Raw genomic sequence first — 115343 nt, forward strand, 5'->3', positions numbered from 1 at the left:
GCACCGCAGCAGCCTTCTCCTCAGCGCTGTAGCGACGCGTGGTCGGCTTGCCTGGTGTGACGTCCTTCGGCATGAGGCCATCCTCGTTTCCAAACGATGGAGCCTCCAACAAACCCAGGGCGATTCAATGGATCTCGACCGGCCTGGTGCGCGCTGGCTGAGCCCGGCTTGGAACGACCCGAGCATCTTCCCGGCCAACGCGCGTGGGCGGATCGCGAAGTACCGGCGCCACCAGTCTTGGTATCGCGAGTGCGTGCTCCAGGCCGAGGCGGGGAAGTTCATGACATACGACCCGCTGGGCAGCTACCTCAGCAAGCAGTCGGTCGAGTCGAGCCCGTCGCTGAACTTCCTCACCGCCGAGGCAGAAGCGCACGCGGTCGAGAGGGCTGCCGTCGTCAGGGACGAGGGCGGAGCCCTCGACCCGGTGCGTCTTCGCCAGAACCTCCTGTCGAGCATGCCGCTGTGCTTCAACCTCTTCGGCTCCCTGCGAGGTGAGCCCGCGTTCCTGACTCTGTTCCAGAGGGTCTTCGACCCGGCGGCCACTCGGATCATCAACGTGATGTGCGAGTACGCGCCCCAACCGCCGGACGACTACCTCGCCGACCGCACCGCCTTCGATGCCGTGGTCTTCTACGAGACCTCTGCGGGACCGCGGTTCATGGGGATCGAGACGAAGTACACCGAGCCCTTCAGCGCGAAGGAGTACGAGACCCCGACCTACAACAAGGTGACGGCCAACTCGGGATGGTTCGAGGACCCGGAGACCGCGCCCAGTGTCCTGAAGGGCAGCAAGTCCAACCAGCTCTGGCGCAATCTGATGCTCGCAGCGTCCCTGGAACTGGCGAGGGCTCACGGCCGGGGTTCCGTCGCGGTCGTTGCGCTTCAGGACGACCCGGGCGCAGCGGAGGCCATCAAGATCTGTCGCAAGCACCTCAGCGACCAAAGCCGGCTCGTCTGGGCACCCATCGAAGCTCTGCTAGACGCCGCCGACGGCGTGCCCGAGTTGACCGAGTGGAGCCTAGCCTTCCGGCTCCGTTACGTCCCCTGACTCACTTCGCACGTCGCGAAGGTCCGGTCCAGCCGTTGTCCTCGGTGACCTTCGCGGTCCTGCCTGGCAGGTCGATGGGCGGCAGGTAGTCGTCGGTGCGATTGAGTACGTCGTCGTAGAGCATCTTGTCGGCGGCCTCGTCATGGCCCTCGGCAGCGGCCACCTTCACGAGGTCGAGGCGGCAGATGTCGTCGTAAGGCGCTGCCTCGCAAGCGGCCTCCGCGACCTCGCGTGCCAGATGAAGGTCGCCCTTGGCGAGGGCGTCGAGCACGAGAATGTGGGCCGTGTCGACAATGGCGCAGCCGATGGTCTCGTGGACCCGTTCGGTGTCGAGCAGCCAGCTCCAGCCCTTCTCGCGCAGCAGGCTGAATGGCGGGCCTTGAACCAGGGACATCGCGGTCCTTAGATCGTCGATGCCAGCGGCACCCCGGGCTTCGCCCCGGGCGCGGAGGCGGCGGAACAGGTCGACGTCGACCAGTACGTCCTGGAGTTGGTAGGTCTTCACGCCGGACTCGAAGTACGCCGGCGACTCGTTGGCAGCGGGCAGGTACGGCCCCTTTGTCCGTGGGTTCATGCCTAGCCAGTCGCGAAGGGAGCTGACATCCGTCCTCGCCCTTGACGCTGCGATGCCGAAGGCGTCGGCGACCTGGCTGGCGGTCGCGCCCTTCGGGTGCAAGGCGAGGTACGCGAGGATCTCGACGAAGTAGGGCCTCCGCTTCAGGATGACTGGCTTGGCCTCGCCGAAGGCTTCGGCGTTCACCGGGCCGAGCAGGATCAGCCTGGGACGCTCGACTCCGGCGTCGAACCAGTCGGCGACGTCCTCATCGAGCGTCGGGTCCGCGTCCTCGACCGTCCGCCTCACTTGGTCGGGGACCAGTGGGGCCAGGGCCTCGACGTCCTGGACGGTGGTCGCCGCGGCCTCGACGTAGTCCTCGGCCGCGTCGGGTAGTAGCGACCCGTCGCCGGCCGGTCCTTCCTCCCGTGCGTCGGTCAGTTCGTCGCGCAGTGCCCCGGCCTGGTCGGCGAAGGCACGCCAGCCGTCAGCGGCCTGCTCGAAGGGCGGGACCCTCACCGGCTCGCTCTCGCGCGTCAGATCGACGATCGCGGCGCACGCCTTGGCTTCCTCGCTCGTCAGTCCGGCAGCTTGAAGGTCGAGACCGAGCGTGGGCGCACGCAGTCGCCCGGCGTGATCGACCTCGAAGACTGTCGATTCGGGGAGGGGCGCTGCGAGCGAGACGATTGCTGTGCCGACTCGGGATGGGGGCGTGGCGAGTAGGGGCGCGAGGTCGCCCGTCCCGTCGCCGGCCGTGATGACCGCGCGGTAAGGATCGGGGTCGCCCATCCCGTGCTCCAGGGAGGTCGTCACATCGCGCACGAACGAGGGCACGACCTGCTCGCCGTCAGCGTGGTGGCGCAGCCGGAGGGTGTCGAGCGTTGCCAGCTCTTCGCCGAGGCCGATGACGTTGACCTCGACGATGGTGGACCACGGGTTGAGCGCCAGCTCAGCGGCTATGTGCCGGGCGAGCGCCCCTGTGCGCTCGGAGTCCCCGGCGAGGGCCACGACGCCGAGGTGCTCCAGGTTGACGAGGCGGAGGCCGTTGTTGTCCTGCCCAACGGTGACCAGCAGTGGGTAGGGCGGCAGCACGTCGCCACGCTCGGGCATGGGCTCGCCGAGGGGGAGTGACCACTCGCGGCCAGCGCCCCTCCACGGTTCCGGAAGGTCAGCGTCCTCGTCGAGACGCAGGGACACAGCGCCCTTCATGAGCGTCGCGGTGACGACTGCGGGTAACGCCCGTCCCGCGTCCGAGCACTCCCCGGCCAGGTGCATCAGCGCGCGGTCGAGATCAGCGATTGCTGTGATCAGTGGAGCGCCGGAGACGAATGCTGTCTTCTCGACTGCCAGCAATCCCTCGGGAGGAGGGGCGATGGTCTGGCCGGGCCGGCGGTAGCGGAGTTGGGTGCTGCGGTGGGCGCGCACGGCAAGCAAGACCAGTGCGGCCAGGACGGCACCAGCCCCAGTCAGCCCGGGGACGAGCCAGCCGGGCGCCGACGACTCGACCTCGCCAGTGGCGTCGGCAGCGACCTGCTCTGGCTGTGGCTCCGCGGAGGTTGTTGGCTCCGGCGCCGGCTCGACGGAAGGAGTCTTGCCAGGGGGCCCGGCGTCGACAGGTGGAATGACCTCGACCGGTGGCTCCTGGGGCACCTCGGCCTGGTGCTCGGCCCGCCGGGGAATCGCGATCTCCCAACCAGGCTGGATCAGGTCAGGGTCGGTCAGCCTCGCCCCGTCGGGTTGTACGACATTGCGGGATGCCTGGAAGAGCTCGGGGTAGCGCATCGGGTCCCCGAGCTTGGCCTCGGCGATTTCCGACAAGGTGTCCCCGGGCTGCACGACGTACTCCTCGGCCGTACGGTCGGGATCAGGCTCGGTGACCTCCTGCGGCACCTTCAGCACTGTGCCGGAGACGATGAAGTCGGGTCGCCCGTTGAGCACGTCCTCGTTCAGTTCAACGATCTCCGTGAATCGGGTGCCGTCACCGAGCAGGCGCTCGGCAATCTTCCACAGGCTGTCGCCGCGCTTGACCGTGTAGTCGATGGTCGACCGCTGCTTGGTCGGCGCCTCAGCAGCCGGGAGGGGCGCAGCCTCGGGGAGGACGGGCGTGGCCTCGACCGGCGCGAGGCGAGGGGTTTCCAGGACCGGCACAGCCGCCGCAGCGCGGGCGGGCGGAGCCGGGAACGCGGCGACGACGGTGGGACCAGCGACGAACAGCAGGGCTGCGACCGCGACCAGTTGGCCGACCGCACGCTGTGGAGTGCCGAGACCGGGGAGCGTGGGAGTTGGCAGGCCACGCACCTGCGAGACGATTTCCAGCACGACCGACACGGCGACGAACGCCCAGGCGATCCAGGCGACGGCTGCGATGACGACCATCGCCAGCGTGCCGTCGTCGGGAATGGTCAACAGGGTGCGCAGCACTGCGAGGTCGGCCTTCCACGGTGCCGCACCGATGGCGATGAGCAGGAACGGAACCCCAGCGACGAGGAGCAGGATGACGAGCGTGGCTGCGAGACCTCGGAGTCGCTGGCGAAGCGTGGGCTGGCTCATTGTTCGCTCCCTCCGATGCTGCGGACCAGTCGTGCTGAGGCTTGGCTGGTGACGGTCAGGTCGCCGACGCCGATGACGCTCAGGAATTTGGGGGTGTAGGTGTCCGTCACGGCGACCGTGATGGTGTCGCCGCCGATGACAGTCACCGTCCCGGTGACGCCGGCGGCGGCGAGGTAGTCCTCGGCCGCGTTGCGTGCCGCGACCGCCTCGATCGCGACGTACTGGCCCTGGATCGCGGGAGCGGCCTGCACCTGCTCACCGCCCGTCCGTGCGGCCTCGGCCGCGATGTTGTGGGCGCGCTGCTTGGCGTGGACCTGCCCACTGAGGTCTACGGCCAGCCCGACCAGAATCATCATCACGAAGCTCGATACCGCCAGCCAGATGGTGATGGAGCCGCGTTCGTCGCGAGTACGTCGGATCATCCGCGCTCCCTCCACGTGTCCAGCGGCGAAGTGCTGGTGGCTTTGATCGGTCGACTGCCTGGGACGCCCGGTACGGACAGGTCGGCCAGGTTGAGGAGGCACTCCACGGTCGCGGAGACCGAGCCGGCCTCGCCGACGGTCTTGGCGAAGTCGGAGACGTCGACCGACACGGTGACGCTCAGGCAGTGGATGTCTTGGTTGGCCAGGCTCGCCTGCGCGGCAGCCTTGGCATCCTGCATCGCCTCGGACGCCGTACGCGCGAGCGATGCGGTGCGGGCGGCCTCGGAAGCGGCGGACTCGACGGCCGAGTGGGTGGTGGCTGTGCGGCCACCGAAGATGATGAGCCCGACGAACAGCACGAAGGCAGGCAGGCCGACGGCGGCCTCGACCGCGGCCGAGCCACGCTCGTCCCTTATGCGTCGCCAGGTCGTCACGGCGCCGTCAACCTCTCCACGGGCACCGAGGCCGACTGGACGATCAGGGGATTCCAGCCCGGGATCACGCTCAGGCTGTGCCCGCGCACGGTCACGGTGACCGTGGTTGCGGTGCGGTTGGCGGTGGCGGTCGCACGCGTCAACACGTCGTCCCCACCTGCTTCGACGACGAACGAGGAGGCAGCCGAGACACCGTCGGCCTCCTTGCCGTTCTCGCCGCCAGCGACCTTCGCACCCTCCTGCGCGGCAGCGATCGCCACCGTCCGGGCGTGGTAGAACAGCGCGGCCTGCATCCCAAGGAACATCACCGCGAACAGGGCAGGCAGCAGGATGACCAGCTCCATGGAGACCGAGCCGCGTTCGTCCCGATGCGCCCTACCTGATGTTGCCGGCTTGGCTTTCAACGTAAGCCTTGATCGCCGCGACCACGATGCCGACGATGGCGATGACGGCCACCGCCCAGAGCACATGCTCGGTGGTGACGGAGCCTTGCTCGTCGCGGGCACGCCGGCGCGCATCGACGCCGACATGAAGCGTGAGCAGGAGTGCGAGCAATCGGTTCATAGTGATGATTTCCTTTCCTGGATGGGTTCCCTTTCGTGGGGGTCGTGGTCGTCAGGTGTTGCTGAACATCCGCAGCAGAGATGGGGCAACGAGCAGGGCCATGAAGATGACGCCGAGCAGGGAGCCGGGGATGGTCATGCGCTCGCCGATGGCGTTGGCTTCGGCGATCTCGTCGTTGAGCATCGCGGTGCGCATGGCGGCGGAACGGGCGCGCAGGTTGGTGTAGACCGAGGCGCCTTCCTCCCCGGAGAGCCGCATGATGTCGGCGAAGTCGTCCAGCTCGGGTAGTCCCAGCTCGTCGGCCAGGGCGTGCAGGGCATCCCACGGAGGCTGGCCCGACCAGCGCGAACGAGTCAGCTCCTCGAGAGCCGGGTGAACACCCATGAGTCGCCGACCTCAGCAGCGGACTCCATCGCCTGCCGTACGCCGGCGCCGTTGTTGCGCTCCAGGGCGACGAGGTCGATGTACGCGCCCAGCGCCCGGGCGAACTCGAGTCGGGCCTTCCGTGCGTCGTCGACGGCGTTGTAGTTGGGCAGGAAGAACATCACGACGGCCAAGCCGAGGGAGGCGATGGCCGGGATCGCGATGGCGAAGCCCAGCCCGATCTGCTCGAAGAAGAACGCCAGCAGTGGCGGGATGACAAGACCCATGAGTGCCATGACGATCTTGTCGCCGTAGAACCTGGCCAGCGGGATGCGCAGCAGCGCCAGTTCGCGGGTCGGGGTCCTGATCCAGAGGGCGGGCGGTAGGGCCTTGATCGCCCACATGCCGATCCGTTCCTTGCCCTTCGCCGTGGTGACCGGCCCGAGGATGTTCGCTCGTCCGCGGGCGGGTGTGAGCCGTGAGAGGGCTTCAGCGAGGTCCGGCTCGGCCGGGATCAGGCGGGCGATGAGCAGCACAACGCCGAGGCCGAGGAACGCCCCTCCCAGCAGCGCGACTTGGAGTCCGGTGGTCATGCAGCGCCCTCCCTCGCGAGGGGGGCGGACGACAGGAACCGAGGCATCGCCCGTCCCATCGCCATGCGCTTCATCCAGACCAGCGTGGCGACGTACATCGCCAGAAGTGCGACGAGGATGAGTTGCCCGAGCGGGCTCTGGTACGGCCTGACGTAGGTCCCCGACAGTGCCAGGATCACCAGCACGCCGACGCTGATCAGGGTCACCCAGCGGGCGGTGGCACGCGGCTTGGCACGGTCGGCCTCGACCTGACGGCGGGCGCGTACGTCGGCGGCGACCGACTCGGCCAGACCTTCGAGCACACTCGCCAGTCCTGCGCCCCTCCTGCGGGCACCGAGGATCAGGTTCGCTGCCACGAGGTCGCCGGTCGCGTCGTCGAGCTCGTCGGCGAACGCCCGCAGGGCGTCCTCGGTGACCCACCGTGCCCGCAGACGGGCGACCAGCCGGGTCACCTCGGGAGCAATCGCTGCTGGGGTCGAGCGGAGAGTGGCGACGAGCGCTTGCTCCAGGCCAACACCAACGGTGAGGACGCCGGAGAGTGATCGGGTCCATTCCTCCATTGCCTCGAGCCGCTCGATCCGTTGGGCGGCCGAGGATGACGAGAGCAGGACGGGTAACCCGACGAAGGCCACCGGGACGACGACCAGCGCGAGCAACCAACCGGTCACGAGGAACGCCACCAGACCAACGCCGACCCCGCCGAGCAGGAGCATCCGGGTTCGACGGGTGAGCTTGCGGACCTTCCGCGGCCGCGACGGGCGCTCGACCACTGGGGATGGGCGCAGCCCCACGATGAGCGCGATCAGACCGCCGACGACCAGTGCACCAGCAAGAGCGGGGACGAGGGCGATCACGACCGCACCTCCTGCTGGGCCAGGTAAGTGTTGAGGTCGAAGCCGTACGACGTGAGGGCACGGTAAGCGTCAGGCAGAACCGCGGGGACGGCCGTGCCGTCGAGGTCGGGAGCAAAGACGTGGGTGGTGGCGTACCCGGTCTCGCGTTCGCCAGGATCAAGGGCGATGATCTCGGCCACCCAGCGCCGACGGGTCGACCGTCCGCCCTCGGTGATGGTGCGGAGGTCAAGGTGGACGATCACGTCGATGGTCGAAGCGAGTTTGCTCGTCGCGAGGGAATGGGTGACATGCGGCCCGGCCTCCATCGCGCAGGTGACCAACTTGCGGATCGCCGCGACGGCGTCGGACGCATGGGTGGTGGAGATGGAGCCGGTGCCGGACTCCATCGCCTTGATCATCGCCCAGACTTCCTTGCCCCGGACCTCGCCGACGATCTGGCGGGCGAGGTTGAAGCGGAAAGAGTCGACCAACGCCTCGTCGAGGGTGAACTCGCCAGCCATGCGCCCGTCCGCCCCTCGCTCGCCAGAGCCGGGACGTGCCTCCCACGGGTGGACGATCCGATGCCTTCCCAGCTCGTGCAGGTGCAGTTCGTACTCGGTCTCGAAGGTGCCGATCGCCTCCAACGGGTCGATCTCGGCGCACAAGGCCCGGACCAGCGTCGTCTTGCCCGCCCCCTGCGACCCGGAGATCACGATGGACTTGCGAGCCCGCACCGCAGCGCGCAGGAAGGATGCAGCAACCGGGGAGAGCATCTGCCGCTCGACGAGGTCGTCCAGGGTGACCTCCATCAGCCGGTGACGCCGGATCACCACGGAGGGACGCGGTGTCACCCAAGCCGCAGCCGCCAGACGGGAGCCGCCGTCGAGGCGCAGGTGGAGCCTCGGCTGGGCCTCGGAGAAGCCACGAGCATTCACCTCCGAGCGCGAGGCGAGGAAGACCAGGAAGTCGATCAGCTCTGCGTCGGAGTCGGCCACGGGAGGCCCGTCGACCAGCGAGCCGTCGGTGAGTTCGAGCAGAACGTTGTCGTGCCCGGTGATGATGACGTTCTCCACCCGGTCGTCGTCCACGAGCGGCTGGAGCCGGCCGAGCCGAAACAGCGAGTCGAAGACCGCCCGCGCCAGCGCGTCCTGCTCGGAGCCAGGCAGGGCCGCCATCCCAGCGTTCACCCGGTCAGCGACTGTCGCCTCGATGAGGTCGAGCACGATCGTCCGCCCCAGCTCTTCCTGCGCCGTCTTGTCCAGGCGTCCTCGATCGGCTGCGACTGCCTGGCTGAGCTGCTCGGACGCTTGGGCGCGCAAGGCAGCGACCAGCGACCAGTCGAGGGACCTGCCGATGGGTGCACCCACAGTCGACAGGTGTGCAACAGATGTCAGTGGGCGAACGACGTCGCGCTGTGCGGCAACCGACGACACCTGCTGGCTGAACAGTGGCAGCCCCGCCAGCGGGGCTCCGTAGTCCTCGGAGCGGTCCGTCGTCATGACCGGGCTCCTTCGAGCAGTTCGTGGCGGCGGCGGGTGATCGTCGAGTGGATCGAGGCGATGGCCGCGTTGAGCGCCCGGGGGAGTGGGCCGGTGTCGAACTTCTTGGGCGGTTGGGCGCCTTGTGAGAACACCGCGGCTGACTCGGGGTCGTCGGGCAGTGAGGCGAGCACTGGCAGGTTCACCGCTCCGGAAACGTCTCGGGCGTTGTAAGGCCGGCCCTCGCCGATGAGCAGCACAGCTGACTGATGCCAGTCGAGTGCGGGTCGCTGGAACGCCTCGGCCCAGGACCGCAACGCCGACAGGTTGGGCAGCGTCGTGCGACTGACGAGCAGCAGCAGGTCGGCAGCGTCGAGCAATGGCTCCGGCGAGCCGTGGAGTCCGAGGCGGCCGGCATCGACGATGACGTCCTGCCCCGTCGCCTCCAGCTCGCTCAGCACCTCGGCGAGCGGAGCCCAGAGATCTCGCAGAGCACTGGCTTGCGTGTGTGAGCGAGTGCCTACGACGAACGAGACTGCGGTTCCCTCGATGGGGCGGGCGACGTCGGCGACGGCATCGCTCAGGTTGCTCGCCGTCAGCGCAAGCTCGATGAGCCCAGCGTCGTACTCCCGCGTGCCACGGAAGTAGCCCGCCAACAACCCAGAGCCGCCAGTCGGATCGGCCTCGAGGAGCAGGACTGGTCGCGGCCACATCAACGCTAGCCCGAGCGCCGTCGTGGTGACACCGGGCGAGCCGGAGGCGGAAGCGAGTGCGATGACAGCCATCAACGCTCCCGCGAGTCCAGGACGAGAGCGATGTTGCCGGTGGCAATCCGCGTGGCGAGCACAGCAACATCGGCTTTCGGGACGAGCAGGTCGACCACGGTCTGCCCGGTCTCATCGGAGGTGTGGACCCCGACCACGGTGGCGTCGTTGCTCAGCGGCGTCTCAGCTGGGAGTTCCCCGCCCTGAGCGGGCGTGACGACCACGCGGACCTTGTCGCCGTACTGAAGATCGAGTCCCGGAGCCTGCGCCGGGGTGAGAGCCACCCCGACCACCGACTGCCCCTCACCGGGCACGACCTCGGTGGTGAACGAGCCGGGCGTGAGCATCCCGCCCGCGGCGATGTCCACCGCCGCGCGCTGCCCGACGACCTTGTCGAACTGCTCGGCCGCGACCGGCTTGAGGGCTGGGTCGGCGCTGAGTCGCAATCGGGTCAGATCGTCGGCCTCGATCACCGCGCCGCGCTCTATGGAGTGCCGCGCGACGAGGACCTCTTGGGTGTTCGTCGTCGCAGTCCATGCCCACCCCGCCAGCAGGGCGCCAAGGCAGATGGCACCGATTGCCGCAGCGATGAGCGCGGGCCGTCGGCGCAGCTTGGGTGGTGGCGCGAGGGCAGTGGCGGCCGGGCCCTCCTGCTTACGAGTCCCGTCGATCCGGGTGGCTGTACCGCTCATACTTCGCTGCCTCTCCGCTGCCCGCTACTGCACGAGCACCTGCGCTTCCCCGACCGCAATCGCGACCGATCGTGTGAGGCCGTCCAGCCGGATGGTTCCGGTCTGGCCCGCCCCTTCCCATGTGATGACCCAGTCCGAGGTGGCGGTCACCGTGTACTTCCCGCCTTGCTCCTGAGAGCTCGACTCTTCATAGGTGTGCCCGCAGTCCGGCGACTTCGAGTTGCCGTACGACGCCTCGTACGGCGTGCCGGCGGTCGTGCAGATCACCTCGGTGCCGTCGCCCATGTCCCAGGTGATCTTGTGGACCTTGGCTGTGGCGGTGACCGTGATCCCGCCGGCGCTGGCGGACTCTGTGATCGGTCCGACCGTTTGGCTGTCGGGGTTGGCTGCCCACATCCACACGGGCATCCCGACGATGCCGATGCTGCCTTCGGCCGGCTCTGGCGTGATCCCGATGTCGATGGCCCGCAGGTTCATCTGCTCGATGGCGATCTGCGCGACCTCGCCCGGTGACGGTCCGGCGCCGGAGTTCGGCGGCGGGTCAGCAGACCAGATCCAGATGAGGAGATCGGTCTGCGGCTGAAAGCAGTTGTAGACGGCGCCGTCCCCGGGCTCGTGCCCCTGCCAGTTCGGATCACCAGCCGGTGGCTGGGGGTCAAGGAGCGAGATGTAGCAGTTGTAACCGTTGGACCAGTAGCCGTACTCACTAGAGCAGGGGACTGGCCCAGGCGGGGGCTTGGTGATCCCTTGACTAGTGCCATCCCAATAGCAGGACGCCCCGGAACCGGTGTCTTTCGGCCCGTCGCCGCCGGGCTCGCCCGGGCCACCTGGCGTCCCGGGAACCTCGACCCAGATCAGGCAGACGCCCGTCTCGGGGTCCGTGACCTGACAGTCCGTGTCGGAGTACGACGCCCCTTGGGCAAGTCCTAGCAGCCCCGCGGCTGCGAGTGCGGTGACGACGACACGGGCTACGAGGCTTCGCATGGCGTGCGCTCGATGTCCTGGCTGGAGGCAACGCGCCATCCGCCATCGGGATCGGTGTCCCACTGATAGTTCGACACGAGAAACTGAATCCATCCGGTGTCCGGTCGGTCGGGGCTGATGACCGACTTGCCGTTCGCGTCGATGACGTCGACCTGGCTCACGTCGAAGCAGAGGTCGATCTGAACCGTCGGGACTTTGCCGGCCTTCGGGTTGGAGTTGTCGAGGTTGACCGACTGAACCTCCAGCTCTGCCACCTTCGTCCTGCCGACTTGGTGGAGCCCCTGCTTGCGTTCCTTTTTGAACAGGTTCTGTTGGGCTGCCAACTCGGTGCTGGTGGCGACGTCCTCGAGCAGCGTCAGCGGCTGCGCGGAGTCCTGGCGAAGCTGGTTGCGGACGTCGTAGTACCTCCGCAGGACGGCAGACGCCGCCTCTGAGGCAACGTCGCTGTCAGATCGCGGGGTCGGCGTCGCTGTGGTCGAGGCTGATGAACTCGGGGAAGGACTCGGGTTCGTCGTCGGATCATTGCCGCCGTCGGCGCAGGCGGTCACCGCGACCAGCAGCAGTACCGCAGTCGCTACCCGAGTTGCTCCTCGTACGTGCGTCATGTCCGAGATCCCTTGCCCCCGCGCGGGAGCGCACGCCGCCATGCCGACTGGCCGGCTTGATCGCCGCTCTCGCATCCTACGACACAAATCGGACGTGACAACCGGGCTGCGTTTCATCTGCATCTCCTTCATGCTCGCGGCCGGTAGCGCGCCGCATGCTCGGTAGGTGCGCCGCGCCGATCGCCTCGACTGCGCCCGTCCCGGTCGACCTCGCCCCTTCTTCGACATACACCTCATGCAGAACGAGGAGGGCTCCGCGGCCCGGAGCCTGTGGACAACTTGGCCCGAACTGGGGGCTGTGGAATGACGCGCACACCTCCATGCCAAGGAGGTGTGCAGGGTGACCGTTTCGATGAGGAAGATCTCGGCGGGCCGCGGCTACGACTACCTGCTCAAGAGCGTGGTCCGGGGGGACGCCAACATGGCCGACCCGAACCCGGTCACGCGGTACTACACCGAGGCGGGCACCCCGCCGGGCCGCTGGATGGGTTCGGCACTCCATGCCTTCGGCAACGGCGAGATCAAGCGCGGGGACATGGTGACGCCGCAGCAGCTCCAGCTCCTGATCGGCGCGGGGCTGGACCCGGTCACCGGCGAGAGGCTGGGCAGGGCGTTTCCCACGTTCCCGACCCTCATCAAGCGCATGGCCGACCGCGCGGCCGAACTCCCGTCCGACCTCACCGACGACCAGCGTCAGGCTGCTCTTGCGCAGATCAAGGCCGAGGAGTCGAAGAAGCAGAGAGACGGGGTGGCGGGCTTCGATTACACGTTCAGCGTGCCCAAGTCAGTCTCCGCACTGTGGGGTGTGGCCGACGCTGGCACCCAGGCGCTCATCGTCGAGGCCCACCACCAGGCCGTTGCCGAGGTGCTCGACTTCATGGAACGAGAAGTGATCGCCACGAGGAGGGGGGTAGCCGCCGGCGACGGTGCCGTGATGCAGGCGGACATCATCGGAGTTGCCGCCACGGCGTACGACCACTGGGACTCCCGGCTGGGCGATCCGCAGCTTCACACCCACGTCGTCATCTCCAGCAAGGTCAAGACGACGGAGGACGGGCGATGGCGCAGCCTGGACGGGCGACCGATGTTCGAGGCGAATGTCCCGATCTCTGAGCACTACAACGCGGTGCTGGCCGACCGCATGACCCGACTGTTCGGGGTTGAGTGGGAGCAGCGGGATCGGGGCAAGAACCACAACATCGCTTGGGAGCTGGCGCCCGTCCCCGAGGAGCTGATCCACGAGTTCTCCAGCCGCAGCTCCCACATCGAGCAGGAAGCTGATCGATTGATCGCGGAGTACGAGGCCGCGCACGGGCATCGACCGTCCAAGAAGCAGATCATCGTGATGCGGGCACAAGCGACTCGAGCCACTCGCCCCGAGAAGGAGATCCACTCGCTGTTCGACCTCACCACCGAATGGCGACGACGTGCACAGAAGATTCTGGCGAGGGGCGCCGTCGAGTGGGCGGAGGAAGTCACCTTCCATCCCATCGCCCGTCCTACCCTCCGGGCCGACGATGTGCCTCTCGACGTGGTCGGCGAGGTGGCCGTTTCCGTTGTCGGCGCGGTCGAGGAGAAGCGCCCGACCTGGAAACACTGGAACCTCTGGGCCGAAGCATCCCGTCAGACGATGGGCTGGCGCTTCGCCAGCACCGAGGACCGCGAGGTCGTGGTCGGGATGATCGTCGACGCGGCGAAGCAGGAGTCGCTGACTCTGACCCCGCCGGAGTTGGTGACCACCCCCGAGGTCTTCCGCCGACCCGATGGCACGACGCGCTTCCGGCCACGGCACTCGGTCGTTTTCACCTCCGAGGCGCTGCTAGCGGCCGAGGACCGGCTGCTGGCTCGCGCGGAGGACCTGTCGGCCCCGGAGGTCGACCTCGCCGTGATCGAGCGGGTGACCCGCAAGGAACACCTGTTGTCTGCCGAGCAGTCCGAGACCCTGGGGGGCATCGCTGTGTCCGGGCGGCAGGTCGACCTTCTCGTCGGCCCGGCCGGTGCAGGCAAGACCACCGCGATGCGCGCGCTGAAGACGGCCTGGACGAAGGCCTACGGAAGGGGGAGCGTGGTCGGCCTCGCCCCCAGCGCAGTCGCGGCGCAGGTACTGGCCGAGGACTTGGGCATCGGTTGCGAGAACACAGCGAAGTGGCTTCACGAGTTCGACCGTGGGCGGGCTCAGTTCCGCAAGGGTCAGCTCGTCATCATCGACGAGGCCACCCTCGCCGGCACCCTGGCCCTCGACCGGCTCACAGCGCTCGCGGCCGAGGCGGGCGCGAAGGTGCTGCTGGTCGGCGACTGGGCGCAGCTCCAGTCAGTCGATGCGGGCGGGGCGTTCAGCCTGCTGGCCTCCGCCCGTCCTGATACCCCCGAACTGAGCGAGGTCCACCGTTTCACGCACGAGTGGGAAAAGACCGCTTCGCTGGACTTGAGGCACGGTCGGGCGGAGGTCATCAGCACGTACATGGCCAAGGACCGGGTCCAGGAGGGCGCGACCGACGTGATGATGGACGCCGCCTACCTCGCCTGGGCGGCTGACGTGAAGGGCGGGCGTACGTCGATCCTCGTCGCCGAGGCGATGGAGATGGTGACCCGTTTCAACCGGCGAGCACGCGCCGACCGCATCGTCGCCAACCCTGTCGGTGACATCGAGGTCAACCTTGCCGACGGCACCCAGGCGTCCGAGGACGACCTGGTCATCACCAGGCACAACGACCGCCGCCTCCACACCCTGCGCGGCGGCTGGGTCCGCAACGGTGACCGCTGGACCGTTACCCGAGTTCACAAGGACGGCTCGATGCAGGTCCAGCGCCTCGGCGTCGCCTTCGGTGGCACGGTCACCCTGCCTGCGGCGTACGTCGCCGAGCACGTCGACCTCGGCTATGCCGTTACCGCCCACCGAGCCCAAGGCCTGACCGTCGACACCTCACATGTCGTGGTGACTGGCTCGACCACGCGGGAGAACCTGTACGTCGCCATGACTCGAGGCCGGGACTCCAACATCGCCTACGTCGCGCTCGACAAGGCCGACGAGGGCCACGCCCCTCCCGAGCCCGAGGAGGTGAACGCGCACACCGTTCTCTACGGCGTCCTCCAGCACATCGGCGGGGAGCTGTCGGCGCACCAGATGATCGTTGCTGAGCAGGAACGGTGGTCGTCCATCGCCCAACTCGGCGCGGAGTACGAAACCATCGGAGCTGTCGCCCAGCGCGAACGATGGGTAGCGGCGATCAGGAGCAGCGGCCTGACCGATGCCCAGGTCGAGCAGGTGCTGGCCTCGCAGTCGCTCGGACCCCTCACCGCCGAGCTGCGCCGGGCCGAGTCCGACCACCACGACGTCGATCGACTCCTGCCAGCCCTCGTCGCCCGAAGGTCTCTCGACGACGCCGAGGACATCGGTGCCGTTCTCATCAGCCGACTTCAGCAGGCAGCCCAACCGAAGAAGGGCAAGCGTCGCCCGTCCCCGAAGCTGGTCGTCGGCTTGATCCCGGTCGCTGATGGCCCGATGAGTCCCGAAATGGCCAAGGTGCTCGGCGAACTCGCCGATCTCATGGAAGGACGGGCGATGACGCTGGCCGAGAGGGCGGTCGAGGACCAGGCGTCCTGGCTGAAGCGGCTGGGCACCCCGCCGACGACCGAGGTAGCCCGGCGTCGTTGGCTCCACGAGGTCAGGACGGTCGCCGCGTACCGCGATCGCTACACGGTGGAGGGGCGCAGGGCTCTTGGCGAGCCGCAGAACGAGGCGCAGAAGCTCGACGCAGCCCGCGCCGAGCAGGCGATTCGTCGTGGCCGGGCCATTGCCGAGGGCGCCGCCAACGCCCAGGACGGGCGCAGCCATGCTGTCGAGCGGAGCGGACGTGCGATCGGGTAAGGGCTACACAGAGGCAGTTCCTGCCGAGTTCTCCACAGGACCGTCCCACCTGCGCCCGTCCTGTCGGGCGTCAGGTCGTATGGGTGGAGTGAGACCAACCGAAGGAGACCCCCGTGCTCACCATGCTCTGGAACCTCAGCGCCGCGATCCGCGGCTATCTCCGTGCCTACATGCCCAGCAACCGAGCCGTCGACTGGCTCCGGAGCCAGCGCGGCCTCAAGTGGGCGATCCCCGTCGCGCTGGCGGCTACGCCCGCCTACCTCGGGGCATTGGCGCTATGCGTCCAGTTCGCCTCGCGCCCCGGCCTCGGTTGGCTCAACGTCCTGATCTTCCTGTTCTTCTGGAACGCGATGAAGTTCACCTGGATGGCGGTGCTGTCGCCCCTCTTGATGATCCGGAATCGCATCAGTCGCACGCATCAGACGTCGGTAGACGCTCGGGCATACGAGTCGAGCTCCTTCACGAGATCAGTGAGGGCCGCAATCTCCGCGTAGCTCGGCGCCAACTCATACGCATGATGGTGTGACGCCTGCGATAAGGCATCCCAGGCGTATTGAGCTGTCGCGGCGAGGTGGGGCGCCTCGTCCTGGTAGAGAACCTCGATGCAGCCGAGCAGTGTGCGGGTGTTGGCTTCTCCCGGCTCATAGCCCTTCGATCGAACAAGCCTGCCGAGGATCTCTTCGAGCGCTGACCTCGTGACCCACGCGGCAGCCCGGACGGAGTGGACTCGGACGGGCAGCGTTCCGTCCAGGAGCGCGGTGGCCTGATCGAGCGGGGAGGTCACTTCACGCCGTTCTTGATGTCGGCAAGAGTCTTCTCGACGTCGCGGCAGGCATCAATCGGATCGCCGTGTTCGAGCTTGAAGTGGATTGAATTGGCCTTGCGGAGCGCCCACTTCCGGTAGCTGGCCTTGTCGAGCCATGTGTCGATCTTCGAAGGGTCGTCGATCGCAAGCGCGAGACGGTCCCGTGTCTTCGGCGCGTCTTCCCACGCCTTCTCGACCAGTTCGTGAGTTGCGCCGTTCGACAGCTCTCGAGCGAAGTACGTCTCCCGAGCCTGTGCCTCCAGCGCCATCCGGAGGAGGCCCGGAAGCACGCGACGTCGCGTTTCTTCCGGAAGGTCACTGTCCTTCACCAGGCCGAAGGCATCCCTCAAATAGCGTTCGGCGGGGCTGAAGGTCACGACCGGCGTTACCTTGGAGTTGGCTTCTCGAACAACCTCCAGCACCTTGATTGGGACATCCTTAGGCGCCCGACGTACTGCGCTGGCGAACCGGTCGTCGTGCGAGAAGACGACTACCTGCCTCGTCTTCGCGATCTCAAGTAGCACCTTGACGAGACCGTCTACCTTGGCGGGGTCCATCGCTTGCACGGGGTCGTCGAGTACGACGAAGCGGAACGGGCTCTCAGGCATTGTGGCTCTCGGAAGGAACAGGGCCAGCGCGAGCGAATGGAGCTCGCCTTGGCTCATGACCGCGAGCGCGCCGGCATCCTCGCCGTCGACCTCGGCCGCTATCACCACGTGGCGGCGAGTATTGGAGCTCTCCAGCGTCAGCCCGGCAATCTCGACGTTGCTCTCCTGGCGGAGGCCCGCCCAGATCTTCTTCGCCTCGTCAGCGATGGGTTTGACACGTTCGTTCTTGAGGACGATCTCGTTGTCCTTCAGCCACTTGTGGGCCAGTGTGGCCGTAGTCGCCGCAGGCTTTGCCGATTCCCACGCCTCCGCCGCATCGGCGAACGCAGCCAGGCGAGCAGCGACTTTGCTCCATGTCTCATCGAGGTTGCCGACGAGATCATCTGCCGTCGTCTGCAGAGCAGCAAGCGCCGCGCGAGCCGGCTCCACCTTTGTGGTCAGATGTTCGGTCAGGGCGAGTGGGTCGGAGGGGGCCGCGGCCCATACCTGCCAAGCAGCGGTCACGGTCTCGGCAAGTCCGGCTATTTGAACGGGCAGGTCGGCCTTGAGTGCCCCGGGTACGGGGCTGATCAGGGACCGGGCGCTGCTGAGCGCCGCGGAGTGCCGAACCCGGGCGGCTTGCAGTTCCGAGAGCTGCTCGTTGTCCCTCTCAAGTTCGGCACGAAGAGCCGCGACCCGTGCTGCATCGAGGAGGCCAGCGGCACAGACGGGGCACGCCTGGTCGCCCTCGTGGTCGTGTACGCCGATCGCGGCGCTGATCAGTTGACTGCGTCGCTGGAGCGCCTCCCCGACGCGGTCCCCGACATCGGCAAGGTGCCCAACGGCGGCTCGGAGCTCCTCTGCGGTCGACCGACAAGCTTCCTCCGATGGAAGGCCAAGCGGGAGCAGCGCGCGAAGGCGAGTCCCGACGCCGGTGTCGGGAGTCGTGCCCGTCGCAAGGCGGCGAAGCTCGTCGGTGTCGAGTGCCTTCGCACCAAGGAGCGCCGCTGCCTGTGTCGCACGCTCGTCCTCGAGTGCGTCAAGGGACTGCAAGACGGTCTTCCTGTCGCTCCGTAGAGCTGCCTCAGGGGCGACTGATGCCTTGCGGTGCTCGTCGAGAGCCTTGACTGCGGCCGTCAGTTGCTCCAGCCCGAGCACCGTCGAGATGGCGTCGTACAGAACCTTGGGCTCAGCAGAGAGAAGTGCGCCGAGCTCCTCGTAGGTGAGCATCGGCCGAAACGTTGCCAGCGGGCCCGCCCAACCGAGGCTCGCAGCGCCTGCCTGCTTCTTCTCGCCGTGCCGTTGCAGTGAGGTCACCATTCCATCGAGGTCGGCGGCACTGGGCCACTCGATGCTCAGCCGTGTGGGACCGACGCCCTCCTCGGCCAGCGTCACGTCGATTCGGGTCGGATCGCCATCGTGGATGTTGCGCCACCGCTCCTTCCACTGGCTCGCGCGTGCATGCCAGCGATAGGTGGTCCCGGTCAGCGCCACTTCGAGTGCTTCGGCGAAGCTCGACTTGCCGGAGCCGTTCCGACCCGAGACGACGGTGAGTGACGGGAACGGGTCGAGATCCAGTTGCGATTCGGGGCCGATGCCGCGAAAGCCGCGCACTTTGATCTGCTTGAGGAAGGCGCCGACCGGCTCAGCCTCTTCGCTGACCTCAGCCGTTGGTGCGGGCGGTGCATATCCGGCCATGTCTGCCAGCGCTGTCTTACCCTCCAATGCCGCAAGGATGAGCAGCTTCGCTTCGTCGGACAGCTTCGCGTCCGCGTCCAGGCGCGCACTTACCCATGACGTTAGATCGCTGGTCATTTTCTTCCCCCTCGGCGGCTCGTCGTCCGGACAACGCTAGTGGGGAGGTCCGACGCTGTCCGTAGACAATGCCGAACTTGCTGTCCGAGCAGCTGACCGACGTCATCGACTTGTCATCGCGCCCTAAACGCGGGCGGCAATAGCATTTCTATGCCCTGAGCAGACCGCGAATCGTGCGGGTTGCGCACGTCATGTCGGTGGACGTCGGTAGGGTCATACACGACGAACTGACGCTATGGAGGATCTGTGCCGGACATCTTCGACAATCTGAAGACAGAGTCGGCGATCGGACCTGCCCTCCAATCGGCCTTGACTGCCTTCGACACGTGCGACGTTGCGACTGGCTACTTCGACCTCCGCGGCTGGGCGAGTTTCGCCGACATCGTCGACAGCAAGGTCGCGACCCGGAATCCCGAGGACCCAGCGGTAGCCAGAGTCCTTGTCGGCATGGTCATGCCGGCTGACTCGGCACTGATGCTCTCTGCGCTGCAGGACGTCGTTCAGCCCCCGCCGTACGGCTCCGACATCAACGACATGTCCAAGGCCCTGGCGGCCAAGGAGCAGCTGGTCAAGCACTTGCGTACCCAGCTGATGCGAGGGCTGCCGTCTGCTGCGGAGCAGAAGACGCTCCAACAGCTCAAGTCCCAGCTTGAGTCGGGCGCCCTCGCGATGAAGGTGTTCACGACCGCGCCCCTTCACGGCAAGACCTACATCTTCCACGCACCCGGCAACGCGTTCGCTGAGCGTCGCGCGTACGTCGGCTCGTCGAACCTGACGAACGCAGGCTTCTTCAAGAACCTTGAGCTCAACATCGACGTCACTGACAATGACGCGTCCGGCAAGTTGGCTCAATGGTTCACGGATCGCTGGGATGATCCGTTTTCGCTACAGATCACGGCAGAGATCATCGAGCTGATCGAGGAATCCTGGGCGGCCGAGACCCAGCCGACGCCGTACGAGGTCTACCTCAAGGTCTGCCACGCGTTGTCCGAAGACGCGCGCGAGGGCATGGGATACGTCCTGCCTCCGTCTGTTGAGAACCTGCTCCTGGACTATCAGACGACTGCGGTGCGCACACTGGCCCGACGGATCGTCCGCCGCGGCGGGACCATGCTCGGAGACGTCGTCGGTCTCGGCAAGACGCTGACCGCCATCGCGACCGCGCTGATGCTGGAGGCAGCAGAGGACTACACGACACTTGTGCTCTGTCCCAAGAACCTTGAGGACATGTGGGCGAAGCACCTCGACAAGTACGGTCTCCTCGGTGCCCGTGTCGTGCCCTACTCGATGGCCGACAAGGTTCTGCCGGAGCTGAAGCGATTCCACCTCGTCATCTGCGATGAGTCCCACAACCTTCGAAACAACACGACCAAGGCTTCGGAGGCCATTCAGGACTATGTCAAGCGCAACGGCTCCAGGGTGTTGCTGCTGACCGCCACTCCGTACAACCTTGCCTTCGCGGACGTAGCCAATCAGATCGGCCTCTACATCGACGATGACGAGGATCTCGGCATCCAGCCGACCGCCGCGATGGCAAAGGACCCGACCCTCGTCGACAAGGTCGACGGCAAGATCACGACGCTGGCTGCGTTCCGTCGCTCAGAGGAGCCCGAGGACTGGAAGCGCCTGATGAGCGACCATCTCGTGCGCCGCACCCGGTCGTTCATCAAGCGCACCGCCAAGAAGGAGACGGTGACGCTGCCGAACGGCTCCACCGTGGAGCGCGAGTACCTGGAGTTCGCGAACGGCCAACGGTTCCACTTCCCGACTCGCGTGCCTAAGCCGCTGAGCCTGGATTTCGCACATGACGACCCGGCGAGGCTCATGGAGGCTGACCAGACGCTCGATGACATTCGTGATCTGATGTTGCCTCGCTACCGGCTGGCGGAGTACGACGACCCGAAGGCTCCGCACTCAGCGAACGACACCAAGATCCTGGCCGACATCCGCTCAGGCCGCGGCAACGTGAGTGGCTTCGTCCGTATCGGCCTGTTCAAGCGGCTGTCGTCATCTGGGCACTCGTTCATCCTGAGCCTGCAGCGCCAGCGAGCCCGCAACGAGCTGTTCATCTATGCCATGGATAACGGCTTGGACGTCCCACTCGGAAGCTTCGGCGACCACCAGTTCATGGTCTCCGACGAGGACCTTGAAGAAGACGAGGAGATGGGTGGCAGCTTGGAGTCCCGCTACCGCGAGCTCCAGCGGCGCCTGCCCTCCTCGACGAAGTGGCTCAGTTCCAAGGTCTTCAAGTCCACGCTAAAGAAGGACCTGGGACGTGACAACCGCATCGTCACCGACATGCTCGACCGGTTTGGTGCTTGGGACCCGTCAAAGGATTCGAAGGTCAACGCACTGGTCGACATGCTCCGTGACGATCACTCGGGCGAGAAGGTCCTGATCTTCACGGAGTACGCCGACACGGCGGGGTACGTCGCGAAGGCACTGAAGGATGCAGGTATCGCGAATGTCGGCCTGGCCTTCGGCGACTCGGACGACCCGGCCGCCATCGCACGCCGGTTTTCTCCTGACAGTAACCGACTTCCCGGGGAGGAAGACGAACCGAAGCCGGTCGAGAATCCGATCGATGTGCTCATCGCTACGGATGTCCTGTCGGAAGGCCAGAACCTTCAGGACTCTCACATCGTCGTCAATTACGACTTGCCCTGGGCGATCATTCGCATCATCCAGCGCGCCGGTCGTGTCGACCGAGTTGGACAGAAGTCGGACAAGGTCTTCATCTACATGCTCACGCACGAGAAGGTCGAGGACGCCATCCGCCTGCGCCAGCGAATCCGCCAGCGCCTTGGCGATAACGCGGCCGCATTCGGATCGGACGAGCGGTTCTTCGGTGACGCCAAGGAGGTCAATGTGCTCGATGACCTCTACAAGGGCGCGGTCCCAGGAGAGGACGAGTTGGAGCAAGAGGAGGGCGAAGCCGACGCCGTCAGCGAGGCGTGGCTCGTCTGGTCGAAGGTCAAGGAAGAGACACCAGCTATTGCGGCCAAGGTCATCAGGATGCAGGACATGGTCCACAGCACCCGTGACCCGTACGACAACGAGACGAAGACTGGTGTGGCGACCTACGCCAGCACCTCAACGGGCATCGACGCGTTCGCTGCGTCGTTCGACAACCCTGATGGTGGTGACGCGTTGGAGCGGCTACTGACACCTCTGGAGGCGCTACACATCTTCCGTGCCCAGGAGACAACGCCTACCGTCACCCAGCGCGCGGATCACTTCGCCCGCGAAGCAGCTCTTGTGCAGGGCAAGCTCAGTACCGAGATGGTCGCGGCTGGTGCTCTCCGGGGCATCCGCAAGTGGGCCGTGGAACGGCTCGGTGGGACGATCTTCGGTGCAGACGCCAGCGACGCCGTGAGCGCCATGATGGAGCGCCCGCTGACCGAGTACGCGAACTCCCGCCTTCGGCAAGCTCGGCGGAGCAAGTACGCCGACCAGGATCTCGCCGACTTGGTCAAGCAACTGCATGACGAGGAGCGGCTGGTGATCGGCACAACCGACCAGGAAGAGATCAAGATCCTCTGCTCGATCGGGGTAACCGCACGATGAGCGACGCACTGGTTCAGAAGGCAGACTCCGAGGACTTCGACCACCTCTTCCGGCTCGACCTGTTCTGGGGAGGTCCCGACCACGCGCCAATCCAGATCGAGCTTGATGATGGGTCCAAGGTCACGGCCACCAATGTGTCGTCCTACAAGGGCGTCCGAGTATGGGAGGTTCCGGCCCTTCCCGGTTCCGCTGGCGAGGCGAAGCTCGACCAACTCATAGCCAAGAACTCCACCAACCGTCTCGTGATCTTCCACGACGACGGGAAGCAGGTTTGGCGCTGGCCGTCACGCAGCAGCAAGGGTGGCGGCGTCATCTCGCGCCCGGCCCGGCACGTCCACAAGGTCGGAAACCCCGACCCGAAGTTCGCCGCCAAGCTCGACGCGATCCGGCTTCCCCAGACAGGGGTCGACGTCAACGAACTCCTTTCGCGTGTCCGGGGCGCGTTCGATGTCGAGACGAAGAACGAAACCAGACGCGCATCAAAGCTCATGGCCCAGATGTACGCCGCCGTCGAAAAGGGCTACCCGGCAAGCTTCGACGTCAAGCAGCGAGACCACGAGATCTCGGTGACGCTCGCGCGGGTCCTCTTCCTACTCTTTGGCGACGACACCGAGATGTGGAAGTCGGAGGACGGGGAGCCCCTGCCGGACCTGTTCCAAGACTTCATCAAGGACCACACAGACCGCGACGGCGCCGACATCGCTGCTCGACTCAACTCGTTGTTCGTCGCATTGGATACCGCTCCAAACAAGCGCGCCGGGCTGGCTCCGGAACTTGCGATGTTCCCGTATGTCAACGGAGGCATCTTCGACGAGAAGATCACCCTGCCCGAACTCGACAACGACTTTCGCAAGGCCATCCTCGATGCCTCGGCTGTCGACTGGTCCACTATCAGCCCGGCCATCTTCGGCTCGATGTTTCAGTCTGTGCGCGACGCGCAGACGCGCCGCGAGCTCGGGGAGCACTACACATCCGAGGAGAACATCCTCAAGACCCTGAATCCGCTGTTCCTCGACGAGCTTCGTGCTGAGTTCGATGCTGCCCGCGAACGAGACACGGCACAGAAGCGTATCAACGCCCTCAACGCCTTGTGGAAGAAGATCGGCGACATCCGGTACATGGACCCAGCCTGTGGGTGTGGCAACTTCATCATCGTCGCCTATCGGGAGTTGCGCGACCTTGAGCTTCGGATCATGGATGCGCTCGCTGACAATCAGCAAGGCGAGGACGCCGCGGCCCTCGACGCCGACTGGACGCACCTGCTGAAGGTCACTCTCGACCACTTCTACGGCATCGAGATCGACGAGTGGCCCGCGCGCATTGCCGAAACCGCGATGTTCCTCATCGACCGCCAGTGCGACCTCAAGATGAAGGAGCGATTTGGCGTCGCCCCGGAGCGCTTGCCGATCCAGAAGTCCGCGAAGATCAGCGTCGGTAACGCGCTTCAGCTGTCGTGGGCGGAGATACTCGAGCCGTCCGAGAATGTTGTGGTGGCGGGCAACCCGCCGTTCCTAGGGATTTCGCTCCGGTCAGCTGCGCAGACAGCCGAGCTGCAGGCGGTATGGGGAGCCCGCTACCACGGCACCTTGGATTACGTGACCGGGTGGCATGCGTGTGCCTTGAGCTACTTCGGTGCGATTGCAGCTCGTTGGGCATTTGTCACGACCAACTCGATCATGCAAGGCGAAGCAGCTGCACCACTTTTCCGGCCCATCCTCGACGCCGGATGGCAGATCAAGTTTGCGCACCGTACCTTCAAGTGGACGTCTGAAGCATCCGGCCAAGCCGCTGTTCACTGCGTCATCATCGGGTTCGCTCGTGACCCGGGGGTCAAGCGGCTCTTCGACTACCCAACCATCGACAGCAGCCCAGTCGAGGTGACTGGGGTCAAGACCATTAACCCGTACCTCGTCGACGCCGCAAATGTCCTGGTCGAGTCCGTAAGCCGTCCGCTAAACCCCCAGATGGGCGAGGTCACGTACGGCAACAAGCCGACTGACGGTGGTTGGTTGATTGTCGAGGATGACGCGCTTGCCGAGGCTCGGGCGGATTCGGTGGCCGCGAAGTATTTGCGACCATACGTAGGTGCACGCGAACTGCTGCATGGAGTTCAGCGTCACTGCCTGTGGTTGGTTGACTCCACACCATCAGAGAGGAAGCACAGTCCATTCATCTCCGAGCGCGTGAAGGGCCGGAGGACGTTCCTGCTTGACAGTGACGCCGCATCTACTCGTGCGTATGCAGATCAGGCTCACCTGTTTCGGCAGATCTCGCAGCCCGAGGTCCCATACCTCTGCATTCCTCGACACGTGAGCGAGACTCGCCCGTACTTCCTGAGCGCTCGATTTCCTGCGTCGGTGATTTGTAGCGATGCGAACTTCCTTAGTGAAGACGCAGACGGCATGGTGTTCGCGATCATCTCGTCGAAGATGTTCATGGTGTGGCAGCGAACGGTCGGTGGACGCATAAAGTCAGACATTCGCTTCAACAAGTTGTTGTCGTGGAACACTTTCCCGCTGCCAACGCTGACGGAGGCTGACCGAACGGCCATCATCGACGGCGGGCATGGTGTACTTGAGGCGCGAGCAACGCTCTCTGATGTGTCGCTCGCGGGCATGTACCCCGCGTCAGGGATGGACCCGGGGTTGCAGCGCGCGCACGACTCGCTGGACAAGGCGGTGGACATGACTTTCGGTCTGAAGCACGCAGATCGGATCACTGACTTGGAGCGCCAGGAGATCCTCTTCGCCAAGTATCTGGAACTCTCGTCAGGACTTCTAGCGGGCCTAAGTGCCACAAGATCCTCGCGACGGCGGACGACGAGAAGACCCTCATGAATGTCAACGAAGGCGTTCTGTCACCAAGGGCCCACAACCACCTCCGATAACGACTCGATCCGATCGTCGCGAAAGATACTCGGCTCCGAGCTGACGAGGCATAGATGGGACTTAGAGGTCTGCCGCTCACCTCGCCAAGGTGCACGCGCCTGTCGTCAGTAGACGTGTGGGTGAGGATTTCGCAGCGCCTCGACGAGGTCGGGCCGGGCGGTAAGCGCGTCCCGCAGTCCACGCTTCGCTCGTGTTGTGCGCTGGTCGAGGTTCGCAACAGAGATCCCCAGCTCGGCAGCGAGCTCTGCCGCAGTGTCGTTATGGATGTAGCGCCGGCGGAGTAGGTGAGCCTCCTCGGCGGAAACGAGGGCGAACAGGTTATCGATGACCTCTCGACTCACGGCCGGCGCCGACGCGAACTGCGTCGAGCGCATGACTGCCATCGCCAAAGAGACCGGGTCTTCCTCGCCTTCGGCGAAGTTGTCAGCTGGGCGCCGCTGATCCGCGCGGGCGCGGTCGACGATGGCGTTCGACGTAGCAGTCTCGAGCCAGGCTGCAACGTTGGCGGGTGCATCGCCGTCGGGCCACGCTTGGAGGTACTTCATGAGGACGTCCTGGAAAAGGTCCTGGCGATCCTCAATCGACAGTCCGGCCCGGTAGCCGCGACGCCACACGATGGGTCTCGCGATCGCAACCAGTTCGTTCTTCTCCACGGTCGAAAGCGTAGGGCTACTGACCGACACTTCCGCGTGAACCGACGTCGAAGCCTGCCTTGTCGGCGAATGCGTCGACCCGACGCGTCATAGCGACGAGTGCCGTCGCCAGCTTCGCAGTCGAGATGGACGCAGACACTGGCCGATGGCGGTACACAAAGTCGGGGTTGAAGCGGTTCCACTGACCGGATGCATAGGTCTTGGGAAGGAGGTCCTGATCGAGGATGGCTTCGAGGTCAGAATGGTCGAAGAACTCGACGAACTCGCTCTCGGCGATGTGAGCTCGTTGGGTCACGTGCTTCTCGCCTTGCAACTCAGGGTCTTCGACCGTCAGTTGGTATCGAAGCTGCTTGTCGATGACTTGGTATTGCCAGCCGATCATCCGGGTGGGCGCAACGCGCCGCCAGTAGCTGATGAGGCCGCAGCCGCCGCGGCCGCCCTCGACAACGAAAGACTTCGGTTCATCCAGTTGCGCCTGCACGACTTGAGCGAGGCCGCTGATTCGCGTCTTGTAGATGGCGCCGTCGAGGCTTCCGCCGGGCATCTGGCCGACGACCTGCACAGCCGAGAACGGCTCGTCGAGTGCTTGCGCTGGATCGAGCGCTTATGCAAGCGCGACCAGCCGCTGGACCAGCGCACGATAACGGGTGAACAAGTCGGCCGTGCGTCCAAGCGCAGGGGCGTCAACCAGTTCGAGCGCATCAGAGACCGCGGAGTAGTTCACGTGGACCCACGGAGCTGGCAGGTCGAAGGACGGGTCCATCAGGCTGAGGAGAACGTAACGCGTGTTCGACGCCCCTGCCTCACCGTGGTTGGGCGACCAAGGTAGCGCGACAGGGTTGTACTTCAGGAGTTGCGCCGGATAGGGGATGGAGTACAGCTTGTTCTCGACCACGACCTTCGGATGGGCATCGACAGGATCGACCACCACGTCGAGGTGCTTCAACTCTCGCGCGACCCTGATGGCGTCGATGTCGGGATAGGTTGCCCCGCCCAGCACTTCGAGCAGGGGGCGAAGTTCCTGAGGGTGCTTCCGGAGCAGCCACCCCAAGGTGTTGGAATGGAACAGTTCCTGTCCCGCTCGAGATTGCGCCCAGAGCAGGTCATGCTCAAAGGCGTCGAGCAGCGGCAAGACGCGCTCAAGCAAACCCGGTTCGACGGCTTCGTGGGCGATCGGCTCGGATTCGGCGGCGACCGGTTCGGCGCCGGTCGGTGTAACTGACGAATCTGCCAGCACCGCGTTGAGAGGCAGGTAGCGAACCGGGTTAGCTGACCCAGGCCGGAAGAGATGGGCGACGTCGCGACCGACGTACTTGTCTCGATCGGAGGCAACGGAGCCGTTGAAGCCGATCCGGTTCTCGAGCCCCTCGACAGGGGAGTGCAGCCACTCGGCCGGTTCGTAGACCTCGCGCACGAGACCGCCGGCCACGGCGAGCACTCGGACGACGCGCTCCGCGTTCGCGACCGACATCACCCACCACGCGCGGGTGGTCTCGTAGAGCTCGTCGGGAGGGATGTCGTCGTACCAGCTCTTGTTCAGGCGCAGCAGCAGTGCGAGGTCGTCGTTGGGCACAAGTCCGAGGGTAAGCGGCAACGACGGAAGTCCGGTTGTCAGGATTCGCCCACCATCAGCGTCGTACTTCCTGTCCGCCCCATCCGGGGCACCACAGCCAGGAGAACAGCCATGACGCTTCCTCGCCTCACCCTCGCCAACGCCCACTTCGTCACGCCGTTCCTTGCGGTCGGCGGTGACCTGGCCTTCGACAACGCAATCGCTGCGGTGCAAGCCATCGAGCTCGTCAACGGCGGCATCACCCACGTCGTCGACGTCCGGCAGGAGTGCGACGACACCGAGCTGTGGTCCTACGTCCCCGAAGTCACCTATCGATGGGATGGCATCGACGACGCCGGCCAGAAAGTGCCCGCGAGCTGGTTCGAGGACGTCACTCGGTGGGCCGGGGACGCGATCACGTCGGGCGGCGCCGTTCTGACGCACTGCCACATGGGCATCAACCGCGGACCCAGCGTCGGATACGCCGTGCTGCTCCGGCTCGGGTGGGACCCCGTCGACGCCCTGGCGGCCCTCAGATCTGCTCGCCCGATCGCCGCGGTCGCGTACGCCGAGGACGCTCTTGAGTGGCACTTCGGTCGCACGGGCGCCACGGCCCGAGAGCGGGCCGAGGCTCGTCGGGGGGTTGCGCAATGGCGTCGTGAGAACCCACTCGACGTCGTTCGGATCATCCGGTCGATTCGCCGCGAGGATGCGTCCTGACGTCGCCACACCATGCTGTCGGAGGCCTCGGTGATACTCAGAGCATAGAACCAATGGTGCGGCACGAGTCACAATCATGCTATGCTGAGCGCATTACATCGGGTGTACGGTACGGATAGGGGTCGGGCAGATGGCGGTTGGCGGCAAGGTCAAGTACAGCGATGACGACATGCTCGACGCGGTGCGCCAAGCTGCGTTCTTCGTCTCCGGAGCTCTCCGCGGCGAGTCCTACGACGAGTACCGAGCTGCCTTCGGTGGGCCCTGCCGCATGGGCATCATCAGCCGCTTCGGCACTTGGCGAGCCGCGTGCGACGCCGCCGACGTCGCAGCCAACACCACGCGGTCCTACTCGAGTCGTTGGTCGGAGACGGACCTCATCCGTTGGGTCGCTGACTACCTCGCCGCGGACGGCAGCAGCGGTACGTACTCCGGCTACGCGGCCTGGGCCAAGGCTATGAGCGGAGCTCCAAGCGGACCCCGTCTCCGGCAAACCTTCCCGCGGTGGGGCGAGGTCAAGGCCGCTGCGTGCCGCATCGTCGCGGCTCGTGCCGCGCGTGCTGCCTGCCACGGCTTTGTCGGCGGCCACCCGTAACGTCTCAAGGCTCGGCACCCGAGCCCAAAGTCATCAACATCTGGACGCGCTCGGAAGGAGCCGAACATGAAGATCAACGCACTGCTCGACGTCAACGTCGTTGCCCACGAGTCCGAGGATGAGGTCGCTGTCCTGTTGGAGCTGGAGGCCCCGGCGGCGATCTCGGAGGTCACTCGCTCGCAGGCCTCCCTGCAGGTCGTCCTCGATCGCTCCGGCTCGATGACGGGAGTCCCACTGGAGGGCGCGAAGAAGGCGCTCATCGCGCTTGTTCGTCGACTGGAGCCGTCCGACAACTTCGGACTCGTCACCTTCGACGACTCCGCACAGATCGTCGTCCCGGCCGGTCCGCTTACAGACAAGGAGAGCGTCATCCACCTCATCGAGGGCGTGCACTCCGGTGGCTCTACTGACCTCTCGGCGGGCTACCTTCGCGGCCTGCGCGAGATTCGTCGCGTCGCAGGCGACACGGGAGGCACGGTACTGGTCGTCTCCGACGGTCACGTCAACGCGGGGATTCGGAACGTCGACGAGTTCGCGTCGATCACGGCGAAGGCATATGGCGACAGGATCGTGACCTCGACGTTGGGCTACGGCCAGGGCTACGACGAGACCTTGCTGTCAGCGATCTCGCGCTCCGGGTCGGGCAACCACATCTTCGCGGACAACCCCGACGCGGCGGGTGCCGCGATCGCCGGTGAGGTCGACGGACTGCTCAACAAGGTCGTTCAGGCGCTCTCGCTGACGGTCAAGTTCGAGCCGGCGGTGGAGTTCTTGCGCCTCTACAACGACTTGCCCGCGACACAGATCGGTGAGGGCCAGGTCATGATCGAACTGGGCGACCTCTATGCCCAGGAGGGCCGCAAGGTGCTCCTGAAGTTCAAGGTCCCCGCGATCGCGTCGCTCGGGTTGGCCAGGATCGCAACCCTCGAGCTTGCCTACGTCGAACTCCCTGGGCTGGTGGAGCAGGTGGCCTCGCTGCCGATCACAGTGAACGTCGTGCCGGGCGACGAGGCCGCGGGGCGGATTCCTCACCCGACTGTGCACTCCGAGGTCCTCTTCCAAGAGGCACAGGATGTGAAGCGTCAGGCGTCCGAGGCGTTCGAGCGCGGCGAGTTCACCGAGGGGCAGAGGCTCATTGGCGAGACGAAGTCGCGTCTCTCCGCCTCGCTGGGCGCAGCGCCGGAGGCTCTCAAGCCGGAGATCCGGGCCGAGATCGATGAAGTCGAGCGCATGGACCAGATGTCGTACGACATGGGCGTCGGCAGCGCCCCGCTCATGTCGAAGATGAGTCGGGAGTCTTTCCACCGCGGTAGTCGCAAGCGTGGCCGTGCCGCGCGGCCTGAGAGCGAGGAAGATCAGTGACGCCCGACCGAAACCGGAACTCGCGACCAACGAGCCTGGATCGCGGACGGCAGGGCCCGGTGCAGCTCTCCCCCGCGGACGTGAGGAGCCACGTGCGTGGACACGACGGACGGCGCGTTCCGCTGACATGGATCGACCTGACTAGAAGACTGGCCGGCGGGACTCGAACAACTGAACTGGAAGCGATGAGGCGATGCGCGTAGACCTGCACACCCACTCGGTACGAAGCGACGGTTCGGACAGTCCTAGGGAACTGGTCGAGCGAGCTATTGCCGCTGACCTCGACGTCGTCGCGCTTACCGATCACGACACCGTTGCGGGATGGGGGGACGCCGCCGATGCCGGGCAACAGCTGGGCATCAGAGTCGTGCTCGGGATCGAGTTCTCCACCACCAACGAAGGTCGTGGTCAGCACTTGCTCGGATACAACCTCGATCCGGAGCACCCTGCGATCGCGGAGATCCTTATGCGCGGGGCTACCTCGCGCGAAGACCGCGTCGCAGCCTTGTTCGACCGACTGGACGAGCTGGACCTCTCGGTGGATCGCGAGTACGTCACCTCCCTCGCCGGCGGAATCCCGAGCCGAAAGCACGTCGCCGCCGGCCTGGTGAAAGAAGGACACGTCGCGACCGATGACGAGGCATTTGCGTGGTTCCTCAACGAAGGCGGCCCGGCCTACATCCAGCGCTACCGTCCCACGATCGAGGACGCGATCGCGGCGATCCGCGATGCCGGAGGGGTTTCGGTCATCGCCCACCCACGGGATGACAAGCGAGGCCCGGGCATCACGGAGGAGCGCTTCGCCGAGTTGAGTGCCGGCGGGCTCGACGGCATCGAAGTCGACCACGAGCAGCACACCCAAGAGGATCGCGCCGAACTGCGCGCCGTCGCGGCCAACCTCGGTCTCGCCGTGACCGGGTCGAGTGACTACCACGGCACTCGCAAGACCGGCCACGATCTCGGCTGCAACCTCACGGACGCCGAGGCCGCAGAGAAGCTCCTCGGACCGGACTTCGATGGCTGCTGACGGCGTGCGGCGCGAGGAGGCAGGAAACGCATGTTCCTGATCAACGGCAAGCTGCACTGGAGCGCATCCGACCTCACCGCTGCAGCTGAATGCGAGTACGCCCTCCTACGGACCCTCGACCACAAGCTCGGCTGGGCTGACGCGATAGAGAAGAAGAAGGACGCGCTCCAGGAACACATCGGGCGGCTCGGCGACCGGCGCGAGGCCCGGCTGCTCGACGAGCTCACGTCCAAGCGCCAAGTTGCGGTCATGGATCACGTCCAGCCGCCGTACACGATGGAGAAGCTCGAGGCCGCAGGCGACTCGACGCTCAAGGCCTTCATGGATGAGCCCGACGTCATCTACCAGGCGGCGTTCTTCGACGGAGAGTTCTTCGGGTACGCCGACTTCATCGAGCGTGCTGACGACGGGTGGCTGGTGTGCGACGCGAAGCTCGCGCGGTCGGCCAAGCCGAAGGCATTGCTCCAGCTCGGTGCGTACGCCGACCAGATCCAGCGGATGGACCTGCCGCTGTCCTCAACGGTGTCGCTCATGCTGGGCAACGGTGAGCGAGCCGACTTCCGCGTCTCCGACGTGCGGCCAGTCTTCATCGAGCGCCGCGAACGGCTCCGTCACGTGCTCACTTCGCACCAGGCTGGAGGCGTGCCCGTCGCGTGGGGCGACGACCGCTTCGTTGCGTGTGGCCAGTGCCACGAGTGTCAAGCATCCGCCACGGCGACCAACGACGTCATCGGTGTCGCCGGGCTGCGGATGGAGCAGAGACGCAAGCTTCACACGGCGGTGCCAAGCATTCACACGATCGCCGACCTCGCGACTGCGACGGCCAAGCCCGCCGCGATGACCCAGGCAACGTTCGACAAGCTGCGAGCACAGGCGGCGTTGCAGTGGAAGCAGATGCAAGCCGCTGCGGACGCCCCGGTCGCATTCGAGCTGACCGCCACCGCACCAAAGATGCTCGCGCTACTTCCGGCTCCCTCCGAGGGTGACCTGTTCTTCGACTTCGAGGGCGATCCGCTGTACGACGAAGGCGACCTCAGCCGGATAGGCCTCGAATACCTCTGGGGCGTGCTCGACACTGCCGAACACTACGTCCCGATCTGGGCTCACAGCGCGACGGAGGAGCGAGACGCGTTCGCCTCCTTCATGGACCTCGTCGCCGAGCGGCGCGCGCTATACCCCGACATGCACATCTACCACTACGCGCCGTACGAGACGACAGCGCTCAAACGGCTGGCGATGCGCTACCAGACCAAGGAGAAGGAGCTCGACGACCTTCTCCGGTCCGAGGTCTTCGTCGACCTCTATGCAACCGTGCGCGGCTCGGTGCGAGTTGGCCAGCCGTCCTACAGCATCAAGAAGCTCGAACCGCTCTACATGGGCGATCAGCTCCGCTCTGACGACGAGGACGCCGTCGGCGACGGCGGAGCATCCGTGGTCGCCTACCACGAGTACCGCGATCTGCGGATCGACGATCCTCCCGCGGCCGGAGCACGGCTCGCCGCCCTTGCCGACTACAACGAGTACGACTGCCTCTCGACCTTGCGGCTTCGCGACTGGCTCCTGGAACGCGCCGACGAGGCCGGCGTGCGCGACCAGATCGTCCCTCGCATCAAAGACGTGCAGGGTGAAGAGCTGTCGGAGCGGGACCCGGTCTTCCTCGCTCTCATGGCTAAGTCCGGTCCGGAACAGCGAATCAAGCGCGCACCGGAGGAGCAGACGTACGCGATGCTGGCAACATCGCTGGACTACTACCGCCGCGAGCGCAAGCAGTACTGGTGGGAGCACTTCGAGCGCCTCAGTCACCTGGTGGACGACTGGTCCGACGCCAGGGACGTCTTCATCGTTGAGTCGGCCGAGGTCGTTTCGGATTGGGCCGTCCCGGGCGGAAAGGCGACCAACGCCCGCCGTGTCCTACGGCTTGTCGGAGACTGGACCCCCGGCAGCAAGACCGCCTCCGGCGCCCAGGTCGTCTACCTGACCCCAGCGCCGTCGGGTTCGTTCGGCCCAGACGGTGCACCGTACGCCGCAGCCGGGAGCATGAGCGTCGCAGCGGACACTGAAGACCCGCGTGTCCTGCTGCTGACCGAGAGCCGCAAGCCGGACGAGACCTTCAACGACTTCCCGGTCGCGCTGGTGCCCGGCATGCCGCCGAAAACTGACAAGCTCGAAGAAGCAATCAAGGAGGTGGGAGCAGCCGCCGCCGCCGCGCCCTCGCTCCCTGAGCGCGGGGTGCTCGACATCGTCGCTCGCCGCACGCCACGACTCATCAGTGGCTCCCCACTCCCGCGGGGTCAGTCGACCGTCGAGAGCGTCGTCGCGGCACTCACCTCGATGAACGCCTCCTACGTGGCAATCCAAGGCCCGCCGGGGACCGGCAAGACCTACACCGGTTCGCACGTCGTCAAGGAACTTGTCGAGAAGCACCACTGGCGGATCGGAGTCGTCGCTCAGTCACACGCCGTCGTGGAGAACATGCTCGCCGGCATCGTGAAGACCAAGCTCGACCCAACGCTCGTTGGCAAGGGGAAGACCGAGAGCAAGAGCCCCACGTGGACACCGCTCAAGAACGTGCCGAAGTTCCTCGACGAAGACGTCGCCACCGGATGCGTGATCGGCGGTACCGCCTGGGACTTCGCCAATGACAACACGATCGCCCGCGGCACCCTCGACTTGCTCATCGTTGACGAGGCCGGGCAGTTCTCGCTAGCCCCAACCCTTGGTGCGTCCGTCGCAGCCAAGCGGTTGCTCCTCCTCGGCGATCCCCAGCAGCTTCCGCAGGTAAGCCAGGGCACCCACGCCGAACCAGTCGACGAGTCCGCCCTCGGCTGGCTCATGGACGGGCACGACACCATCCCAACCGACCTCGGTTACTTCCTCGCTGAGTCCTATCGGATGCACCCCGCTCTGTGCGCCAAGGTCTCGACTCTGTCGTACGACGGACGACTTCGCTCAGCGGTGGCCGCAGCACGGCGCAGCCTCGACGGCGTCGAGCCGGGACTCCTTGTCGCCGCGCTCGACCACACTGGAAACCGCACTGAATCCGTGGAAGAAGCGGCGGAGGTCGTTGCGCAGGTGAGGGCTTTCATCGGCAAGATGTGGACCGATCCCGACGACCTGACCGCCCCGAGGCTGCTGGGACAGGCCGACTTTCTCGTCGTCGCGCCCTACAACGTTCAGGTCGCGGTCATCCGGAGCGCACTCCAAGCCGCCGGCCTGGGTGGCGTACGTGTCGGCACTGTCGACAAGTTCCAGGGCCAGGAAGCGCCAGTGGCGATCGTGTCCATGACCGCGTCTTCATATGGGGACGTGCCGCGGGGGATGGGGTTCCTGCTCAGCCGAAACCGCACTAATGTGGCGGCATCTCGGGCAAAATGGCGAGCGGTCATCATTCGGTCCGAATCACTGACCTCGTTCATGCCGAGAAGCGCGCAGGGAGTGCTCGAGCTGGGCGCATTTATCGGGCTATGCCAGCCCACGGAAGAAATGGACTGGCGCGAGGAAGAGTGGCGAGAGCGAGGGGAACAAGGTTGACCGATGAGGTGACGTCGGGCACGGGGGGGCACCTTGCATCCGACCGCTACGGCACTTGCCGAGGCGCTCGCACACGACGCCGGATCACGGGCCGAGATCGTGCGCGGCGATGACGGCAATTGGCTCGCTGTCGAAGAGGTCTCCAGCACCATCACGTTCGTCGAGGCCCAAGGCGACGAGCTTCGTATCGTCCCGTTCGTCGGCGATGCCGACGTGATCGGCGAACGACCCTTCACGCGTGACATCAGAGCGTCGTGGCTCGACGGGGAGCGCGAGTTTGTTGCCGACGTCTCCGCTCTCTCTAGCTACGCCGATCGCGGGCAGGTCATTGACCTTATGCATGCGGCTTTGGACTATTGGGCGCGCTCCGCAGAGGAAACCACCCCAGATCCCGCACCGCCGTCAGCGGTCGCCCCACCCGCGGTGGCAGTCGAGATCGCCGAAGTCGACTTTGCTGAGCCCGTCATTGATGAGCCGGGTGACCAGCCGGGGGACGTCGAGACTCCTACGATCGATGCGCAGTTGCGTGCCGACATCAGTGACCAGTGGTCATGGGCTTCATCGGCAGCCCGCATACCGCAGATCTCCGACCTCACGGTCGCGCTCTCGGAGTCCCTCGCGCAGGCGCGCATCAGCGTCGCCGTCCGTGACGCCGATGTGCAGTTCGGCACCAAACTCGCATTCGAGGGCCCGCTTCCAGCGGGAACTACCGCCTTGGGCAGTTTCAACGTTCCGCTCTCGGCGCGAGTCATGTCGCAGGTGGAGGAACGCCGTGGAGCCGACTGCCTGATCACGCTCGAAGACGCAGCGACTGGTCGGGTGCTTTCCCGATACGAGGAAGCCCTGGACGTTCAGCCGCGCGACCTGTGGTTCTGGCAAGGTGATCCCCGCCGGTCGGAACAACGGGCGCGCATGCTTCAGCGTGGAGAGGAGCTGGCCGGCCTCCTCCAGGAGGACCCGGACCACCCGGATGTCGAGGTCATCGAGCGCGAGCTGGAGGCAATCGGGCGTGCGCTCAGGGCGGAGGGGGCAAGCTCCGCGCTCCTATCGCGGTCCCTACTGGCTTCGTTCGTCAGGCCCAACCATCCCGAGATCGCCGCGGTTGCGCGTGAGGCGGCAGAACGACTGGGCAAGGCGACCGGCGACTCGTCCTTCTTCGCCTACCAGATCGGCGACGTCGCGCAGGCTGAAGAACGCGCTGACGCGACCATCACCGCTATCTATGAGGCGCTTCAGGCCCGCTCCATTGCGTACTCAGAACCCCCACCCGGCTGGGACTACCGGGGCGAGGGGCAACGCATCCGTGATCACGGTGACGTGGCGAAGGCGGGCCTCGGCACCTGCATGGACACCACCGTTCTCGCCGCCGCGGTGATCGAGCAAGTGGGGTTGCATCCAGTCCTTGTGCTCATCACTGGACATATCTTTGTCGGCTACTGGCGGAGGGATCCGCTGCCAGAGCAGGGCGCGAAGCCGGAGTGGTACCCGGCCACACCAGTTATCGACGATCTCGCGACGATTCACTCGCTTGTCGGGGGTGGTTGGCTCGGAGTCATCGAGACGACTGCCTTCACGGCGGGCAAGGACATGTCGGCGAGTGAGGCGCGCCTGGCTGCGCGACAGGGGAATGTCAGCCGCGGACTCGGCGAAGGGTTCATCCAGCTCATCGATGTTGCCGCTGCGCGGCGTGCGGGTGTATCACCTCTGCCTGCGGTCAACGAGCGTGCAGATGGGGTCACGGAGATCGTGGAGTACCGCCCCGGCGGGGCGCCGACGGTCACCAAGGTGCAGGGCGAGGAGCTGGACGCTGGGGCGCGTGAGCGCCAGGTCGACAACCATCCTGCCCGCTACCGCACCTGGAAGTCCTCGCTGTTCAGCCTCAACGCGACCAACGCGCTGTTGAACCTTGGTAGCAATGCCAGAGTCCAGCCGATCGCTCTTCCTCCTGAGGGCCTCGGCATCTTGGAGGACAAGCTCAACCAAGACGTCTCATTCAGCATCCACAGCGGCTACGACATCCCAGAGGTATGGCGCGCCCGGGACATCGCCAACGCCCTGCAGCTCTTGGAATCGGGATCTCCTGACGACCGCAAGGAACTCATCTCCCACCTCAGCGACAGGCGACTGTACGTCCAGCGAATCGGACGCTCTGGGGGCAAGCCGGCAGCGCTGAGTCCGGCGACGTTCTTCAAAGAGATCCGCTCAATGGCGCACAACGCCAAGACGGCGCGTGACGAGCGAGGAATGAATCCGCTCTTCCTGTGCATCGGACTCCTGCGCTGGCCCTACAAGCCAGGGGTCTTCGCAGAGGCACCGTTGATCCTCGTCCCCGTGAACATCGCTGTCGCACGGGGGCGCCAGGAGTTCACCCTCACACTCGACTCCTCCCAGCAGACCACGCCAAACGCCGCTCTCATCGAGTGGTTGCGCCGAGAGCACGGACTTTCAATCCCCGGCCTCGCCGAGCCGTTGGCCGACCGAGCGGGCATCGACGTTGACGGTGTTCTCGCCGAGGTGCGGAAGGCAGTCGCAGAACGAGGCTTGCCTCTCGATGTGTCCGGCGAGGCACGACTCGCCACTTTGGACCTCTCGGCCTTCCGCATGTGGCAGGACCTCAACCTCAACGCAGATCACTTCTTTGAGCGCCCGCTTGTCAAGCACCTCGTTCACACGCCCACCGAAACTTTCGAGGACCCGGCCATCGAGGCGGCCGCCGACGCTGACAGCGACGAGGCGTTCGAGGAGCAGCTGGAGAAGCTGGAGACGCCCATCCCAGCTGACTCCACCCAGAAGCGTGCCGTTCTGTGGGCACGCCAAGGCCGCACCTTCGTCCTGCAGGGCCCACCAGGAACCGGGAAGTCGCAGACCATCACGAACATGGTCGCCGAATGCCTCCTGACGGGCCTGCGCGTCCTGTTCGTGGCAGAGAAGGGCACCGCCTTGGCGGTCGTTCAGCGCCGACTGGAGGCGATCGGCCTGGGACCATTCACCCTGAACCTCCACCACGAGGGCTCCAACGCTGCCGAGGTCCGCGCCCAGCTCAAACGCTCGCTCACAGCGACCGTGCACCCCGACACCCTCGCGATGGAGAACGCCCGGCGCCAGCTCAGGAATGCCCGCTTTGAGCTGACCCAGTACCCCCAACACCTCCACAAGCCAAACGCGGCCGGCCTGTCCGCCTATGGCGCTCACGACGAACTGCTCGTTCTGCAGGACGGCCCTGTGATGCCGATCCCGACGACCGTCGTCGCCCACCGCGCCGACCAGGCCGAGGCGCTCAAGGAGTTGTTCGAGGACCTCCAGCGATGGACCGCCGCGGCAGCGGTCCGAGCTGACCACCCGTGGCGGCTGGCAGGGGCTGGAAACGGCGACCCGTTTGACGTGGAAGCCGTCAGTGCAGCAGTGCGCGGAGTCCTGGCGGGTCTCGCCTGGGCCGCGGTCAGCACGGGTGCGCTTCGCGAGGCGCTCGACTCACTGACGCATCCCTCACAACTCGATGCGCTCGCGGCGGCAGCCAACCCGGCCTTCCCCGCGGGCGAGGAGTTGGCCGGTGTTCTCGACGCCGCCTGGCCGAGGCGAGCGGCCGAGACTCTCGCTGGCTGCGAGCGCGCCGTCGAAGGATGGTCTCAAAAGCTGCACGGCTTCACGCCCGACGTCCTCACCCTGGATCTCAGGGCGATCGCCTCCCAGCTTGACGCCGCCACATCGTCTGGCTTCTTGGGACGCAAGGGCCGACAGACCGCCGCCATCGCTCCCCTCGCCGCGGCAGCACCCCCGAACCTCGACCTGAACCCGACAAACGCCGGAGCGATCCTGGCTGACCTCATCGCGGCGCAGGGTGCGGGCGAAGAGGTCCGGACGTCGATCGGCGCGACACCCGGCTTGTCAGGAACTGTTCCCGCCGATGCCTTCGCCGCGGGAGCACTCGTGGCCGCCCGAAGTCGGCTGAACGATCTCACGCAGGCGACCGCCAGCCTCCGTGACGAAGGTGAGTGGACTCGTCGCATCCACGATCTTGCGCGCAATGGCCACCTGAGCGGCCAAAGCGACGCGCTCGCTTCTTATGCCGCCTCCTGGCACCGTCTCTGGGACGAACTCGCCATCCAGGACGCCGACTTCGATGCTTGGCGCAACAACGCGACGCTGTCGTCCGCGACCACTCGCGTCGAGGAGACCTGGCGTCGCGATGTCGACTACGAACGACTGGTTCCGCTCCAGCGATGGTGCACGCTTGTGCGAAAGCTTGAGCCGCTGGCTGCCGCTGGGCTTGATGAAGCCAGAATCGAACTCCTGGAAGGCAGGCTTCCGGCCCACACGGCCGAAGACGCCCTCGCCCGCGGAGTCGCACGAGCCTCGCTCACGGAGAGAATCAGCGCGGAAGGGCTCGACCGGTTCGACGCGGTCGCGCACGACCAGCGCGTCACGTCGTACTCGGCGGCGCAGGAGCAAGTTCGCAAGCAATGGGCCACCGACGGCCCAGCCCGGCTCCTTGCGCGCAGGGGCGGGGGAGGGCGCGGGTCACGCACCGGCGGGCTCGCGCGAGAGCTGGAAAAGACCACCCGGAAACTCGGAACCCGGCCGATCCTGCGCAAGTACGGCGAAGCCGTTCAAGAACTCACGCCGCTCGTGCTGTGCAGCCCGTCATCTGTGGTCGACCTGATCGAACCCGGCGTCATGGAGTTTGACCTCGTCATCTTCGACGAGGCATCCCAGATCACCGTGCCCGAAGCAGTCGGAGCGCTCGGTCGCGCACGTGCAGCTGTCGTCGTGGGCGACAGCAAGCAGATGCCGCCAACTCGCAAGGTCGGTGGTGGGGCGGCTGAGGACGAGGAGATCGATGACCCGAACGTTGAGGAGATTGTCGAGGACCAGGAGTCCATCCTCAGCGAGTGCGAACTCGCCCGAGTCCCCACGCTCAGCCTGAACTGGCACTACCGGAGCCAGGATGAGGCGCTCATCGCCTTCAGCAACCGCACCTACTACCGCGGTGATCTCAGCAGCTTCCCGACGCCCACCCTGCTCTCGTCCGAAACTGGCCTGGAGTTCCGGCCCGTGCATTGGCCGGAGAATGACGACAAGGGGATGTATCTGCGCGCGGGAGCCAACAAGGTGGACCTCGGCAACGGCGTGATAGCCGGATCGAACACCAACCCTTTCGAGGCAGTCGAGATCGTGAAGTACATCCACGAACTCGTCCACGCCAGCGAGCGCCTTCCCTCCGTGGGCATCGTGACCTTCAACGAGCAGCAGCGCCAGCTAATCGAGGACCTGTTGCACGCAAGCGGCGATGCCAAGATCGCCGATGTCCTGGACGAGTCCAAGATGGGCCGAGGCGAGGCCCTGTTCGTCAAGGCTCTGGAACAGGTCCAAGGCGACGAGCGGGACATCGTCGTCTTCTCGGTGGCCTTCTCCAAGCAGGCCAACGGCAAGGTCCCGACGAACTTCGGCCCGCTCTCGAATGCCGGTGGTGAGAGGCGCCTCAATGTCGCCGTCACCCGAGCACGCCGCAAGAACGTGGTCTTCTGCAGCTTCAACCCCGCGTCCAACGAGCTCGACGTATCCGGGTCGACGTACCAGGGGCCGAAGGATCTCAAGCAATTCCTGATGGATGCGCAAGCGGCGGGCGCGCAGAGCGAGATGGTCGAGCCGGCTCACCGCATCGCGATCCGCGATCGTCACCGTGACGACATCGCCTCGGCACTTCACGATGCCGGTCTGCACGTGATGTCTGACGTCGGACTGTCCAACTTCCGGCTCGACCTCGTGCTCGCTCGACCCGAGATTCCAGATCGCCCGATCCTCCCTGTCCTGCTCGATGGCGAGAGCTGGAAGAAGCGCAACACGGTGTCCGATCGTGACGTCCTACCTGTCGAGGTTCTTGAGAACCTGATGGGCTGGCCGACCGTTGCGCGCATCTGGTGGCCGATGTGGCTCCAGAATCGAGACGAGGTCATCGCCCGCATCGTTTCCGAAGTGGATCGAGCCGAGGCTCACCTCGACGGCAGGACCGTGAGAACGGAGTCAGCCGCTGACTCCTCGGCGGCCGGGGCGGCTGAGCCTCTCCACAGCCTCAGCCCCGAGAACGAGCGGGCCCTCCCTCCAGAACCAACGCCCACGCCGGAGGCCGATGGGGACGTGGGAACGGAAGCCGCTGTCCAGGCGTCAGCGACCGATCCAGGACCAAGTCAGCCCGGGGCCGCGACGCCTTTCCTGCCGGAGCAGGGACGGATTGAAGCGCCCGCGGCTTCGATGCCTCTCGCTCCGCCGAAGCCTGCCCCAGTCACTCCATCAGGCACTCACGCCGCGGAGCCGGACACCGACTCCATCGTCGAGTTCCAGCCCGCGCACACCAACGTGGTCGGCTCCAAACAAGTCCTCGACCGTCTACCTGATCGCGGTGCCGCGGCAACGGTGCGCGAGCAGGTGCTCGACGTCATCGAAACCGAAGGGCCCGTCGAGCTGGGACGACTCGCCCGCATCGTTGCGCGACGCTTCGGTCTTAACGCCGTCCGGACGGCACGCGTCGAAGACATCGTCAAACTCGTCCCGCGGGCGCAGGTTCGCAAGAACCGGAAGCTTGGCGACTTCGCATGGCCGTCCCGACTCGATCCCGAGACCTGGGCCGGCTTCCGCATCGCCGGCCAGGACGGTTCGCGGACTCTCGACGAGATCGCTCCACAGGAGATCGCCAATGCGATGCTCGCGGTACTAGAAGAGTGCAACTTGGAGTTCGTCGACGACCTACTTCGCCAGACCGCGGAACTGTTTGGGATCACGAGACTCGGAGCCAATGTTCGCGCTCGACTCGAAGCGGTCTATGCCAAGCTCCCGACCGATGACGATGAAGCACAGACCGCGGAGGAGCCGGCACCTAGCGAAGCTCCGGCGTCCGCTCATCCCTTAAACGACCCACGTGATGGCGAGGTCGGCCTTGGAGTCGCTGAAATTGCCGCGATGCTGGCCGATGCAATCCAGTCGAGTGGCACGGGAGGGTTCGACGTGCGCGGTGGATACATCCAGTGGCAGGGCGATCCGGTCAAGGGCTTATTCGTCGAGGCGGGTGATGGGCAGGGGTATGGCGAACCGTTCGACGCGGTGCTCGCTGACAAGCTTGTATCGAACGGTTGGCGGAGGCCTGTCCCCAAGGAAGACATCCGCAACTGCTGGTTCGCACTTCCACTTGCGTTGAACGGTGACGAGTCGGAGCGCAGCTACGCTGCTCGGATGGAGGCAGCGGCGGAGGTCGTTCTCAATGGCATCCGAGTCATGGACGAACACCAGCGCTGAGTAGGTCATCACCGACGCGGGAGCATCGGGTCGTTCGTCAGCTGCGCTGCTTCGCCTGGTCCTCGGCGACGCTCTGCATGATGCGAAGCTGGATGCGGGAGAGGGCCTCTAAGCGGACGGATGCGGGGAGTGCCTCGATCTCTTGTGCCGCAAGCTCGATGGCCTCGTCAATAGACGCCCGCCGCCGCCTGCTCGGCGCCGCTGACTGAAGCCGCATAGGCGCTTGAGGAAGCTCGTCCTCAGTACCGAACAGCTCGTCGAGCGACATGCCCAGCACCTTGGACAGGAGAACCTGGTGCTTTGTCGACGGAAGCCGGTAGCCGGTCTCGATCTGCGCTATGTAGGGATAGGAGAGGCTGGTCGCCTCGGCGAGCTGCTTGCGGCTCATCCCGAGTTCGTCGCGACGCGTAGCGATCTTCCGCCCGAGCTCGATGTCGCCTGTCTTGGGTGAGGTTGCCATCGCTCCGTCCTCGTTCTGTCGAACCCTGGGTCTATGCTCTCCGAAAAGCAAGCGAGGTGCAAACCTGACACGTTGCATACGCTAAGCGTTAGGAGAGAGCTCCGCGCTCGAAGGCCAGACGCGATTCACATCGTCCCTGCGGCGTTCGGCCGGCTCGTCGTAGGCTGCCTGGATGACTGTCAATCACCAGAGCGACTCCTCGGTCCAGAGGGGCGCGGAAGGTGCCATCGTCGATGCGCTTGGAGCCCTGCTCGGCGTCCCGCTCAACCCGGGCGGGGCTCTGAAGTTGAGCGGTGGAGTGTCCATCCAGCTCGACGCCCGTAGTGCGGATGGCCAGATTGCGGTGGAGGCCTACGCCCGTCAAGGCCGGCTGAAGGGCGCCCAACTCAAGAAGATCGCCCAGGATGTCCTGAAGCTAGCTCTGCTCCGTACGGAGCCCGGCTTGGAGGAAGTGCGGACCATCATTGTGTTCGCGAGTGAAGAAGCCCTCAGGTCAGTCACTGGCTGGGTCAAGCGCGCTGCCGAGGTTTTCGACGTGGAGCTCATCGTTGTCGAGATCGATTCGGAGTTGCGGGAGATGATCCTCGCCACCCAAGAGCGCCAGAAGATGGTCAACGTCGCCTTGGATGAGGCTGTCGGGGACATTGAGGCCGAGGGCTGAGTCCGGCAGGGTTGACTCCCCGCGCCGCGTCGCCGCTCGGGTCGCGTAACCACAAGTTGGCGGCTATCACGTCCCGACGACTCGCGGGCTCCTCAAAGCTCCCCGTGGGGATCTCAAGTGGAAGTCGGTATCTCGTCTGGTAACAGTTCGCCACGCAGGTGCTGGGATTCGCGCAGCGCAACTTGAAGCGTCGGAGCTGTGAAGAGCTGGTCCAACAGCACCCACACCCGAGCGGCTCGGTAGTTGACGAAGGTCGGCAGGGGCTTCATCCGAAGAGGCGGTCCGAGGCGGCACAGGACGTGTGGTCGATCGGTTCCGTCAGTCCGCGCCTGTTGGTGCGAATCCCCAGTTGGAGCCGGGATGTCTGGCCACCGCTGCTGGAGCGACGCGATGACCTCGTAGTCGAGGACGCGGTGCACGCGTTGAACCTGATTGTCCCATCGGAAGGCCAAGAAGTTCGGAGGCACGGGCGGCCAGCCGTGTCCCCAGCCGTACGGGTAGTAGTAGAAGCCTTGATCGACGATCTCCCGGTACGTGTGCGGCCCCCCGCCTCCGGGTCGTTCCTTGTTTATGACTACGCAGTACACCTCGGCGTTGTTGACCTCAACCACCCGCAACGTCTCCTTCAAGTAGGTGTTCAACTGGTCGAGCCACAGCCGTTCGTGCCCAGCCGCGCCACGACGAGCTGCGGTCAGGTATTCGCCGACGATGCTCCATGGCAGGTGGGTGACCTTGACGCCGTCCACGATGGCGGGCAGGTGCAGTCGTGCCCAGTCATGCGAGCAGTCCGAAAGGGTCACCAGGTGCGCGACCGGCATCGAGCGACACCGCGTCGCGTACGCCGCCAGCTGATCGATGGTGGGGAGAAGCCATCCTCGCTTCGCCTCGATGATGACCGCGTGGTCAGCGCCGTGTAGTTCAAGGTCGGTGCGACCGAGATCGTCGGACACCTCGAGGTCGATCGCGGTGGTCGCGGCTTGCGGTGCCGGGTCCAAACCCCCGATCAGCGCGGCAAGCAACCTGGGGCTATTGCGCAGCGTCCACCCGAGCGCAGCGGTTAGGTGGTTCTCATTGGAGCCGAGCAATGAGAACACCGAGGTCAAGGTGCTGCCGTGGCGGCTCATCGGCAGAAGCTCGGGCACCCGGCAACTCTGACACAGGTTCAGGCCGCCCGGTTGACCTCGGTAGTTGTCTCCTGCACCGTTGCGTCGGGCCCCGGTACTACCAGTTGGTGGGGCCGGCCATCGTTCGCGACGAAGCGACGCACCGACGATACGACGCGAAACGGAGTGATCCTGCGTCAGACTGATTCGATGGAGTGGACTCGGCCAGGCCTCGCCCGCGCGGGGTTCGAAGGGTTCGTACGATTCTCGGAACTCGCGTCTTTCTCGGTGCCGCCCGGACCAGGTGTGTATGTGGTTTTCCGGGACTCCCACAGCGACCCGAGTTTCCTCGACGTCAGTCCGGCGGGCTGGTTCAAGGCCAGGGACCCCTCGGTCTCGCGCTCGGTGCTGCAGAGGGCTTGGGTCGCTCAGGCTCAGGTTGTGTACATAGGTAAGGCGAGCGCCGGAGCGACCGGTCGACGTGGTCTGCGCAAGCGTCTAGACGAGTTCCGCAGACATGGTGCCGGTGATCCTGTGGGACATTGGGGTGGCCGGTACGTGTGGCAACTTCAAGACAGCGCTGAGTTGCGCGTTGCTTGGCGCGAGACCCCCGACGAGAATCCAGAGGACGTCGAGTCTGCGCTCATCAGTCAGTTCGTTGCCGACTGGGGCGTCCGTCCGTTCGCTAACCGCAAGGCCGGTCGCGAGATCAAGGCTGAGTAAAGCCTCCGTTAGCTAGGAGTGTCGCAGCGCCTGGCGGATTGTCGGGGCCACGACTTCGATCAGGTACGGCGCGTCCAGTTTGTCGCCCCAGCGCAGTGCACCGTGCGCGGACGGGTGAGAGAACGAGCAGACCATTACTCGCGAGCCGTTGAATCGGGCTTCGTACAGGTGGTCAGTGAAGAACCGGTTGGGAGTCAAGGTGGGCTCGGCCCACCTGCGCACCTGTCTTCCCTGCAGGATCACCAGCGTGGGCTCGAGGATCGATACGGTCGCCGAGAAGTGGTCAGCGCACCGGGCGAACATCGTCTTTGTGGGCTTGCCGTTACTCGTACCAACGGGACCCGCCGAGCACAGCAGTCGGTTCACCAGGGCAAAGCCTTCGAACAGGTGGAACGGGCTGCCATTGACCGGAGAGACAAACTCAGCGTCGTAGTCAGAGCCAAGGCCCTTCCCGAATACGATCCGCAGCGCGGACGTAGTTCCTCGCATGTGCGGGTTTCGCCCCTCGTGTGGCGGCTCGGTGTAGTACCGACGCTGCAAACCGGAGTCAAGGACTTGGTCATGCCGCGCGTCCATCGTGACTTTGCGCCCCCACTGCGAAGCAGGATCTTTCGGCAACCCTGACTCTTGCCCGACCACCATGACCCGCAACGGCTTGCCCTTTCGAACGAGTTCGTAACGGTGTCCGACATGGCTCATCGTGCCCTCGCGGAACTGGTGGCCAGGCAGGATCGAACCCCGGCAGGACTCGAAGTGGGGGCACAAGAACTCGTCATCCAGAAGCGTTCGCTTTATGTACTGCTTCAGACGCTGACGCCTCCGGCGCGACCCCGCGACATCGACCGAAATGGCGACTTGATCGGTCACGGTTGAGTCCCCTCCTCTGCTCTCCCTCGCGGACAGGGGGCTCAACCGAGCCGGCGGAAATGGTTCCGAACCTGGGCCGCCTGCTCCTCGGTCAATCTCCACCGTGTGTACGGCACGCCCTGCCACCCCTGATCCCGAAGCCACTGCCTGACCGTGCGGTCGCTGAGCCCCAACTCCTCGGCCAGCTGCCGGGGAGTCACAAAGTCATCCACGCCAGCAGCGTAGGCGGCTCGCTAGCCGACAACCGGAACCCCACTGACCACCAGTCCTCGAATGCGCCACAAGGACGCCGGCTGGCGGCGATATGCAGCAGGACTCCACAGCCGTTCCTGAATGGGTCGCTGTCGCTGTCACCGACCCCTGACCACTACTGAGCGACCCGGAGACCTTCGCCCAGGAGTGGGCCGATGTGATCTCTGATCAGTGCCCTTGACTTCGGGGTATCGGACACCTTCGTCAGCGTCTGGCGATAGGAGGTCTGGAGCGTGACAGGCGAGGATCTGAAGTCACGAATCCAGTTGACTCCCACGCGGTGCCCGTCGGTGGATGGCACTGTCACGACGCCGATGGCCTTGACGAGCATCGTCTTGAAGTCGTTGTTCATCTGCTTGGCGATGAGCACGTCGCCCACGTCCATCAGCGCTAGGTTCGGCACCTGCTTCTGGTAGCTCGGGTCCGACTCCAGGTCGTGCCACCCCAAGACCCACTCGTTCGCGTCAATCCACTCGTCGAGCATTTCCCGTGCTCCCTGCCCGTGCCAACCGCCGTGGATGGTCCCGACCATGAAGTAGTTCCTCACGCAACACACGCCCTTTTCACGTTTGGCTCCGAATGAACCCCCCGACTCCATGGTCAACGCTATCGACCGGTTGAGTTCACCGACGTGCAAGCTGGTCCCGCGAGCGCGTGATTGCGGGGAACTATCCGACCAAGCGCCGCTGTGGTTCGAGATCGTGTGAGTCGCCGGCTCGCGGCGGTGTGACGCTGGGTCCGTAGTGGCTCGAAGTCGAGCCGCGGGGAGCCAGAGCGCAGTGGACCCATCGCGCAGTCGCGCCAGCAGTTGGCGTCAGCCGATTCGACACGTCATCGAAATGTCAGGCTTATGTGACCAACGCGCTCGCGATGCGGGTTACCTCGGCCCAGCCTCGTCCCGGGTGGCGTAGCCGCTACGACAGGGCGGGGAACACGCTCATGCTCGCCGCGCTGCCGGCCACCGCCCGCCCCGCCATCCCGCCCACGCCCACCGACGACCCCGACCTGACACGCGCGGGGCTCACACCCGTCGATGCCGCCCGCATCGGCAAAGCCCTCGCCGCCGCCCGCACCGCCGGCACCCGGCGGCTCTACGACGTCGTCTGGGGCCAATGGCAACGCTGGTGCGCCGAACGGGGCGTCGCCGCCGTTCCCGCCGACCCACTCGCCGTGTGCGCCTACCTGACCGAACGCGCCGAAGCCGGACGCGCCACCGGCACCCTGGACATGGCCTGCACCGTCATCCGGCACGTCCACCGCACCACCGGCGCCGTCGACCCGATCGCGTCCGAAGCCGTCCGCCAAGTCCGCCGTGGACTGCGTCGTACGTACGGCGACGCACCCCGACGGACTCGCCAGGCCGCTGTCGGTCGAGGAGATCCGCCAGATCGTCGGCAGCATCGACCGCACCACCCCGCACGGGATCCGCGACGCCGCGATCATCCTGCTCGGCTACGCCTCCGCCCTGCGGCGAGCCGAGCTCGTCGCGCTCGACCTCGCCGACATCGAGCACAAGCCCGCCGGACTCGTGCTGCACATCCGGCAATCCAAGACAGACCAAGAGGGCCACGGCGAGAAGGTTGCCGTCGCCCACGGCCAGCACGCGCTCACCGACCCGGTCGCCGCGCTCAACGCCTGGCGGGATCTGCGCGGCGAGACCCCCGGCGCCCTGTTCACCCGGATCTGGGGGAGCGCCATCAGCTCCGAACGACTCTCGGGCCACGTCCCCGCCCGGATGCTCCGCACCCGTGCCATCGCGGCCGGGCTCGACGGCACCCGCATCACCGCCCACTCCCTGCGCGCCGGACACGCCACCACCGCCGCGCTCGCCGGCGTACCGCTGAACCGGATCGCAGCGCAGACCCAGCACAAAGACCTCGGCGTGCTGGTCAACCGCTACATCCGGCCACTCGAAGCTCTCGAGAACACCTCCAGCAAGGACCCCGGCCCGTGAACCTGGCGCACCGCCCCGATCGTCCGGACTCGACCTCGGCGACTTCGCAGCGCGACTCGCCGAACGATGGGGCGACCGGTCGCCCATCCACCCCTTCCGCGACGGCAACACCCGCACCCAGAGCGCCTGGGTCACCGCCATCGCCCACCGCGCCGGCTACCACCTCGACTGGCCGAGCATCGACGTAGACCTGCTCAGTCGGGTACGTATCCACGCGGTCGCAGGGGCTACGTCGCCTCTTACGGACTTCCTAACGGCGCACCTGTCCTCAGATTGATTCCGGGACCACCGTGATCGGGGCTTCACAGGATTACTGTCGGACCCAACGGCTAGCGTTCCTCGAGTGACCTCCGGTGCACTCGATCCTCGCGAGCGTCAAACGCTCGGTGCGCTGCGCTATGCCGTCAACGAAGAGGCAGCGAGCTACCTCGCCATCATGCGGCTCTTCACCTCAGGCATGAGCGGCTTCCTCTCGGATCAATCGGCTGCCGACATCGCAGAGCGCCTCGCCGCAGACGGCATCGAACTCGACCAGGACACCGTCGAGCAGCGCCTCTCGTACCTCGTCGAGCACGGCAACCTGGCGCGCAGCCCACGAGAGACCGAAGCCCGGAGCATTCGGGAATACCTCACCAACCGAGCGCGCTATCAACTCACACAGCGAGGCGAACTCGTCCACCGCCAGGTCGAGGAGCTTCTGCAGCACTCGGAGTCAGCGCGCGAGGTGTCCAGCGAAGTCCTCCCCGTCATCCTCACCGGCATCGAAGACTTCGTGAACAACGCGCGACGCGGATTCGACGACACCGACCCGCGTGAGCTCGCCGGACGGATCACCACGCTGTTTGCCCAGTTCGAGGTACTGGTCAACTCCACGCGGCAGTTCTACTCCTATCTCACCCAAGTGCTCACCCGATTCGACCTCGGTCGAGACGAGTTCGAACTGTTCAAAACCGCGCTCCTGGACTACCTCCAGCGGTTCATCGACGAGATCTCCCGGCACATGCCCCAAGTGGGCGACCGGCTCCAAGAACTCCGTCCGAACCTCGCGGAACTCTGCGAGCGTGCCAACACGGGAGAGCGGCTCGTCGGCATCGACGGCACCGCAGCACGTCGGGCTACCGGCCTCGAACCGGGCGACTGGGAAAGCCTCCACGCGTGGTTCGTTGGTTCGCCCGGCCGACGTTCCGATGCCGACAACGTCCGGGCACTTGCCACCGACGCAATGCGATCCCTCCTCGTGAACCTCAGGCGGATCGCCGCCGGAGCAGACCGTCAGCAGAGCCGATACGGCGATCTCACCCGACTAGCCGCATGGTTCGACACCAGCTCGGACGAGGACGCCCATGCACTGTGGGCAGCAGTCTTCGGTCTCTATCCCACGCGCCACCTTGCCTTCAAGGCCGAGTCGGACGACGAACCAATTCCAGCCACCCAGAGCTGGTGGACCGCTCCGGCCGCCGAAGTGCCCGTCGGACTTCGGATCCACGGCGACCGCACCGCGCGCGGACGGGCAGGAGCACGCGTCGACTTCACCGCGGCCAAGAACGCCCGGCTCGCGGAGCGCGCCAGGCAACAGCGGCGCCGCGAGGCAGCCTTGCGCGAACTCGCCACCCATGCAGGCACCCTGCGAGAAGCCCGCGTCAGCGATGACGCACGCGAGGCCTTCCTCGACCTCTACTCCACGGCACTCACGGGCTACGGGCGCCCCCTCGCGGCAGGTGCGACTGCCGAAACGACAACGCACATTGGCCCACATCGGCTGACACTCGCCGTCGAGCGTGCCTCGGGGTCGACTGTCGCCATCGCCAGCCCCGCGGGGAGACTCGTTCTCCGCGACATCGAAATCAGGGTCAGTATCGCCGCCGAGTCCGATGGTCAAAGGCAGATGGGATCCGGCGCATGAGTGTCGTTCCCGAGCGCCCTGCGCCCGCGCCCGACTTGTACGCCGAAGCCGACGTACGACGAGCTGCCCGCGCGCTCCTGCAGACACCACTCCTGCACAGCGAGCAACACCACGACGATCTTGCTCTCGTTCGCCGTCACCGAGACGAGCTGACCAAACTGTTCGCCGACGGTCTCGGCTACCGACTCGTCGTCGAACCGGCGCTCGCCCGTCTCTACAAGACCGGCATCGGCCGGGACGGACGCCGAGGCCTTCGCCGACGCAACGGAAACCACTTCACACCCCGCGCCTACGCCATGGTGGCGCTCGTCCTGGCAGCACTCACCCGGTCACGACAGCAAATCATGATCGACGAACTTGTCGCGGGCGTCCGGTCCGCGGCAGTCGACGCCGGAGTAGATGTTGACCTCGACGCACTGTCGGAGCGACGCGTACTTCACGCCGCGCTGATCGCGCTGATCCATATCGGCGTGGTGAGCGAGCGCGACGGCGACCTGGAGCACTGGGCCGAGCGACGCACCGACTCATTGCTCGACGTTCACCGCGACCGACTGGCCGTCCTCGTCGCAGCGCCCCTAAGCCGATGCGCGACACCCGAAGAAGTCTTCGAGGACGCGTCGCTCCCGTCCTCGGCCGGGGGCTCCCGCGTCCCGATCCGCAGACGCCTCGTCGAGCACCCCATCCTGTCCGTCGACGGCCTCACCGACGAACAACGTGGCTGGTGGCGCCGGAACAGGCACCGCGAGGTCGAGTGGTTCAGCAGTACTCTAGGTCTCGACCTGGAGCTGCGGGCAGAAGGTGCAATCGCCATCGACCCGAGCGGAGAGCTGACCGACCGCGCATTTCCTGGCACTGGATCCGCAGCCCACTTCGCACTCCTGCTCCTCGCCGAGTTGGTCGAAGAGGTGCGCTCCGACAACCAGACTGACCCAACTTCAGGCCCGTGGGCACGCCTGGCAACCTCAACCGCGCGAACGGCCGGCGACAAAGTGTTCCAGGCATGGAAACGCGGACTCCGCAAGGAACATCGCGAGAACCCAGACGCCGTCTTCGACGAAGCGATCGAGATCCTTGCCGACGTAGGACTCGTCCAACGAGACGCAGACGGGCTTCGCGTCCACGCCGCCGCAGCCCGCTACGCACCCCAAGCGCAGCTCATCGAGGCACAGCAGGCTGCCCCGACCCTTTTCGACGAGGACGACTCATGACCACAACCTTCGTCCGTTCCGCGGTACGGGAGACAGCCGACACCGACAGGCGATTTCGGCTCAGCCGCGCCGGCATCCTCAACGTCTGGCAGTACGACGACCAGGTCTTCGACTTCGCCGACGGCCGCTTGCTGCTCAGAGGAGCCAACGGCGCCGGAAAGTCCAAGACACTCGAGATGCTGCTTCCGTTCGCCCTCGACGGCGACAAGGCCAGAATCACAGCCTCCGCCAAGCACCACACCAGCCTCCTCTGGCTCATGACGGACGGCTTCGAGGGCAACGCACGGGTCGGCTACATCTGGGTGGAGTTCCTCCGCACCGACGACGCCGGACAGCCGGAGGCATTCACCTGCGGCATCGGAATCCGAGCATCGGAATCCCAACGGACCGCCACCGCCTGGCACTTCGCCACCCACCGCCGCGTCGGACACGACCTTGCCCTCGAAGACGTGGGCGGACCGCTTTCGCGAGGTCGTCTTGAGGACGCAATCGGAGCTGACGGCCAAGTCTTCGAGAAGGCCGCCGCGTTTAAGGAACACGTCGGTCGCACGCTCTTCGGGCTCGACCCGAGCCAGTACGACGAGGTGCTCCGGCTTCTCTACTGGCTCCGACAGCCTCAGGTCGGGGAAGACATCGACCCCGGCAAGCTGGCCCAGTACCTCTCCCAGGCCCTCCCACAGATCGACGAACTGGCCATCCGCAAGGCAGGGGACACCTTCGACGAACTGGTTGCCTTCGGCGAGCAGATCGAACGTCGCGCCTCGGCAGCGGAAGCTCTCTCCGTCCTCGCTGACGCATACGCCGACTACGCCCGAGCAGCCGTTGCGCAACGCACCGCCAAGCTCGCAGAGATCCTCACGACCGAGCGGAACCTGCGGCGGCAACTGAGCAAGGCAGAAGGGACGCTCCAACGCGTCACAACCGAACGCAAGGAAGCCGAGGACTCGCTCAAGCAGTCAACCGCCGATGCTGAGGCTGCCGGAACGCGGCTGCGTGCTCTGCAGGAGAGTCCTGAAGCACGGGATCAGCGCAGATTGAGCGACTTGGCCGAACGCGCCGAACGGGAGGCTGCCGAGTCGAAGCGAGCAGGCGGACGGGTCCAACGACGCCGCGAGGAGCACGGGCGCAAGGCCGAGGCACTTGCCATTGCCGCCCAACAGTTGCGCGAGATGACCCGGGCCTTTACCGACGAACTGGCCGACACAGTTCGCCGACATCAGGAGTCTGTGCCCGATTCAGTCATGGTCTCGCCCGTTTCGTTGGTGGCCATCGACCTCACCAACCATGCCGACGTCGCAGCCCTCGGTTCCGGGTTAGACGATGCACGCTTGACGATCACGAAGGCCGACGGTTCGGTCGGAGTTCGGGCCGCGGCAGTCACAGCGGTAGTTGAGGCAACGGCACGATACAAGGACGCCCGGCGCATTGAGGAAGAGGCGCAGCGGCGGGCCGACGAGGCCGAGTCCCGCTGGGAGGACGCCCGACAGCGACGCTCGGCTTCGGAGGGTGCGGCGATCCAAAGCGAGATCGACTTTCGCGCATCACTGATCAACTGGGCGGGACTTCCCGAAGCAGTGCACGTGGACATGCCGACAGAGTTCGACGCAGAGACGCTCGACGCCTTCCCCGAACTCGTTCGAACCGCCGTGTCCGGCCCGCTGGCCACTCTTCGCGCTGAGCTTCAGAGCGAGTCCACGAAGCGCGACAACGCGGACGAGCAGGTCCGAGCCTTGGAGCAGAAGCGAAGCGAAGTCGAGGCCGAACGCGATCCTGCGCCGCCGCAACCATCGCTCCGTCGAACTCCGCGGCCAGACGGCCACTCCTTGTGGCAGGTCATCGACTTCACGACCGGACTCGACGAGCCCGTTCGCGCCGCCATTGAAGCGGCACTCCAGTCCGCGGGCCTCCTCGACGCCTGGCTCCGACCTGGCGGCCGACTTCTCGACCCCGGACTGCACGACACATTGCTCGTAGGTCACACGCCGGCAAGCGAACCGACGTTGTCCGATGTGCTCCACGTAGACCTGCCGGCCGGCTCCGATGTCTCGGTCGAGGATGTGCGTGCTGTGCTCGACGCAGTCCACCTCGGTGACGACCCTGACGCAGAGGCTGCCATCGGCGCCGACGGTACGTGGCGCCTCGGGCCGGCACACGGACGGGCCGCAAAGGAGGCGCCGCAGTACATCGGAGCAACGGCTCGGGCACACGAGCGAGCACGCCGCCTCGCCGAGATCGACCAAGAACTCCAACGCCAACGAGACACCCGAGACATCGCGAAGGAGTCTGCCGAACGGGCGGCAGGCACGATCGCGGCGCTCGACTCCTGGGTGCTCGACCGCCCCACCGACAGCGGGCTGCGCGAAGCATGGACTCGCCTAACGGAACAGATCGAAGCGGAGCTGCGCGAGGAGTTGTCCAATCGCAACGCTCAGCGCGAGGCCCACGGGCGGCGTGACGAGACAGCCCAAGCACACTCCTCACTCACTCGACTTGCCCAAGAGCACGACCTTCCCGTGGACAGTTCCTCACTGGCAGCTCTCAAAGAACGGCTGGATCACCTCCGCGCCGATCTGGACGCTCTGGAGAAGCTAATACCGCACCTGCGCCGCAACCTCGACCGATGGTCATCAGATGCGGTGTCCGTCGATGAGGCGCTCCGCGAGTTGGAATCCGAGAAGGAAGAGCACGCCGCGGCCGTCGATCGCGCTGGCCAAACCCAGGCCGAGCTCGACGCCCTCCGTGAGGCGGTTGGTGCCTCGGTGCAGGAGTTGGAGCGCAAGATCGCTCTCGCAAGGGAGTCGAAGGCATCTCACGAGGCAGCCAAGAAGACGGCCGACACGCGAGTACGCGAGCTAGCGGAAGCGTTGGGCGAAGCACGTAGCGGTTTGACGACCGCACAGGAGCGCCTCGCATCCCACGCCCCGGCAAGAGCCGAAGCACTCGCATGGTTTGCGCAACTTGCCCAAGCACCAGGACTCCTTGCCGCCGCCGAGGTGGCTTCGGCTGAACCATTCCTCCAGGCAGAGAACATCGTTGGCGACGCACCCATCCCAGACTCCATCACGCAAATAGTTCGCGAACTCGCCGACCCATCGACTGGGGACATCACACGGGCTACCGACCGTGTGTGGGCCGCTCACCGCGACGCTGAGAGCGGCCCTGCGGCCGACCACCAGCTCGCGATGGCACGATACGGCGACCTCCTTGCCGTCACGGGACGAGACGACGCGGGTGAGGCCCCCGTGGTGGTAATCGCAGCCAGAGTTACCGCCGCGGTCGAGCACGACCGGACACTCTTGACCGAACGCGAGAAGAAGCAGTTCGAGCAACACATCCTCGGCGAACTCGGAGACGCTCTGCGAACCTGCAGGCGCGACGCAGACGAACTGGTCACCGCCATGAACGACCTCCTCGGTGAGGTGCGCACCTCTCAAGGCATCCGACTCCGTCTGAAGTGGGACCTCCGCGACGACATACCCGCTGAAGCGCGCGCGGCCGTCGATCTGCTTGCGCAGCCAGTCGGCGCCCTCGTTCCGGAAGAGCGAGCTTCGCTGCGCGATGCCCTGCACGGACTGATCGAGACTTCGCGAACGTTGAATCCCGAACTCTCCTACAGCGAGCATCTCGGGTCGGCGCTGGACTATCGGACCTGGTCGGAGTTCTCGATCCGGTACACGAGGCCGGAGAAGTCGGGCACTTGGGAACGCCTCCACCGGCGTTCAGCCCTCTCCCAGGGCGAGCAGAAGGTACTCTGCTACCTGCCGCTATTTGCCGCCGCTGCAGCCCACTTCACGTCCCTTGCCGGTGCAGCTCCACACGCTCCTCGCCTTGTACTTCTCGACGATGCGTTCCCGAAGATTGACGTCAGGACCCACCCACTCCTCTTCGGCTTGCTCGTCCAGCTCGACCTCGACTTCGTCATCACCAGCGAACGGCTATGGGGATGCCACGACACTGTTCCGTCTCTCGCCATCTATGAAGCGTTGCGTAACCCCACTCAGCGCGGCATTGCGCAGTACGAATCCCGTTGGGACGGCCGAACCCTCCATTCGATCGGATGACCGGCGTTCCGACGTGGATCACCGACCCAGCTCTCGCCGACGCTTGGTCGAAGATCCGAGAACGATTTGAGAAGGCAGGACTCGTAGCAGTCGGGCGCGTCGAGATTGAGACCGCCACCCGAGACAAGCGTCATGCGCTCGGTGCACTCCTGGGACGTTCAGTCACGCGAAGCGCCATGCGAGTGGATCTCGCCGACCTGGATCAGCGGTTGCGAGACCGCTCTGGAATGGGCGGGTTGCTGGAGGTCCTGACCGCCATCCACGGCGAAGCTCCCAAGGATCGACCTGCCGCCAGGGCGACAAGGAATGCTGCACGTCAGAGGCCCTTGGACAGAGCGGCCGAGTTGGTCGACGCTCCCTGGGCCGATACCTGGATCGAAGGTCTGCGGCGCACCGGCCTTCTGACGGCCAGAGAGGACGCGCTCCGCATCGTCGAGGATGCGGCCAAAGTCCTCAACGAGCTCGTCGCTCCTTCGGTTCGCCCGCAGTCCCGCGTCGAGCTCGCTGCCCGGTTGTTGGGCAACGCCCACGCATTGGATGCCGATCGCGTGCTGCACCGCGTTGTTATTCGTGGATTGGCCGCCGCTGCCGGCGTGGGTGTGCCTGAAGCAACCCCGGGTGTCGTCGGCCTGTGGTCGAGGTTCGGGATCGAGCCAGATCTTCTCTCGCGCACATGCCTGGTCCTTGGGCTTGGCGCGCCGGGCGTAGCCGGGGAAAGACTGGGGCTCGCGGCTGAGTCGGGGGACCCGGTCCACATCACCGAGTGGGACCTGCGTCGATTGGGCGCCTTCGATGTCGGGGACCGCTACGTGCTGGTCTGCGAGAACCCGCGGGTTCTAGAAGCGATCGCCGAGACCGGCGACTTGGGTCACGTTGTTGTCTGTACGTCCGGTGAGCCCAATCTGGTCGTTACGGAGATCTTGGGACGCCTCCACGAGGGAGGCGAGCACCTGCGCTACCACGGCGACTTCGACTGGCCCGGAATCGGGATCGCCAATCGCGTCAGAGAGAATTTCGGCGCGGAACCATGGCTCATGGCGGCTGACGACTATGTTGCTGCCGTGCGCCGGGAGAACCTTCCGCTCGGACCGCACGTCATCGAGCCGACGTGGGACGCCGAACTCGGAGCGGCGATGCGTCTGCACGGTCGGGCAGTCCACGAGGAGTCGATGCTCGCTCAGATACTTGGGCACCTCGCCACGTCGACCTGATCGGTCATCGAAACGTCACCGAAGTGATCGAACGCCATCACCCGCACCCGTGTTCGGAGTACTGAGACTTGAGTAGAGCAGGGCAAGCCGACGCCGTTGGAGGTGTCTTCCGTGTGGTTGCGGCGGCCTATCTCGCCGTACATGCCCTCCGTGAACAGCCAGTCGCGGGACTCGACCTTCCGAGCGACGTGCACGCCGCTCGTCTGGACTTCGAGACCGATGACCCGACCGACGACCTCGTAGCCACGATGTCCGACGGCAGTCGTTGCTTCATTTCGGCGAAACGCGCCGTCGGAAACGACCGACACCTCAAGTCGACCGTTGAGGGCTGGGTCGCTCAGATGAGCACGGTTCGCGGTGGGGATGTTCTGGTGATCGCTGCCGAGGAGCTGAAAGGTCCTGTCAAGGACCTTCCAGAAGCACTGCGTCGACGCCGGGACGGTCGAGAGCTGGCAGTCCGGCACCAGAAGGCGATCACGGCCGTCACCAAGAGCGTGCCCGTCGGCCTCCGCGACGACATGCTCAATCGAACCCGAGTGCTGCACATCCCCATGGCTACCGGGACGAGCCAAACCCGCGCGCTCATGGAGTCGTTGGCGAGCTACCTGGTCGAGGACGGGAAGGGCACCGCCGTCGTCAGCCTGCTCGCCGACGCCTTCCATCGTCAGTCGGGCGAAGCATCGGGCAGCACCGTCGAGGACTGGGTCCAGACAGTCCAAGGCTCGCGACCACTCATCGCTGACGGTTCAGGCCCGACCGGGATGCGCTTAGCCGCGAGTCTTGCGGCGCTCGACGAGTACAAGCGTGTCCTCATCAGTCGTCGCGGCAGGATCGACTTGACGCTGCTTGCCGAGGATCTACCTCCGGTGACCGTTGACGACCTCATCGACGGCCTCCGGGTCGAGACCGCCGAGAACCAGCGCGGAGATGGCGACAGCTTCCTCCGCGTCATCCGTCGATGGCGACGCATGCTGCTGGTTGGCCAACCCGGCACCGGCAAATCGGTCGCCCTGCGCGAGCTGGCTGCACAATGCGCCAGCGACCCGCACGCGCCGCTTCCCATCGTCGTGCACCTTCCTAGCCTGCTACAGCCGAGCCCCAGCGACCTGTCCGCTGATCTCATGATCAGCTCGGCCGCTGAGCGGGTCGCGAACCCGGAATTACGGTCTCCACTGATGCGGGCGATGCGCCAAGAGCTGGACTCAGGCACCGCCATTCTGCTGTGCGATGGTCTTGACGAGTGTGGCCCCAAGGCGGCCTGGATAGCCCAACAAATCAAGGATGTTCTCGACGGCTTCGCCCCACGAGTCGGGATTGTCGTCGCCACCAGGGCCAATGCTGTTGCCGCGGCGACGCGAATAGGGCTGCCTCGCGTCCACTTGAATCCGCCCCAGGATCTGAGCACCACAGTGCAGAGCGTCCTGAGGACGTGCTCCGAGACCCGGATCCAAGCTGGCGGACGTGAGAGCTGGCTCGCCATTCGGCGCAAGTGGATCGAGGACGCACGCGACCAGCACCCCGAGCTGTTTCAAGTGCCACTCCTCGCTGTGTTGCTGGCACTGATCTGCGCCGACACCGCCGAGGCAGAACTCCCCAAGGGTCGCGCAGTGTTGCTGCACAATGCCGTGGAGCAATCGGTGACGCGCTGGGAGGCCCAACGAGCCGTCGCGGGCGCGAGGCCCTGGGCGACGGACCTTACCGGCGGCATGCTCCTTGACGGGTACGTAGTCCTTGGACGCTTGCTGGACTCAGGTGCCGAGCCATCCAGAAACGAGGTGGTCGAGGCCCTGACGACCCTGCTGCAGGACCGGGATAGCTGGAACCTTGCGCCACGGCGAGCACGTGAGGTCGCCACAGATGTCCTTCGCTTCTGGGACGAGCACGTCGCCGTGTTCGTCGTGAACGCGTCGGATCGCATGAGCGCCCGCAGCAAGGTCTTCACCGAGATCGCAACCGCCATGTGGACCCTCACCGCAATCGATGATGAGATCGCCTCCTGGCTCGCGGATGTTCTGCCCTACACGGATTCCGACGGTGCGATCGGGTTGGCGGCCGGTCTCAACCAACGGGTCGTTGAGTGCATGCTCAGCGCTTCAGAGATGGGCGGGGCGGCCAGCATGCTGCTCGGTGAGTTGGTGGTCCGGGAGGTAATTGAGCTCGACGAGGACCAGACCACTCGACTTCTCGAGAAGCTTCGACTGGCCGTGGAGCGGGCAGTGGCAGGGGACCCCGAGCCCGACCGGACGCCGCGTGAGCCCAGCCGCCTGTGGTCGATGCTTCGAGGACGTCGCTATCAGACACAGCCCGTCTGGAACTACGTCGAGCTCGCATGCAGCCTGAAACTGTTGTCAGCAGCAGACCGAGCGACACGAGGGGAGATCCTCGCAACGGCGGAACTCGCTGCAGCGGACGCTGCGATCGCGAACGCACTCTGCGCACTGACCGACGCAAAGACAGATCGCGAGCCGCTGAATGATCGAGCCATCGAGCTGGTCAAGGGTGTGATGCAACAGCCGCTCCCCCCTGACGGCGAGCTGATCCGGCAGTCCCGGCGGCGATCGGCAATAGTTGGCGGTGCACCGCTTGCGCCCGGAGTCGCTCAGGTAGCGCTCGAGGGAGTCCCGCATCTCTCCGCACTCCCGGAGGGTTTCGGCCGATGGGTCTTCGACGTCAGCATGAAAGCAAACCACGGCTACGGGGACAAGATCCGCGCCGCACTACAAGCCAAGGGGGTCAGTACCAACGAATGGTGGTCCGAGCGAAGCACCTTCGGAAAACTTGGAGCGTGGCGAGATGACCATGACCGCTACGAACGGATGCTCCTAGAAGACATCGCATCGTTGGCGCCAAGCGACGAAACCGGGGCCAGCCCCCTCGCAAGGGACCGGTATTGGTCGCTGACCTCCGTCGGAAATCTGCTGGCGGCGACCAACTACGCCAGAGTAAGTGTGCAGGAGTTCTCCCGCGCCTTCGTCCACGACGACATGGCATCACGCAGAGGCTGGCTCGACGCGATAGCCGACGCGTATCGCATCGATAAGGCAGAGGCAGCCCGGGAGGCCGCGTGGATCCTTGACCAGTTGAGTCAGAGCATCGGCGGCGAGCACGGGCTGAACGATCACTGGTTCGTCGCGAGCATGTCTCCTCAACGAGGCCCGGCGCTGGACGATGATGCCGTCGCACGGCTCGCCCGTGAGCAACACGATGCGCTGCTCGGAAGCCTCCGAGCCGACTCGGACTGGATCGCATGGTCCGCAGCAGAGGTGCTCATCAACGTTCCGGTCCCGACCTGGGACGCCGCCCAGCTGTTCGCGACGGACATGACGGGATGGCCTCTCGATAGAGCAGCCCTTCTGTACATGGTCGCCATCCTCTCCGCGGGCGATGGAAGCGTCGACCGGTTCGCCGCAGCCGCGACTTCCGAGGCCCCTGAGTACCGCATGGCCGCCCAATACTGCCTGTCCGTCATGGGAGAACTCGACGCAGACGGCTCTGTCGACACTCAACTGCGGCAAGACCCGGATCTGACCGTGCGTCCCAAGGGCAGCCGCGGCGATGAACCGCACGCCTCGTACTGGACCTGCAACGACTGCCGTACTCGGAACGACCCCGAGACCGAAGACTGCCCGGGCTGTGAGCACGGTACGAGGCCCGACTGAAATCGATCGGTCATCGAAAGGTCATCGGAAACGAACGGCAACTGTTCCGAGCGCTTCCGATACAATTGATGTCGTCCAATGGGGAACCTCCTCTCTCACCCGAGGTTTCCCAGAGGGACCCGAAGTCTCAGGTAGTCCGGGACCGGCCTCCGATCTTGTCCAGAGGTCGCAGGTTCAAATCCTGCCCCCGCTACAAGTTCGAGAGGCCCTCACAGTCTGACTGTGAGGGCCTCTCGAATGTGCGCAACCAAACGCGCGTACGCATTTGCCGGTGCGCGTTGCTGGAGGAGTTCGCGGAGCACCAGCCGGGCCCGGCGGTGATCGCGACCTTCTCTCGCAGAAGCGTCAGTCGTCGCCACCGGATGATGGGACCGCTCGCGGCGTCCCGGTGAGGCCACCGAGGATCAGGTGGGCGTGTGTGGAAGCGAACTCCTCGACGTCGAGTGGTCGTGTGCCGGCACCCCCGAGGTTGTCCTGGTGGAGCAAAGCCATGACGACGGGTGAGACCAGGCTGAGGGCGACCGCCCTCTCGCTACAGACCGGCAACCGGCCGTCGGCGACATGGGCACCGATCAGCTGCTCGGTCCCGTCCAGGAGGGGCTCGAGGAGTCCCGACAGGAACGCCGGTCCACGGTCGCCGTTCCCCAGGCTCAGCGCGAGGCTGGAGGCGAACAACCGGCCGAGGCCATAACGCCGCCAGGCTTCGATGGTCCCGAGGAGCAGGTCGGTCACCGAGCGCTCGGGGGAGCGCCCGGCGGGCCGTCGGGCCTGCTCGAGGTAGATGGCGCCGTCCGCGCGCACGGACTCCATGACCGCGGTGAAGATGCCGTTGCGGTCGCCGAAGTAGTGCTTGAGGGTTGTGGCACTCACCCCGGCCGCCTGGGCCAAGTCGGCGAGCGTCGCTGGCTCCCCGCCATCTCGCACCAGGTGCTGCGAAAGCCGCAGTGCCAAGTCGCGGCGCGTCTGCTCGTAGTCCCGGTTACGACTTCCCGCCGGACGTCCCATGAATTCACTGTAGACGAGCAGACAGGATACGGATAAATTAGTCGGGACCTACTAAGAAAAGGAGTTGTTGTGCGTGCCATCGCCTTCTCCACCTATGGTCCTGCGGACGTCCTCGAAGTCGTCGAGCTCCCGTTGCCTCACCCTGGCCCGGGACAGGTCCGCGTACGCGTCGCTGCCGCGTCGGTGAATCCGGCAGACTGGCGACTGCGGTCGGGTCAGTTCCGGCGGTTCCTCCGGATCTCCTTGCCGTTCGTGCCTGGATGCGACGTGGCAGGCGTCGTCGACGCGGTCGGGAGCGGAGTCTCGCTCGAGATCGGCGACCCCGTGATCGCGCTGCAGCCGACCAAGATCGCCGGCGCCTACGCCGAGCAGGTGATCGTCGATGCCGCGAGCTTGGCACCGGCCCCGGCCGGGCTGGCGCTCGACGCGGCTGCGGCGCTGCCGCTGTGCGGTCTGACCGCCCTGCAAGCTCTCCGCCGCGCCGGCTTGTCATCCGGTGACCGGCTGCTCGTGTACGGCGCCGCGGGCGGCGTCGGGACGCTCGCCGTCCAGATCGGCGGGCTGCTCGGCGCTGAGGTTACCGCCGCCTGCGCCGCGAGCGGCCGCGAGCTCGTCGCTGGATTGGGCGCCGCTCGCGTCCTGGACCGCGAACGCGACGACCTCGCCAGCCCTGGGTCATACGACGTTGTGTTCGACGCTGTCAACGCGCTGCCCTTCCGACGCTCGCGGCAGCTGTTGCGCGCGGGCGGAACGGCGGTGACCGTCAATCCCTTCGCCGCGAGGCTGGCGCCGGACTGGCTGGCGTTCACACGGAACGGGCGACGGCTGCGATCTGTGCTTGTCCAGCCGGACGCCGTCGGGCTGGCAACCCTCTCGTCGTGGGCCAGCCAGGGGGACCTGCGCCCAGTGGTCGAGCGCAGCTACCCACTCGAGCAGGCGTCGTCGGCGCACGAGCGCAGCCAGACCGGCCGGGTGCACGGCAAGCTGCTGTTAGTCGCCGACGAGGCGCTCGCGGCGCACGTCCCAGGGTCGACCGGGTGGGCGGCTAGCGCGTAGCCTCACGCGACCCGACGGCATGGCCGCCTGGTCCAGCCCATCCCGGATCCGACATCGGTGTGGCCCCCGCGCATCGTGTTGACCCTGCCATCTGGTTCGATCCGGAAATGAGCAACCGGGGGCAGATGCCAGGGCAGACGCCATGCGCCGCGGGGGAGAGGCGACGGCCAACGAGACGATCGCAGGTCTCCGCGGTCCCCCCGCTACCACGGTTCAGGCCCGGGATCCAAGGATCCCGGGCCTGAATGTTCTGTGTCCGCACGCGAGTCGCCTGGGCTCGAGGTAGTGGTCCGGGCAGTGCCGGACCCCGGCCTGCGACGATGTGACGGTGCCTGAGACCACTGGTTCGCGCTCGGCCCAGCCGGCCACGCGGGCCTGGAGCCCGTGGCGGACCGTGGTCGCCTTCGGGCTGGTCAGCCTGTCGGCCGACATGGTGTACGAGGGCATGCGCTCGGTGGCCGGCCCGTTCCTGGGAACCCTCGGCGCGTCGGCGCTCACGGTCGGCATGGTCACGGGTGCGGGTGAGGCGATGGCCCTGGTCCTACGACTGGTGACCGGGCCCTTGGCCGACAAGAGCCAGCGACACTGGCGGCTCACCGTGGTCGGCTACGCGATGACGGCCGTGTGCGTGCCGCTGCTCGCAGTGGCCCCTGTGCTGGGAGCAGCAGGCGTCGCGGTGGCATCGACCCTGATCCTGCTCGAGAGGGCGGGCAAGGCCGTCCGCAGCCCGTCGAAGTCGGCCCTGCTCGCCCGGATGGCCAGCGCCACCGGCCGCGGCCGTGGGTTCGCGGTGCACAAGGCGCTGGACCAGGTCGGCGCGTTCGCCGGCCCGCTCCTGGTCGCCGCCGTGGCAGCGATGACCGGGGTGCTCTGGCCCGGGCTCGCGCTGCTCGCGATCCCCGGGCTGGTCTCGCTGCTGCTCCTGGTCCAGCTGCGCCGCCGAGTCCCGTCGATCGTCGAGCCCGACCCCGAGGACGCCGAGGACGCCGAGGACGCCGAGGACGCCGAGGACGCCGAGCCGACTGCCGCAGACCGGCCGACGGGCCGCCTCTGGTCGGCTGTGCTCGGCGCCGACCTGCCACGCGACTTCCACCTGTTCTCGCTCGCGGTCGCCCTGACGACCGCCGGTCTGATGACGTTCGGGGTGATCTCGTTCCGGTTCGTGGACGCCGGCCTGATCCCGCTGGCTGCGGCACCCGTGGTCTACGCGATGGCGATGGGCGTGGAAGCCCTCGCTGCGCTGGCCACCGGTGACCTCTTCGACCGGTACGGCAGCAGGGTGCTGCTCGTGGTCCCGATCATCGTGGCGGCCGTCCCCCCGCTCGTCTTCGCGCCGAGCCTGGGTCCGGTCCTGGCCGGCGTCGTGCTGTGGGGCCTGACCACGGGGATCCAGGACTCGACCGTCAAGGCCTTCGTCGCCGACCTGGTTCCGTCCCGGCGGCGAGCCACCGCCTACGGCATCTTCGCCGCGGTCCAGGGGGTCGGCGCGATCGCCGGCGGCGTGCTCGCCGGTGCTCTCGTGACCGAGCGCCCAGGCCTGCTCACCGCCTGCGTGGTTGTGCTCCAGCTGGCGTCGTTCGTCCTGCTCCTCAGGCTGACGCGTCGCTCGACCGGGCCACGCACCTGACGTCGCAGTCGCGGAGCTCGTCCGACGACTGCCCGTCGAGCGAGGAGGGCCAGCAAGCCCCATCGCGAGACCAGGGTGCTGAGGGGAGGAGACGTCCGTCCGACCGCAGCACCACGCGGCCATGGTCCCTCCGGGTGGCACGCCCCTGGCCCAGGTGGGCCTTGCGCCGTGCGGTGGGACGGCCGAGTCTCAGCGCATGCGTCTCTCCCGCGCCGCCGTGGCGCTCGCGTTCGTGGTCATCAGCACCGTCGGCGGGTACGCCGCCGGGCACAGCACCCAGGCCAGGTCGGCTCCCGTGCCGGTGGGCGCCAAGGCGTGCCTGACCGCGCGCAACGTGCTGGTCCTGGCCCGCACGGACGGCACGTGCCCCCGACGCACCACGAAGGCGGTGCTGGGCAGCCGCGGGCCACGAGGTGTACGGGGTCCCGCGGGCCCGACGGGGCCACAGGGCCCGGGCGCCGTGGTGGTCAGCGGCGCGCTGAGCGCGGTCGGCACGACGCCGTCCGACACTCGCACCCAGGTCGCCCGCCTCGGCGACCTGAACGTGGAGCTGGCCTGCTTCAACCAGAACGGCATCACCGGCCAGCTCTTCCTGGTGCCCGACACCACGGCCAGGATCGCGGGGTCGGGCTGGAAGGGCTTCACCCAGCAGACCGCGGAGCCCCTCCGGTTGCTCGGGCCGCTGGGTGCCGACGCCCCGGTGCTCTCGACCAACGCAGTCGGTCCCTCGATCCGGGTCGCCACGCTGGGGCCCGCGCTGGTGACCACACCCACCCAGACCGTCCTGGTCGACCTGTCGGTCGTCATGTCGTTCGTCGGGTCGATCAACCCCGACACTCCCGACGGCTGCCGGGTCGACGGTGCCCTGACGCCCGTCTCGTGAGCACCGCTCTCGTCGGCGTCACGAGCTCCGACCACCGCGCACCGAGCCGGCCGGCCTCTGGGCCAGCCCCGGGCGGCGCTGTCCTGGGCGGTGCTCGTGTCCCGATCTGTCCCACGCCCTAGGTCTCGGCGGGCGGCCGCGCCCGGAGGGGTCAGTCGTCGAGCCCGCTGAGGTCGGTCGGGACGTCGACGGCGTGCTCCCGCAGCACCTCGAGCGGCACCAGCCGCAGCACCGACGCGTTCGTCGCCGCGAGCCGGACCGGCGCCGCCGCGCCGTCGTGGTGGGCGCGCAGCCAGTTGGGCGCGGTGACGCACCACGGGTCACCGGGGCGCAGCCCCGAGAAGCCGTACTCGGGCCGCGGGGTCGCCAGGTCGTTGCCGATCGACGCCTGGTGGGCCAGGAACTCCGCGGTGACGACCGCACAGACCGTGTGGACTACCCGGGGGTCGCCCTGGGTGTTGCAGCAGCCGTCGCGGAAGAATCCGGTCATCGGTTCGGTCCCGCACGGCTCGAGGTTGCCGCCGAGGACGTTGCGCTCAGTCACCGCGCCAGTCTGGCCCACCCCTCCCACCGCGCCCACGTCACCGCCCGGGCTCGCCCAGCCGCCGCGTCGCGACCGGGTCGTAGGCCGCGGGCAGGGTGCAGACCACGGTGACCCGGTGCGGTCGAGGAGTTCCGGGAACCCGGTCATCACGACGACGGTCACGACGATCGCCGCCTGGAGGTCGTGCGTCCGTCGGCCGCTGCGGCCCGGCGCAGCACCGACGAAGGTCGTCGACCAGGAGGACGTCGGCTCGGCCCGGCGAAGGAGGTCCCGGCGGTCACACGTGCCTCGTGCGCGGACGTGCCTGCAGCACGCCGTCGACCCACGTGTCCACCCGCTCGTCGTAGAAGGCCACCAGCCCGGCGATCAGGGCGACTGCGAGCGTCGGGAACTGGTAGGACCAGGCCACGTCCTGGTGCGAGGCCGTGGACCAGTAGCCGCTCGTGGTGCCTTTGTACGGGCACTCGCTGACGGTGTCGGTGGCCACGAGGTGCTCCCAGGCGACGTCGGTGCGCGGCACGTAGGTGCGCGCGGGCAGCCCGGTCCCGATGAGCATCACCGGCGTCGAGGTCTCGGCCAGGGTGACGCCGTCGAGACTCACGCGCACGTGGCGGCGCGAGCGCAGCGCGTCGACGCGGACGTAGGGGTTGCGGGGGTGCACGAACACCTCCTCGTCCTCCTCGAACCACGTGTCGAGGGCCTTCCAGTCGAGGCGGACGGTGCCGGCCACCGGCGAGTCGACGTCGAGGTCGTGGACGCGCGCGGCGTGCGGCCGCACCTGGCCGTCGGCCCGGAGCGCATGGCGCCGGGCCCGGCCGAACGGCGTCGGCATCTCACGGTCCTCGTCGACCAGCACGCCGGGCGTGACGTCGGACCACGGCAGGTAGAGCTGCGGGTAGAAGGGGAACTCCCAGCCGTAGCGCGCCGCCGTGGTGTCGACGACGAGCTCGCCGCCGAGCCAGGCCCGCACCCGTCGCGGGCACGGCTCGACCCGGCCCTTCGCTGCGGCCATCACCGGGTGGCCGCCTCCACGGCCGGCTGATCGGGCTCCGAGCCTCCCGTCCGTGTCTCGACCATCGTCCACGACCTCCGCCTCCCGGGGCGCTGCGCCCCTGTCATCGGTTTCGTGGTCGGTCCGGACCCGGTCTTACGGTCCTGCCGGTAAGAATCTGCGGGTGGGCCGACGCTCACAGCAGCAGCCCGCGAGCCCAGGAGGACCCATGCCCACGACCCGGCTGACGCTCACGTCACCCCACGGTGCCGCCCTGGCCGCTCGGTGGGACCGCCCCGACGACGAGACCCGGGCCACGGCGCTGCTTGCCCACTGCTTCACCTGCAGCAAGGACACGGTCGCCGCGGGCCGCATCACCCGACGACTCAACGAGCGGGGCATCGCGGTCGTGCGCTTCGACTTCACCGGCCTGGGCGGCTCCGGCGGTGACTTCGCCTCGACCGACTTCACCTCCGACGTCGCCGAGGTGGTGGCCGTCGGTGAGTACGTCGCGGGCGAGCTCGGCTCGCTCGACCTGCTCGTGGGGCACTCGCTGGGCGGCGCGGCGGTCCTGGCCGCGGCCGGGCAGCTGCCCGGCGTCCGCGGTGTCGTCACCATCGGCGCGCCGGCGAGTCCCGACCACGTGCTGCGCCTGTTCGCTGACGACGACCTCGCGGCCGTCCGGGCCGACGGGGAGGCGACGGTGCGCCTGGCGGGACGGTCCTTCACGATTCGCCGGCAGTTCGTCGACGACGTCTGCGGCCAGCGCCAGGCCGAGCGCATCACGAACCTCCGCCGCCCGTTGCTCCTGCTCCACTCGCCGCAGGACGACGTCGTCGGGGTCGACGACGCCCGCGTCATCTTCGACGCCGCGCGGCATCCCAAGTCGTTCATCGCCCTCGACGGCGCCGACCACCTGCTGACCACGCCCGGCGACGCCGAGCACGCCGCGAACCTGATCGCGACGTGGGCGGCGCGCTACGTGCCCGACCGGCCTGCGTCCCCGACGTCCCCGACGGTGCCGACGGTGCCGACGGTGCCGACGGTGCCGACGGTGCCGACGGTGCCGACGGGGAGCGTGCGGGTGAGCACCGCGGAGGGTCGGCTCGCGCAGACCGTGCAGGCCGGTCGCCACGAGCTGCTCGCCGACGAGCCGCGGCCCCTGGGGTCCGACGCCGGACCCTCGCCCTACGACCTGCTGCTCGGCGCCCTCGGCACGTGCACCGCCATGACCCTTCAGCTCTACGCCCGGCGCAAGAAGTGGGCGCTGGACACGGTCGACGTCGAACTCCGCCACACCCACGGGCACGCCGAGGAGTGCGCGGCGGCCTGCGACGACGAGGAGCGGCAGGGGAGGGCCGGGGTCATCACCCGGACGGTCCGGCTCGTCGGCGACCTCGACGAGCAGCAGCGGGGGCGGTTGCTCGAGATCGCCGACCGCTGCCCGGTCCACCGGACCCTGTCGGCCGGGGTCGAGGTGCGCACCGTCGCCGCCCCTGCGTCCGACGCGGCCACCGAGGTCGCCGAGGTCGCGGAGGTCGCTGAGTAGTGGCGTCCCATTGGCGTGCGGGCGTGGAGGGGCCGGTCGACGAGGCCGGCACCCCCGCTCCACACGGCGCCGACCCGGCGTCCGACGGCTGGGTCGCGGCGCTGACCGGACCCGCGCGAGCAGGCCATCGAGGACCTGCACGCGCTGCTCCTGCGCGCTGCGCGCTGCGCGCCGCGAGGCCGGTCGACGGTCGGGACGGCACGGCGTCGCCGGGGCCGAGCTCGACGACGTCGCACACCAAGCGGCTCATGACGCGCTGCTCTCGGTGTTGCGCCGGTTGCCCGACTTCCGGGGCGAGAGCCGCTTCGCCACGTGGGCCTACCGCTTCGTGGTGCTCGAGGTCGCGAGCAAGGTGACCCGGCACGCCTGGCGGCGGCCGACGACGCCACTGGACGACGAGGGGTGGGGCCGTCTGACCCGACGCCCTGGCACCAACCGCAACGCGATCTACAAGTGCCTCTTCGACGCGCGCGTGCTGGCCCACCGTCACCGGGCTCGCTGCGACCCGGCGCTCGGTCCGAGCGGAGCGGCCGGCATCCGGCGCGACGAGGACCCGGGTCAGGCCAGGCTGAGGAAGAGCTTCTCCATCTGCTTCGCGTCGACGGAGTCCAGGCCCTCGCCGCGGGCGAGGCACTGCTGGAGCCCGGTCGCGACGATCGCGAACCCGGTGCGCTCGAGGGCCTTGAGGACCGCGGAGAGCTGGGTGACCACGTCCTCGCAGTCGCTGCCCTGCTCGAGCATCGCGATCACCTTGCCGAGGTGGCCGTGGGCCCGCTTGGCGCGGTTGATGATGGCGCGCATCTCCTGCGGCTCGAGCTCCATCAGGCCTCCGCACCAGCGACGACGAGCGCGTCGAGCGCGGCCCGCAGTCGTTGCCGGGCCTCGGTGGCGACCTCGCGCACGACAGGGGAGTCCTCGAGCCGGGCCATGGCGTCAGGGTCGATCGCCTCGACCACGGTGCGTCCGTCGTCGTCGGTGCGGACCACGACGTTGCAGGGCAGCATCGCTCCCAGCGAGGGGGTGGCGGTCAGGGCGCGGTGGGCGAGCTCGGGTCGGCAGGCGCCGAGGATGACCTGCGCCGGCACGTCGACGTCGAGCTTGGCCTTCATCGTGGCGCGCACGTCGATCTCGGTCAGGACGCCGAAGCCCTGGGTCTGCAGGGCCGCACGCACCGCGGTCACGGTCTCGTCGTAGGGCCGGTCGACGGTGACCGACATGGTGTAGTCGCTCACGACGTCGCTCCGGACCGGGAACCGGTCAGCTGCCGGTCGCCGAGGGCGAACGGGGTGGGGATCGACGTGGTCTCGACGGGGCGCATGGGCTTCCTCCTGGGCGTGGGGTGGTGAGGGGACCATCATAACCCCTGGGGGGGATAACCCCCAGGGGGGTTAACATGTTTGGATCGCACGACTGCGGGATGGGCTCGGGGTGAGGTGAGAGCCTGGCGTCGTAGGGCATGATGAGTGACGCCCGTCACACCGTCGGGCAGCACCGATCCGAGAGGTGTCCTGATGACCACGTCCTCCACCGAGCACCCCCACCAGCCCGAGCGCTACGACGTGATCGTGGTCGGTGGTGGGTCCGCCGGCGCGGTGATCGCCGCCCGGCTCAGCGAGGACCCCGACGTCCGCGTGGCGCTCGTCGAGGCCGGGGGCACCCCGCCGCCCCACGAGGCGATGCCGGCGGCGGTGGCGTCGTTGCAGCTCGACCCCGAGGTCGACTGGATGTTCACCGGCGACCCTGGGGGAGCGGGCAAGGGGCTGACCGACGGGCGGATGATGGTGCCGCGCGGCAAGATGCTGGGCGGCTCGTCGGGGCTCAACTACATGGCCTACGTGCGCGGCCACCCCGGTGACTTCGACGGTTGGGCCGCTGACGGCGGCAAGGGCTGGTCCTACGACGACGTCCTGCCCTACTTCGAGAAGAGCGAGGACCTCGCCCCGCCCGACCCGCCGGAGGGCGTGGTCATCGACGAGGAGGCCCACGGCACCGGCGGCCCCCTCGGGGTGTCGGTGCGGGCGCCGCGCACGCTCGCCGCCGAGCAGTTCGTCGAGGCCGCCGTCGCCGCGGGGATCCCGATGGGCGACTACAACGGTCGTGACCGTGGTGGCCCGACCGGGCTCAGCTCGTTGTTCCAGACCACCACTCGCGACGGCAAGCGCTCCTCGACGTTCCACGCCTTCCTCGAGCCGGTCCTCGACCGGCCCAACCTCACCGTCCTCACGCACGCGCTCGTCGAGCGGGTGCTGCTCACCGCCGACGGCGCCGGCCCGCGCGCCACCGGGATCCGCTACCGCGACGCGCAGGGCGCCACCCACGAGATCCACGCCGACCGCGAGGTCGTCGTCAGCGCGGGCGCCATCGGCTCGCCCCAGCTGCTCCTGCTGTCGGGCATCGGCCCGCGGGCCGAGCTGGCCGAGGTCGGGGTCGAGTGCGTCGTCGACAACCCCCACGTGGGCAAGCACCTCAAGGACCACCTGCACCTGCCGATGGCGTTCCCGGCCCCGGGCGTCGCGCTGACCATGACCGAGATCGCGATCTCGCTGGGGCCCGACGCCCTGCGCGCGCCCGCCGGGCCGCTGCCGGCCGACCCGGCCGACGACGCCGACCTCCCGCCCGAGCTCGCGGCTCTCAAGGCCGAGGCCGAGCGTCGGGTGATGGAGTGGGCCACCACGGGCAAGGGGTTGGCGTCGTCCTCCCTCTACGACGCCGTGGCGTTCTTCTCCACCGGGCTGGGCGACCTGCACACCCACGACGGGCAGATCGGGCTGCTCGCCTGCGGCTACACCCCGGAGATCTGGCAGTACCTCTTCCGAGTCGACCCGGCCGACTACTTCGCCGACCCGGCGGCGGCGCTGTCGCCGGACGCCGAGACCGTCGTCGTGCTGCCCAACCCGGTGCAGCCGCACTCCGAGGGCGAGGTGCGCCTGGCCAGCGCCGACCCGACGGACGCCCCGGTGATCGACCTGAACTACCTCGACGACCCCCACGACGTCGCCGTGTTCCTGGCCGTCATCCGCCGCGCGCTCGAGATCGTCGACCACTGGCCCGGCGCCGGCATCGGACCGCTCATGGTGCCGCCCGCCCTCGCCGAGGCGCACGGTCACACGACCGGCGACGTCCCGAGCGACGCCCTGCTCGAGGACATGTTCCGCCACTACGCGCTGACGGTCTACCACGAGACGTCGACCTGCCGGATGGGCAGCGTCGTCGACGCCGACCTGCGTGTCTACGGCGTCGCGGGGCTGCGGGTCGCCGACGCGAGCGTGATGCCGACGGTGGTCAGCGGCAACACCAACGCGGCCGCGATCATGATCGGCGAGAAGGCCGCCGAGATGATCGCCGAGGACCACGAGGTGCGTCTCGCGACCAGGGTGGGCTGATCGTCGCGTGCGGGTCCTGCTGGCAGTGGCACTGGCGGTGGGGCTGGCGCTGCTCGCGCCGGCGGCGCCGGCAGCGGCACGGGTCGAGCCGCTGCCGGTCGGCGTCGACGTCGACTACCAGCTCGGTGGTGAGGACACCGTGCCCGCGGATGTCGGCATCGTGGTGCGCGACCGGACGGCCCGTCCGGTGCCGGGGGTCTACGACGTCTGCTACCTCAACGCCTTCCAGACCCAGCCCGGGCAGGCGCGGTTCTGGCGACGGCACTGGCCCCTGGTGCTGAAGCAGCAGGGCCGGCCCGTCATCGACGCGGGCTGGGGCGAGTGGCTGCTCGACGTCGGCACCCCGGCCAAGCGACACCGGCTGGCCACGATCGTCGGCCGGTGGGTGGCGGGCTGCGCGCACGACGGGTTCCAGGGCGTCGAGCTCGACAACCTCGACTCCTTCACCCGGTCCCGGCGGTTGCTCGACCGGGCCGACGCGCTGGCCTTCGCCCGGCTGCTGGTGCGCCGGGCGCACGCAGTCGGTCTGGCGGTGGGTCAGAAGAACCTCGCGGGCTACGACGGCACCGGGCTGGGCTTCGACTTCGCCGTGGCCGAGTCCTGCGCGCGCTACGCCGAGTGCCACCGCTACGTGCGCCACTACGGCGACCAGGTCGTGATGGTCGAGTACCGCCGGGTCGACTTCGAGCGGGCCTGCGCGGCGTACGGCGCGACGCACGCGGTGGTGCTGCGCGACCGTGACCTCGACCCGTCCTTCAGCCCGTCGTTCTGCTGACGGGGTCGTGGGCGTCAGTCAGGTCAGGGCGTCCTCGGCGTCGGCCTCGCCGGCATCGGCCTCGATCGCGGCCACGAGAGCACCGATCTGGTGATCGGTGAGCCGGATGCCGGCCTCGTCGAGGCCCTTGCGGAGCTCCGCGTCGAGCGTGCCCTCCTCCGCGGTCTCCTGGTAGGAGGAGACGCGGTCGAGGACCGCCTGGATCGCGGTGACCTGGTCGGGGTCGATCGTGGAAGCCATGTGTCCTGTGTAGTCGAGGCGGGGGCGGCGACCGGCCACCTGCGGGGGTGAGAGGTCCGACCCCGGGTCAGGCCGCGGCCCACCCGGCGTACCAGCGGGAGACGTGGTCGAGGTACTCGGCCGGGTTCTCCATCATCAGTGCGTGGCGGCGTTCGTCGAGCACGTGGCCGTGCCAGTCGCCGCGCCGGGCCAGGACCTGGCGCAGCACCCGGGCGGGCACCAGCGCGTCGGCGGTGCCGCCCAGGATGATCGTCGGGGCCTCGATGGCGTCGATCGCACGCCAGACCCGACGCGGGTCGATCCACGAGGCGCTGATCGAGCGCAGGGCGCTCAGCAGCGCGCGACGGCGGTCGGCGTCGCCGTCGGGGTCGCGGTCCTCGGCGAACTCGCGGGCCATCAGGTCGAGCAGGTCGGGGTTGACCTCGTCGGGCGCGCCGAAGATCAGCCCGAGCAGCGCTCGCTTGCGCCGCTGGTCGAGCGCCTCGGGCACCGCTCCGAGCAGTCCGAGGACCGCGGCCGACCCGGTCGACACGAGGATGGGTCCGAGGCCCGCGATCGTCGCCCGGCTGGGCAGCAGGATGCGCAGGGGGACCGTGGGCGGCAGTGCGGGGGAGACCAGGACGAGGCTGGTGACCCGCTCGGGGTGCGACGCGGCGAGCAGGGTGGCGATCAGCCCACCCATCGAGTTGCCGTGCAGGGTGAACCGCGCCCAGCCCAGGGTGTCGGCCACGGCGACCACGAGCTCGGCGTAGGCGTCGATCGTCAGCGGCTCGCCGGCGACCACCGAGGTCGCGCCGAAGCCCGGGAGGTCGATGGCGACGACCGGGCCGCGCTCGGCCAGGCCGCTCATCACCTCGACCCAGGTGACCGCCGAGCCACCCAGGCCGTGGACGAGGAGCTGCGGCTCGCCGGCACCGGCCCCGTGCCGGCCGGCCACCCGCAGGGCGCGGACCGGGCGGCCGCCGACCTCGATCACGGTGTCGACGACGTCGGGCCAGGCGCTGCCGATCGGGCGGCCCGCGGTGGAGGTCATGTGGTCATCGTCGCGGAGAGGAGCCGGGCGCGGGTGACGGTCCGCGGGTCGGTTCACGCGGCCAGGGCGTTGAGCACCTCGGTCAGCTGCTTCTCGGTCTTGGTGCCGATGCGCTCGAAGAGCAGCTTGAGCAGCGGCTCGCCGAGCTTGCCGGCTCCCTTGGGCTCGATCACGGCCTCGTAGGTGACCTCGCTGCCGCCGCCCTTGGCCTGCACGGTGATCGTGTCGGTCGAGGTGGCGGAGTCGTTCTCGCCGACGAAGACCAGACGACCGGGCGTGAGCGTCTGCAGGGTGTAGGTGAGCTCGGTGGTCACGCCGGCGATCTTGGACACGTTGTGCCAGCGGGTGCCGACCCGGACCTCGCCGCCGGACTCCTGCGTGCACGACTCGGTGCCGGGGTCCCAGGCCTCGGCGTGGGCGAAGTCCTTGAGGTAGTCGACGACCGTGGCCGGATCGGGGATGACGGTGAACGTGCGGGTGATCGTGGTCATGTCCTCGACGCTAGGTACGCCGGTCGACAGCCGGCTCACCCGCGCGGGCTCACCCCCTCGGGGTGGCCCGGGCGCCGGCAGGTCAGCCCGCCGCCTGCCGGGCCCGGTAGGCCGCGACGGCGTTGCGGTTGCCGCAGGCCGTGGAGCAGAAGCGCCGCGACCGGTTGCGCGACAGGTCGAGGACGACGCCCTCGCAGTCGTCGTCGGCGCACACGCCCAGACGCGAGAGCTCGTCGGCGCGGATGACGTCGATCATGGCCATCGCGGTCTCGACCCGGATCCGGCTCGGCCAGGGCGCGTCGGCGCGGGTGGCGTGCAGGTGCCAGTCGAAGTCGTCGTGACGCACGAGCTGGGGGAGCGCCCGCTCCTCGTCGAGCATCCGGTTGACCAGGGTGACGGCGTGGTCGCGGTCGGCGGTGAGCAGGTCGCGCAGCTCGCCGCGCAGGGCCTGGACGGCGGCGAGCTCGGCCCGGTCGCCGTCGTGGCGTCCGGTGTAGGCGAACTCGGTGAAGAACTGCGAGAGCTCCTCGGGGCTGGTCAGGGTCTCGGGCTCGAGGGCACTGTTGGCGAGCACGACCGCGGCCTGCAGGGCCAGCTCGACGTCATGGGCGAATACCACGTTGACAGATTACTGCACCGTCCCTACGGTCATGAGCCATGACGACTTTCGCTGATGACGCGGCCCTCGTCGGCGGCCGTCGGGGACCAGCGGCCGGCGGGGTCGTGCTCGCGCTCGTCTCGGCGGTCGCCTTCGGCCTGTCCGGCGCCCTGGCGCGCCCCCTGCTCGACGCCGGGTGGAGCGCCGGCTCGGTGGTCCTGTGCCGGATCGCCCTCGGCGCGCTGGTCGTCGTCCCCTTCGGCGTCCGGGCGCTGCGCGGGCAGTGGTCGCTGGTCCGCGACAACGCCGCGCTCATTGGGCTCTACGGGCTGCTGGCCGTGGCCGGCGCCCAGTTCGGCTACTTCTCGGCCGTCGCGCACATGCAGGTCGGCCCGGCCCTGCTGATCGAGTACACCGCCCCCGCCGCCGTCGTCGTGTGGTTCTGGGTGCGTCACGGCCACCGTCCCGGGGCGATCACCCTGGCCGGCGCCGGGGTCTGCGCCCTCGGCCTCGTGCTGGTGCTCGACCTGCTCTCGGGCGCCGACCTCAGCACGACCGGCGTCCTGTGGGCGCTGGGCGCGATGGTCGGCTGCGCGACCTACTTCATCATCAACGGCGACGACTCCACCGGTCTGCCGCCGATCAGCCTGGCCGCCGGCGGCCTGGTCGTCGGTACGGCGGCCCTCGGCCTGCTCGGTGTCGTCGGCCTGATGCCCGTGCGGGCGGCCTCGACCCCGGTGGCCTACGCCGGCGTCACCGTCGACTGGTGGTGGCCGCTGCTCGCCCTCGGCCTGGTGACCGCCGCCGTCGCCTACGTCACCGGCATCGGCGCGGCCCGCCGCCTGGGCGCGCGCCTGGCCTCCTTCGTCGCGCTCAGCGAGGTCGTCGTCGGCGTGCTCTGGGCCTGGCTCCTCCTCGACCAGCTGCCCGCCCCGGTGCAGCTGCTCGGCGGTGCGCTGATCCTGCTCGGCGTCGTCGCCGTCAAGCTCGGCGAGCGCGACGTCGCGGCCGTCGAGCCCGACCTCAAGCTCTGACCGACCGCCGACCCGTCGCGTAGACGCGACGGGTCGATCTCCATCCACGCCGACCCGTCGCGTAGACGCGACGGGTCGGCCCGGCCAGACCAACGAGCACGGGGACACGGCTCGAGAGCACCCGAGCCCCGACCAGACCGACTAGCGCGTGTCCTGGCGCTTGACGACGACCTCGCGTCCGATCAGGAGCAGGGCGGCGGCGGTGGGGATGGCGAGCAGCGCCCCGACGATGCCGAGCAGGGCCGTGCCGACGAGCGCCGCGATGACGGTGACGGCACCGGGCACGTCGACCGACTTCTTCATCACCCGCGGGTAGAGCACGTAGTTCTCGAGCTGCTGGTAGACGACGTAGAAGACGATGCAGGCCAGGCCGGCGTTGACGTCGGTGGCGAAGGCGATCGCGGTGACGACGACGGCACCGAGGGTGGCGCCGATCATCGGGATGATGTCGAGCAGGGCCACGACGAAGGCCAGCGCGACGGCGTACTGCTCGAGCCCGATGACGAACAGGAAGACCAGCGACGTGAGCCCGGCGCACAGGGCGACGACGAACGCGCCGGAGACGTAGCCGCCGATGTTGCGGATGATCCGGTCGCCGAGCCGGCTGACCCGGTCGCGGCGCGAGGCCGGGGCCAGGCTGTAGAGCGCCTTCTTGGTGGTCTCGAGCGAGGCGAGGAAGTAGAGCGTCAGCACGATCACGATGAAGCCGTTGAACAACGCCGAGAGCACGCGCAGGCCGAAGCCGAGCGCCCCACCGAACAGACCGCTGAGGAAGTCGCCGTTGGCGACGTAGTCCTTGAGCTTGTCGATGACGTCGTACTCGTCGTCGAGCTTCTGGATCTCCCGGTTGCGCTGCAGGTCGTCGAGGTAGCCGGGGACGTTGGTGGACAGGGCGGTCACCTGGTCGGTGATGACCGGGACGATCGCGACGACGAACAGCGCGACCGTCAGCAGGAACGCCACGATCACCACCGCGCACGCCCACGAGCGCCGCAGCCCGCGTCGGCCCAACAGCTCGACGGCGGGGTTGAGGCCGGCGGCGAGGAACAGCGAGACGACGACGAGCAGCAGCACCGAGCCGATGCCGACGATCGCCTCGAACAGGAACCACGCGGTCAGGGCGCCGAAGCCGCCGACGAACCCGAGGTAGAAGGGGTTGCGCTTCTCGAACGGCGCCCCCTGCGGGCCGAACTCGCCGCCGTCGTGAGGTAGGTGGGCGGCGTCCTCGGCCCGGTCGGCGGCATCCTCGGCGCGGTCGGCGGCGTCCTCGGCCCGGTCGGCTGCCCCGATGATCTCCTCGACGATCTCCTCGGTGATCTCGTCGGTCACCTCGTCGGTCACCTTGCCGGGGGTCCCGTCGGCGAGCGGGGGCGCAGCGCGACCGGGCTCGGGGGTCAACTGTCGCTCGTGCCGCTCGGCTCGGCGGAGTCGTCGTCGCCGGCGAACCCGGCGACCACGTCACGCAGCGAGGCCAGCTGGGCGGTGATCGAGTCGCGGCGCTTGACCAGGCGGTCGAGCTCGGCGCGCTTGGCGGCGATCTCACGGGCCACGGCGTCGTCGCTGCTGGCGGTGATGGCCTCGGCCTTCTGCTTAGCGGCGGCCACGATCTGCTCGGCCTCCCGCTTGGCGCGGTGCAGGGCGGCCTCGGCCTCGGCGGTCGACGCGGCCCGGCTCTCGGCCGACTGCTTGGCCGCGGCGGCGGCGCGCTCCTCGGCTGCGGCCGCGCGACGCTCGGCCTCCTCGACCAGCCGCTTGGTCTCGGCGACGGCGCTGTTGTGGTGGTCGGTGGCCTCGCGGGCCAGCCGCTCCTTCTCGACCGCGAGGGTACGGCGGGCCTCGGCGACCTCGCGGTCGGCCGCGGCGCGGGCCTGCTCGACCTCACGGGTCGCGCCGGTGCGCATCTCGCTGGTCTCCTGCTGGGCGGCCAGGCGCAGCTGGTCGGCCTCGCGCTGGGCGGCGGCGACGATGTCGGTCGCCTCGGCCCGGGCCAGCGCGCGCTCCTGCTCGGCGTCGGCCGAGAGGCGGGCGCGGGTCTCGTCGAGCTCGCGCAGCTGCACGATCTTCATGTCCTCGACCTCGCGCGCGGCGTCGGCGCGGATCGCCTTGGCGTCGCGCTCGGCCTGGGCGCGGATCTCGCCGGCGTCGCGCTGGGCGATCCCGCGGATCTCGTCGGCCTCCTCCTCGGCCAGGCGCAGCATCGTGCTGGCGCGGCCACCGAGACCGGCGTACGACGGGGTCTTCTGCTCGGCCAGCTGCTGCTGCAGGTCGGCGAGCTGCTTCTCGAGGTCGATCGCACGGCGCTCGGACTCGGTCAGGCTGGCGCTCAGGCCGGCCTTCTCGCTGCTGAGCTGACGCACCCGCGCGTCGACCGACGCACGGTCGTAGCCGTTGCGGCGTACGACGGGGAAGGTGCTCTGCGCCGCGGTCGTCGCGGGTCCGGGGGTGCCCCCAGGAGCGGCGGGCGGCAGGACGGGCCGTCCCTGCGGGTCGCCGGACCCGGCGCCGGGGGCGACCGGCTGGGCCGGCCGCACCTGGGTCGTCGTGGCGGAGGGGCCCGCCGCGGGGGTCACGGTGGGGATGACCTGCGTGCGCTGGGAGTCGGGATCTGGGGAACCGGCCACCGGGCCGCCCTTCTGGAGGCTCGGCGACTCCTCGGGGGACTCGGTCTCGTCCGGCTCCTCGTCGAAGATGGACAGGCCTCGGTCGTTCATCCGGTGAACCTCACTGGGGGTCGGGGGTGGTGGGGAAGTGGCCCCATCCTCCCTGATCGGAGCCCCCGATCCCACCCCGACCCGGCCGCAGGAACGGCCGGGTCCGGGTGAGAGACCTCTCAGTCGGGCAGCACGCCCCGGATCACACGCCGCGGAAGCGGTTGATCGCGTCGAGGTGCTGGGCGCGCAGCTCGTGGTCGCGCACGCCGAGGCCCTCCTCGGGGGCCAGGCAGAGCACGCCGACCTTGCCCTGGTGGAGGTTGTGGTGGACGTCGAGCGCGGCCTGGCCGACCTCGTCGAGGGTGTAGGTCTTCGACAGGGTGGGGTGGATCTTGGCCTGGGCGATGAGGCGGTTGGCCTCGAAGGCCTCGCGGTAGTTGGCGAAGTGGCTGGAGACGATGCGCTTGAGGTTCATCCACAGGTAGCGGTTGTCGTACTCGTGCATGTAGCCGGTGGTCGAGGCGCAGGTGGTGATGGTGCCGCCCTTGCGGGTGACGTAGACCGACGCACCGAAGGTCTCGCGGCCGGGGTGCTCGAAGACGATGTCGATGTCCTCGCCGCCGGTGAGCTCACGGATCCGCTTGCCCAGGCGCTGCCACTCCTTGGGGTTCTGCTCGGTGCCGTCCTCGTTCCAGAACTTCCACTGCTCCTCGGAGCGGTTGATGATCATCGTGGCGCCCATCGAGCGCACGATCTCGGCCTTCTCCTCGTTGGAGACCACGCAGATCGGGTTGGCGCCGCCGTTGAGGGCGTACTGCGTCGCGAACCCGCCCAGGCCGCCGGAGGCGCCCCAGATGAGGACGTTGTCGCCCTGCTTCATCTGACCGGCGTTCTTGGAGACCAGCTGGCGGTACGCCGTGGCGTTGACCAGGCCGGGGGAGGCGGCCTCCTCCCACGTCAGGTGGGCGGGCTTGTCGAGGAGCTGGTTGGACTTGACCAGCGCGATGTGGGCCAGGCCGCCGAAGTTGGTCTCGAAGCCCCAGATGCGCTGCTGGGGGTCCATCATCGTGTCGTCGTGGCCGGCGGGGTCCTCGAGCTCGACGGACAGGCAGTGAGCCACGACCTCGGCGCCGGGCTTCCACCGGGTGACCCCGGGGCCGGTCTTGAGCACGACGCCGGCCAGGTCGGAGCCGACCACGTGGTAGGGCAGGTCGTGGCGCTTGGTGAGCTCGGAGAGGCGGCCGTAGCGCTCGAGGAAGCCGAAGGTGGAGACCGGCTCGAAGATCGAGGTCCACACGGTGTTGTAGTTGATGGCCGAGGCCATCACGGCCACGAAGGCCTCACCGGGGCCGAGCTCGGGCAGGGCGACGTCCTCGACGTGCAGGGACTTGCGGGGGTCCTTGTCGCGGGTGGCGAGGCCCTCGAACATGTCGACCTCGTCCTTGTGGACCGTCACGGCCCGGTAGGACTCGGGCAGGGCGAGGGCGGCGAAGTCCTCGCTCGAGGTGTCACCAGCCTGGATGGCGTCAAGAATGTGCTGCACGGTCCTGAGTCTCCTGTACGTGTCGACGAGGTGGTCGGGGCGCGACCAGCCCGCAAGATACCGGTCGGTAACTCCCCGGCGTGGCCACTGTGCCGGACGTCACCCGGTCACGGACGCCGTCGGCGTCACAGGGTCGTGCGGCCCTCGGCCACCCAACCGGTGAAGTAGCGCGGCTGTGAGGAGACGACCGCCGTACGCCGGGCGACGGCCGTCGCGCGACGGAACCGCGGGACCCAGACCCGCAGCAGGACGCGTTGGCCCGGGCGCACCGCGGCGGGCATGCTGTGGCCCGCCAGGGTGAGCCGGACCCGACCGGTGCCGACGGCGGTCGTGCGCAGGACGACGTAGTGGCCCACGCGGCGCAGCGAGACCGGGCCTGGCAGCAGTCGGCCCCGTGACTCCAGGTCGCGGCAGGTCGGTCGGAGCCGACGGATCGGCTTGTACGGGCTCAGTGCGCGGCGGAGGCCGCCGGCTCGACGAGCTCCACTAGGACGCCGCCGGCGTCCTTGGGGTGCACGAAGTTGATGCGCGAGTCGGAGGTGCCGCGCTTCGGGGCGTCGTAGAGCAGGCGCAGCCCGCGCTCGCGCAAGATCGCGCTGACCTGCTCGACGTCGATCACGCGGTACGCGACCTGCTGGCAGCCGGGGCCGTTGCGTCCGATGAACTTCGCGATCGTCGACTCCTCGCTCAGCGGGGCGAGCAGCTGGACGTGGGAGCCCGACTCGCCGACGGCCATCATGGCCTCGCGCACGCCCTGCTCCTGGTTGGTCTCCTCGTGGGCCAGCGTCATGCCGAAGGTGTCGCGGTAGAACGCGATGGCCTCGTCGAGGTCGGGCACGGCCATGCCGACGTGGTCGATCGCGGTGAAGAGGTGGTCGGGGATCTCGAGCGTCATGGGGCCCATTGTCGCCGTACGACGGTGTGACGTGTGCCTCGTGGTCGGTCACGGACAGCCCTGTCCCCGGTCGGTGAATGATCGGTAACCTCACGACAGACAGCACCCGACCCCACGACCCACAGTCCCGCGGAGGCACCTCATGTCCGGATCCGTCATCGTCGCCGGAGCGCGCACCCCGATCGGCCGCCTCCTCGGCGGCCTGAAGTCGCTCAAGGCGACCGACCTCGGCGGCGTCGCCATCAAGGGCGCCCTCGAGAAGGCCGGCGTGACCGGCGAGCAGGTCGACTACGTGATCATGGGCCAGGTCATCCTGGCCGGCGCGGGCCAGAACCCCGCGCGCGAGGCCGCGGTGGCCGGTGGCGTGCCGATGGGCGTCCCGTCGATCACCATCAACAAGGTCTGCCTGTCGGGCCTCAACGCGATCGCGATGGCCGACCAGCTGATCCGTGCCGGCGAGTGCGAGATCGTCGTGGCCGGCGGCATGGAGTCGATGACCAACGCGCCCCACCTGCTGATGGGCTCGCGCGAGGGCACCAAGTTCGGTGACACCACGCTCGTTGACTCGATGGCCTACGACGCCCTCTTCGACCAGGTCACCCAGCAGGCCATGGGCCTGCTCACCGAGGAGGTCAACGCCGCCGGGGCCAACCTGACCCGCGAGGAGCAGGACGAGTTCTCGGCGCAGTCGCACCAGAAGGCCGCTGCCGCCTGGAAGAACGGCATCTTCGACGACGAGGTCGTCCCGGTCTCGATCCCGCAGCGCAAGGGCGACCCGGTCGTCATCACCCAGGACGAGGGCGTGCGCGGCGACACCACCGCCGAGTCCCTGTCCAAGCTGCGCCCGGCGTTCTCCAAGACGGGCACCGTCACGGCCGGCTCCTCCTCGCAGATCTCCGACGGCGCCGCCGCCGTCGTCGTGATGAGCAAGGCCAAGGCCGAGGAGCTCGGGCTGACCTGGCTGGCCGAGATCGGTGCCCACGGCATGGTCGCCGGCCCCGACTCCTCGCTGCAGCTGCAGCCCGCCAACGCGACCGCGTTGGCCTGCCGCAAGGAGGGCATCGAGCCCACGGACCTCGACCTCGTCGAGTTCAACGAGGCCTTCGCCGCCGTCGGCATCTCCTCGGCCCGCGAGCTCGGCCTGCCCGACGACAAGGTCAACGTCAACGGCGGCGCCATCGCACTGGGCCACCCGGTCGGCATGTCCGGCGCCCGCGTCGTGCTCCACCTGGCGCTCGAGCTGCAGCGCCGCGGTGGCGGCGTCGGTGCGGCCGCGCTGTGCGGTGGCGGTGGCCAGGGTGACGCGCTGATCGTGCGTGTCCCGCAGCGCTAGTCGGGGGCGGGCTGACCGTCGTCAGTTCGACGTACCCGACCTCGTCGCGCGGGCCCGGGGCGGTGAGCCCCGGGCCGTCGCCCGGCTGATCTCGCTGGTCGAGGACGAGTCGTCGGCCCTGCGTGAGGCGATGGGCCTGCTGGCCCCCCACACCGGGCGGGCCCAGGTCGTCGGCATCACCGGTGCCCCCGGCGTCGGCAAGTCGACCTCGACCAACGCGATCGTCACGGCGGTGCGCGCCGGCGGCCGCCGCGTGGGCGTGCTCGCCGTCGACCCGTCGTCGCCGTTCTCGGGCGGAGCGCTGCTCGGTGACCGGATCCGGATGGGTGACCACGCCGGCGACAAAGGCGTCTTCATCCGCTCCATGGCCGCCCGCGGCCACCTCGGCGGGCTGTCCTGGTCGACGCCCCAGGCGGTGCGTGTGCTCGACGCCGCGGGCTTCGACGTCGTCCTGATCGAGACCGTCGGTGTCGGGCAGAGCGAGGTCGAGGTCGCGGGTCTCGCCGACTCCACGATCGTGCTGCTCGCCCCCGGCATGGGTGACGGCATCCAGGCCGCCAAGGCCGGCATCCTCGAGGTCGGCGACCTCTACGTCGTCAACAAGGCCGACCGCGACGGTGCGGCCCAGGTGGCCCGCGACCTGCGCTCGATGCTCGCCCTCGCCCAACGCCGCCCCGACGCCTGGCACCCGCCGGTCCTCAAGACCGTCGCCGCGTCCGGCGACGGCGTGGCCGAGGTCGTCACCGCCCTCGACGAGCACCGCGCCTGGTCGATCGCGACCGGCGAGCTGCAACGACGTCGCGAGCGTCGGGCCCGCGCGGAGGTCGAGGCCATCGCCGTGGCCGCGCTGCGGGCGCGCTTGGCGCAGGTCGGCGACCACGCCGAGATCGGCGCGCTCGCTGCGGCCGTGGTGGCGGGGGAGTCCGACCCCTACACCGCCGCCGACCGCCTGCTCGAGGGCTGACGGTGGTCGAGGAGCAACGGACCGAGTTGACCTGGCCGTTGCGGGCGGGTGGTCTCGTGACGGCCGCGGGCGGCCTCCTCGACCACCGTGGGGTGGGGTCGTTCAGCGCAGGTCGAGGTCGACCCAGACCGTGCGGTGGTCCGACGACGGGAACGGGAAGCTGCCCGTCAGGCGGGAGAGCGGGTCGGACGACACCGGCCAGAAGATCCCGGCGTCGCGCACCTGCAGGCCGCGGCGCGACGGCAGGACGTAGTCGGCGCGCAGGTTGCCCGGAGCGGGAGAGTCGTTGAAGTCGGCGGTGTCGAAGCGCGGGTCGCCACGGTGGGTGGCGTTGGCGCCGCCCTGGAGCACGGCCGCCTCGGGGCCGCCGGCCGAGGTGGGCAGCGGGTCGACGACGCGCGGGTTGTCGAGCAGCTGGTCGACGGCTGCGGCGACGGAGTCGCCGTCGAGGGGGTCGGCGTTCTGGTCGCCGGAGATCACGAACGACGCACCCTGGGCCAGGCCACCGCGACGCCCGTGGTCGTCGTAGACGTAGCGGGCGGCCGCGCCGCCGGTGACGTAGTCGGACCAGAAGCGTATCTCGTCGTGGTTGCGTCGACCGTTGCGGTCCTCGGGGCCGTCGAAGGTCGGCGGGGTGGGGTGGGACACCAGGAAGTGCACCGTCCGGTGCCCGATCCGGATCGGCAGGTCCCAGTGGCTCTTGCTCGACAGCCGCAGGGCGGCCTGCTCCTCGGGGGTGTAGAAGTCGGTGGGGATCAGGTTGCCCGGCATGTCGGCCCACCTGAAGAGGCGGAACGTGCGGACCTGCTGGGTCCGGATCGGGTACTTGCTCAGCACGACCATGCCGTACTGGCCCTCGAAGTCGCCGAAGCCGTAGGCGTCGTTGCCGCCGCCGACGGTCCCGTTGTCGTCGAGGTCGAGGCCGGTCGGCACGCCGGTGTTGGACGGGGCGACGTAGGCGTAGGGGTAGTCGATCGGCGCGGCGCCGTCGTGGGCCCGCGCGAGGTAGTTGTCGCGGAACAGGTCGACCGCCGTGCCGTCGGGGACGTAGTCGAACTCGTTGAGCAGCAGCACGTCGGGCCGCGTGCGCTGGATGATCTCGGCGACCGCGGCGGCCTGGGCGTCGTCGGGGGTCGACAGGTCGGTGACCAGCTGTCCGGCGCGCGCCCGGTTGAGGGAGGCGTTGAAGGTCTGGAACCGGACCGTGTGGGTGCGGCCCGCGTCGTCCGCGCGGTGGTGGGCGGGGTGCCCGGCGCCGGCGGCGGGGCGTACGGCGTCCGCGGGCGTGGTGGTCAGCAGGCCGGCACCGAGCAGCAGCAGGGAGGGCAGCGCGACGAGGCGCGCCCGAGAAAGCGTCGTCATGCGGCCACCCTGCCACGGGCCGGCCGGGCCCCGGGCCAACGCCAGGTGAACGCCCCGGTGCACGCATCCCTAGGATTGCCCGCATGACGCAACAGCCGTTCACCCGTCGTGGCGCCATCGACCTGTCGGCCCTCAAGCGCCCGGCCGCGCCGCCGCCGTCCTCGGGCCCGGGCGCGGGGGGTGCCGCGCCTGCTGGTTCCTACACCGTGCAGGTCACCGCCCAGACCCTGCAGCAGGTCGTCGAGGCATCGATGACCGCGCCGGTGCTGATGGTCGTCTACTCCGCGAGCCAGGTGCCCGAGAGCGCGACGTACGCCGCCGACGTGGCCGCGCTGACCGAGCGCTACGAGGGTCGCTTCCTGGCCGGGCTGGTCGACCTCGACACCGCGCCCGAGCTCGGTCAAGCCCTCCAGATCACCCAGGTCCCGGTCCTGCTGGTGCTGCTCGACGGCCGCCCGGTCACCCAGCCCATCCCCGGCGTCGTGCCGAGCGACGAGCTCAGCGCCTTGTTCAACCAGCTCGGTCAGCAGCTGACCCAGCAGGGCGTCACCGGACGCCACCAGCCGCAGGGGGCGCCCGCCCCGGCCGGTGCGGGCGACGAGCCCGCGGTCGACCCGCGCTATGCCGCCGCCGAGGACGCGCTGGCCCGCAACGACATCGCGGCCGCGGTCGCCGAGTACAAGAAGCTCGTCGACGCCAACCCCGCCGACCACGAGGCCGCCGCCGGGCTGGCCATGGCCACGATCCTGCACCGCACCCAGGGGGTCGACCCGGCCGCTGCCCGCGCCGCGGCCGACGCCGCCCCCGCCGACGTCGACGCCCAGACCCTCGTCGCCGACCTCGACCTGTCCGAGGGGCGCGTCCAGGAGGCTTTCGCCCGGCTCGTCGAGCTGGTCCGGGTCACCTCCGACAAGGAGCGCGACCGCGCGCGCGAGCACCTGATCAGCCAGTTCGCCGCGGTCGGTCACGACGACCCGCTCGTGCTGGCGGCCCGCCGCAACCTCGCCTCCGCCCTCTTCTGAGCCGGGTCGTGGCCGAGCGTGGCACCGCGCGGCGAGGCCCGGCGTGCGTGACTTCGTAGCTGGGGCAGCGTGCCTGGGACGTGGCTGGCGGCTCCTCGGCCAGCGGCCCCGGCTGCTGCTGCTCGGCATGGTGCCGGCGCTGGTGGTCTGGGTGCTGCTGGCCGCCGCGTTCGTCGCGCTCGTCCTGCACCTGGGCGACGTGGCCGCCTGGCTGACGCCGTTCGCCGACGACTGGGTCGACGGCGCCCGTCAGGCGGTGCGGTTCTTCCTCGGCCTGGCCCTGGTCGTGGGCTCGGTGCTGCTGTGGTCGGCGGTCTTCACGGGCTTGACCCTCACGATCGGTGACCCGTTCTACGAGCGGATCTGGCGGGCCGTCGAGGACATGCTCGGCCCGGTCAAGCTCGGCGACGGCCTGGGCTTCTGGCACTCGGCGCTCGACGGTCTCAGGCTCGCCGCCGTGGGCGTCGCCTCCTCGCTGCTGGTGCTCCTGAGTGGTCTCGTCCCCGTCCTCGGACCGGTGCTCGGCATCGTCCTGGGGCTGCTGCTCTCAGGGCGGCTGCTGGCCCGCGAGCTGGTCAGCCGGCCGCTCGAGGCGCGGGGGATGGACGCAGCGGCTCAGAAGGCCCTACTCGCCCCCCATCGGCGCAGGGTGCTCGGGCTCGGCATCGCCACGCAGGCCTGCTTCTTCGTGCCTTTCGGCGGGGTGTTGGTCATGCCGGTCGCCGTCGCCGGCGCGACCGTGCTGGCGCGCGACGTCCTGCCCGACGAGCGCGGGCCCGCCTACCGGCCGCACGCGACTAGCACCGACCCTGCGCCCCGGGGCTGAGGGCGGCGAGCGCAGCGCGGACGGCGGGAGAGTCGGCGAGCGTACTCCGGTGCACTGCCACGACCTCGCGGGTCGGCACCGGGTCGTGGGCGGGCAGGGCGACCAGCTGGTCGTCGAGCTCGGCGCGCCCGAGCCGCGGGACCAGGGCGATGCCGAGGCCGGCGCGCACCAGCGCCAGGTGGGAGTCGAACTCCATCGCGACGTGGGCGATCCGCGGTCGGCGTCCGGTGCCGTCGTACATCCGACCCAGCCACTGGCGGCAGATCGTGCCCTCGGGGGTCGCGATCCAGCCCTCGTCGACCAGGTCGGCCGGGGTCACCCGAGGCCGGCGCGCCAGCGGGTGGTCTCGGTGGACCACGACGTCCGCGACGTCCTGGGCGACCGAGGTGCGCACGAGGTGGTCCGGCACGTCGATCGCCACGTCGCCCCACGTGTGGACGAGTCCGAGCTCAAGCTGACCGGTCGCCACCAGGTCGATGGTGTCCCACGGCTCGTGCTCGACCAGCGACACCCGCAGGTCGGGGTGGGCGTCGAGCAGACCCCGGACCGCGGTGGCCACGAGCCCGCGCATCGCGGTGGAGAACGCCGCGATGCGCAGGTGCCCGGCCACGACGCCGGCGCGTCGGTGCAGCTGCGACTCGACCTGCTCGAGGTCGTCGAGCAGTCGGCCGCCGGTGTCGAGGAGGTGGCGTCCGTCCTCGGTGAGCATCACGCCGCGGCCGACGCGCTCGAGCAGCGTGACGCCGGTCTGCCGCTCCAGACGCTTGACCTGCTGCGACACGGCACTGGGGGTGTAGCCCAGCGCGTCGGCGGCGGCCACGACCGAGCCATGGGTGTCGACGGCGCTCAGCGAGCGCAGCGCGGCGAGATCGATCATGAAGTGATGCTACCGAGAGGCATGCACGATCATTCGCTGGTGCTGCACGGTCGAGGCGACGAGGTTGGGGCCCATGAGTCGTCGGGACTGCCTGCTCGCTGCCCTCGTGGCGTCGATCTGGGGCTTCAACTTCGTGGTGATCGACTGGGGCATGGACGACGTGCCGCCGCTGCTGTTCGTGGCGGTCCGCTTCACCGTCGTGCTCGTGCCGGCGGTGTTCCTGCTGCCGCGTCCCGACCTGCCGTGGCGCACTCTTGCAGCCGTCGGCTTCTTCATGTCCCTGGGCCAGTTCGGGTTTCTCTACGTCGCCATGGACGCCGGGCTGCCGCCCGGTCTCGCGGCGCTCGTGCTGCAGGCCCAGGTGATCTTCACGGTCGTGATCGCGGCCGGGGTACTGCGGGAGCGTCCCTCCGTGGCCCAGGCGTCGGGGGTCCTGGTCGGTTCGGTCGGCCTGGTGGTCGTCGCGGTCGGACGGGGAGGCCAGGTGTCGGCCCTCGCCCTCGGCCTGTGCCTGCTCGGGGCCCTGTCCTGGGCGATCGGCAACGTCGTCTCCCGCTCGTCGGGCGCGTCCGGAGGCCTGGCCCTGACGGTGTGGTCGGCCGTCGTCGTCCCGGTGCCCCTGCTGGTGCTCGCGATGGTCGTGGACGGCCCCTCGACGGTGGTCGACGGCGTGGCGGCGTTCGGCTGGCAGGCGGCGTTGTCGACGCTCTACACCGCCGGGCTCGCCTCCCTGGTCGGCTACGGGATCTTCAACACCCTGCTCTCCCGCAACCCCTCCGCGGCCGTCGTGCCCTGGGTGCTGCTGGCCCCGGTGGTGGCGATGGCCTCGGCCGCGGTGCTGCTGGACCAGTGGCCCAACGCGGCCGAGGCGACGGGTGGCGCGGCCATGGTGGCCGGGGTGCTGGTGGCGCTGCGGACCGGGCGGCGGCCCCTCACGTATGGACCTCGACCCCCTGTGAGCGCAGGTGGTCGACCAGGACGGAGCGTGCGGCCGGTGCGGTGAGCCTGCCGGTGCACACCCCGAGCACGAGACCGTCGACCAGGGCATGCACCGCGTCGACGAGGTCGGCGCGCTCACCCACCAGCCGGGAGACGAGCGCCACGGTGCTCGCGTCCTCGTCGCTGAAGTAGCCGGCGAGCGCGACCCGGTCGGGGTCGACGTCCTCGACCGGCGCCGCCGCGCCCGTGCCCGGTGTCACGGGGTCGCACCAGCCGCGGGTGGCGACCTGGTAGCGCTCGGCGAGGTCGTGCGCGCCCTGCTTGGACGGAATGGTCCCGTGCTGGATCCGCAGTCGCAGCCAGACGATCGCGGCGTCGGTCGCCTCGGTGTCGGGCAGGAGCTGTTCGAGGACGGGGAGGTGGTGCCGCCTGCGGCGCCGGTGGGTCTCGCACGCCTTGGCCGCCAGGGCCGGCAAGGACACGTGGTCGCCCAAGGTGCGCCGGGCCATGGCGTCCGACGCCCCGAGCTCGGCGGCCAGGCCACGTCGGCTCAGGACGGCCGGTCCTTCGCGCCGGACGACCTCGAACGCGGCCTCGGCCAGCAGCTCCAGCTGGGCTGCGTACCTCTCCCACCGCTTCATGCCGCTGTTCTACCGGCATCGGCACCCCGCGCGCTCCGGTCATCCACAGGCTCCACGACACGCGCAGCCCACGTCGTGCTCGCCCCCGCGGCGCGGCGCCAAGTGACTCAGGGTGCGTCGTGTTCTGGGGGTGCTGCTGGGGTCGGGTGACTCGGGGTGCGTCGTGTTCTGGGGGTGGTGCTGGGGTCGGGTGACTCGGGGTGCGTCGTGTTCTGGGGGTGGTGCTGGGGTCGGGTGACTCGGGGTGCGTCGTGTTCTGGGGGTGGTGCTGGGGTCGGGCGACTCGGGGTGCGTCGTGTTCGGCCGGTCCCTCGGGCGTGCGATGACCAGCGCGGGCGGTGTCCGCAGGCAGCCCCCGAGGCACACTGCGCTGCCGTCCTCTAGGACCAGAAGTCGACGCGGGATGGGTCAGTCGATGTGTCCGGGGTGGGGCGAAGTCGATGCGGGGTGGGTCAGTCGATGTGTCCGGGGTGGGGCGAAGTCGACGCGGGGTGGGTCAGTCGATGTGTCCGGGGTGGGGCGAAGTCGACGCGGGGTGGGTCAGTCGCGGCGTCCGGGGTGGGGAGAAGTCGACAGACTGCTCGTCAGCCCATCCCGCTCTCGGTGTAGGCCGGCCCCGAGCCCAGGTTGGCCAGGGCCGCCGCGATCCGGCGCGCGGTGAAGTCGGCGCAGCGTGCGGCGACCTGCTCGGGCGTCAGGAACTCCGCGGTGCGGATCTCCCGGGCCTGGGGGACGATCTGCTCGGTGATCGCCGCTGGGACGACACCGCCGTCGAAGACCAGGCACAGCGCGTCGTCCCACCCGCCCCATGGCGGCAACCAGTCGGTGAGGACCAGGGGGCCGGCCGGGATCGATAAGGCCAGCTCCTCGGTCACTTCGCGCGACACGGCGAGCTGGGGCGACTCGCCGACCTCGACGACGCCGCCCGGGAGGTCCCAGTCCTGCTTGTAGGTGAGCTGGCAGCACAGCACCCGCCCGGACTCGTCGCGGATCAGCATCTGGCTGATCGCGCGCTTGCGCGGCAGGAACGAGTTGAGCAGCGAGCGGAACGCCCCCGGCTCGCTCAACGGCGGGTCGCTCGCGAGACGGGCGAGCACGACGTACTCCTCGGTCTCGGGGCGTTCGCCGGTGCCGGGGGCCACCCGCTTGAGGCCCTCGCGGCGCAGGCCCGAACGGGTCGCCACACGCAGCGCGGACTCTGCCGTGACATCGACCTGCGCTTGGACCCGGCTGAAGCCACGGCCCCCCAACGGCTCCTCGGTCAGCGCCCAGTCGGTGGCGACGCGTACCGCACGGGTGGCCCAGCCGTGCCCGCGGTGCCCGGCGTCGAGGGCGTAGGTCAGCTCGCCGGTGTGCTGGTCGACCGTGCGCAGCTCCACCGTGCCGACCACCTCGCCGTCGACCTCGACGACGAACCTCGCCAGGTCGGCCGGGTCGGCGCTCCGGTCCGTGCTCGCGTCACCGGCGTGTGGACGCAGGGTCACCGACCCGTCGGTGAGCGTGGGCTGCTCGGCGCGCTGGTGACTCACCACGCCAGGTTAGTCGGCCGGGTCAGCCGGTCGGGTGGTCGCCGGCCTGCGCGGCCCGACCAGCCACAGCGACGCCAGGGGCGGCACGACGATGTCGGCGTGGGCCGGCATCGACCCGTGCGGCCCCTCGACCGCGAGCACGGAGCCGAGGTTGCCGACGCCGGAGCCGCCGTAGGCCGTGGCGTCGGTGTTGAGCGCCTCGGTCCACAGCCCGGCCGAGGGCAGACCCAGGCGGTAGCCGTCGTGCGGGACCGAGGCGAAGTTGGTGACGCAGACCAGGTCGGGGGCATCGGAGGCGGCCGGAGCGCGGCGCACGAACGAGTAGGTGTTGCGGCCGCTGTCGTCGGCGTCGACCCACTCGAACCCGGCGGCCGACACGTCCCCGGCCCACGCGGCCGGTGTCGCGACGTAGGCCGCGTTGAGGTCGCGCACCAGGTCGGACAGGCCGCGGTGCTCGGGGTGCTCGAGCAGCCACCAGTCGAGCTCGCGGGACTCCGCCCACTCCGACTCCTGACCCAGCTCGGCGCCCATGAAGACCAGCTGCTTGCCCGGGTGGGCCCACATGAAGGCGTAGTAGGCGCGCAGCGTCGCCAGCTGCTGCCAGCGGTCGCCCGGCATCTTGCGCAGCAGGGAGCCCTTGCCGTGCACGACCTCGTCGTGCGACAGCGGCAGGACGAAGTTCTCGGTCCAGGCGTAGGTGATCGCGAAGGTCAGGTCGTGGTGGTGCCACTGACGGTGCACCGGCTCACGCGCGAGGTAGTCGAGCGTGTCGTGCATCCAGCCCATGTTCCACTTGAAGCCGAAGCCCAGGCCGCCGGCCGACGTCGGTGCGGTGACGCCGGGCCACGACGTCGACTCCTCGGCGATGGTGCAGACGCCGGGGACCCGCTTGTAGACGGTGGCGTTCATCTCCTGCAGGAACTGCACGGCCTCGAGGTTCTCGCGGCCCCCGTGCTTGTTGGGCTGCCACTCGCCCTCCTCGCGGGCGTAGTCGAGGTAGAGCATCGAGGCCACGCCGTCGACGCGTAGGCCGTCGGCGTGGAACTCCTCGAGCCAGTAGAGCGCGTTGGCGTAGAGGAAGTTGCGGACCTCGGGCCGACCGAAGTTGAAGATGTGGGAGCCCCACTCCTGGTGCCACCCCCGCTGCGGGTTGGGGTCCTCGTAGAGGGGGGTGCCGTCGAACTTGACCAGCGCCCACTCGTCGGTGGCGAAGTGGCCGGGCACCCAGTCGAGGATGACGCCGATGCCGGCGCGATGCAGCGCGTCGACCAGCCGCTTGAACCCGTCAGGGTCGCCGAAGCGGGAGTCGGGGGCGAAGTACGACGTGACGTGGTAGCCCCACGAGCCGCCGAACGGGTGCTGCATCACCGGCATCAGCTCGACGTGGGTGAACCCCAGGTCGGCCAGGTAGGGGACCAGCCCCTCGGCCATCTCGTCGTAGGACCAGAAACGGCCGCCCGGGTGCCGCTTCCACGAGCCCAGGTGCATCTCGTAGACCGACATCGGCTCGTCGACCTGGTTGCGGGCGGCCCGCGCGGTCATCCACTCGTGGTCGGCCCACGTGTGGGTCGACTCGAAGACGCGGGAGGCCGTGTCGGGGGAGACCTCGCAGTAGGCCGCCATCGGGTCGGCCTTCTCGCGCCACTGGTCGTCGGCGCCCAGCACCTGCAGCTTGTACGACGTCCCGGAGGCGACGCCGGGCACGAAGAGCTCCCAGACCCCCGACTGGCCCAGCTGGCGCATCGGGTGCTCGCGGCCGTCCCAGCTGTTGAAGTCGCCCTTGACCCGCACCGCGCGCGCCGACGGCGCCCACACCGCGAACGAGGTGCCGGTGACGGTCCCGCCGAGCGGCTCCGCGTAGTGGTGGACGCGGGCGCCCAGGACCTGCCAGAGGTTCTCGTGGCGCCCCTCGTTGACCAGGTGCAGGTCGACCTCACCCAGGGTCGGCAGGAACCGGAACGGGTCGTCGACGACGATCTCGCCCTGGCCGTAGTCGACCACGAGCCGGTAGCCCGGGACCTCGGCGATCGCCGCGGCACCCACCCAGATGCCGCCGTGCTCGTGGGTGAGCGGCACGTCGGCGTCACCGAAGCGGACCACGACCCGCTGCGCCAGCGGCTTGAGGACGCGGAACGTCACCTGGCCGTCGTGGGCGTGCGGTCCGAGGATCGCGTGCGGGTGCCCGTGCTCACCGCGGATGATCTGGTCGAGCTCGCCCCGGGGGACCTCGAGCGGGACGGGCGTGGCGGCGGGGGTGGGCTTGGTGGTGCTCATGTGGAGGCTCCGATCCGCGCGACGGCGGCCAGGGGGATGTCGACCCAGGTCGGTCGGTTGCGGGTCTCGTAGACGGACTCGTAGACGGCCTTGTCGGCGGTGTAGGCGGTGACGAGGGTGCGCTCGTCGGGGGTCAGGTCGCCACCGGCGTAGGAGGCGAGGAAGTAGCGCTGGTTGCGCTCGACCCACTCGGCCCCACGCAGGCGGATCTCGGCCAAGGCGGTCTCGTCGAGCTCGTCGTGCGAGCGCTCGACGGCGTGCGCGGCGTAGTCGAAGGACCGGAGCATCCCGGCGACGTCGCGCCACGGGGAGTCGGGGAGAAGCCGCTCGGCGAGGGTCTTGGCGGGCTCGCCCTCGAAGTCGACGATCTTCCACCCCAGTGCCGTGCGCAGGGTCTGGCCGAGGTGGAGGTCGCCGTGGACCCGCTGGACCGGGAGGTCGCCGAGCCCGGCGAGCCGGTCGAACAGGGCGCGCAGCGCGGCCTCGTGGGGCGCCAGCAGCGGTGCCACCGGGAGGGCGGCGTCGAGCCGGGCGTGCATCTGGCCGGCGGTGAACGAGGCCGGCACCGTCGAGGTCTCGAAGCGCTCGCGCAGCACGGCGTGGACCTCGCGCAGGGTGTCGCCTAGCCGCCCGGCCTCGCCGGAGAAGTCGCCCCCGGCCTCGCGCGCGGCGAGCTCGGGGTCGGCGTACAGGTTGCGGACGCTGGTCAGGGCCAGGTCCCAGCCGTCGGTGGCCGTGCGCAGGAACTGCTGCAGCATGCCGAGGTGGACGGTGGTCGAGGAGGTTGCGCCGGCAGCCGGCTCGAGGCCACGCCACTCCACCCAGCCGTAGAGGTGCGCGACGTCGGGGGAGTCGGCCAGGGTCAGCGCCTCGTGGGTGGTGATGTCGGGGTTGGGCCCCGCGGTCACCTTGCGGAACACCTTGAGCACCGAGTCCTCGCCGAAGGCGATCGAGGAGTTGGACTGCTCGCCGGTGAAGAGCGTGCCGGCGGCCTCGAGGTCGAGGTCGTGGCCGGGGGTGCGGTGGAAGACCAGGCCGCCCACCTCGGCGGGCCCGTCGGCGGCCGCGCCGAACGCCTGCAGCCACAGCCGGGTCGCGGCCCGGTCGTGCAGGGCGTCGTAGGCGTGCACCCAGCCGAGGTCGGGGTCCCCCCACCAGCCGACGAAGGCGTGGTCGAGCCGGTGCTCGGGCTCGGTGTAGTAGGACAACGGCACCTGGTAGAGCTCGGTGGTGGCGTCGTCGGCGTAGGTCAGCTCGACCAGCAGCACGTCGAGGACGGGGTTGCCGTCGCCCAGCAGGCCTAGGCGGCGTACGTCGCTGACCGCGAAGTCACGGCCCTTGCCGCCGAACCAGCGGGTCCGGGTGAGGTAGGGCCCGAAGACGGTCGGGTCGATGCCCGGATGGCCGCTCACAGCAGCTGCCCCTCGTCGGGGCGCTCGCTCGGCACCAGACGGAACCAGTAGAAGCCGTAGCCGCTGAGGGTGAGCAGGTAGGGCAGCTCGCCGACGGCGGGGAACTGCACGCCGCCGAGCAGCTCGATCGGCACCATCCCCTCGAAGCGGCGCAGGTCGAGCTCGACCGGCTGCGGGAAGCGCGACAGGTTGTTGACGCAGAGGATCACGTCGCCCTGGTGCTCGCGCGTGTAGGACAGCACGGTGGAGTTGGAGCCGCCGAGGTCGTGGAACTCGCCGAGGCCGAACGCCGGGTGCTGGCGTCGCGCGTGGATCATCCGACGCGTCCAGTGCAGCAACGAGGAGGGGTTCTCCAGCTGGGCCTCGACGTTGACGCTCTGGTAGCCGTAGACGGGGTCCTGGATCGCGGGCAGGAACAACTTGCCCGGCGTCGCGGACGAGAAGCCCGCGTTGCGGTCGGGGGTCCACTGCATCGGGGTGCGGACCCCGTCGCGGTCGCCGAGCCAGATGTTGTCCCCCATCCCGATCTCGTCGCCGTAGTAGAGGACGGGGGAGCCCGGCAGCGACAGCAGCAGCGCGTTGAAGAGCTCGATCTGGTTGACGTCGTTGTCGAGCAGGGGCGCCAGCCGCCGGCGGATGCCGATGTTGGCCTTCATCCGCGGGTCCTTGGCGTACTCGTCCCACATGTAGTCGCGGTCCTCGTCGCTGACCATCTCGAGGGTGAGCTCGTCGTGGTTGCGCAGGAAGATGCCCCACTGGCAGCCCGACGGGATCGGCGGCGTCTGCTCGAGGATCTCGGAGATCGGGAAGCGCGACTCGCGGCGCACCGCCATGAAGATGCGCGGCATCACCGGGAAGTGGAAGCACATGTGGCACTCGTCGCCGCCGGACTCGAAGTCGCCGAAGTAGTCGACGACGTCGGCCGGCCACTGGTTGGCCTCGGCGAGCAGCACCTTGCCGGGGTACTTCTCGTCGACGAAGCGGCGCACCTTGCGCAGGAACTCGTGGGTCTCGGGGAGGTTCTCGCCGTTGGTGCCCTCGCGCACGTAGAGGTAGGGGACCGCGTCGAGCCGGAACCCGTCGAGGCCCATGTCGAACCAGAACGAGATCGCCTCGAGGATCGCGTCGTGGACCGCGGGGTTGTCGTAGTTGAGGTCGGGCTGGTGGGAGAAGAACCGGTGCCAGAAGTACTGCTGGCGCACGGGGTCCCAGGTCCAGTTGGACGGCTCGGTGTCGACGAAGATGACGCGGGCGTCCTGGTACTTGTCGTCGGTGTCGGACCACACGTAGAAGTCGCCGTAGGGGCCCTCGGGGTCCTCGCGGCTGGCCTTGAACCAGGCGTGCTGGTCGCTGGTGTGGTTGGCGACGAAGTCGATGATCACCCGGATGCCGCGGGCGTGGGCCTCGTCGAGGAAGTGGTGGAAGTCGTCGACGGTGCCGGCCTCGGGCAGGATGTCGGTGTAGTCGGCGACGTCGTAGCCCCCGTCGCGCAGCGGCGAGGAGAAGAACGGCGGCACCCACAGGCAGTCGACCCCCAGCCACTGCAGGTAGTCGAGCTTCTCGGTGAGGCCCTTGAAGTCGCCGGTGCCGTCGCCGTTGGAGTCACGGAAGCTGCGGACCATCACCTCGTAGAAGACGGCGGTCTTGAACCAGTCGGGGGTCTGGTTGACCGGCTCGCCGGGCGCGGCGGGCAGCACCGGCTGCTCCACCGGTGCGCCGGTCGTGGGCGGGCTGACGTCGATCTCGGTCGTGACGGGAGGGGTGTTCACTGAGCCTTCCTGATCGTCATGACGTGGGCCGGCTCGTCGTGGGGGTCGAGACGCACGTAGTCGTGCTCGCCCCACTGCCAGTCGGCGCCGGTGATCTCGTCGTGGGCGACGAAGGTGTCGTTCCAGTCCAGGCCCAGGGCGGGCATGTCGAGGTGGACCGTGGTCTCGCGGACGCCGTGCGGGTCGAGGTTGATCACGACGACGACCACGTCGTCGTCGGCCCGCTTCGAGAACACCAGCACGTTCTCGTCGTCGGCGGCGTGGATCGTGATGTTGCGCAGCTGCTGCAGCGCGGGGTGCGCGCGGCGGATCTCGTTGAGCCGGGTGAGGTAGGGCGCCAGCGAGCGGCCCTCGGCCTCGGCGGCGTCCCAGTCACGGATGCGGATCTGGTACTTCTCGGAGTCGAGGTACTCCTCGCTGCCCGGCTTGACCGCCACGTGCTCGTAGAGCTCGTAGCCGGCGTAGACCCCCCAGCTGGGGACGCTCGTGGCCGCCAGGGCCGCGCGGATCTTGAACGCCGGCGGGCCGCCGTACTGCAGGTGCTCGGGGAGGATGTCGGGGGTGTTGACGAAGAAGTTGGGCCGCATCACGTGGTCGGACTCGCTGCTGACCTCGCGCAGGTAGTCCTCGATCTCCCAGCGCGCCACCCGCCACGTGAAGTAGGTGTAGCTCTGGTGGTAGCCGACGGCGCCGAGCCCGTGCATCATCGGCGGCCGGGTGAACGCCTCGGAGAGGAAGAGCACGTCGGGGTCGGTACGCCGCACCTCGCGCAGCAGCCACTCCCAGAACGCCAGCGGCTTGGTGTGCGGGTTGTCGACGCGGAAGATCCGCACTCCGTGGCTCATCCACAGCCGCACGATGCGCAGCACCTCGCGGCAGATGCCGGTGGGGTCGTTGTCGAAGTTGACCGGGTAGATGTCCTGGTACTTCTTCGGCGGGTTCTCGGCGTAGGCGATGCTGCCGTCGGCGCGGGTGGTGAACCACTGCGGGTTGCTCGTCACCCACGGGTGGTCGGGCGCCGCCTGCAACGCGAGGTCGAGCGCGACCTCGAGGCCGAGCTCACCGGCCCGGGCCACGAACGCGTCGAAGTCGGCGAACGTGCCGAGGTCGGGGTGGATCGCGTCGTGGCCGCCGTCCTTGCTGCCGATCGCCCACGGCGAGCCGGTGTCGTCGGGGCCCGGGGTGAGCGTGTTGTTGGGGCCCTTGCGGTTGACCTCGCCGATCGGGTGGATCGGCGGCAGGTAGATGACGTCGAACCCCATCGCGGCCACGCCCTCGAGCCGCTTGGCGGCGGTGGCGAAGGTGCCGCTGGTGACCTTGCCGGTCACCTCGTCACGCACGGCGCCCTCCGAGCGCGGGAAGAACTCGTACCAGCTGCCGAACAGCGCACGCTCGCGGTCGACGTAGGCCGGGAAGGGGCCGACGACGCTGAGCAGGTCGCGCAGGGGGTAGGCCGTGAGGACCTCCGCGAGGTCGTCGGCCTGCAGTTGTGCCAGCCGGGCCTCGGCCGGGCGCGTGGTGTCGGCGGCCGCGGCGATCGCGGCGTCGACCACGGCGACCGCGGGACCCTTGGGCAGCGAGGCGCGCACGCGCTCGAGCAGCAGCCGCCCCTCGGTGAACATGAGCTCGACGTCGATGCCGGCGGGGACCTTGATGCCGGCCGCGTGCTGCCAGGTCGCGACCGGGTCGGACCAGGCCTGGATCTCGAAGGCCCACGGGCCGGGGGAGTCGGGCCGGGCCCACGCGAGGTAGCGGTCGACGGGGTCGGCCTGCTTCACCATCCGCACCGGAGGCTGCCGCTCACCGCTCGGCGAGACGAGGACCACCTCCGCCCCGAGGCTGTCGTGACCCTCGCGGAAGATGGTCGCCGAGACCGGGAAGGGCTCGCCGACGGTTGCCTTTGCTGGGAGCCGTCCGAGGTCCACCACGGGGTGGACGTCCATGACGGGAATGCGTCCGACCATGCGTTCCACCCTTGCTGGTCCCACCGACACCTGCAACCTCAGGCGGGGTGAAGACCGCAGCCCGCCCCCGGCGGCGTGCACAAAGCCGCACCGGGCGCGGTGGGCCCCCGTAGGTCCACCCCGCCCGGTGCGGTGGTGCAGTGGTGCGGTGCCGGCTAGCGGAACGACCGCTGCGGGTTGTCGATGCCGTACGACGACTTCCAGCTGGGGAAGGACGTCGTGAAGGCCTGGAACTCCGCGACGTGGGCGATGGTGCCGCGGTCGGAGCCGGCCTTGCAGTCGGTCGTGTTGGCCGGGTCGGAGTCGAGCTCACCGGCGTAGCCGGCGAAGCCGGTGCACTGGTTCTCGAGCACGACCAGCCGCAGCGCGGCCGCCCGGGTCGGCTTGATCGCGAACGCCCGCATGTTGAGCGTCGGGGCGACCGGACGCGGCCGTGAGGCCGGGAAGGCGTTGCTCGGCGAGACGTAGACGCGCTTCCAGCGGGCCTTGGGCGAGGCGCAGGCCTTGACGCACGCCTCGACGGCGAACTTGCGCAGCGCGGTGAAGCGCGACCCGGCGTCCTGGTCCTCGCGGTACTTCGGGCGCAGCAGGGCGCTGACGGCCACCGTCTTGATCACGACAGGCTTCTTGCCGGCCAGGTCGATGTCGACCGAGGGGTGCGAGACGTCCACGTTGGCGCTGGTCGCGACGCCCCAGCCGTAGTTCTCGGTGCCGTCGATGAGTTGGCCCGGACGGCGAGAACCGCCGGTCGCCCGGATGATCTTGGCACCGGAGGGGGCCGAGGCGTAGTTCTTCGAGGTCCTGATGCGCACGACCTGGACCTTCTGGCCCTTCTTCACGGTCATGTGGAAGCGCATGAAGCCGTGGCGGAAGCTCGTCAGGAGCATGTCGTAGCGCCCGGGGGTGAAGAAGGCGACGTTGGACTTGGTCTTGGTCTTGGGCGTGTTGTCGGCGATGCTGCGCGACCGCGCCATGTAGTCACCGACGAAGACCGACGCACCGGGCTTCATCTTGAACACGACCTTGGTGTTGCCCTTGGCGCCGCCGATGGACTTGAAGCTCGGCACCGGACGGATGTCCTCGCCGTCCTTGGCGTGCGCACCGACACCCATGCCCCGACGGGCAAAGGCGTCCCACAGCAGCTTGGTGTCGGCGCCCTTGAAGCGGATCTTGTCGGCGGCGATCATGCCGTCGCGGGCGTCGAGCATCGTCGTGGCACCCTGCTGCAGCAGGAACGAGTCGAAGACCAGCTGGATCCAGCGACGGTTGCCCGGGCACTTGTCGGCGGCCAGCGGGCTGGCGTCGGCGCGGCCCTCGGCACAGCGCAGCTGCAGCGCCTTGTTGCGGTAGGGGAACTGCTTGTCGTACTTCTTCACCAGCGCCTGGCGGACCTCCCACTGGGTGCCGTTCCAGATCTCGCCGTCGGCGTGCACCTCGGGTCCGGTGGTGTCGAAGCCGTAGTTGCTGTAGTTGAGCGGGTTGTGGTTGATCGCGTAGTCGCGGATGGCCACGGTCTTGTTGCCGGTGGCGTAGGCGCCCACGGCCCAGACGTTGCCGCCGTTGGAGTAGCCGTGCGCGAACTGGTACTCGGCCGCGTCCTGGTCGCTCCAGGACTCACCCATGGCACCGCCCTGCTCGGACGTCAGGCCCTCGTCGGGCCCGCCGACCATGCGGTTGCTGATGGCGTGGGTGTACTCGTGGCCGACGATGCCCATGTCGAGGCCACCGTCGGTGCACGGTGAGTAGAAGGCGCCGGCGATCGGCTGGAAGAGGTACTGGTTGGTGATGCCGGCGACGCCGTCCTGCATGGCGATCTGGTTGGCGTTGTCGCGGCCCAGGCCGGTCTGCAGACCGCCGAGGGCACCGGCCTGGACGTTGCCGATCTCGGCGTCCGCCCCGACACCGCCGCGGCCGCCGTTGTCGGTCTGCAGGTTGTAGTTGGCCTCGGTGAACCCGAGGTAGTAGGACCAGTCGTGCATCCGGTTGTGGACGACGAACAGGTTGGCGACCGAGAAGTTGATGTCGTTGCCGCCGGGGACCAGCTCTGCCGGGTTGCAGCGGGAGTTGTTCCACGCGTCGGTGAAGGTCTGCCGGTAGTCACCCGTTGCCGAGACGGGGGCCTGGAAGAGCCCGCCCGGGGTGAGCGGGCTGACCCAGGCCTCGTGGGAGTTGGCGTTGTTGCCGACGGTCGTGTTGCTCGAGACGCCGGAGGGGCTCAGGACGTCCCAGGGCGCGAAGGCCTGGATGTTCTTGAGCTGTCCGGTCGGCAGTGTGCAGCCTGCGACCTGGAGCCAGCAGCCGACCACGGCGTTGCGCGGGGTCTGCGTGGAGGAGTCGAGCGTCGGGTTGGCGGTGAAGAAGCGCCACTTGGGGTTGTAGGAGTTGGCGAGCGACGGAGCGCCCTGGTCGGTGGTGTTGACCGTCAGCGCGTAGTTGAACGGCGGCAGGGTGGCCGCGCCGTCGAAGGGGCAGACCTCGGCCTTCCAGGAGCCGGCCGGGATCGGGGTGCCCGGGGTGTAGGTCAGCACCTCGGGGCTGGTGGCCAGGTCCTGCGAGGCCACCACGACGCCGGACGGGTCGTAGAGGTTGATCGTGATGTCGTCGGCGGAGTTGACCATGGCGGCGACCGCGGTGATGGTCGTGGTGGCGCCGTTGGTGATGTTGAAGGCGTGCTTCGGTCCGCAGGCGCTCGCGGTGATCGAGCCGCTGAACGGGAAGGTGCCGTTGCTGCGCGGTGCCACCACGACGCCCTGGGGCATCCCGGTCAGGGTGCTGGGGCCCGCGGCGTCCGCGGCGTTCTCGACCTTGTTCTCGCGGTGCAGGATGCGGCCGTCGACGGCGTCGACCAGCACGGTGTAGCCGAGGGTCTTGCCGCCCTGGACGTCGATGACGTTGGCTTCGAGCACCGGACGCACCGAGCCGTCGGCGTTGGCGAGGGCCCGCACGCGCACCAGCTGCTCTTGCACCAGGCCCGGCACCGTGAGCCGGGTCCAGCCGCCGCTGACGCTGCGGGTGAGGGTGCTGAGGTCGGCCGGGACGGCGACCCCGACGTCGGCAGCGGCCTTCAGCCAGCCGGCGGCCGGGCTGATCCGTGCGGCCGGGATCTGCTGGGTGGTCTTGGTGATCGACGAGGAGACGTAGACGATCTCGCCGTCGGACACCGCGACGGTCACGGCACTGCCGATCGCCGGGAGGAGCCCGCCGAAGGTCTGGCGGAAGAACACCGCGTGCCCGTCGGTGCCGACGAGCTTCTGGTCGATGGCCTGCATGCCCGCGACCTGGGCCCGCGAGATGCCGAAGACGTCGGCGTTGTCGCTGAGCCAGGCGCGGGCGGCGACGACGGGGTCCTGGGAGGTCGCCCGGGCCAGCACGCCGTCGGCGGGGAGGATCGAGGCGGGCGTGCCGAACGCGTTCCAGCGCATCTCGACGGCACCCAGACGCGCCACGGCCCGCTGCTGGGCCGGGCTCGGGAGGGCCCGGCCGCGGGTGTCGACGTCGGGCTTGCCGGCGACGGGGTCGCCGATGCCGCGGAACGTGGTCGACAGGTCCGGCACCTTGCCCGTGGCGGGCTTGAGGGGCGCGGGCGCCGGGGCGGGGGTCGCGTCGTCGGCGAGCGCCGGCAGCTGGGTGAGGCCCGGGACCAGGGTGGCGGTCAGCAGGGCGATCGCCGCGAGCCGGTAGCGGCTGCGACGAGACGAGATCGAGGTCATGACGGTCTCAACGCCTGCGCCGCCCAGACGTTATGCGTCTTGTCAGACGAAACATGAACGTCACCGAACTTCGTCGTTCTCTTGGATCGATCCAAGGATCGGCGCTAGCGTCGTCCCGTGCGCGCTATCCGTCGGTTCACCGTCCGTCCTGTCCTGCCCCCGGCCCTGGCCGCGTTGGGCGACCTCGCCGGCAACCTGCGGTGGTCGTGGCACCCCGAGACGCAGGACGTCTTCGCCGAGGTCGACCCCGGTCTGTGGGACGCCACCGGGCGCGACCCGGTGCGCCTGCTGGGGGAGGTGAGCCGCGACCGCTTCGACGAGCTGGCCGCCGACGAGGGCTTCCTGGAGCGGCTGCGGGTCGCACGCGCCGACCTCGAGCACTACCTGACCGACGACCGCTGGTACCAGCGGCGCGTGGCTGCCGACGGCGGGTCGGGCGGACCCGGCCCGCGTGCGATCGCCTACTTCTCTCCCGAGTTCGGCATCACCGCGGTGCTGCCGCAGTACTCCGGTGGCCTCGGCATCCTGGCCGGCGACCACCTCAAGGCCGCCAGCGACCTCGGCGTCCCGATCGTCGGCGTCGGGCTGCTCTACAAGCACGGCTACTTCAAGCAGTCGCTGTCGCGTGAGGGCTGGCAGCAGGAGACCTACCCCGTCCTGGACCCCGACGAGCTGCCGATCTCGCTGCTGCGCGAGCCCGACGGGTCGCGGGCCTCGATCTCGATCCAGATGCCCGACGGCCCCGACCTGGTCGCCCGCATCTGGGTCGCCAGCGTCGGCCGGGTGCCGCTGCTGATGCTCGACACCGACGTCGAGGGCAACCCCGACCACTACGTCGACGTCACCGACCGGCTCTACGGCGGCACCTCCGAGCACCGTCTGCGCCAGGAGCTGCTCCTCGGGGTCGGGGGCGTCCGCGCGCTGCGCGTCTTCTCGCGCATCACCGGTGCTCCCGAGCCCGAGGTGTTCCACACCAACGAGGGCCACGCCGGCTTCCTGGGCATCGAGCGCATCCGGGAGCTGACGGTGGCCGAGGGCGGGCCGGGTCTCGACTTCGACACCGCGGTCGAGGTCGGCCGCGCCTCCACGGTGTTCACCACCCACACCCCCGTCCCGGCCGGCATCGACCGCTTCCCGCGCTCGTTGGTCGAGCAGTACCTCAACGACGACGGCGGCGCGACCCCCGGCGTACCGACCGGGCGCATCCTGGCCCTGGGGGCCGAGGACTACGCCGGCGGTGACGCCGGTGTCTTCAACATGGCCGTCATGGGCTTCCGCCTGGCCCAGCGCGCCAACGGGGTCTCGAAGCTGCACGGCGAGGTCAGCCGCGGCATGTTCCAGGGCCTGTGGCCGGCCTTTGACGAGGCCGAGGTGCCGATCGGCTCGATCACCAACGGCGTCCACGCGCCGACCTGGGTCGCCCGCGAGGTCTTCGGGCTGGCGACCGTCCAGGGCGCCGACGGCGACGCCGACGACCCCGAGAGCTTCTGGAACGCCGTCGACAAGGTGCCGGCCACCGACGTCTGGTCGGTCAAGCGACTGCTGCGCGAGCGCCTGGTCGTCGACGCCCGCAAGCGGCTGGCCAGGTCGTGGGAGAAGCGCGGCGCGGCCAAGGCCGAGCTGAAGTGGATCGACGAGGCGCTCGACCCCGACGTGCTGACGATCGGCTTCGCCCGGCGTGCGGCGTCGTACAAGCGGCTGACGCTGATGATGCGCGAGCCCGAGCGCCTCAAGGCTTTGCTGCTGCACCCCGAGCGGCCGATCCAGCTCGTCATCGCCGGCAAGGCCCACCCGGCCGACGACGGCGGCAAGAAGCTCATCCAGGACATCGTGCGGCTCTCCGACGACCCCGAGGTCCGCCACCGCATCGTGTTCCTGCCCAACTACGACATCGCGATGGCCAAGCCGCTCTACCCCGGCTGCGACGTCTGGCTCAACAACCCCCTGCGCCCCTACGAGGCCTGCGGCACCTCGGGCATGAAGGCCGCGCTCAACGGCGGCCTCAACCTCTCGGTCCTCGACGGCTGGTGGGACGAGTGGTACGACGGCGACAACGGCTGGGCCATCCCCACCGCCGACGGCGTCGACGACATCGACAAGCGCGACGACCTCGAGGCCGCGGCCCTCTACGACCTGATCGAGAACGACGTCGCCCCCCGCTTCTACGACGTCGACCACGACGGGGTGCCGACCCGCTGGGTCGAGATGCTGCGCCACACCCTCAAGTCCCTGGGCCCCAAGGTGCTCGCCACCCGCATGGTCCGCGACTACGTGCGCCAGCTCTACGCCCCGGCAGCGGTCAACGCCCGCGCCCTCAACAACGACTACGCCGGCGCCCGCGAGCTCGCGGCGTGGAAGGCCAAGGTCAAGGCCGGGTGGCCCGAGGTGCGCGTCGAGCACGTCGAGTCCAGCGGTGTCGGCGACGCCGCCGAGGTCGGCGTGAGCCTCACCGTGCGTGCCTTCGTCTGCCTCGGCGACCTGGACCCCGCCGACGTCGAGGTCCAGCTCGTCCACGGCCGCGCCAAGTCCGACGACACCCTCGTCGACACCACCGCGGTCGCGCTGACCCGCGCCGAGTCCTACGACGGAGGCCGCCACCGCTTCGACGGCGAGATCGCCCTCACCCGCAGCGGCCCCTTCGGCTACACCGTCCGCATCGTCCCCAGCAACGGCCTCCTCACGTCGTACGCCGAGCTCGGGGTCGTCGCGACGGCCTAGGGTCACAGCACACCGGGCCCCTCGCAACAGACCGCCCCCAAAGGCCCGGCCCCTCAGGTCTCGCGCAGGACCACGACGCTGGGGCCCGACAGGGCCAGGACCTGGCCGTCGGTGACGGTGGCTCCGTGGGTGATGCCGGGGTCGGTGGACAGGACGACCTCGCCGGAGCGGGCCCAGCGGTTGGTCGGCAGGACGACGTCGACAGGGTCGGGGCCTGCGTGGAAGTACAGGACGAAGGAGCGGTCCGACTGCTGCTCGCCGCGGGGGCCGGGGGAGCGCAGGGGGGTGCCGAGGACGAACATGCCGAGGGTGCGCAGCGACTCGTCGTGCCAGTCGTCGGTCGTCATCTCGCGGCCCGCGGGGTGCAGCCAGGCGAGGTCCTTGGGGCCGCCGGTCATGGTCGGGCGGCCCTCGAACCAGTGGCGCTGGCGCAGCGCGGGGTGCTCGCGGCGCAGGCGCAGCGCGGCCTTGGTGACCTCGTAGACGTCGAGCCAGGCGTCGTCGCTGCGCCAGTCGATCCACGAGATCTCGTTGTCCTGGCAGTAGGCGTTGTTGTTGCCGCGCTGGGTGCGGCCGCGCTCGTCGCCGGCGGTGATCATCGGGACGCCGTTGGACAGGCACAGGGTGGCCATCAGGTTCGCCGCCGTACGACGTCGGCGCGCGAGGACGTCAGGGTCGTCGGTCTCGCCCTCGACGCCGTGGTTGGACGAGCGGTTGCCGTCGGTGCCGTCGCGGTCGTCCTCGCCGTTGGCCGCGTTGTGCTTGCGGTCGTAGGAGACCAGGTCGCGCACGGTGAACCCGTCGTGGGCGGTGACGAAGTTGACCGAGGCATAGGGGGAGCGTCCGTCGTCGGCGTACAGGTCCGACGACCCGGCCAGGCGCGTGGCCACCTCGCGGATGCCTGCGGTGCGGCCGCGCCAGAAGTCGCGCATCGTGTCGCGGTAGTGGTCGTTCCACTCGACCCACGGCGGCGGGCAGTTGCCGACGTTGTAGCCGTCCATGGTGGCGTCCCAGGGCTCGGCGATGAGCTTGACGCCGCGCAGCACGGGGTCCTGCCCGACCGCGGTCATGAAGCGCGAGCGCATGTCGAGCTCGCGGTCGGTGCGCGACAGGGCGGGCAGCAGGTCGAAGCGGAACCCGTCGACGTGCATCTCCTCGGTCCAGTAGCGCAACGAGTCGAGGATGACCCGCAGCGCGAACGGGTCGTCGGTGTCGACGGTGTTGCCGCAGCCGGTGGCGTCCCAGTAGACGTCCTCGACGCCGTCGCCGGGGTGGTCGGCCGGGCGGCGGTAGAAGCCGAGGTCGTCGTAGCCGCGGAAGGCCAGGCTCGGGCCGTCGGGGCCGGCCTCCGCGGTGTGGTTGTAGACGACGTCGAGGTAGACCTCGATGCCGGCGGTGTGGAACGCGCGGACCATCGCCTTGAACTCGGTCACCTGGGCGCCCCGGTCGCCGGTCGACGAGTACGCCGCGTGCGGGGCGAAGAAGCCGATGCTGTTGTAGCCCCAGTAGTTGACCAGCCCGCGGGCCGTCACGGCCGGCTCGGAGAGGAAGTGGTGGACCGGCAGCAGCTCGACCGCGGTGACGCCGAGGTCGCGCAGGTAGTCGGTGACCGCGGGCTCGGCCAGCCCGGCGTAGGTGCCGCGCAGGTGCTCGGGCACCCGGTCGTGCAGGGCGGTCATGCCCTTGACGTGCAGCTCGTAGATCACGGTGTCGCGCCACCGCTGGCGCCGGGGACGTTCCCCGCCCCAGTCGAACGTGTCGGGCCCCACGACGACGGCCACCGGCACCTGCCCGGCCGAATCGAGGTCGCTGCGCTGCCCGGGGTCGGCGAGGTCGTGGGCGTAGACCGACGCGTCCGGTACCAGCCGCCCGCTGATCGCGCGGGCGTAGGGGTCCAGCAGCAGCTTGGCGGGGTTGAACCGGGAGCCCGCCGCGGGTTCCCAGGGCCCGTCGAGCCGGAAGCCGTACGCCGTCCCGGGGGTCACCCCGGGAAGGGCGCCGTGCCACGTGCCGAGGGTGTGCTCGGTCAGCGCGTGGCGCGTCTCGACGCCGGCGTCGTCGAGGAGGCAGACCCAGGCGCGGGTCGCCCGCGGCGCGTGCACCGCGAAGTTGGTCGACTCCTCGCCCCAGGTCGCGCCGAGCGGCTCGAACCGCCCGGGCCACACGGGTGCCCGCTCCCCGAGCTGGCTCCAGACTCCAGGGGACACCCGGTGAATGATAGGGAAGGGTGCGTCCCGGCGTCGCCGAGCGACCGACGAGAGGAACAGACCATGGGTGAGTTCGTACGGCTGGAGGTCGCCGACGGGGTCGGCACGATCCGGCTCGACCGGCCGAAGATGAACGCGATCAGCGTCCAGGTGCAGGGTGAGCTGCGCGAGGCGGCCGCCGAGGCCACCGAGCGCGACGACGTGCGGGCGGTCGTCGTCTACGGCGGCGAGCGCGTCTTCGCCGCGGGCAACGACGTCAAGGAGATGGCCGACCTGTCCTACACCGACATGGTCAAGATCTCGGCCTCGGTGCAGTCCGCGGTGACCGCGGTCGCCCGCATCCCCAAGCCCGTCGTCGCCGCGGTGACCGGCTACGCCCTCGGCGGGGGCTGCGAGCTCGCGCTCGCGGCCGACTACCGCATCGCCGCCGACGACGCGACGTTCGGTCAGCCCGAGGTGCTCCTCGGCATCATCCCCGGGGCCGGCGGCACCCAGCGGCTGACCCGGTTGGTCGGCCCCAGCAAGGCCAAGGACCTCATCTTCACCGGGCGCTTCGTCAAGGCCGACGAGGCCCTCGCGATCGGCCTGGCCGACCGGCTGGTCCCCGCCGCCGAGGTGTACGACGCCGCGGTGGCCTGGGCGGGGCAGTTCACCCGCGCCGCGGCGTACGCCCTGCGTGCGGCCAAGGAGAGCATCGACCGCGGGCTCGAGGTCGACCTCGACACGGGCCTCGAGATCGAGCGGATCCAGTTCGCGGCCGCGTTCGCCACCGCCGACCGGACCACCGGTATGCGATCGTTCCTGGAGAACGGTCCGGGCAAGGCAGAGTTCGAAGGGCGCTGACGACGATGGCAGACGACACGACGACACAGCAGGACACGGCGACGGCGGCCGCCACCAAGCGCCGTCCGTGGCAGCGGGGTTCCGGCGGTTCCGGCGGTTCAGGCGGTTCCGGCGGCCCGGCCCTCGACGCCACCAGGCTGCGCGCGGTCCTGGCGCAGGTGCTGTGGGGCGTGTGCGTGCTGTTCGCGCTGATCCTGGCGGTGGCCGTGCTGCTGATCGCGGTCGACGCCAACGTCAAGAACGACCTGGTCCTGTGGGTCATCCACCGGGCCGACGACGTCGACCTGGGGTTCTTCGACCTCAACAACCCCGTCAAGGACTGGGACCTCGCCGAGACCAACCCCGCCGAGGACGTCAAGACCGCGCTGTTCAACTACGGCATCGCCGCGATCATCTGGCTCGGGCTGGGCAAGTTCCTCGACAAGGTCGTGCGCGCCTGAGCCTCGTCGCGGGCCGGTCGGACCGCCTTGGATCGTTCACACCGACCGCCGCGGCGTGATGTCGCGCACGTCACCCGCCCCGGGCTGCGGATGGGTGGTCCCAACGCGTTGACACGGCGGTAACCTGCGGGTGTCTAGCAGCCGCATCATCTGGATCGGGCCGCCCGCGTGCGTCCTGCCCACCGAGTGCATCAGGAGGGGCCCTCCGGGCCACACCACCATGAACATTGTCGTCTGTGTGAAGTACGTTCCCGACGCCACCGCCGACCGGCGGTTCGAGTCGGACAACACCGTGGACCGCGTCGGCGTCGACGGGCTGCTCTCCGAGCTCGACGAGTACGCCGTGGAGCAGGCCCTCCAGATCAAGGAGAAGGCTGACGGCGACGTCACCGTGACCGCGCTGTGCGTCGGTCCCGAGAAGGCCGTCGACGCTGTCCGCAAGGCCCTGCAGATGGGTGCCGACCAGGGCGTCCACGTCACCGACGAGGCCATCGCGGGTTCCGACTACATCGCGACCTCGCTGGTGCTGGCCAAGGCCATCGAGAAGATCGGCATCCCCGACCTGGTGATGTGCGGGATGGCGTCGACCGACGCCTCCGGCAGCGTCGTGCCGGCCATGCTCGCCGAGCGTCTCGACCTGCCGCAGGTCACGTTCGCCGCGGTCGTCGAGACCCAGGGCGACCAGGTCCGCGTCAAGCGCGACGGCGACATCGCCACCGAGGTCATCGGCGGCACGATGCCGCTGGTCCTGTCGGTCACCGACCAGACCGGCGAGGCGCGCTACCCGTCGTTCAAGGGCATCATGGCGGCCAAGAAGAAGCCGCTGGAGACCTACTCGCTCAGCGACATCGGTGTCGACCCCGCCCAGGTCGGCCTGTCGGTGGCCTGGAGCAGCGTCGAGGACGCCACGGCGCGTCCGCCGCGGACCGCCGGCGAGATCGTCAAGGACGAGGACGGGTCGGGTGCCTCGGCGCTCACCGAGTTCCTCGTGTCCAAGAAGTTCATCTGAAGTCGCGAGGAGCCACACATGTCTGAAGTCCTGGTCGTCGTCGAGCACGTCGACGGCGCGGTCAAGAAGCCGACCTACGAGCTCCTGACCATCGCGCGTCGCCTCGGCGAGCCGTCCGCGGTGTTCTTCGGCTCGGCCGACAAGGGTGCCGAGGCGGCCGAGAAGCTCGGCCAGCACGGTGCCGACAAGGTCTACGTCGTCGACGACGCCGAGATCAAGGGCTACCTCGTGGCCCCCAAGGCCGAGGCCCTGCAGCAGCTGGTCGACAAGACCTCGCCCGCCGCGGTGCTGTTCGTCTCCGGCTACGAGGGCAAGGAGATCGCGGCCCGCCTCGCCATCAAGATCGGCGCCGGCCTCATCACCGACGCCGTCGACGTCGAGGAGGGCGCGGTCACCACGCAGAGCGTGTTCGCCGGCAGCTACACCGTCAAGGCCAAGGTCAACCACGGCGTGCCGCTGATCACGGTCAAGCCCAACTCGGCCCCCGTCGAGGAGGTCGGCGCCGCCGGCACCGTCGAGGCGTTCACCGCGACCATCTCCGACAGCGCCAAGAAGGCCCAGATCGTGGCCTCGCAGCCCCGCAAGGCCTCGGGTCGCCCCGAGCTCGCCGAGGCGGCCATCGTCGTGTCCGGAGGTCGCGGCACCGGCGGCGACTTCGCCCCGATCGAGGGCCTGGCCGACGCGCTCGGTGCCGCCGTCGGCGCCTCGCGCGCCGCGGTCGACTCCGGCTGGATGCCGCACAGCTTCCAGGTCGGCCAGACCGGCAAGGTCGTCTCGCCGCAGCTCTACGTCGCCAACGGTATCTCCGGCGCCATCCAGCACCGGGCCGGTATGCAGACCTCCAAGACCATCGTCGCGGTCAACAAGGACGAGGAGGCACCGATCTTCGAGCTCGTCGACTTCGGCGTCGTCGGTGACCTCCACAAGGTCCTGCCCGCCGCCACCGACGCCATCGAGGCGCGCAAGGGCTGACCGGCCCTCGTCGTACGACGCCCCGCCGTGTCCTCCGGGACGGGCGGGGCGTCGTCACGTCTACGGCCCGTCTACGGCCCGTCTACGGCCCGTCTAGGGCGCGTCGCGCAGGTCGCCGTCGTCGCTCGGCTCGACGCCGGGGTCCTCGGTCGGATCGGTCCGAGGGTCGTCGGTGAGGTCGTCGGGCAGGTCGTCGGCCGGCTCCTCGCCGAGGTCGTCGGTGGGGTCCTCGGTCGGGTCGCCCGGGTCCTCGCTCGCGTCGTCGGGTCCCTCGGACCCACCGGAGCCGCTGGGACCGCTGCTGGGGTCGTCGTCCGGCGACGACGACGGCCCGGACCCGGGTGAGCCGGTCGCGGGCTGGTCAGGCGCGTCACCGGTGTCGGTGTCACGGGGCCCGGCCGGGTCGTCGTCCTGGGGTGCGGTGGTGGTGTCGTCGCCGCCCGACCCGACGGGCACGTCCTGGGCGGCGGGCGGCTCGGACTGCGTCCCGGCCCGGGCAGGCTTCGGGGGCACTGTGTCCTGGCGCCCGGCCGGCGTGGGCGACGGCGCGGGGGAGGTCGTCGGCGTGGTGGTGGTCGGGCTCTGGGCCGGCCCGGGCGCGTCCGGGCGCCGAGGGTCGTCGTCGGTGCGCACGCCGTACTGGACGGCGGCGACGACCGCTGCCGCGGCGACCGCCGCCAGCACGGCTCCCACCTCGGGGCGCAGCCCGCCCAGGCGGGGCACGGACCGGGGGACCAGCCGCGACATCAGGCCGGACGCGGTCGGACCGGGCAGCAGGGGAGCGCCGGCGAACAGCGCGAGCATCTCGGGGCCGGGCTGCGCCGGGCCCGCCACCACTCCGGCGCGGGTGGCGGCCAGCCGGTCGGCCAGCTCGCGCAGGTCGGGCGGCAGGTCGGGGGGCGTGCTGCCGAGCGCGCCCTGCAGGACCTGCTCGGACTCGAGGTGGGTGATCATCGCGCTGCCCTCTCGTGGGGATGGGTCGGGGGCGTGGAAGCAGGAGCGGCACCAAGGGCGCGCCGCAGGGAGTCGAGGCCGCGGCGCTGCAGCGACTTGACCGTGCCCGGCCGCTTGCCGAGCACGCCGGCCACCTCCTCGATGGACAGATCGGCGACCAGGCGGAGCAGGATCACGTCGCGTTGGTCGGCGGTGAGGTCGTCGACCAGGCGCAGCAGGTCGTCCTGGGCCGCCCGGCCGATCACGAAGTCCTCCGCGCTCGGCGCGAGCGCGGACCCGTCGTCGGCGGGGGACCAGGAGACGACGGCGACGCGTCGCGACCGACGCCTCAGGTCGTCGGACACGCGTCGCCGGGCGATGGTGAACAGCAGGGCCCGGAAGCCGGCGACGTCACCCTCGAAGTCGCCGACGCAGCGGAAGGCCGCGAGGAAGACGTCGTTGGTGACCTCGTCGGGGTCGGCGGCGCCGCGGGCCCGGGCGAAGGCCGCGACCGCCCCCGAGAACTGGTGCCAGAGCGACGCGAGCGCCGACGAGTCGCCCTCCCGTGCTGCGCGCAGGAGGGCGTCGAAGGCGCTCGCGTCGGTCTCGTCGCTCACGGTCGGAGGGGTGCCCCGTCCGAGGTCGTCGCGGTCGTCAGCCGCACCTGGTCAGCCGACCGTCCACCACGACGAGCCGCGCATCGCGACAGCGCCGCCCGCGGACTGCATCCGTCCGTTGTCGTCGCTCTCGTTGCTCCCGTCGTCGTCGGAGTCCTCGTTCTCGTCGTCGTCGCAGTCGTCGCTGGCCGAGTCGTCCTCGTCCTCGTCGTCGACGGAGTCGTGGTCGGCGTCCTCGTTGCCGTCCTCGACGCCGTCGTCGTCGCTGTCGTCGTCGTGGACCCGGGTGCCGTTCTCGTTCTCGTCCTCGTCGTCGACGCCGTCGGAGTCGGCGTCCGGGTCGTCGGCGACGCAGGTCTCGGTGGCGTCGTCCTCGTCCTCGTTGTCGGTGCCGTCGTGGTCGGCGTCCTCGTCACCGTCGACCGTGCCGTCGTCGTCGGTGTCGGCGTCGTCGGGGTCGGTCGAGGCGCTGCCGTCGGTGACCTCGTCGCCGTCGTCGTCGCCGTCGTTGTCGCTGTCCTGGTCGCGGGGGTCGAGGTGGCGGCGGTACTCCGCGATGTTGCGCAGCCCGTCGTGGTCGGCGTCGCCGCCGGCGTTCGCGCGCTGCGGGTTGAGGTGGTGCACCCGCTCCCAGCGGTTGGGCATGCCGTCGCGGTCGCTGTCGGCGCGGGCCGCCGACGCCGGGCTCGCGAGCCCGAGCGCCAACGGGGCCGCCATGGCCGCCAGGCCGGAGGCGACGAGGGCGACGGAACGGCGGTGGAAGGGGGAGCTGGTCATGAGGGCCTCCGGGGCTGTGTGTGGGGGGCGTACGGGGTTCTGTGACGAAGATCGCCCGGGAGCCCCCTCAGGATACGGCCGCGCGCGATCTGGCGTGCGTGGTCCAGACATGTTGGGCTGACACGACCGTCCTTCACGGTGGTCGAGGAGGTCGTGACAGACCGACCGTCACCCACGGTGGTCGAGGAGGTCGCGCTAGCGACCGTCTCGAGACCCACGACCCCCAACCAACCCAAGAAACTCATCCACAAATCTCTCGCTCAGACTTTCGAATGCAGACAATCACGGCGTAGAATGAACGCATGAGCACCCGCACTAGGACCCGTAGCAGCGACCCGCTGCTGGAGTCCGTGCGCGCACAGTGCGACGACGAGTCCAGGGCCCAGGTCGCGAAGCTGAACGCCGTTCTCGACTGGGCGATGGTCAACACCGCTGACGCCGAGGAGACGGCAGCGTTGTTGGACCCGATGGAGGAGCCGGCGCTGCACCTGGGTGGCGCGGGGTGTCCGGTGATCGGTGAGTACGCCGCCCTCGATCTGGCGTTGTCGTTGGGGATGTCGTTGGGGATGTCGACCGACGCGGGTCTGGCCTACCTGGGCAAGGCGTTGGAGCTGCGCTACCGCCTCCCGCGCCTATACGCCCGGGTGGTGAACCGCGAGGTGCCGGTGTGGAAGGCGTTCCGCGTCGCCGAGCACACCACCGACCTCCCTCTGGCCGGAGCCGGGGACGTCGACAAGGACATCGCCCCATTCCTGCACACCTGCTCCTGGGCGCAGGTCGACCGCGCCGTCGACGCAGCGAGGGCCAAGCACGACCCCGACGAAGCCGAACGCCGTAGGAAGAAGGCCGCCGAGCACCGCCACGCCGACGTCCACCTCGGTCACGCCAACACCTCGGGGACCGTCGAGATGACCGCGACGTTGGACCTGGCCGACGCGATCGACCTGGAAGCGGCGTTGAAGAACGGCGCCCAGGCGCTGGCCGACCTCGGCTCTACCGAGTCACTGGACGTGCGCCGCTCACAGGCTCTAGGCGAGATGGGCCGCCAACAGCTCGCCCTGGACCTGCTCACCGGTGGCACTGGGCGTGGGGTCACGCTGTACGCGCACCTGGACGCCGAGCACCCCGACCTGCCCGGGTTCCTGGACAACACCTGGTCCCCGGTCCTCATCCAGCAGATCCGCGCCTGGTGCCAGCAAGCCGGGACCAAGGTCACGATCAAGCCGGTCATCGACCTCGCCGCCGACCCGTCCACCGAGGCCTACGAGCCCACCGACGCCATCCGTGAGCTCGTACGACTCAGGGACCACACCTGCGTGTTCCCCGGCTGCACCAGGCGCCGCGTCGACCTCGACCACATCGTCCCGTTCTCAGCCGGTGGTCCTACGTCGGCCCACAATCTCGCGATGCTGTGCCGACGACACCACCGCGCCAAGACCCACTCCCGGTGGCGCTACGTGATGCTGCGACCTGGGCTCCACCACTGGACCAGCCCCACCGGCGCGACGTTCCTCGTCGACCGCAGGCCACCACTACTCCGCCCACCACGCCGACGACCCTGAACGCCCCACCGACCCCGCCCAGCACCACCACGGCGGGGTCACCGGCACGCCCACACCTCCTCGACCACCGTCGGGTGACGTGGTGGGCCGACCCGACCACACGGAGGTTGAGGAGGCCGCCCGCGGCCGTCACGAGACCACCCAGCCGCAGGGCTCAGGTCAGGCCGACCATGTCAGCGCCGGTCGGCGGGGGTCTCGAGACGGTCGCGGGCGACCTCCCCGACCACCGTGGAGTCGAGCCGGCAGCGCCGGTGACAGCGGTCTCGAGGCTCGGTCGCGGGCGACCTCCTCGGCCACCGCGCGCAGTCGGCCCGGACCCCTCAATCGCGCCGTACAGCCTCGGCGATCACGGGCAGGAGGACGTCGTAGGCCTCGCCGGTCAGGTGCAGCCCGTCGGGGAGGAACGCACCGCCGCCCAGCGGCTCGAGGAGCGCGGGGGTGTCGACGACGACGAGCGAGCCGGTGGCGTCGAGCGCCGCGACCGCGGCGCCGCCGTGGGCGGCTGACTCCGGGAGCGGGGGCAGGAGGTAGACCCAGCGGGCGGGGCGGACCCGGGCGGCGACGTCGGTCAGGGCCGCTCGCACCGACTCGGGGGCGATGGCGTGCACCGGCATCCCGTCGTTGGTGCCGATCGAGAGCACCACGACGTCGGTCGGTGTCACCGGGACGCGCACGGCCTGCGCCGCGACGTCGGTGGCGACGGCGCCGCCGACGGCGGCGTTGACCACGTCCGGACCGATCCGGGGGAGCGCCCGCTGGAGCCGGGCGAGATGACTGTCACCGAGCAAGACGACCCGCACACGCCGATCCTGCCGCACTAGCCTCGACGACGTGAGCACCACCGACCCCACCCACGACGTCCGCGCGCTGGCGGCGCGCGCCCGCGAGGCGTCGTACGACCTGGCTCTCGCGACCCGCGCGGCCAAGGACGCCGCGCTGCACGCGATGGCCGACGCCCTGATGGAGCGCGCTGCCGAGGTGCTCCACGCCAACGCGGAGGACGTCGCCGCCGCCGAGGCCGAGGGCACCCCTGCCAACGTGGTCGACCGGCTGCGGCTGACCGACGAGCGGCTCGCGGGGATGGCCCAGGGACTGCGCGACGTCGCCGGACTGCCCGACCCGGTCGGCGAGGTGGTGCGCGGCAGCACCCTGGCCAACGGGCTCGAGCTGCGGCAGGTGCGGGTGCCGTTCGGGGTGGTCGGGATGATCTACGAGGCGCGGCCCAACGTCACGGCCGACGCCGCCGGGATCTGCCTGAAGTCCGGCAACGCGGTGCTGCTGCGCGGCAGCCGCAGCGCCGCAGCCTCCAACGCCGCGATCGTGGCGGTGCTGCGCGATGCCGTCGCCGGCAGCGGCCTGCCCGCCGACGCCATGCAGCTGGTGCCGGCCGACACGCGCGAGACCGTCACGGCCCTGATGACCGCCCGCGGCCTGGTCGACGTGCTGATCCCGCGCGGGGGAGCGGGCCTGATCCAGAGCGTCGTCGACGGGTCCACGGTGCCGGTCATCGAGACCGGCGTCGGCAACTGCCACGTCTACGTCGACGCCAGCGCCGACCAGGACCAGGCGCTGGCCGTCGTGCTCAACGCCAAGACGCACCGCACCAGCGTCTGCAACGCCGCCGAGTCGCTGCTCGTGCACGCCGACCTCGTCGACACCTTCCTGCCGCGTGTCGTGACCGCGCTGCAGGAGGCGGGCGTCACCGTGCACGGTGACCAGACCGTCGCACGCCTGGCCGGCGTCGTCGCCGCCACCGACGACGACCACGCGCGCGAGTACCTCTCGATGGACATCTCCGCGGCCGTCGTCCCCGACGTCGACGCGGCCGTGGCCCACATCCGCCGGTTCTCCAGCGGGCACACCGAGGCGATCCTCACCCGCGACCAGGCGTCGGCCCGCCGGTTCGTCGCGGCCGTCGACAGTGCCGCGGTCCTGGTCAACGCCAGCACCCGCTTCACCGACGGCGGCGAGTTCGGGTTCGGCGCCGAGATCGGGATCAGCACCCAGAAGCTGCACGCCCGCGGCCCGATGGGGCTGCCCGAGATGACGTCGACCAAGTACGTCGTCACGGGCGACGGGCACGTCCGCTGAGGCCGGGAGCCCGGCAGGTAAGGTCCTACCGTGCCTGACGCTGAGCGCGCGACCC

General features: G+C 68.8%; 88 protein-coding genes (1 of these 88 running past the window's edge). 38 read left to right on the forward strand and 50 right to left on the reverse strand.

Features of this window, described 5'->3' with window-relative positions:
* Window positions 1-127: 127 nt before the first annotated feature.
* On the forward strand, window positions 128-1048 hold the full coding sequence (locus FZC61_RS03460) for a PGN_0703 family putative restriction endonuclease (protein WP_342780303.1): 921 nt from the start codon (window positions 128-130) through the stop codon (window positions 1046-1048).
* Window position 1049: 1 nt separating this feature from the next.
* On the opposite strand, the gene FZC61_RS03465 is transcribed toward FZC61_RS03460, so the two are convergent.
* The 13 genes from FZC61_RS03465 to FZC61_RS03520 are packed head-to-tail and all read right to left on the reverse strand — an operon-like array spanning window position 1050 to window position 11883.
* Window positions 1050-4151, reverse strand: coding sequence for a LysM peptidoglycan-binding domain-containing protein (locus FZC61_RS03465; protein WP_148612601.1), 3102 nt, complete (start codon window positions 4149-4151; stop codon window positions 1050-1052).
* Entirely contained in the window at window positions 4148-4588 is a 441-nt protein-coding gene (locus tag FZC61_RS03470) for a TadE/TadG family type IV pilus assembly protein (protein ID WP_246142502.1), read from the reverse strand. Before FZC61_RS03470 ends, FZC61_RS03465 begins: the two co-directional genes overlap by 4 nt.
* Window positions 4570-5007: a TadE/TadG family type IV pilus assembly protein gene (locus tag FZC61_RS03475; protein WP_246142503.1), complete on the reverse strand. Its 438-nt coding sequence runs from the start codon at window positions 5005-5007 to the stop codon at window positions 4570-4572. The genes FZC61_RS03470 and FZC61_RS03475 overlap by 19 nt, the downstream gene beginning before the upstream one ends.
* Window positions 5004-5351, reverse strand: coding sequence for a TadE family protein (locus tag FZC61_RS03480; RefSeq protein WP_148612605.1), 348 nt, complete (start codon window positions 5349-5351; stop codon window positions 5004-5006). The genes FZC61_RS03475 and FZC61_RS03480 overlap by 4 nt, the downstream gene beginning before the upstream one ends.
* Window positions 5352-5382: 31 nt before the next feature.
* Window positions 5383-5571 carry a hypothetical protein gene (locus tag FZC61_RS23595; protein WP_148612607.1) on the reverse strand — a complete coding sequence of 63 codons (189 nt, stop codon included), beginning with the start codon at window positions 5569-5571 and terminating at the stop codon, window positions 5383-5385.
* A gap of 51 nt (window positions 5572-5622) precedes the next feature.
* Complete coding sequence (locus FZC61_RS23600) at window positions 5623-5955, reverse strand: type II secretion system F family protein (RefSeq protein WP_246142504.1); 333 nt, start codon at window positions 5953-5955, stop codon at window positions 5623-5625.
* Window positions 5925-6527, reverse strand: a complete 603-nt coding sequence (locus FZC61_RS03490) for a hypothetical protein (RefSeq protein WP_246142505.1) — start codon at window positions 6525-6527, stop codon at window positions 5925-5927. The genes FZC61_RS23600 and FZC61_RS03490 overlap by 31 nt, the downstream gene beginning before the upstream one ends.
* Entirely contained in the window at window positions 6524-7381 is an 858-nt protein-coding gene (locus FZC61_RS03495) for a type II secretion system F family protein (protein WP_148612609.1), read from the reverse strand. Before FZC61_RS03495 ends, FZC61_RS03490 begins: the two co-directional genes overlap by 4 nt.
* Window positions 7378-8859 carry a TadA family conjugal transfer-associated ATPase gene (locus tag FZC61_RS03500; protein WP_148612611.1) on the reverse strand — a complete coding sequence of 494 codons (1482 nt, stop codon included), beginning with the start codon at window positions 8857-8859 and terminating at the stop codon, window positions 7378-7380. Before FZC61_RS03500 ends, FZC61_RS03495 begins: the two co-directional genes overlap by 4 nt.
* Complete coding sequence (locus FZC61_RS03505; RefSeq protein WP_148612613.1) at window positions 8856-9623, reverse strand: CpaE/TadZ family protein; 768 nt, start codon at window positions 9621-9623, stop codon at window positions 8856-8858. The genes FZC61_RS03500 and FZC61_RS03505 overlap by 4 nt, the downstream gene beginning before the upstream one ends.
* Entirely contained in the window at window positions 9623-10294 is a 672-nt protein-coding gene (locus FZC61_RS03510) for an SAF domain-containing protein (protein WP_211357076.1), read from the reverse strand. The genes FZC61_RS03505 and FZC61_RS03510 overlap by 1 nt, the downstream gene beginning before the upstream one ends.
* A 24-nt stretch (window positions 10295-10318) precedes the next feature.
* Window positions 10319-11278: a hypothetical protein gene (locus FZC61_RS03515; RefSeq protein ID WP_148612615.1), complete on the reverse strand. Its 960-nt coding sequence runs from the start codon at window positions 11276-11278 to the stop codon at window positions 10319-10321.
* Window positions 11263-11883: a hypothetical protein gene (locus FZC61_RS03520; protein WP_148612617.1), complete on the reverse strand. Its 621-nt coding sequence runs from the start codon at window positions 11881-11883 to the stop codon at window positions 11263-11265. Before FZC61_RS03520 ends, FZC61_RS03515 begins: the two co-directional genes overlap by 16 nt.
* Window positions 11884-12223: 340 nt before the next feature.
* Between FZC61_RS03520 and mobF the strand changes: the two genes are divergently transcribed.
* The gene (gene mobF, locus FZC61_RS03525) at window positions 12224-15751 is read left to right on the forward strand and encodes a MobF family relaxase (RefSeq protein WP_148612619.1); all 3528 of its coding nucleotides are present in this window, start codon (window positions 12224-12226) and stop codon (window positions 15749-15751) included.
* A 113-nt stretch (window positions 15752-15864) separates the two neighbouring features.
* A complete protein-coding gene (locus FZC61_RS22925) occupies window positions 15865-16245 on the forward strand; it encodes a sulfate permease (RefSeq protein WP_170285961.1) in 381 nt (126 codons plus the stop codon).
* A gap of 286 nt (window positions 16246-16531) precedes the next feature.
* Here FZC61_RS22925 and FZC61_RS03535 read toward each other — a convergent pair whose 3' ends face one another.
* Complete coding sequence (locus tag FZC61_RS03535; RefSeq protein WP_148612621.1) at window positions 16532-18958, reverse strand: AAA family ATPase; 2427 nt, start codon at window positions 18956-18958, stop codon at window positions 16532-16534.
* Window positions 18959-19204: 246 nt separating this feature from the next.
* On the opposite strand from FZC61_RS03535, the gene FZC61_RS03540 reads away from it, so the two are divergent.
* Both FZC61_RS03540 and FZC61_RS03545 read left to right on the forward strand, forming a co-directional pair.
* Window positions 19205-22525, forward strand: a complete 3321-nt coding sequence (locus FZC61_RS03540; RefSeq protein ID WP_148612623.1) for a helicase-related protein — start codon at window positions 19205-19207, stop codon at window positions 22523-22525.
* A complete protein-coding gene (locus FZC61_RS03545; RefSeq protein WP_148612624.1) occupies window positions 22522-25362 on the forward strand; it encodes a class I SAM-dependent DNA methyltransferase in 2841 nt (946 codons plus the stop codon). The genes FZC61_RS03540 and FZC61_RS03545 overlap by 4 nt, the downstream gene beginning before the upstream one ends.
* 155 nt (window positions 25363-25517) lie before the next feature.
* Here FZC61_RS03545 and FZC61_RS03550 read toward each other — a convergent pair whose 3' ends face one another.
* Genes FZC61_RS03550 through FZC61_RS03560 form a run of 3 tightly spaced genes read right to left on the reverse strand, consistent with a single transcriptional unit; the run spans window position 25518 to window position 27639 of the window.
* Entirely contained in the window at window positions 25518-26066 is a 549-nt protein-coding gene (locus tag FZC61_RS03550) for a sigma-70 family RNA polymerase sigma factor (RefSeq protein ID WP_170285962.1), read from the reverse strand.
* 16 nt (window positions 26067-26082) lie between these two features.
* Entirely contained in the window at window positions 26083-26628 is a 546-nt protein-coding gene (locus tag FZC61_RS03555) for a hypothetical protein (RefSeq protein WP_148612628.1), read from the reverse strand.
* A gap of 42 nt (window positions 26629-26670) precedes the next feature.
* Complete coding sequence (locus FZC61_RS03560; protein WP_170285963.1) at window positions 26671-27639, reverse strand: hypothetical protein; 969 nt, start codon at window positions 27637-27639, stop codon at window positions 26671-26673.
* A gap of 111 nt (window positions 27640-27750) precedes the next feature.
* Between FZC61_RS03560 and FZC61_RS22930 the strand changes: the two genes are divergently transcribed.
* The 6 genes from FZC61_RS22930 (at window position 27751) to FZC61_RS03590 (ending at window position 42137) form a co-directional block, all read left to right on the forward strand.
* A complete protein-coding gene (locus FZC61_RS22930) occupies window positions 27751-28338 on the forward strand; it encodes a dual specificity protein phosphatase family protein (protein ID WP_170285964.1) in 588 nt (195 codons plus the stop codon).
* A gap of 130 nt (window positions 28339-28468) precedes the next feature.
* Window positions 28469-28930 carry a hypothetical protein gene (locus FZC61_RS03570; protein ID WP_148612634.1) on the forward strand — a complete coding sequence of 154 codons (462 nt, stop codon included), beginning with the start codon at window positions 28469-28471 and terminating at the stop codon, window positions 28928-28930.
* Between the two features lie 66 nt (window positions 28931-28996).
* Entirely contained in the window at window positions 28997-30292 is a 1296-nt protein-coding gene (locus FZC61_RS03575; protein WP_148612636.1) for a vWA domain-containing protein, read from the forward strand.
* Between the two features lie 193 nt (window positions 30293-30485).
* Window positions 30486-31319, forward strand: coding sequence for a PHP domain-containing protein (locus tag FZC61_RS03580; RefSeq protein ID WP_148612638.1), 834 nt, complete (start codon window positions 30486-30488; stop codon window positions 31317-31319).
* Window positions 31320-31349: 30 nt separating this feature from the next.
* Complete coding sequence (locus tag FZC61_RS03585; protein WP_148612640.1) at window positions 31350-34850, forward strand: TM0106 family RecB-like putative nuclease; 3501 nt, start codon at window positions 31350-31352, stop codon at window positions 34848-34850.
* 99 nt (window positions 34851-34949) lie between these two features.
* Window positions 34950-42137: an AAA domain-containing protein gene (locus FZC61_RS03590; protein WP_148612643.1), complete on the forward strand. Its 7188-nt coding sequence runs from the start codon at window positions 34950-34952 to the stop codon at window positions 42135-42137.
* Between the two features lie 37 nt (window positions 42138-42174).
* Here the strand turns inward: FZC61_RS03590 and FZC61_RS03595 are convergent, their stop codons facing one another.
* Window positions 42175-42597: a helix-turn-helix domain-containing protein gene (locus FZC61_RS03595; protein ID WP_170285965.1), complete on the reverse strand. Its 423-nt coding sequence runs from the start codon at window positions 42595-42597 to the stop codon at window positions 42175-42177.
* Window positions 42598-42769: 172 nt separating this feature from the next.
* On the opposite strand from FZC61_RS03595, the gene FZC61_RS03600 reads away from it, so the two are divergent.
* Window positions 42770-43258 carry a hypothetical protein gene (locus FZC61_RS03600; protein WP_148612648.1) on the forward strand — a complete coding sequence of 163 codons (489 nt, stop codon included), beginning with the start codon at window positions 42770-42772 and terminating at the stop codon, window positions 43256-43258.
* A gap of 113 nt (window positions 43259-43371) precedes the next feature.
* On the opposite strand, the gene FZC61_RS03605 is transcribed toward FZC61_RS03600, so the two are convergent.
* From FZC61_RS03605 to FZC61_RS03625, 4 genes are all read right to left on the reverse strand, one after another.
* The gene (locus FZC61_RS03605) at window positions 43372-44400 is read right to left on the reverse strand and encodes a hypothetical protein (protein ID WP_148612650.1); all 1029 of its coding nucleotides are present in this window, start codon (window positions 44398-44400) and stop codon (window positions 43372-43374) included.
* A 696-nt stretch (window positions 44401-45096) separates the two neighbouring features.
* A complete protein-coding gene (locus FZC61_RS03615) occupies window positions 45097-45951 on the reverse strand; it encodes a hypothetical protein (protein ID WP_148612655.1) in 855 nt (284 codons plus the stop codon).
* A 41-nt stretch (window positions 45952-45992) separates the two neighbouring features.
* Entirely contained in the window at window positions 45993-46163 is a 171-nt protein-coding gene (locus tag FZC61_RS24060; RefSeq protein ID WP_148612656.1) for a YfeC-like transcriptional regulator, read from the reverse strand.
* A gap of 155 nt (window positions 46164-46318) precedes the next feature.
* A complete protein-coding gene (locus tag FZC61_RS03625; protein ID WP_148612658.1) occupies window positions 46319-46750 on the reverse strand; it encodes a hypothetical protein in 432 nt (143 codons plus the stop codon).
* A 765-nt stretch (window positions 46751-47515) separates the two neighbouring features.
* Here FZC61_RS03625 and FZC61_RS03630 point away from each other — a divergent pair.
* The 6 genes from FZC61_RS03630 (at window position 47516) to FZC61_RS03655 (ending at window position 60199) form a co-directional block, all read left to right on the forward strand.
* Window positions 47516-48157 carry a site-specific integrase gene (locus FZC61_RS03630; protein WP_148612660.1) on the forward strand — a complete coding sequence of 214 codons (642 nt, stop codon included), beginning with the start codon at window positions 47516-47518 and terminating at the stop codon, window positions 48155-48157.
* Between the two features lie 343 nt (window positions 48158-48500).
* Complete coding sequence (locus tag FZC61_RS03635; RefSeq protein WP_148612662.1) at window positions 48501-50060, forward strand: TIGR02677 family protein; 1560 nt, start codon at window positions 48501-48503, stop codon at window positions 50058-50060.
* Complete coding sequence (locus tag FZC61_RS03640) at window positions 50057-51268, forward strand: TIGR02678 family protein (RefSeq protein ID WP_148612664.1); 1212 nt, start codon at window positions 50057-50059, stop codon at window positions 51266-51268. The genes FZC61_RS03635 and FZC61_RS03640 overlap by 4 nt, the downstream gene beginning before the upstream one ends.
* Window positions 51265-55329: a TIGR02680 family protein gene (locus FZC61_RS03645; protein ID WP_148612666.1), complete on the forward strand. Its 4065-nt coding sequence runs from the start codon at window positions 51265-51267 to the stop codon at window positions 55327-55329. The genes FZC61_RS03640 and FZC61_RS03645 overlap by 4 nt, the downstream gene beginning before the upstream one ends.
* Complete coding sequence (locus FZC61_RS03650) at window positions 55326-56540, forward strand: TIGR02679 family protein (protein WP_082622823.1); 1215 nt, start codon at window positions 55326-55328, stop codon at window positions 56538-56540. The genes FZC61_RS03645 and FZC61_RS03650 overlap by 4 nt, the downstream gene beginning before the upstream one ends.
* 113 nt (window positions 56541-56653) lie before the next feature.
* Complete coding sequence (locus tag FZC61_RS03655; protein ID WP_148612668.1) at window positions 56654-60199, forward strand: NACHT domain-containing protein; 3546 nt, start codon at window positions 56654-56656, stop codon at window positions 60197-60199.
* A gap of 345 nt (window positions 60200-60544) precedes the next feature.
* Here the strand turns inward: FZC61_RS03655 and FZC61_RS03660 are convergent, their stop codons facing one another.
* Window positions 60545-61204, reverse strand: coding sequence for a TetR/AcrR family transcriptional regulator (locus tag FZC61_RS03660; protein WP_148612670.1), 660 nt, complete (start codon window positions 61202-61204; stop codon window positions 60545-60547).
* Window positions 61205-61273: 69 nt separating this feature from the next.
* Between FZC61_RS03660 and FZC61_RS03665 the strand changes: the two genes are divergently transcribed.
* From FZC61_RS03665 to FZC61_RS03675, 3 genes are all read left to right on the forward strand, one after another.
* Window positions 61274-62260 (forward strand): NADP-dependent oxidoreductase, encoded by a 987-nt coding sequence (locus FZC61_RS03665; RefSeq protein WP_148612672.1) that lies wholly within the window; start codon window positions 61274-61276, stop codon window positions 62258-62260.
* Between the two features lie 328 nt (window positions 62261-62588).
* Complete coding sequence (locus FZC61_RS03670) at window positions 62589-63887, forward strand: MFS transporter (protein WP_246142506.1); 1299 nt, start codon at window positions 62589-62591, stop codon at window positions 63885-63887.
* A gap of 196 nt (window positions 63888-64083) precedes the next feature.
* A complete protein-coding gene (locus FZC61_RS03675) occupies window positions 64084-64770 on the forward strand; it encodes a hypothetical protein (protein ID WP_148612674.1) in 687 nt (228 codons plus the stop codon).
* Between the two features lie 151 nt (window positions 64771-64921).
* Here FZC61_RS03675 and FZC61_RS03680 read toward each other — a convergent pair whose 3' ends face one another.
* Window positions 64922-65314, reverse strand: a complete 393-nt coding sequence (locus tag FZC61_RS03680; RefSeq protein ID WP_148612676.1) for a DUF2237 family protein — start codon at window positions 65312-65314, stop codon at window positions 64922-64924.
* Window positions 65315-65591: 277 nt separating this feature from the next.
* On the reverse strand, window positions 65592-66326 hold the full coding sequence (locus FZC61_RS03685) for a DUF427 domain-containing protein (protein ID WP_148612678.1): 735 nt from the start codon (window positions 66324-66326) through the stop codon (window positions 65592-65594).
* 208 nt (window positions 66327-66534) lie between these two features.
* Here FZC61_RS03685 and FZC61_RS03690 point away from each other — a divergent pair, with 208 nt between their 5' ends.
* The gene (locus FZC61_RS03690) at window positions 66535-67854 is read left to right on the forward strand and encodes a bifunctional alpha/beta hydrolase/OsmC family protein (RefSeq protein ID WP_148612680.1); all 1320 of its coding nucleotides are present in this window, start codon (window positions 66535-66537) and stop codon (window positions 67852-67854) included.
* Between the two features lie 558 nt (window positions 67855-68412).
* Here the strand turns inward: FZC61_RS03690 and FZC61_RS03700 are convergent.
* Together FZC61_RS03700 and FZC61_RS03705 are read right to left on the reverse strand one after the other, a co-directional pair.
* Window positions 68413-68676, reverse strand: a complete 264-nt coding sequence (locus FZC61_RS03700) for a metal-sensitive transcriptional regulator (protein ID WP_148612682.1) — start codon at window positions 68674-68676, stop codon at window positions 68413-68415.
* The gene (locus tag FZC61_RS03705) at window positions 68676-69086 is read right to left on the reverse strand and encodes a DUF302 domain-containing protein (RefSeq protein ID WP_211357078.1); all 411 of its coding nucleotides are present in this window, start codon (window positions 69084-69086) and stop codon (window positions 68676-68678) included. Before FZC61_RS03705 ends, FZC61_RS03700 begins: the two co-directional genes overlap by 1 nt.
* 279 nt (window positions 69087-69365) lie before the next feature.
* Between FZC61_RS03705 and FZC61_RS03710 the strand changes: the two genes are divergently transcribed.
* Window positions 69366-71237 carry a GMC family oxidoreductase gene (locus tag FZC61_RS03710; RefSeq protein WP_148612684.1) on the forward strand — a complete coding sequence of 624 codons (1872 nt, stop codon included), beginning with the start codon at window positions 69366-69368 and terminating at the stop codon, window positions 71235-71237.
* A gap of 7 nt (window positions 71238-71244) precedes the next feature.
* A complete protein-coding gene (locus FZC61_RS03715; RefSeq protein WP_148612686.1) occupies window positions 71245-72012 on the forward strand; it encodes an endo alpha-1,4 polygalactosaminidase in 768 nt (255 codons plus the stop codon).
* 18 nt (window positions 72013-72030) lie between these two features.
* Here FZC61_RS03715 and FZC61_RS03720 read toward each other — a convergent pair whose 3' ends face one another.
* The 4 genes from FZC61_RS03720 to FZC61_RS03735 form a co-directional block, all read right to left on the reverse strand.
* Entirely contained in the window at window positions 72031-72252 is a 222-nt protein-coding gene (locus tag FZC61_RS03720; RefSeq protein ID WP_148612688.1) for a hypothetical protein, read from the reverse strand.
* Between the two features lie 67 nt (window positions 72253-72319).
* Window positions 72320-73285 carry an alpha/beta fold hydrolase gene (locus FZC61_RS03725; protein WP_148612690.1) on the reverse strand — a complete coding sequence of 322 codons (966 nt, stop codon included), beginning with the start codon at window positions 73283-73285 and terminating at the stop codon, window positions 72320-72322.
* 53 nt (window positions 73286-73338) lie between these two features.
* Window positions 73339-73776, reverse strand: a complete 438-nt coding sequence (locus tag FZC61_RS03730) for an SRPBCC family protein (RefSeq protein ID WP_148612692.1) — start codon at window positions 73774-73776, stop codon at window positions 73339-73341.
* Window positions 73777-73858: 82 nt separating this feature from the next.
* On the reverse strand, window positions 73859-74395 hold the full coding sequence (locus tag FZC61_RS03735; RefSeq protein ID WP_148612694.1) for a CGNR zinc finger domain-containing protein: 537 nt from the start codon (window positions 74393-74395) through the stop codon (window positions 73859-73861).
* Between the two features lie 38 nt (window positions 74396-74433).
* Between FZC61_RS03735 and FZC61_RS03740 the strand changes: the two genes are divergently transcribed.
* Window positions 74434-75408 (forward strand): EamA family transporter, encoded by a 975-nt coding sequence (locus FZC61_RS03740; RefSeq protein ID WP_148612696.1) that lies wholly within the window; start codon window positions 74434-74436, stop codon window positions 75406-75408.
* A 141-nt stretch (window positions 75409-75549) separates the two neighbouring features.
* Here the strand turns inward: FZC61_RS03740 and FZC61_RS03745 are convergent, their stop codons facing one another.
* The 5 genes from FZC61_RS03745 to mce all read right to left on the reverse strand — a co-directional run bounded on the left by FZC61_RS03745 (window position 75550) and on the right by mce (window position 80506).
* Entirely contained in the window at window positions 75550-76806 is a 1257-nt protein-coding gene (locus FZC61_RS03745; protein ID WP_246142507.1) for an AI-2E family transporter, read from the reverse strand.
* Window positions 76803-78119, reverse strand: a complete 1317-nt coding sequence (locus FZC61_RS03750) for a hypothetical protein (RefSeq protein WP_148612698.1) — start codon at window positions 78117-78119, stop codon at window positions 76803-76805. Before FZC61_RS03750 ends, FZC61_RS03745 begins: the two co-directional genes overlap by 4 nt.
* Before the next feature lie 142 nt (window positions 78120-78261).
* Window positions 78262-79602 carry a crotonyl-CoA carboxylase/reductase gene (gene ccrA / locus FZC61_RS03755; protein WP_148612701.1) on the reverse strand — a complete coding sequence of 447 codons (1341 nt, stop codon included), beginning with the start codon at window positions 79600-79602 and terminating at the stop codon, window positions 78262-78264.
* A gap of 125 nt (window positions 79603-79727) precedes the next feature.
* On the reverse strand, window positions 79728-79958 hold the full coding sequence (locus tag FZC61_RS03760; protein ID WP_148612703.1) for a hypothetical protein: 231 nt from the start codon (window positions 79956-79958) through the stop codon (window positions 79728-79730).
* 92 nt (window positions 79959-80050) lie between these two features.
* Window positions 80051-80506 carry a methylmalonyl-CoA epimerase gene (mce, locus tag FZC61_RS03765; RefSeq protein ID WP_148612705.1) on the reverse strand — a complete coding sequence of 152 codons (456 nt, stop codon included), beginning with the start codon at window positions 80504-80506 and terminating at the stop codon, window positions 80051-80053.
* Between the two features lie 133 nt (window positions 80507-80639).
* Between mce and FZC61_RS03770 the strand changes: the two genes are divergently transcribed.
* Together FZC61_RS03770 and meaB are read left to right on the forward strand one after the other, a co-directional pair.
* Complete coding sequence (locus FZC61_RS03770; RefSeq protein ID WP_148612707.1) at window positions 80640-81830, forward strand: acetyl-CoA C-acetyltransferase; 1191 nt, start codon at window positions 80640-80642, stop codon at window positions 81828-81830.
* On the forward strand, window positions 81814-82794 hold the full coding sequence (meaB, locus tag FZC61_RS03775; protein ID WP_148612709.1) for a methylmalonyl Co-A mutase-associated GTPase MeaB: 981 nt from the start codon (window positions 81814-81816) through the stop codon (window positions 82792-82794). The genes FZC61_RS03770 and meaB overlap by 17 nt, the downstream gene beginning before the upstream one ends.
* Before the next feature lie 102 nt (window positions 82795-82896).
* Here meaB and FZC61_RS03780 read toward each other — a convergent pair whose 3' ends face one another.
* Window positions 82897-84156, reverse strand: coding sequence for an endonuclease/exonuclease/phosphatase family protein (locus FZC61_RS03780; RefSeq protein WP_148612711.1), 1260 nt, complete (start codon window positions 84154-84156; stop codon window positions 82897-82899).
* 83 nt (window positions 84157-84239) lie between these two features.
* Between FZC61_RS03780 and FZC61_RS03785 the strand changes: the two genes are divergently transcribed.
* Together FZC61_RS03785 and FZC61_RS03790 are read left to right on the forward strand one after the other, a co-directional pair.
* Complete coding sequence (locus tag FZC61_RS03785) at window positions 84240-85178, forward strand: tetratricopeptide repeat protein (RefSeq protein WP_148612713.1); 939 nt, start codon at window positions 84240-84242, stop codon at window positions 85176-85178.
* Between the two features lie 43 nt (window positions 85179-85221).
* Window positions 85222-86004, forward strand: a complete 783-nt coding sequence (locus FZC61_RS03790; RefSeq protein ID WP_148612715.1) for an EI24 domain-containing protein — start codon at window positions 85222-85224, stop codon at window positions 86002-86004.
* Here FZC61_RS03790 and FZC61_RS03795 read toward each other — a convergent pair.
* Window positions 85976-86881, reverse strand: a complete 906-nt coding sequence (locus tag FZC61_RS03795) for a LysR family transcriptional regulator (RefSeq protein ID WP_148612717.1) — start codon at window positions 86879-86881, stop codon at window positions 85976-85978. The two genes, FZC61_RS03790 and FZC61_RS03795, sit on opposite strands and share 29 nt — an antisense overlap.
* Before the next feature lie 73 nt (window positions 86882-86954).
* On the opposite strand from FZC61_RS03795, the gene FZC61_RS03800 reads away from it, so the two are divergent.
* Window positions 86955-87884, forward strand: coding sequence for an EamA family transporter (locus FZC61_RS03800; RefSeq protein ID WP_148612719.1), 930 nt, complete (start codon window positions 86955-86957; stop codon window positions 87882-87884).
* Here the strand turns inward: FZC61_RS03800 and FZC61_RS03805 are convergent.
* The 7 genes from FZC61_RS03805 to FZC61_RS03835 form a co-directional block, all read right to left on the reverse strand.
* Window positions 87814-88461, reverse strand: coding sequence for a hypothetical protein (locus tag FZC61_RS03805; RefSeq protein ID WP_148612721.1), 648 nt, complete (start codon window positions 88459-88461; stop codon window positions 87814-87816). The genes FZC61_RS03800 and FZC61_RS03805 overlap by 71 nt on opposite strands.
* A gap of 584 nt (window positions 88462-89045) precedes the next feature.
* Entirely contained in the window at window positions 89046-89990 is a 945-nt protein-coding gene (locus FZC61_RS03810) for an NUDIX hydrolase (RefSeq protein WP_170285966.1), read from the reverse strand.
* 9 nt (window positions 89991-89999) lie between these two features.
* Window positions 90000-92264 carry a 1,4-alpha-glucan branching protein GlgB gene (gene glgB, locus FZC61_RS03815; RefSeq protein WP_148612725.1) on the reverse strand — a complete coding sequence of 755 codons (2265 nt, stop codon included), beginning with the start codon at window positions 92262-92264 and terminating at the stop codon, window positions 90000-90002.
* Entirely contained in the window at window positions 92261-93676 is a 1416-nt protein-coding gene (locus FZC61_RS03820) for a maltokinase N-terminal cap-like domain-containing protein (protein WP_148612727.1), read from the reverse strand. Before FZC61_RS03820 ends, glgB begins: the two co-directional genes overlap by 4 nt.
* Window positions 93673-95385, reverse strand: coding sequence for a maltose alpha-D-glucosyltransferase (gene treS / locus FZC61_RS03825; RefSeq protein ID WP_246142565.1), 1713 nt, complete (start codon window positions 95383-95385; stop codon window positions 93673-93675). The genes FZC61_RS03820 and treS overlap by 4 nt, the downstream gene beginning before the upstream one ends.
* 56 nt (window positions 95386-95441) lie before the next feature.
* Window positions 95442-97409, reverse strand: coding sequence for an alpha-1,4-glucan--maltose-1-phosphate maltosyltransferase (locus tag FZC61_RS03830; RefSeq protein WP_148612731.1), 1968 nt, complete (start codon window positions 97407-97409; stop codon window positions 95442-95444).
* A 155-nt stretch (window positions 97410-97564) separates the two neighbouring features.
* Window positions 97565-101119 (reverse strand): M36 family metallopeptidase, encoded by a 3555-nt coding sequence (locus FZC61_RS03835; protein ID WP_148612733.1) that lies wholly within the window; start codon window positions 101117-101119, stop codon window positions 97565-97567.
* Between the two features lie 117 nt (window positions 101120-101236).
* On the opposite strand from FZC61_RS03835, the gene glgP reads away from it, so the two are divergent.
* The gene (gene glgP, locus FZC61_RS03840; RefSeq protein ID WP_148612735.1) at window positions 101237-103837 is read left to right on the forward strand and encodes an alpha-glucan family phosphorylase; all 2601 of its coding nucleotides are present in this window, start codon (window positions 101237-101239) and stop codon (window positions 103835-103837) included.
* 53 nt (window positions 103838-103890) lie between these two features.
* Here the strand turns inward: glgP and glgX are convergent, their stop codons facing one another.
* Window positions 103891-106044, reverse strand: coding sequence for a glycogen debranching protein GlgX (glgX, locus tag FZC61_RS03845; protein WP_148612737.1), 2154 nt, complete (start codon window positions 106042-106044; stop codon window positions 103891-103893).
* A 63-nt stretch (window positions 106045-106107) separates the two neighbouring features.
* Here glgX and FZC61_RS03850 point away from each other — a divergent pair, with 63 nt between their 5' ends.
* The 4 genes from FZC61_RS03850 to FZC61_RS03865 all read left to right on the forward strand — a co-directional run bounded on the left by FZC61_RS03850 (window position 106108) and on the right by FZC61_RS03865 (window position 109308).
* Window positions 106108-106887: an enoyl-CoA hydratase/isomerase family protein gene (locus FZC61_RS03850; RefSeq protein WP_148612739.1), complete on the forward strand. Its 780-nt coding sequence runs from the start codon at window positions 106108-106110 to the stop codon at window positions 106885-106887.
* Between the two features lie 5 nt (window positions 106888-106892).
* The gene (locus tag FZC61_RS03855) at window positions 106893-107327 is read left to right on the forward strand and encodes a hypothetical protein (RefSeq protein WP_246142509.1); all 435 of its coding nucleotides are present in this window, start codon (window positions 106893-106895) and stop codon (window positions 107325-107327) included.
* 238 nt (window positions 107328-107565) lie between these two features.
* Window positions 107566-108336 (forward strand): electron transfer flavoprotein subunit beta/FixA family protein, encoded by a 771-nt coding sequence (locus FZC61_RS03860; RefSeq protein WP_246142510.1) that lies wholly within the window; start codon window positions 107566-107568, stop codon window positions 108334-108336.
* Window positions 108337-108354: 18 nt separating this feature from the next.
* Window positions 108355-109308 (forward strand): electron transfer flavoprotein subunit alpha/FixB family protein, encoded by a 954-nt coding sequence (locus FZC61_RS03865; protein WP_148612743.1) that lies wholly within the window; start codon window positions 108355-108357, stop codon window positions 109306-109308.
* Window positions 109309-109401: 93 nt separating this feature from the next.
* Here FZC61_RS03865 and FZC61_RS03870 read toward each other — a convergent pair whose 3' ends face one another.
* From FZC61_RS03870 to FZC61_RS22935, 3 genes are read right to left on the reverse strand one after another with little or no spacing between them, the layout of a single operon-like run.
* Window positions 109402-110262 (reverse strand): hypothetical protein, encoded by an 861-nt coding sequence (locus FZC61_RS03870; RefSeq protein WP_148612745.1) that lies wholly within the window; start codon window positions 110260-110262, stop codon window positions 109402-109404.
* Window positions 110259-110858, reverse strand: coding sequence for an RNA polymerase sigma factor (locus FZC61_RS03875; RefSeq protein WP_148612747.1), 600 nt, complete (start codon window positions 110856-110858; stop codon window positions 110259-110261). Before FZC61_RS03875 ends, FZC61_RS03870 begins: the two co-directional genes overlap by 4 nt.
* A gap of 51 nt (window positions 110859-110909) precedes the next feature.
* A complete protein-coding gene (locus tag FZC61_RS22935; protein ID WP_170285968.1) occupies window positions 110910-111635 on the reverse strand; it encodes a hypothetical protein in 726 nt (241 codons plus the stop codon).
* A 302-nt stretch (window positions 111636-111937) separates the two neighbouring features.
* Here FZC61_RS22935 and FZC61_RS03885 point away from each other — a divergent pair, with 302 nt between their 5' ends.
* Entirely contained in the window at window positions 111938-113197 is a 1260-nt protein-coding gene (locus FZC61_RS03885; RefSeq protein WP_148612748.1) for an HNH endonuclease signature motif containing protein, read from the forward strand.
* A 320-nt stretch (window positions 113198-113517) separates the two neighbouring features.
* Here FZC61_RS03885 and FZC61_RS03890 read toward each other — a convergent pair whose 3' ends face one another.
* Window positions 113518-113997, reverse strand: a complete 480-nt coding sequence (locus FZC61_RS03890; RefSeq protein WP_148612750.1) for an SGNH/GDSL hydrolase family protein — start codon at window positions 113995-113997, stop codon at window positions 113518-113520.
* A gap of 31 nt (window positions 113998-114028) precedes the next feature.
* Here FZC61_RS03890 and FZC61_RS03895 point away from each other — a divergent pair, with 31 nt between their 5' ends.
* Together FZC61_RS03895 and FZC61_RS03900 are read left to right on the forward strand one after the other, a co-directional pair.
* Entirely contained in the window at window positions 114029-115288 is a 1260-nt protein-coding gene (locus FZC61_RS03895; RefSeq protein ID WP_148612753.1) for a glutamate-5-semialdehyde dehydrogenase, read from the forward strand.
* 30 nt (window positions 115289-115318) lie between these two features.
* A protein-coding gene (locus FZC61_RS03900) for a CDP-alcohol phosphatidyltransferase family protein (RefSeq protein ID WP_148612755.1) crosses the window boundary here: on the forward strand, window positions 115319-115343 show its 5' portion. 599 nt of this gene lie beyond the right edge of the window; only the first 25 of its 624 coding nucleotides appear in the window; its start codon is at window positions 115319-115321; its stop codon lies off the right edge, out of view.

It is taken from the genome of Nocardioides rubriscoriae, assembly GCF_008087085.1.
Taxonomy (GTDB): Bacteria; Actinomycetota; Actinomycetes; order Propionibacteriales; family Nocardioidaceae; genus Nocardioides; species Nocardioides rubriscoriae.

Bases quoted from the DNA above. Each gene is read 5' to 3' on its own strand.
- mce (WP_148612705.1), bottom strand. From the start codon at position 80,506: ATGGGCCCCATGACGCTCGAGATCCCCGACCACCTCTTCACCGCGATC.
- FZC61_RS03490 (WP_246142505.1), bottom strand. From the start codon at position 6,527: ATGACCACCGGACTCCAAGTCGCGCTGCTGGGAGGGGCGTTCCTCGGC.
- FZC61_RS03600 (WP_148612648.1), top strand. From the start codon at position 42,770: ATGACTGTCAATCACCAGAGCGACTCCTCGGTCCAGAGGGGCGCGGAA.
- FZC61_RS03505 (WP_148612613.1), bottom strand. From the start codon at position 9,623: ATGGCTGTCATCGCACTCGCTTCCGCCTCCGGCTCGCCCGGTGTCACC.
- FZC61_RS03720 (WP_148612688.1), bottom strand. From the start codon at position 72,252: ATGGCTTCCACGATCGACCCCGACCAGGTCACCGCGATCCAGGCGGTC.
- FZC61_RS03805 (WP_148612721.1), bottom strand. From the start codon at position 88,461: ATGAAGCGGTGGGAGAGGTACGCAGCCCAGCTGGAGCTGCTGGCCGAG.
- glgB (WP_148612725.1), bottom strand. From the start codon at position 92,264: ATGAGCACCACCAAGCCCACCCCCGCCGCCACGCCCGTCCCGCTCGAG.
- FZC61_RS03835 (WP_148612733.1), bottom strand. From the start codon at position 101,119: ATGACCTCGATCTCGTCTCGTCGCAGCCGCTACCGGCTCGCGGCGATC.
- FZC61_RS03685 (WP_148612678.1), bottom strand. From the start codon at position 66,326: ATGGCCGCAGCGAAGGGCCGGGTCGAGCCGTGCCCGCGACGGGTGCGG.
- FZC61_RS03700 (WP_148612682.1), bottom strand. From the start codon at position 68,676: ATGGAGCTCGAGCCGCAGGAGATGCGCGCCATCATCAACCGCGCCAAG.
- FZC61_RS03800 (WP_148612719.1), top strand. From the start codon at position 86,955: ATGAGTCGTCGGGACTGCCTGCTCGCTGCCCTCGTGGCGTCGATCTGG.
- FZC61_RS03785 (WP_148612713.1), top strand. From the start codon at position 84,240: ATGACGCAACAGCCGTTCACCCGTCGTGGCGCCATCGACCTGTCGGCC.
- FZC61_RS03740 (WP_148612696.1), top strand. From the start codon at position 74,434: ATGACGACTTTCGCTGATGACGCGGCCCTCGTCGGCGGCCGTCGGGGA.
- FZC61_RS03710 (WP_148612684.1), top strand. From the start codon at position 69,366: ATGACCACGTCCTCCACCGAGCACCCCCACCAGCCCGAGCGCTACGAC.
- FZC61_RS03570 (WP_148612634.1), top strand. From the start codon at position 28,469: ATGGCGGTTGGCGGCAAGGTCAAGTACAGCGATGACGACATGCTCGAC.
- FZC61_RS03830 (WP_148612731.1), bottom strand. From the start codon at position 97,409: ATGGTCGGACGCATTCCCGTCATGGACGTCCACCCCGTGGTGGACCTC.
- FZC61_RS03750 (WP_148612698.1), bottom strand. From the start codon at position 78,119: ATGAACGACCGAGGCCTGTCCATCTTCGACGAGGAGCCGGACGAGACC.
- FZC61_RS03465 (WP_148612601.1), bottom strand. From the start codon at position 4,151: ATGAGCCAGCCCACGCTTCGCCAGCGACTCCGAGGTCTCGCAGCCACG.
- FZC61_RS03580 (WP_148612638.1), top strand. From the start codon at position 30,486: ATGCGCGTAGACCTGCACACCCACTCGGTACGAAGCGACGGTTCGGAC.
- FZC61_RS03870 (WP_148612745.1), bottom strand. From the start codon at position 110,262: ATGATCACCCACCTCGAGTCCGAGCAGGTCCTGCAGGGCGCGCTCGGC.
- FZC61_RS03865 (WP_148612743.1), top strand. From the start codon at position 108,355: ATGTCTGAAGTCCTGGTCGTCGTCGAGCACGTCGACGGCGCGGTCAAG.
- FZC61_RS22935 (WP_170285968.1), bottom strand. From the start codon at position 111,635: ATGACCAGCTCCCCCTTCCACCGCCGTTCCGTCGCCCTCGTCGCCTCC.
- FZC61_RS03690 (WP_148612680.1), top strand. From the start codon at position 66,535: ATGCCCACGACCCGGCTGACGCTCACGTCACCCCACGGTGCCGCCCTG.
- FZC61_RS03780 (WP_148612711.1), bottom strand. From the start codon at position 84,156: ATGACGACGCTTTCTCGGGCGCGCCTCGTCGCGCTGCCCTCCCTGCTG.
- FZC61_RS03650 (WP_082622823.1), top strand. From the start codon at position 55,326: ATGACCGGCGTTCCGACGTGGATCACCGACCCAGCTCTCGCCGACGCT.
- FZC61_RS03850 (WP_148612739.1), top strand. From the start codon at position 106,108: ATGGGTGAGTTCGTACGGCTGGAGGTCGCCGACGGGGTCGGCACGATC.
- FZC61_RS03500 (WP_148612611.1), bottom strand. From the start codon at position 8,859: ATGACGACGGACCGCTCCGAGGACTACGGAGCCCCGCTGGCGGGGCTG.
- FZC61_RS03575 (WP_148612636.1), top strand. From the start codon at position 28,997: ATGAAGATCAACGCACTGCTCGACGTCAACGTCGTTGCCCACGAGTCC.
- FZC61_RS03795 (WP_148612717.1), bottom strand. From the start codon at position 86,881: ATGATCGATCTCGCCGCGCTGCGCTCGCTGAGCGCCGTCGACACCCAT.
- FZC61_RS03510 (WP_211357076.1), bottom strand. From the start codon at position 10,294: ATGAGCGGTACAGCCACCCGGATCGACGGGACTCGTAAGCAGGAGGGC.
- FZC61_RS03730 (WP_148612692.1), bottom strand. From the start codon at position 73,776: ATGACCACGATCACCCGCACGTTCACCGTCATCCCCGATCCGGCCACG.
- FZC61_RS03545 (WP_148612624.1), top strand. From the start codon at position 22,522: ATGAGCGACGCACTGGTTCAGAAGGCAGACTCCGAGGACTTCGACCAC.
- FZC61_RS22930 (WP_170285964.1), top strand. From the start codon at position 27,751: ATGACGCTTCCTCGCCTCACCCTCGCCAACGCCCACTTCGTCACGCCG.
- FZC61_RS03520 (WP_148612617.1), bottom strand. From the start codon at position 11,883: ATGACGCACGTACGAGGAGCAACTCGGGTAGCGACTGCGGTACTGCTG.
- FZC61_RS23595 (WP_148612607.1), bottom strand. From the start codon at position 5,571: ATGAACCGATTGCTCGCACTCCTGCTCACGCTTCATGTCGGCGTCGAT.
- FZC61_RS03725 (WP_148612690.1), bottom strand. From the start codon at position 73,285: ATGACCTCCACCGCGGGCCGCCCGATCGGCAGCGCCTGGCCCGACGTC.
- FZC61_RS03515 (WP_148612615.1), bottom strand. From the start codon at position 11,278: ATGCGAAGCCTCGTAGCCCGTGTCGTCGTCACCGCACTCGCAGCCGCG.
- FZC61_RS03675 (WP_148612674.1), top strand. From the start codon at position 64,084: ATGCGTCTCTCCCGCGCCGCCGTGGCGCTCGCGTTCGTGGTCATCAGC.
- FZC61_RS03640 (WP_148612664.1), top strand. From the start codon at position 50,057: ATGAGTGTCGTTCCCGAGCGCCCTGCGCCCGCGCCCGACTTGTACGCC.
- FZC61_RS03595 (WP_170285965.1), bottom strand. From the start codon at position 42,597: ATGGCAACCTCACCCAAGACAGGCGACATCGAGCTCGGGCGGAAGATC.
- FZC61_RS23600 (WP_246142504.1), bottom strand. From the start codon at position 5,955: ATGGGTGTTCACCCGGCTCTCGAGGAGCTGACTCGTTCGCGCTGGTCG.
- FZC61_RS03645 (WP_148612666.1), top strand. From the start codon at position 51,265: ATGACCACAACCTTCGTCCGTTCCGCGGTACGGGAGACAGCCGACACC.
- FZC61_RS03660 (WP_148612670.1), bottom strand. From the start codon at position 61,204: ATGGGACGTCCGGCGGGAAGTCGTAACCGGGACTACGAGCAGACGCGC.
- FZC61_RS03480 (WP_148612605.1), bottom strand. From the start codon at position 5,351: ATGGAGCTGGTCATCCTGCTGCCTGCCCTGTTCGCGGTGATGTTCCTT.
- FZC61_RS03535 (WP_148612621.1), bottom strand. From the start codon at position 18,958: ATGACCAGCGATCTAACGTCATGGGTAAGTGCGCGCCTGGACGCGGAC.
- FZC61_RS03460 (WP_342780303.1), top strand. From the start codon at position 128: ATGGATCTCGACCGGCCTGGTGCGCGCTGGCTGAGCCCGGCTTGGAAC.
- FZC61_RS03885 (WP_148612748.1), top strand. From the start codon at position 111,938: ATGAGCACCCGCACTAGGACCCGTAGCAGCGACCCGCTGCTGGAGTCC.
- FZC61_RS03770 (WP_148612707.1), top strand. From the start codon at position 80,640: ATGTCCGGATCCGTCATCGTCGCCGGAGCGCGCACCCCGATCGGCCGC.
- FZC61_RS03855 (WP_246142509.1), top strand. From the start codon at position 106,893: ATGGCAGACGACACGACGACACAGCAGGACACGGCGACGGCGGCCGCC.
- FZC61_RS03585 (WP_148612640.1), top strand. From the start codon at position 31,350: ATGTTCCTGATCAACGGCAAGCTGCACTGGAGCGCATCCGACCTCACC.